The 113,553-nt window shown below is 71.8% G+C and carries 102 protein-coding genes, 1 pseudogene and 1 riboswitch (2 of these 104 cut by a window edge); of the genes and pseudogenes, 47 read left to right on the forward strand and 56 right to left on the reverse strand.

Features of this window, described 5'->3' with window-relative positions; genetic code table 11:
• Positions 1-874, reverse strand: partial view of a lactonase family protein gene (locus PS467_RS37650; RefSeq protein ID WP_311039009.1) — the 5' portion only. The gene continues 395 nt to the left of window position 1, outside the view; only the first 874 of its 1,269 coding nucleotides appear in the window; its start codon is at positions 872-874; its stop codon lies off the left edge, out of view.
• Between the two features lie 139 nt (positions 875-1,013).
• Here PS467_RS37650 and rraA point away from each other — a divergent pair, with 139 nt between their 5' ends.
• Positions 1,014-1,550 carry a ribonuclease E activity regulator RraA gene (gene rraA, locus PS467_RS37655; RefSeq protein WP_311039010.1) on the forward strand — a complete coding sequence of 179 codons (537 nt, stop codon included), beginning with the start codon at positions 1,014-1,016 and terminating at the stop codon, positions 1,548-1,550.
• Positions 1,551-1,577: 27 nt separating this feature from the next.
• On the opposite strand, the gene PS467_RS37660 is transcribed toward rraA, so the two are convergent.
• Genes PS467_RS37660 through PS467_RS37670 form a run of 3 tightly spaced genes read right to left on the reverse strand, consistent with a single transcriptional unit; the run spans position 1,578 to position 7,578 of the window.
• The gene (locus tag PS467_RS37660; RefSeq protein WP_311039011.1) at positions 1,578-2,687 is read right to left on the reverse strand and encodes an enolase C-terminal domain-like protein; all 1,110 of its coding nucleotides are present in this window, start codon (positions 2,685-2,687) and stop codon (positions 1,578-1,580) included.
• 9 nt (positions 2,688-2,696) lie between these two features.
• Positions 2,697-5,783: an FAD-binding and (Fe-S)-binding domain-containing protein gene (locus tag PS467_RS37665; protein WP_311039012.1), complete on the reverse strand. Its 3,087-nt coding sequence runs from the start codon at positions 5,781-5,783 to the stop codon at positions 2,697-2,699.
• On the reverse strand, positions 5,776-7,578 hold the full coding sequence (locus tag PS467_RS37670; protein WP_311039013.1) for a thiamine pyrophosphate-requiring protein: 1,803 nt from the start codon (positions 7,576-7,578) through the stop codon (positions 5,776-5,778). Before PS467_RS37670 ends, PS467_RS37665 begins: the two co-directional genes overlap by 8 nt.
• A gap of 158 nt (positions 7,579-7,736) precedes the next feature.
• On the opposite strand from PS467_RS37670, the gene PS467_RS37675 reads away from it, so the two are divergent.
• Positions 7,737-7,952, forward strand: coding sequence for a hypothetical protein (locus tag PS467_RS37675; protein ID WP_311039014.1), 216 nt, complete (start codon positions 7,737-7,739; stop codon positions 7,950-7,952).
• Here PS467_RS37675 and PS467_RS37680 read toward each other — a convergent pair.
• Positions 7,942-8,886: an amidohydrolase family protein gene (locus PS467_RS37680; protein WP_311040083.1), complete on the reverse strand. Its 945-nt coding sequence runs from the start codon at positions 8,884-8,886 to the stop codon at positions 7,942-7,944. The two genes, PS467_RS37675 and PS467_RS37680, sit on opposite strands and share 11 nt — an antisense overlap.
• An 82-nt stretch (positions 8,887-8,968) precedes the next feature.
• Between PS467_RS37680 and PS467_RS37685 the strand changes: the two genes are divergently transcribed.
• Positions 8,969-9,466, forward strand: coding sequence for a MarR family transcriptional regulator (locus PS467_RS37685; protein WP_311039015.1), 498 nt, complete (start codon positions 8,969-8,971; stop codon positions 9,464-9,466).
• 52 nt (positions 9,467-9,518) lie between these two features.
• On the opposite strand, the gene PS467_RS37690 is transcribed toward PS467_RS37685, so the two are convergent.
• Entirely contained in the window at positions 9,519-10,823 is a 1,305-nt protein-coding gene (locus PS467_RS37690) for an MDR family MFS transporter (protein ID WP_311039016.1), read from the reverse strand.
• A gap of 272 nt (positions 10,824-11,095) precedes the next feature.
• Here PS467_RS37690 and PS467_RS37695 point away from each other — a divergent pair, with 272 nt between their 5' ends.
• From PS467_RS37695 to PS467_RS37705, 3 genes are read left to right on the forward strand one after another with little or no spacing between them, the layout of a single operon-like run.
• Complete coding sequence (locus PS467_RS37695; RefSeq protein WP_268976183.1) at positions 11,096-11,383, forward strand: hypothetical protein; 288 nt, start codon at positions 11,096-11,098, stop codon at positions 11,381-11,383.
• Positions 11,383-13,773 (forward strand): heavy metal translocating P-type ATPase, encoded by a 2,391-nt coding sequence (locus PS467_RS37700; RefSeq protein ID WP_432280688.1) that lies wholly within the window; start codon positions 11,383-11,385, stop codon positions 13,771-13,773. The genes PS467_RS37695 and PS467_RS37700 overlap by 1 nt, the downstream gene beginning before the upstream one ends.
• Complete coding sequence (locus tag PS467_RS37705; protein ID WP_311039017.1) at positions 13,770-14,294, forward strand: copper chaperone PCu(A)C; 525 nt, start codon at positions 13,770-13,772, stop codon at positions 14,292-14,294. The genes PS467_RS37700 and PS467_RS37705 overlap by 4 nt, the downstream gene beginning before the upstream one ends.
• Positions 14,295-14,359: 65 nt before the next feature.
• Here the strand turns inward: PS467_RS37705 and PS467_RS37710 are convergent, their stop codons facing one another.
• The gene (locus PS467_RS37710; protein ID WP_268976186.1) at positions 14,360-14,578 is read right to left on the reverse strand and encodes a hypothetical protein; all 219 of its coding nucleotides are present in this window, start codon (positions 14,576-14,578) and stop codon (positions 14,360-14,362) included.
• A gap of 336 nt (positions 14,579-14,914) precedes the next feature.
• A complete protein-coding gene (locus PS467_RS37715; RefSeq protein ID WP_311039018.1) occupies positions 14,915-15,541 on the reverse strand; it encodes a sigma-70 family RNA polymerase sigma factor in 627 nt (208 codons plus the stop codon).
• Between the two features lie 49 nt (positions 15,542-15,590).
• On the opposite strand from PS467_RS37715, the gene PS467_RS37720 reads away from it, so the two are divergent.
• Entirely contained in the window at positions 15,591-15,815 is a 225-nt protein-coding gene (locus tag PS467_RS37720; RefSeq protein WP_311039019.1) for a zf-HC2 domain-containing protein, read from the forward strand.
• Between the two features lie 213 nt (positions 15,816-16,028).
• Here the strand turns inward: PS467_RS37720 and PS467_RS37725 are convergent, their stop codons facing one another.
• A complete protein-coding gene (locus PS467_RS37725) occupies positions 16,029-16,796 on the reverse strand; it encodes a PE-PGRS family protein (protein ID WP_311039020.1) in 768 nt (255 codons plus the stop codon).
• A 237-nt stretch (positions 16,797-17,033) separates the two neighbouring features.
• On the opposite strand from PS467_RS37725, the gene PS467_RS37730 reads away from it, so the two are divergent.
• Both PS467_RS37730 and nicT read left to right on the forward strand, forming a co-directional pair.
• Positions 17,034-18,542, forward strand: a complete 1,509-nt coding sequence (locus PS467_RS37730; protein ID WP_311039021.1) for a PepSY-associated TM helix domain-containing protein — start codon at positions 17,034-17,036, stop codon at positions 18,540-18,542.
• A gap of 74 nt (positions 18,543-18,616) precedes the next feature.
• Positions 18,617-18,818, forward strand: a riboswitch (cobalamin riboswitch).
• Complete coding sequence (gene nicT / locus PS467_RS37735; protein WP_311039022.1) at positions 18,817-19,935, forward strand: Nickel transporter NicT; 1,119 nt, start codon at positions 18,817-18,819, stop codon at positions 19,933-19,935. Its footprint overlaps the riboswitch before it by 2 nt.
• Before the next feature lie 45 nt (positions 19,936-19,980).
• On the opposite strand, the gene PS467_RS37740 is transcribed toward nicT, so the two are convergent.
• The 8 genes from PS467_RS37740 to PS467_RS37775 all read right to left on the reverse strand — a co-directional run bounded on the left by PS467_RS37740 (position 19,981) and on the right by PS467_RS37775 (position 26,649).
• The gene (locus PS467_RS37740) at positions 19,981-20,487 is read right to left on the reverse strand and encodes a hypothetical protein (protein WP_311039023.1); all 507 of its coding nucleotides are present in this window, start codon (positions 20,485-20,487) and stop codon (positions 19,981-19,983) included.
• 137 nt (positions 20,488-20,624) lie between these two features.
• Positions 20,625-20,759, reverse strand: a complete 135-nt coding sequence (locus PS467_RS37745; RefSeq protein WP_311039024.1) for a hypothetical protein — start codon at positions 20,757-20,759, stop codon at positions 20,625-20,627.
• A gap of 92 nt (positions 20,760-20,851) precedes the next feature.
• Positions 20,852-21,802 (reverse strand): hydroxymethylglutaryl-CoA lyase-like TIM-barrel protein, encoded by a 951-nt coding sequence (locus PS467_RS37750; protein WP_311039025.1) that lies wholly within the window; start codon positions 21,800-21,802, stop codon positions 20,852-20,854.
• Positions 21,795-23,429, reverse strand: a complete 1,635-nt coding sequence (locus tag PS467_RS37755) for an AMP-binding protein (protein WP_311039026.1) — start codon at positions 23,427-23,429, stop codon at positions 21,795-21,797. The genes PS467_RS37750 and PS467_RS37755 overlap by 8 nt, the downstream gene beginning before the upstream one ends.
• On the reverse strand, positions 23,426-24,457 hold the full coding sequence (locus tag PS467_RS37760) for an LLM class flavin-dependent oxidoreductase (RefSeq protein ID WP_311039027.1): 1,032 nt from the start codon (positions 24,455-24,457) through the stop codon (positions 23,426-23,428). The genes PS467_RS37755 and PS467_RS37760 overlap by 4 nt, the downstream gene beginning before the upstream one ends.
• Positions 24,458-24,467: 10 nt before the next feature.
• Positions 24,468-25,031, reverse strand: coding sequence for a PaaI family thioesterase (locus PS467_RS37765; protein ID WP_311039028.1), 564 nt, complete (start codon positions 25,029-25,031; stop codon positions 24,468-24,470).
• Positions 25,024-26,085 (reverse strand): Ldh family oxidoreductase, encoded by a 1,062-nt coding sequence (locus PS467_RS37770; protein WP_311039029.1) that lies wholly within the window; start codon positions 26,083-26,085, stop codon positions 25,024-25,026. Before PS467_RS37770 ends, PS467_RS37765 begins: the two co-directional genes overlap by 8 nt.
• Positions 26,086-26,133: 48 nt before the next feature.
• Complete coding sequence (locus PS467_RS37775; RefSeq protein WP_311039030.1) at positions 26,134-26,649, reverse strand: flavin reductase family protein; 516 nt, start codon at positions 26,647-26,649, stop codon at positions 26,134-26,136.
• Positions 26,650-26,728: 79 nt separating this feature from the next.
• Here PS467_RS37775 and PS467_RS37780 point away from each other — a divergent pair, with 79 nt between their 5' ends.
• Entirely contained in the window at positions 26,729-27,253 is a 525-nt protein-coding gene (locus PS467_RS37780; RefSeq protein ID WP_311039031.1) for a MarR family winged helix-turn-helix transcriptional regulator, read from the forward strand.
• Positions 27,254-27,390: 137 nt separating this feature from the next.
• Here PS467_RS37780 and PS467_RS37785 read toward each other — a convergent pair whose 3' ends face one another.
• From PS467_RS37785 to kdpF, 4 genes are read right to left on the reverse strand one after another with little or no spacing between them, the layout of a single operon-like run.
• A complete protein-coding gene (locus tag PS467_RS37785; protein ID WP_311039032.1) occupies positions 27,391-28,059 on the reverse strand; it encodes a potassium-transporting ATPase subunit C in 669 nt (222 codons plus the stop codon).
• A gap of 5 nt (positions 28,060-28,064) precedes the next feature.
• On the reverse strand, positions 28,065-30,203 hold the full coding sequence (kdpB, locus tag PS467_RS37790; RefSeq protein WP_311039033.1) for a potassium-transporting ATPase subunit KdpB: 2,139 nt from the start codon (positions 30,201-30,203) through the stop codon (positions 28,065-28,067).
• Positions 30,203-31,864, reverse strand: coding sequence for a potassium-transporting ATPase subunit KdpA (gene kdpA, locus PS467_RS37795; RefSeq protein WP_311039034.1), 1,662 nt, complete (start codon positions 31,862-31,864; stop codon positions 30,203-30,205). The genes kdpB and kdpA overlap by 1 nt, the downstream gene beginning before the upstream one ends.
• Before the next feature lie 8 nt (positions 31,865-31,872).
• Complete coding sequence (kdpF, locus tag PS467_RS37800) at positions 31,873-31,962, reverse strand: K(+)-transporting ATPase subunit F (protein WP_268976205.1); 90 nt, start codon at positions 31,960-31,962, stop codon at positions 31,873-31,875.
• A gap of 441 nt (positions 31,963-32,403) precedes the next feature.
• On the opposite strand from kdpF, the gene PS467_RS37805 reads away from it, so the two are divergent.
• Both PS467_RS37805 and PS467_RS37810 read left to right on the forward strand, forming a co-directional pair.
• On the forward strand, positions 32,404-34,953 hold the full coding sequence (locus PS467_RS37805) for an ATP-dependent Clp protease ATP-binding subunit (protein ID WP_311039035.1): 2,550 nt from the start codon (positions 32,404-32,406) through the stop codon (positions 34,951-34,953).
• Between the two features lie 65 nt (positions 34,954-35,018).
• Entirely contained in the window at positions 35,019-35,285 is a 267-nt protein-coding gene (locus PS467_RS37810) for a DUF6480 family protein (RefSeq protein WP_311039036.1), read from the forward strand.
• A 113-nt stretch (positions 35,286-35,398) separates the two neighbouring features.
• On the opposite strand, the gene PS467_RS37815 is transcribed toward PS467_RS37810, so the two are convergent.
• Entirely contained in the window at positions 35,399-35,632 is a 234-nt protein-coding gene (locus PS467_RS37815) for a hypothetical protein (protein ID WP_311039037.1), read from the reverse strand.
• A 140-nt stretch (positions 35,633-35,772) separates the two neighbouring features.
• Between PS467_RS37815 and PS467_RS37820 the strand changes: the two genes are divergently transcribed.
• The 3 genes from PS467_RS37820 to PS467_RS37830 all read left to right on the forward strand — a co-directional run bounded on the left by PS467_RS37820 (position 35,773) and on the right by PS467_RS37830 (position 38,936).
• Positions 35,773-36,291, forward strand: a complete 519-nt coding sequence (locus tag PS467_RS37820; RefSeq protein ID WP_311039038.1) for a DUF6328 family protein — start codon at positions 35,773-35,775, stop codon at positions 36,289-36,291.
• A gap of 82 nt (positions 36,292-36,373) precedes the next feature.
• A complete protein-coding gene (locus PS467_RS37825; protein ID WP_311039039.1) occupies positions 36,374-37,852 on the forward strand; it encodes an aminotransferase class I/II-fold pyridoxal phosphate-dependent enzyme in 1,479 nt (492 codons plus the stop codon).
• 106 nt (positions 37,853-37,958) lie between these two features.
• Entirely contained in the window at positions 37,959-38,936 is a 978-nt protein-coding gene (locus tag PS467_RS37830) for an iron-containing redox enzyme family protein (RefSeq protein ID WP_311040085.1), read from the forward strand.
• Here PS467_RS37830 and PS467_RS37835 read toward each other — a convergent pair.
• From PS467_RS37835 to PS467_RS37845, 3 genes are all read right to left on the reverse strand, one after another.
• Positions 38,916-39,110 (reverse strand): CDGSH iron-sulfur domain-containing protein, encoded by a 195-nt coding sequence (locus tag PS467_RS37835; protein ID WP_311039040.1) that lies wholly within the window; start codon positions 39,108-39,110, stop codon positions 38,916-38,918. The two genes, PS467_RS37830 and PS467_RS37835, sit on opposite strands and share 21 nt — an antisense overlap.
• A gap of 40 nt (positions 39,111-39,150) precedes the next feature.
• The gene (locus PS467_RS37840) at positions 39,151-39,816 is read right to left on the reverse strand and encodes a HemK2/MTQ2 family protein methyltransferase (protein WP_311039041.1); all 666 of its coding nucleotides are present in this window, start codon (positions 39,814-39,816) and stop codon (positions 39,151-39,153) included.
• Between the two features lie 114 nt (positions 39,817-39,930).
• Entirely contained in the window at positions 39,931-41,178 is a 1,248-nt protein-coding gene (locus PS467_RS37845; RefSeq protein WP_311039042.1) for a LacI family DNA-binding transcriptional regulator, read from the reverse strand.
• A 177-nt stretch (positions 41,179-41,355) separates the two neighbouring features.
• Between PS467_RS37845 and PS467_RS37850 the strand changes: the two genes are divergently transcribed.
• The 4 genes from PS467_RS37850 (at position 41,356) to PS467_RS37865 (ending at position 45,536) form a co-directional block, all read left to right on the forward strand.
• A complete protein-coding gene (locus PS467_RS37850) occupies positions 41,356-42,585 on the forward strand; it encodes an ABC transporter substrate-binding protein (RefSeq protein ID WP_311039043.1) in 1,230 nt (409 codons plus the stop codon).
• 44 nt (positions 42,586-42,629) lie between these two features.
• Positions 42,630-43,535, forward strand: a complete 906-nt coding sequence (locus PS467_RS37855) for a carbohydrate ABC transporter permease (protein WP_311039044.1) — start codon at positions 42,630-42,632, stop codon at positions 43,533-43,535.
• On the forward strand, positions 43,528-44,370 hold the full coding sequence (locus PS467_RS37860) for a carbohydrate ABC transporter permease (protein WP_311039045.1): 843 nt from the start codon (positions 43,528-43,530) through the stop codon (positions 44,368-44,370). Before PS467_RS37855 ends, PS467_RS37860 begins: the two co-directional genes overlap by 8 nt.
• A gap of 65 nt (positions 44,371-44,435) precedes the next feature.
• Positions 44,436-45,536, forward strand: a complete 1,101-nt coding sequence (locus tag PS467_RS37865; protein ID WP_311039046.1) for a glycoside hydrolase family 172 protein — start codon at positions 44,436-44,438, stop codon at positions 45,534-45,536.
• 1 nt (position 45,537) lies between these two features.
• Here the strand turns inward: PS467_RS37865 and PS467_RS37870 are convergent, their stop codons facing one another.
• The 7 genes from PS467_RS37870 to PS467_RS37900 form a co-directional block, all read right to left on the reverse strand.
• Positions 45,538-46,872: an ABC transporter substrate-binding protein gene (locus PS467_RS37870; RefSeq protein WP_311039047.1), complete on the reverse strand. Its 1,335-nt coding sequence runs from the start codon at positions 46,870-46,872 to the stop codon at positions 45,538-45,540.
• Positions 46,869-47,738: a carbohydrate ABC transporter permease gene (locus PS467_RS37875; RefSeq protein ID WP_311039048.1), complete on the reverse strand. Its 870-nt coding sequence runs from the start codon at positions 47,736-47,738 to the stop codon at positions 46,869-46,871. Before PS467_RS37875 ends, PS467_RS37870 begins: the two co-directional genes overlap by 4 nt.
• Positions 47,735-48,694, reverse strand: coding sequence for a carbohydrate ABC transporter permease (locus PS467_RS37880; RefSeq protein WP_311039049.1), 960 nt, complete (start codon positions 48,692-48,694; stop codon positions 47,735-47,737). The genes PS467_RS37875 and PS467_RS37880 overlap by 4 nt, the downstream gene beginning before the upstream one ends.
• A 191-nt stretch (positions 48,695-48,885) precedes the next feature.
• The gene (locus PS467_RS37885; RefSeq protein WP_311039050.1) at positions 48,886-49,218 is read right to left on the reverse strand and encodes a putative quinol monooxygenase; all 333 of its coding nucleotides are present in this window, start codon (positions 49,216-49,218) and stop codon (positions 48,886-48,888) included.
• A 204-nt stretch (positions 49,219-49,422) separates the two neighbouring features.
• Positions 49,423-50,448 (reverse strand): NAD(P)-dependent alcohol dehydrogenase, encoded by a 1,026-nt coding sequence (locus PS467_RS37890; protein ID WP_268976222.1) that lies wholly within the window; start codon positions 50,446-50,448, stop codon positions 49,423-49,425.
• Positions 50,445-51,239: a metal-sulfur cluster assembly factor gene (locus tag PS467_RS37895; protein WP_311039051.1), complete on the reverse strand. Its 795-nt coding sequence runs from the start codon at positions 51,237-51,239 to the stop codon at positions 50,445-50,447. The genes PS467_RS37890 and PS467_RS37895 overlap by 4 nt, the downstream gene beginning before the upstream one ends.
• Before the next feature lies 1 nt (position 51,240).
• Positions 51,241-52,305, reverse strand: a complete 1,065-nt coding sequence (locus tag PS467_RS37900; RefSeq protein ID WP_311039052.1) for an amidohydrolase family protein — start codon at positions 52,303-52,305, stop codon at positions 51,241-51,243.
• Between the two features lie 78 nt (positions 52,306-52,383).
• Between PS467_RS37900 and PS467_RS37905 the strand changes: the two genes are divergently transcribed.
• Positions 52,384-53,928 carry an AAA-type ATPase lid domain-containing protein gene (locus tag PS467_RS37905; protein ID WP_311039053.1) on the forward strand — a complete coding sequence of 515 codons (1,545 nt, stop codon included), beginning with the start codon at positions 52,384-52,386 and terminating at the stop codon, positions 53,926-53,928.
• An 18-nt stretch (positions 53,929-53,946) separates the two neighbouring features.
• Here the strand turns inward: PS467_RS37905 and PS467_RS37910 are convergent, their stop codons facing one another.
• The 5 genes from PS467_RS37910 to PS467_RS37930 all read right to left on the reverse strand — a co-directional run bounded on the left by PS467_RS37910 (position 53,947) and on the right by PS467_RS37930 (position 59,348).
• A complete protein-coding gene (locus PS467_RS37910; RefSeq protein ID WP_311039054.1) occupies positions 53,947-54,513 on the reverse strand; it encodes a CGNR zinc finger domain-containing protein in 567 nt (188 codons plus the stop codon).
• A gap of 57 nt (positions 54,514-54,570) precedes the next feature.
• Positions 54,571-56,181 carry an ABC-F family ATP-binding cassette domain-containing protein gene (locus tag PS467_RS37915; RefSeq protein WP_311039055.1) on the reverse strand — a complete coding sequence of 537 codons (1,611 nt, stop codon included), beginning with the start codon at positions 56,179-56,181 and terminating at the stop codon, positions 54,571-54,573.
• A gap of 82 nt (positions 56,182-56,263) precedes the next feature.
• Positions 56,264-57,898, reverse strand: coding sequence for a ribosomal protection-like ABC-F family protein (gene abc-f / locus PS467_RS37920; RefSeq protein ID WP_311039056.1), 1,635 nt, complete (start codon positions 57,896-57,898; stop codon positions 56,264-56,266).
• A gap of 187 nt (positions 57,899-58,085) precedes the next feature.
• Positions 58,086-58,259, reverse strand: coding sequence for a hypothetical protein (locus PS467_RS37925; protein ID WP_311039057.1), 174 nt, complete (start codon positions 58,257-58,259; stop codon positions 58,086-58,088).
• Between the two features lie 27 nt (positions 58,260-58,286).
• Positions 58,287-59,348, reverse strand: coding sequence for an alpha/beta fold hydrolase (locus tag PS467_RS37930; protein ID WP_311039058.1), 1,062 nt, complete (start codon positions 59,346-59,348; stop codon positions 58,287-58,289).
• Positions 59,349-59,640: 292 nt separating this feature from the next.
• Here PS467_RS37930 and PS467_RS37935 point away from each other — a divergent pair, with 292 nt between their 5' ends.
• On the forward strand, positions 59,641-61,071 hold the full coding sequence (locus tag PS467_RS37935; protein WP_311039059.1) for an amidase: 1,431 nt from the start codon (positions 59,641-59,643) through the stop codon (positions 61,069-61,071).
• A 183-nt stretch (positions 61,072-61,254) separates the two neighbouring features.
• Here PS467_RS37935 and PS467_RS37940 read toward each other — a convergent pair whose 3' ends face one another.
• Positions 61,255-61,827 carry a TetR/AcrR family transcriptional regulator gene (locus tag PS467_RS37940; RefSeq protein ID WP_311039060.1) on the reverse strand — a complete coding sequence of 191 codons (573 nt, stop codon included), beginning with the start codon at positions 61,825-61,827 and terminating at the stop codon, positions 61,255-61,257.
• Between the two features lie 89 nt (positions 61,828-61,916).
• On the opposite strand from PS467_RS37940, the gene PS467_RS37945 reads away from it, so the two are divergent.
• A complete protein-coding gene (locus tag PS467_RS37945; protein WP_311040086.1) occupies positions 61,917-62,870 on the forward strand; it encodes an NADP-dependent oxidoreductase in 954 nt (317 codons plus the stop codon).
• 386 nt (positions 62,871-63,256) lie between these two features.
• Here the strand turns inward: PS467_RS37945 and PS467_RS37950 are convergent, their stop codons facing one another.
• Together PS467_RS37950 and PS467_RS37955 are read right to left on the reverse strand one after the other, a co-directional pair.
• Positions 63,257-63,667 carry a VOC family protein gene (locus PS467_RS37950; protein WP_311039061.1) on the reverse strand — a complete coding sequence of 137 codons (411 nt, stop codon included), beginning with the start codon at positions 63,665-63,667 and terminating at the stop codon, positions 63,257-63,259.
• Positions 63,668-63,677: 10 nt separating this feature from the next.
• Complete coding sequence (locus PS467_RS37955) at positions 63,678-64,121, reverse strand: helix-turn-helix transcriptional regulator (protein WP_268976234.1); 444 nt, start codon at positions 64,119-64,121, stop codon at positions 63,678-63,680.
• 104 nt (positions 64,122-64,225) lie between these two features.
• On the opposite strand from PS467_RS37955, the gene PS467_RS37960 reads away from it, so the two are divergent.
• The 4 genes from PS467_RS37960 to PS467_RS37975 all read left to right on the forward strand — a co-directional run bounded on the left by PS467_RS37960 (position 64,226) and on the right by PS467_RS37975 (position 70,183).
• Positions 64,226-67,180, forward strand: coding sequence for a SpoIIE family protein phosphatase (locus PS467_RS37960; protein ID WP_311039062.1), 2,955 nt, complete (start codon positions 64,226-64,228; stop codon positions 67,178-67,180).
• A 165-nt stretch (positions 67,181-67,345) separates the two neighbouring features.
• Positions 67,346-67,456, forward strand: coding sequence for a putative leader peptide (locus PS467_RS37965; RefSeq protein WP_311039063.1), 111 nt, complete (start codon positions 67,346-67,348; stop codon positions 67,454-67,456).
• A gap of 119 nt (positions 67,457-67,575) precedes the next feature.
• A complete protein-coding gene (locus PS467_RS37970; protein WP_311039064.1) occupies positions 67,576-68,787 on the forward strand; it encodes an LLM class flavin-dependent oxidoreductase in 1,212 nt (403 codons plus the stop codon).
• A 22-nt stretch (positions 68,788-68,809) separates the two neighbouring features.
• Positions 68,810-70,183 carry an NtaA/DmoA family FMN-dependent monooxygenase gene (locus PS467_RS37975; RefSeq protein WP_311039065.1) on the forward strand — a complete coding sequence of 458 codons (1,374 nt, stop codon included), beginning with the start codon at positions 68,810-68,812 and terminating at the stop codon, positions 70,181-70,183.
• 69 nt (positions 70,184-70,252) lie between these two features.
• On the opposite strand, the gene PS467_RS37980 is transcribed toward PS467_RS37975, so the two are convergent.
• Positions 70,253-70,978: an alpha/beta hydrolase gene (locus tag PS467_RS37980; RefSeq protein WP_311039066.1), complete on the reverse strand. Its 726-nt coding sequence runs from the start codon at positions 70,976-70,978 to the stop codon at positions 70,253-70,255.
• A 170-nt stretch (positions 70,979-71,148) separates the two neighbouring features.
• Between PS467_RS37980 and PS467_RS37985 the strand changes: the two genes are divergently transcribed.
• Positions 71,149-72,042: a helix-turn-helix domain-containing protein gene (locus PS467_RS37985; RefSeq protein ID WP_311039067.1), complete on the forward strand. Its 894-nt coding sequence runs from the start codon at positions 71,149-71,151 to the stop codon at positions 72,040-72,042.
• Here PS467_RS37985 and PS467_RS37990 read toward each other — a convergent pair.
• Positions 72,012-73,925, reverse strand: a complete 1,914-nt coding sequence (locus tag PS467_RS37990; RefSeq protein WP_311039068.1) for a sigma-54-dependent Fis family transcriptional regulator — start codon at positions 73,923-73,925, stop codon at positions 72,012-72,014. The two genes, PS467_RS37985 and PS467_RS37990, sit on opposite strands and share 31 nt — an antisense overlap.
• 246 nt (positions 73,926-74,171) lie before the next feature.
• Between PS467_RS37990 and PS467_RS37995 the strand changes: the two genes are divergently transcribed.
• The gene (locus PS467_RS37995; RefSeq protein ID WP_268976243.1) at positions 74,172-74,951 is read left to right on the forward strand and encodes an acetoin reductase; all 780 of its coding nucleotides are present in this window, start codon (positions 74,172-74,174) and stop codon (positions 74,949-74,951) included.
• Positions 74,952-75,207: 256 nt separating this feature from the next.
• Positions 75,208-75,825: a TetR/AcrR family transcriptional regulator gene (locus tag PS467_RS38000; protein ID WP_311039069.1), complete on the forward strand. Its 618-nt coding sequence runs from the start codon at positions 75,208-75,210 to the stop codon at positions 75,823-75,825.
• Here the strand turns inward: PS467_RS38000 and PS467_RS38005 are convergent.
• Both PS467_RS38005 and PS467_RS38010 read right to left on the reverse strand, forming a co-directional pair.
• A complete protein-coding gene (locus PS467_RS38005) occupies positions 75,786-76,394 on the reverse strand; it encodes a DinB family protein (RefSeq protein WP_311039070.1) in 609 nt (202 codons plus the stop codon). The genes PS467_RS38000 and PS467_RS38005 overlap by 40 nt on opposite strands.
• Positions 76,395-76,420: 26 nt before the next feature.
• Positions 76,421-78,808: an ATP-binding cassette domain-containing protein gene (locus tag PS467_RS38010; protein WP_311039071.1), complete on the reverse strand. Its 2,388-nt coding sequence runs from the start codon at positions 78,806-78,808 to the stop codon at positions 76,421-76,423.
• 199 nt (positions 78,809-79,007) lie between these two features.
• On the opposite strand from PS467_RS38010, the gene PS467_RS38015 reads away from it, so the two are divergent.
• On the forward strand, positions 79,008-80,384 hold the full coding sequence (locus PS467_RS38015; protein ID WP_311039072.1) for an aspartate aminotransferase family protein: 1,377 nt from the start codon (positions 79,008-79,010) through the stop codon (positions 80,382-80,384).
• Positions 80,385-80,432: 48 nt separating this feature from the next.
• Here PS467_RS38015 and PS467_RS38020 read toward each other — a convergent pair whose 3' ends face one another.
• Positions 80,433-81,428: an LLM class flavin-dependent oxidoreductase gene (locus tag PS467_RS38020; protein WP_311039073.1), complete on the reverse strand. Its 996-nt coding sequence runs from the start codon at positions 81,426-81,428 to the stop codon at positions 80,433-80,435.
• 168 nt (positions 81,429-81,596) lie between these two features.
• On the opposite strand from PS467_RS38020, the gene PS467_RS38025 reads away from it, so the two are divergent.
• Positions 81,597-83,684 (forward strand): SpoIIE family protein phosphatase, encoded by a 2,088-nt coding sequence (locus PS467_RS38025; protein WP_311039074.1) that lies wholly within the window; start codon positions 81,597-81,599, stop codon positions 83,682-83,684.
• 42 nt (positions 83,685-83,726) lie between these two features.
• Here the strand turns inward: PS467_RS38025 and PS467_RS38030 are convergent, their stop codons facing one another.
• Positions 83,727-84,929: a polysaccharide lyase family 7 protein gene (locus PS467_RS38030; protein ID WP_311039075.1), complete on the reverse strand. Its 1,203-nt coding sequence runs from the start codon at positions 84,927-84,929 to the stop codon at positions 83,727-83,729.
• A gap of 166 nt (positions 84,930-85,095) precedes the next feature.
• Between PS467_RS38030 and PS467_RS38035 the strand changes: the two genes are divergently transcribed.
• Both PS467_RS38035 and PS467_RS38040 read left to right on the forward strand, forming a co-directional pair.
• Complete coding sequence (locus PS467_RS38035) at positions 85,096-85,293, forward strand: hypothetical protein (protein WP_311039076.1); 198 nt, start codon at positions 85,096-85,098, stop codon at positions 85,291-85,293.
• A gap of 167 nt (positions 85,294-85,460) precedes the next feature.
• Complete coding sequence (locus tag PS467_RS38040) at positions 85,461-87,362, forward strand: serine/threonine-protein kinase (protein ID WP_311039077.1); 1,902 nt, start codon at positions 85,461-85,463, stop codon at positions 87,360-87,362.
• 73 nt (positions 87,363-87,435) lie between these two features.
• Here PS467_RS38040 and PS467_RS38045 read toward each other — a convergent pair whose 3' ends face one another.
• The 3 genes from PS467_RS38045 to PS467_RS38055 form a co-directional block, all read right to left on the reverse strand.
• Entirely contained in the window at positions 87,436-87,666 is a 231-nt protein-coding gene (locus PS467_RS38045; protein WP_311039078.1) for a DUF5133 domain-containing protein, read from the reverse strand.
• A gap of 87 nt (positions 87,667-87,753) precedes the next feature.
• The gene (locus PS467_RS38050; RefSeq protein WP_311039079.1) at positions 87,754-88,575 is read right to left on the reverse strand and encodes a SigB/SigF/SigG family RNA polymerase sigma factor; all 822 of its coding nucleotides are present in this window, start codon (positions 88,573-88,575) and stop codon (positions 87,754-87,756) included.
• Positions 88,576-88,855: 280 nt separating this feature from the next.
• Complete coding sequence (locus PS467_RS38055; RefSeq protein WP_311039080.1) at positions 88,856-89,743, reverse strand: LysR substrate-binding domain-containing protein; 888 nt, start codon at positions 89,741-89,743, stop codon at positions 88,856-88,858.
• 83 nt (positions 89,744-89,826) lie between these two features.
• On the opposite strand from PS467_RS38055, the gene PS467_RS38060 reads away from it, so the two are divergent.
• From PS467_RS38060 to PS467_RS38070, 3 genes are read left to right on the forward strand one after another with little or no spacing between them, the layout of a single operon-like run.
• Entirely contained in the window at positions 89,827-91,032 is a 1,206-nt protein-coding gene (locus PS467_RS38060; protein WP_311039081.1) for a thiolase family protein, read from the forward strand.
• A complete protein-coding gene (locus tag PS467_RS38065; RefSeq protein ID WP_311039082.1) occupies positions 91,029-91,700 on the forward strand; it encodes a 3-oxoacid CoA-transferase subunit A in 672 nt (223 codons plus the stop codon). Before PS467_RS38060 ends, PS467_RS38065 begins: the two co-directional genes overlap by 4 nt.
• A complete protein-coding gene (locus tag PS467_RS38070) occupies positions 91,697-92,380 on the forward strand; it encodes a 3-oxoacid CoA-transferase subunit B (RefSeq protein ID WP_311039083.1) in 684 nt (227 codons plus the stop codon). Before PS467_RS38065 ends, PS467_RS38070 begins: the two co-directional genes overlap by 4 nt.
• On the opposite strand, the gene PS467_RS38075 is transcribed toward PS467_RS38070, so the two are convergent.
• The 6 genes and pseudogenes from PS467_RS38075 to PS467_RS38100 form a co-directional block, all read right to left on the reverse strand.
• On the reverse strand, positions 92,352-93,353 hold the full coding sequence (locus PS467_RS38075) for a fumarylacetoacetate hydrolase family protein (RefSeq protein WP_311039084.1): 1,002 nt from the start codon (positions 93,351-93,353) through the stop codon (positions 92,352-92,354). The two genes, PS467_RS38070 and PS467_RS38075, sit on opposite strands and share 29 nt — an antisense overlap.
• 26 nt (positions 93,354-93,379) lie before the next feature.
• Positions 93,380-94,318 carry a VOC family protein gene (locus tag PS467_RS38080; protein WP_311039085.1) on the reverse strand — a complete coding sequence of 313 codons (939 nt, stop codon included), beginning with the start codon at positions 94,316-94,318 and terminating at the stop codon, positions 93,380-93,382.
• On the reverse strand, positions 94,315-95,322 hold the full coding sequence (locus tag PS467_RS38085) for an amidohydrolase family protein (protein ID WP_311039086.1): 1,008 nt from the start codon (positions 95,320-95,322) through the stop codon (positions 94,315-94,317). The genes PS467_RS38080 and PS467_RS38085 overlap by 4 nt, the downstream gene beginning before the upstream one ends.
• Positions 95,319-96,449: an FAD-dependent oxidoreductase gene (locus tag PS467_RS38090; protein ID WP_311039087.1), complete on the reverse strand. Its 1,131-nt coding sequence runs from the start codon at positions 96,447-96,449 to the stop codon at positions 95,319-95,321. The genes PS467_RS38085 and PS467_RS38090 overlap by 4 nt, the downstream gene beginning before the upstream one ends.
• A 43-nt stretch (positions 96,450-96,492) precedes the next feature.
• Positions 96,493-97,455: a cyclase family protein gene (locus tag PS467_RS38095; protein WP_311039088.1), complete on the reverse strand. Its 963-nt coding sequence runs from the start codon at positions 97,453-97,455 to the stop codon at positions 96,493-96,495.
• Positions 97,452-98,454, reverse strand: a pseudogene (locus tag PS467_RS38100) (fumarylacetoacetate hydrolase family protein). The gene PS467_RS38095 and the pseudogene PS467_RS38100 overlap by 4 nt, the downstream one beginning before the upstream one ends.
• Positions 98,455-98,596: 142 nt before the next feature.
• Here PS467_RS38100 and PS467_RS38105 point away from each other — a divergent pair.
• Positions 98,597-99,514, forward strand: a complete 918-nt coding sequence (locus tag PS467_RS38105; protein WP_311039089.1) for a LysR family transcriptional regulator — start codon at positions 98,597-98,599, stop codon at positions 99,512-99,514.
• A gap of 287 nt (positions 99,515-99,801) precedes the next feature.
• Positions 99,802-103,971 (forward strand): bifunctional nitrate reductase/sulfite reductase flavoprotein subunit alpha, encoded by a 4,170-nt coding sequence (locus PS467_RS38110; RefSeq protein WP_432280784.1) that lies wholly within the window; start codon positions 99,802-99,804, stop codon positions 103,969-103,971.
• 62 nt (positions 103,972-104,033) lie between these two features.
• Here the strand turns inward: PS467_RS38110 and PS467_RS38115 are convergent, their stop codons facing one another.
• The gene (locus tag PS467_RS38115) at positions 104,034-104,360 is read right to left on the reverse strand and encodes a hypothetical protein (RefSeq protein ID WP_311039091.1); all 327 of its coding nucleotides are present in this window, start codon (positions 104,358-104,360) and stop codon (positions 104,034-104,036) included.
• Positions 104,361-104,639: 279 nt separating this feature from the next.
• Between PS467_RS38115 and PS467_RS38120 the strand changes: the two genes are divergently transcribed.
• The 9 genes from PS467_RS38120 to hypD form a co-directional block, all read left to right on the forward strand.
• Complete coding sequence (locus PS467_RS38120) at positions 104,640-105,797, forward strand: 4Fe-4S dicluster domain-containing protein (protein ID WP_432280689.1); 1,158 nt, start codon at positions 104,640-104,642, stop codon at positions 105,795-105,797.
• Complete coding sequence (locus PS467_RS38125; RefSeq protein WP_311039093.1) at positions 105,794-106,249, forward strand: cyclic nucleotide-binding domain-containing protein; 456 nt, start codon at positions 105,794-105,796, stop codon at positions 106,247-106,249. Before PS467_RS38120 ends, PS467_RS38125 begins: the two co-directional genes overlap by 4 nt.
• A complete protein-coding gene (locus tag PS467_RS38130) occupies positions 106,246-107,058 on the forward strand; it encodes an FAD/NAD(P)-binding protein (RefSeq protein WP_311039094.1) in 813 nt (270 codons plus the stop codon). The genes PS467_RS38125 and PS467_RS38130 overlap by 4 nt, the downstream gene beginning before the upstream one ends.
• A 1-nt stretch (position 107,059) precedes the next feature.
• Complete coding sequence (locus PS467_RS38135; protein ID WP_311039095.1) at positions 107,060-107,902, forward strand: NADH-quinone oxidoreductase subunit B family protein; 843 nt, start codon at positions 107,060-107,062, stop codon at positions 107,900-107,902.
• On the forward strand, positions 107,899-109,254 hold the full coding sequence (locus tag PS467_RS38140; RefSeq protein ID WP_311039096.1) for a Ni/Fe hydrogenase subunit alpha: 1,356 nt from the start codon (positions 107,899-107,901) through the stop codon (positions 109,252-109,254). Before PS467_RS38135 ends, PS467_RS38140 begins: the two co-directional genes overlap by 4 nt.
• The gene (locus tag PS467_RS38145) at positions 109,251-109,763 is read left to right on the forward strand and encodes a hydrogenase maturation protease (RefSeq protein WP_311039097.1); all 513 of its coding nucleotides are present in this window, start codon (positions 109,251-109,253) and stop codon (positions 109,761-109,763) included. Before PS467_RS38140 ends, PS467_RS38145 begins: the two co-directional genes overlap by 4 nt.
• 179 nt (positions 109,764-109,942) lie before the next feature.
• Positions 109,943-112,255 carry a carbamoyltransferase HypF gene (gene hypF / locus PS467_RS38150; RefSeq protein WP_311039098.1) on the forward strand — a complete coding sequence of 771 codons (2,313 nt, stop codon included), beginning with the start codon at positions 109,943-109,945 and terminating at the stop codon, positions 112,253-112,255.
• Positions 112,256-112,265: 10 nt separating this feature from the next.
• Positions 112,266-112,565, forward strand: a complete 300-nt coding sequence (locus tag PS467_RS38155) for a HypC/HybG/HupF family hydrogenase formation chaperone (RefSeq protein WP_311039099.1) — start codon at positions 112,266-112,268, stop codon at positions 112,563-112,565.
• Positions 112,562-113,553, forward strand: the 5' portion of a protein-coding gene (hypD, locus tag PS467_RS38160) for a hydrogenase formation protein HypD (RefSeq protein ID WP_311039100.1). Its footprint extends 130 nt past the window's final position; only the first 992 of its 1,122 coding nucleotides appear in the window; it begins with the start codon at positions 112,562-112,564; the stop codon falls past the right edge of the window. The genes PS467_RS38155 and hypD overlap by 4 nt, the downstream gene beginning before the upstream one ends.

Consider the following 113,553-nt stretch of genomic DNA (forward strand, 5'->3'; position numbering starts at 1 on the left):
GGATCTGCACGGCCTCCAGCGCCCCGCGCCCGGTGCGCCGGTAGACGGTCACCGTCGAGCGCAGTTCGTCGATGGTGTACGCGAACGGCCGCCTGGGGTGGAAGGCGATGTGCCGCGGCCCGGCCATCTCGCGCGTGGCGACGGACGGCACCGGGCCGAGGGACAGCTTCCCGGAGGTGGCGTCCAGGGCGAGGGTGAAGATCCGGTCCAGGCCCTTGTCCGGTACCACGATGAACCGCCCGTCCGGCGAGAACGGCACCTGGTGCGGTTTGGACCCGGTCTGGTCGGTGCGGTGCGGTCCGGGTTCGCCGGGCAGCGACAGCAGGTCGGCGACCGGCCCGAGCGAGCCGTCCTTCCGCAGCGGCAGGGTGGCCACGCTGCCGGAGGAGTGGTTGGCCACCACCAGGAAGCGGTTGGACGGGTCCACCGCCAGGTGCGCCGGGTTGCGCCCGCCGGTCTCCTGCGTGCCCAGGGCGGTCAGCCGCCCGGTGTCCGGGTCGATCCGGTAAGCGCTGGCGTAGGTGAAGTCGCCGTGCACGGCGTAGAGGAACCGCCGCGTGTGATCGACGGCCAGGAAGGTCGGATTGTCCAGCTCGACGGTCTGGAGCAATGTCCATCCGGTGCCGTGCGGACCGACCTCGTAGACCTCGATGCCCTTTCCCTCGCCCTCGCGCTCGGCCGTGGTGCGCGAGCCCACGTAGGCCACCGTGCGGGCGGCGCGTCCACCGCCCTGGGCGGCGGCCGGCTGGGCCGCCGCCGAGGTCATCTGCCCGGCCGCCACGGCGGCGACCGGCAGTGTGACCATCGCGCGGCGCGACAGCGCGGCGATCGCCGAGGTGCCCGGATGACCGGCGTGGCTGTCAGGAAGTGTCATGTCCGCTCCCGTCCCTGGGGATGATAACCCGGGGATTGTATCTAGATGGCGTTTGATACAACAGGGGGCGATGGCTGCGCCCGCACACGGCGTTGCCCACCCGCCCCGTGCTCACCCACCCCTGTTCCGGAGGTTCCCGATGTCCGACCAGCCGACGTCCGGCCGGCCGATCCCCACCGCCGACCTGGCCGACCGGTACGGCGCCGCCCTGCGCGTATGCGATCTGCAGTTCCGCTCGCTCGGGGGCGCCCGCTCCTTCACCGGGCGGGTGCGGACCGTCTCCTGCCGCGACGACAACGCCCTGCTCCACGACCTCCTGCGGACGCCGGGGGAGGGCGCCGTCGTGGTCGTCGACGGTGGCGGCTCCCTGCACACGGCGCTCCTGGGGGATCTGATGGCCGAGCGCGCGCTGGCGGGCGGCTGGGCCGGTGTCGTCGTGCACGGAGCCGTCCGCGACCTCACCGCGCTCGCCGAGGTGCGGATCGGTGTGCAGGCCCTGGGCGTCAACCCGCGCAAGAGCGGCAAGGCGGGCGGCGGTGCGGTCGACGTACCGGTCTCCTTCGGAGGAGTCACCTTCCATCCCGGCGACATCCTGCACGCCGACGCCGACGGCGTCGTCCTCCTGCCCGCCGAACCCGCCGAACCGGCAGGACCCGCCGGACCCGCGCGCACCTGACCTGAGCGGCCTTCGGGCCCGGCGGGCTCAGCGCACCCGGTAGGGCCGGGCGCGCCCGGTGTTCAGGGTGAGCCCCAGGCCGGGCGCTCCGCTCCGGCCGGGGGTGACGCTGCCGCCGTCCGGAGCGAGCACGCCGTCGAACAGCAGGCGTTCGACGCGGACGTGGTCGTGGAACCACTCCAGGTGGCGCAGGTTGGGCACCGACGCGGCGGCGTGCGCATGCGCGTGCGGGGCGCAGTGGCCGGAGATCTCTATGCCGTGGCCGTGCGCGAGGGCGGCGGCGCGCAGCCAGACGGTGATGCCGCCGCAGCGGGTGACGTCGGCCTGGAGACAGTCCACGGCGCCGGCGGCGAGCATATGCGTGAAGTACGGCAGGGTGTAGCCGTACTCACCGGCCGTGACGTCCATCGGGACCCGGTCGCGGATCGTCGCGAGCGTGGCGAGGTGGTCGGAGGAGACGGGTTCCTCGAACCATGTCACCCCCTGGTCGGCGAGGGCGTCGGCGACGCGGATGGCCTGTTTGGCGCCGTAGGCGCCGTTGGCGTCGACGTACAGGGCGGCCGTGTCGCCGATGCTCGCACGCGCCTTCGCGACGCGCCGCCGGTCCCGCTCCTCGCACCGCCCCCAGGACTCACCGATCTTGATCTTGACGCGGGGTATCCCCTCCTCCCCGGTCCACTGGCGCAGTTGCCGGTCCTGCCGCTCGGCGTCGTACGTGGTGAAGCCACCGCTGCCGTAGACCGGCACGTCCGCACAGGCGGCGCCCAGCAGACGGACGAGCGGCACGCCCAGCAGCCGGGCCTTGCAGTCCCACAGGGCGATGTCCACGGCGGCGATCGCCTGTGCGGCCACACCGGGCAGTCCGGCGTTGCGCACGGCGCGCAGCATGGCCTCGTTCGCCCGTGGCACGTCCATGGCCGGGGAGCCGGTGACCACACCGGCGAGCAGGTCGTCGACGACCTGGGCGGTGGCCGCCGGGGCGTAGGTGTAGCCCAGGCCGGTGACCTCGCCGCACCGGACGGTGGCCAGGACCAGGGTGGTGCTGTCCCAGCTGAGGGTCCCGTCCGCCTCGGGGGCGTCGGTGGGCACCGTGTAGACGGCGCTGTCCACCCGCTCCACGACCGGTGTGTCCGCCACGGCCCCGGGTCACCTCTCGGCGTGGCGCAGGTGTCGCACGGCGGCGCGGCCGACTCCCGCCGCGGCCGTCGCCGCGATCGCGGCGGTGCCGACGGTGGCCGTCCACCGGGCCGCGGTCGAGGGCCGCGGCGGCCGCTGCGCCAGACGTTCGGGCCGCTCGCTGGGCAGGGTGGTGTCGAGCCCCAGGGCCAGTGCCTCGGCCAGGTGGAGGGCCCCGCGGCCGGTGTCGCCCTGTTCGATCTGGGTGCGGCAGCTGAAGCCGTCCGCGAGCAGCAGGCTGCCGGGGGCGGCCGCGCGGACGGCGGGCAGCACGCCCTGTTCCGCGACGGCCATGGAGACCTCGTGGTGGCCGCGTTCGAAGCCGAAGTTGCCGGCCAGCCCGCAGCAGCCCTCGTCGAGGACGTCGGTGACGAGATGCGCGCGGCGCATCAGCTCGCGGTCCGCGTCGTCCTTCATGATCGCGTGCTGGTGACAGTGGGTCTGTACGACGGCCTGCCGGGCGAGTGCGGGTGGCCGCCAGCCGTCGGGCGCGTGGTGGACGAGGTGTTCGGCGAAGGTGCGGAACTGCCCGGCCAGCCGGCGCACATCCTGGTCGGCCGGCATCAGTTCGGGGGCGTCGGCCCGGAACACCGCGGTGCAGGAGGGTTCCAGGCCGATGACCGGGGTGCCCGCTTCGAGGTAGGGCCGCAGCACGCCCAGCGTTCGGCGCAGCACCCTCTTCGCGGCCGTGAGCTGCCCGGTGGAGATCCAGGTCAGACCGCAGCACACGGGTCTGGTCGGAACGGCGACCCGGAAGCCGGCGTCCTCCAGCACGCGGACGGCCGAGATGGCGATCGAGGGATGGAAGTAGGTGCTGAAGGTGTCCGGCCACAGCACCACGGTCCGCGGGTCGGCCGGATCCGGTGTGCCGGACGCACGGGCCTGCCACCACTGGAGGAAGGACCGCCGCGCGAACACGGGCGCCTGGCGTGCGCCGTCCACCCCGGCCAGCCGCTTGCCCACCCGGGCCAGACCCGGCGCCTGGACCGCGGTGTTGACCAGCGCGGGCGCGATGCGGGACAGCCGGGCCCACACCGGGAGCCAGCCCATGGAATAGTGCGCCGCCGGGCGCGGGCGGCCCGCGTAGTGGTGGGCGAGGAACTCGGCCTTGAGCGTCGCCATGTCCACCCCGGTGGGGCAGTCCGACTTGCAGCCCTTGCAGGCCAGGCACAGGTCCAGGGCGTCCCGCACCTCGGTCGAGCGCCAGCCGTCGGTGACGGCGGAGTCCGCGTGGCCGTCGAGCATCTCGAACAGCAGCCGCGCCCGGCCGCGCGTGGAGTGCTCCTCCTCCTTGGTGGCCCGGTAGGACGGACACATCACACCGCCGTGGTGGCTGCGGCAGTTGCCGATGCCGACGCAGCGCATGACGGCGCGGGTGAAGGAGTGCTCGTCATCGGGGTAACCGAACTCCGCCGTGGGGGTGGTCGGCCGCCACCCCGGGCCCAGACGCAACTGGCCGTCGACCGGGTGCGGATCGACGACCTTGCCGGGGTTCATCCGGTTCTCCGGGTCGAACAGGGACTTCAGCTCGCCGAACGCGGTCACCAGGCGCTCACCGTACATACGGGTGAGCAGCTCGCCCCGGGCCTGCCCGTCCCCGTGCTCGCCGGACAGCGAGCCGCCGTAGGAGGCCACCAGGTCGGCGGCGCGTTCCACGAAGCGGCGGAAGTCGGCCACCCCCTCGGCGGTCTTCAGCCCGAACGGGATGCGGGTGTGCACACAGCCCTGCCCGAAGTGCCCGTACAGCGAGGGGTGGTCGTAGCCGAACTCCCCGAACAGGCCCTTCAGATCGCGCAGGTAGTCACCCAGCCGCTCGGGCGGGACGGCCGAGTCCTCCCAGCCCTCCCAGGTCTCCCGGTCGTCCGGCGGCCGCGCGGTCACCCCGAGCCCCGCCTCGCGGGCCTTGAGCATCCGCTGCTCGCGCCGGGGGTCGTCGGAGAAGGTCACCCTGGCGTCCTTCTCGTCCCGCCCCAGCGTGCGCAGCAGCGCGTGCGCCTGCTCGTCGACCTCCTCCTGGCCGTCTCCGCTGAACTGCACCAGCAGCCAGCTCTCGCCCTCCGGAAGGGCGTTGAGCGATTCGAGGTAGGCGTGTTCCTCGCGCATCAGCTGGGCCATCCGCCCGTCGAGTGCCTCCAGTTCGCTGGGCGCGCAGTGTTCCAGGAGCCGGGGTACGTCGTCGGCGGCGGCGCAGATGTCGTCGTAGCCGAGCACCAGCAGCGACTGGTAGGCCGGGACGGGCACCAGGTCGAGTTCGGCGCGCACCACCGTCACCAGGGTGCCCTCGCTGCCCACCAGGGCCCGCGCCAGGTCGAAGCCGTTCTCCGGCAGCAGCGAGTCCAGGTTGTAGCCGGAGACCCGGCGCGGGATCTTCGGGTAGCGCCGGATGTCCGCCAGATACTCGCCGACGATGCGGTCCAGTCCGGCGTAGATCTCGGCCCGGCGGCCGCCCTCCGCCGCGATGCGCGCACGCTCGGCCCCGGATGTCGGCCCCACCCACATCCGCACCCCGTCGTAGGTGACGATCTCCAGCCGGCGCACGTTGTCCACGGTCTTGCCATAGGCCTGGGCCGACGCCCCGCACGCATTGTTGCCGATCATGCCGCCCAGCGCGCAGTGGCTGTGCGTGGACGGCTTCGGCCCGAACTGTAGCCCGTCATCGGCGAGTTGGCGGTTGAGCTCGTCCAGGACCAGACCCGGCTCCACCACGCAGGTGCGCGCCTGGGCGTCCACCGAGACCAGGGCGTCGCAGTACTTGCTCCAGTCGATCACCACGGCGGTGTTCGTCGACTGGCCGGCCAGGCTGGTGCCCCCGCCCCGCGACAGGACGGGGGCGCCGAAGCGGGCGCACACCTCCACCGCCCGTGCCCCGGCCTCCACATCGCGGGGGACGACGACGCCGATGGGCACCTGACGGTAGTTGGAGCCGTCCGTGGCGTACGCCCCCCGGCTGCCCGCGTCGAACCTGACCTCGGCGGCCACCTCCGCATGCAGTGCCCGCTCCAGCCCCCTGGTGTCCACCCCCGGTACCCCCCGGCGCCGCTGTCCCCCTTCACGCATGCCTGCGCCCCGTCAGGTGCTCGGCGTACTGGGCGGCCTTCTGCCGGATGCCCCGGCGGGCGATGCCGGCCAGCTCGGGGTCGTGCAGGGCGGCCTTCACCGTCTTCTTCGCCTGGGGGGCCATCAGGTGCGGTGGGATCGGCGCGATCTCCTGGTCGACCTTGAACTCCAGGACGACCGGGTGGTCACTGGCCAGGGCCTCGTCCCAGGCCCTGCCCACCTTCTTCGGCGCCTCGCACCGGATGCCCCGCAGCCCCAGCAGCTCGGCGTACGCCCCGTAGGGGATGTCCGGGATGACCTGGGAGGCGGGGTACTTCGGGTCCCCGGCCATGGCGCGCTGTTCCCAGGTGACCTGGTTGAGGTCCTGGTTGTTGAAGACGCAGAAGACCAGCGGCGGGCCACCCGCCAGCCGGTCCATATAGCGCTTGACGGTGATCATCTCGTTCATGCCGTTCATCTGGAACGCGCCGTCTCCCACGAAGGCGATCACGGGACGGTCCGGATGGGCGAACCGCGCCGCGATCGCATACGGCACTCCGGGGCCCATGGTGGCCAGCGTGCCGGACAGCGAGGCGTCCATCCCGGCGCGCAGCCTCAGATGGCGCGCCCACCAGTTGGTGGCCGAGCCCGAGTCGGCGGTGAGGATCGCCCGGTCCGGCAGGCGCGAGGAGAGCTCGGCGGCCACCGACTGGGGGTTGATGAGGTCCCCGAAGTGCTGGCCGGACCAGGTGGCGCAGATGTCCTGCCACTCCCGCACGTCCTTCTCGACCTTGTTCCTCCAGTTCCGCTTCTCCTTGCGCCGCAGCAGCGGTACGAGCTCCCGGAGGGTCTCCTTGGCGTCGCCGATCAGATGGGCGTCCATGGGGTAGCGGATACCGATCATGCGGCCGTCGATGTCGATCTCGACACCGCGGGCCTGCCCCTCGTCCGGCAGCCACTCGGAGTACGGGAAGCTGGTGCCGATCAGGAAGAGGGTGTCGCACTCCTTGATCATCTTGTCGCTGGCGGTGCTGCCCAGCAGACCGATCGGCCCGGTGACGTACGGCAGGTCGTCGGCGAGGACGCCACGGCCCAGCAGCGCCTTGGCCACACCGGCGCCCAGCAGTTCCGCCACCGCGACGACCTCGTCCGCGGCGTCGGCCGCGCCCTGGCCGACGATGATGGCCACCTTCTCGCCCTCGTTGAGCACATCGGCGGCGCGGCGCAGCTCATCGGGGTCGGGCAGGACCCGGGGGCGGCTCCAGCCCACGCTGGAGAAGACCGATCCGTGGGCCTTGGGCGGGGAGGGCTGGGCGTCCTCCTCCTGGATGTCGTTGGGGATGACGATGGTCGACACGCCACGGGTGGTCAGCGCGGTCTTGAAGGCGCGGTCGATGACATGCCGGGCCTGGCCGGGGTGGGTGACCATCTCGCAGTACTCGGAGACGTCCTCGAACAGCCGGTCCAGATGGATTTCCTGCTGGTAGTGGGAGCCCAGACTGAGCCGCTTCTGCTGGCCCACGACGGCGACCACCGGCTGGTGGTCGAGCTTGGCGTCGTACAGACCGTTGAGCAGATGGACGGCGCCGGGGCCGGAGGTGGCGGTGCAGACTCCCACCTCGCCGGTGAACTTCGCGTGGCCGCAGGCCATGAACGCGGCCATCTCCTCGTGCCGGACCTGGATGAACTCAGGGTCCCCATGGGCCCGGTCGAACGCCCCGAGCAGACCGTTGATCCCGTCCCCCGGATAGCCGAAGACCCGGTGCACACCCCACTCGCGCAGACGAGTCAGCACGAAGTCCGATACCTGAGCCACGGCGTCCTCCTCGGTAGCACTGCACGGAGCACTCGCACAGGAGTAGCCGTTCGCCGGACGAGTAAACCTGGCGCCGTGTGCCATCCGCGTCCGCCGTGCATGGGCCGCGGCCGGACCGGGCACCCGGCCGGTGGCGACAGACGAGGGAGGACAACACCGTGAGCGGAGAGAAGAAGGGCGCCCGGACGGCGACCGAGGAGATCGAGGAAGAGATCACCGAAGCCGAGACGAGGGTGACCGGCGACGAGGAGGACAGCCGCTACGGCGAGTCGGGCGAGGCGCTCACCCCCAACACCGACGCCCAGGCCCAGAGCCAGGGAGAGCGGGAAGAAGGCGGCGGAGAAGACGGGCGGCGGGCGGGCGTCAGCGGGTGAGGCGGGGGAAGAGCGCCTCGGCGCTGCCGCGGTCGATCGCCTCGGCCTGGCCGGGGGTGAAGTCCGGGTAGCTCTCCAGGAAGCGGTTGTAGTAGCTGCCCGCGTCCTGGGGAGCGAAGGGCCAGTCGCTGCCGTAGAGGACGTGGCCGGGCTCCGCGAAGGCGAGCAGGGCGGGCAGCGCGCTGGGGCTGGCGGACAGGGCGGTGTCGAAGTAGAACCGCTTGAGGTCGCGCAGCACGTCCTCGGCGCCGCGGTCCGGGTCGACGACGGCGGAGGTCAGGCCGGAGAAGCGATAGGCGGCGTAGGGCAGGAAACCGCCGCCGTGGGAGAGGATCACCCGCACGTCGGGGTACCGGCTCATGACGCCGCTCAGTACCAGGTTGAGCGCGGTGCGGGTGGTGTCGAAGACGTAGTCGGCCAGCGGGGCGGGGGTGCCGGGCAGCAGCGGCATCGGCGGCTGGGCGGGGTGGACGAACACATTGGCCCGGCGGCGGTCGAGTTCGGCCCACAGCGGTTCGAAGTGGGGGTCGCCGAGGTAGCGGCCATGCGCGTTGGACATCAGCACCACGCCGTCGGCGCCCAGGGTGTCCAGCGCGTGGACGGCCTCGGCCACCGCGCCGTCGAGGTCGGGCAGCGGGACGCTGGCGAAGTGGCCGAAGCGGTCGGGGCGGTCCTTGACGACCTCGGCGCCGTACTCGTTGACGGCGCGGGCGAGGGCGCGGCCGTCCTGGTCGCTGTCGAGGTGGACACCGGGCGCGGTGACGGACAGCACCCCGGTGGCGATGCCCTGCTGGTCCATCATCGCGATCGCGCCCCGAGGGCTCCAGGCGGGGATGGCCCAGCCGCCGGAGTCCAGGCCGCGTGCGTCCAGGGCCTTCGCCCAGACGGGCGGAACGATGTGCTGGTGAACGTCGATGCGTGCGGGGGAGTCCATGGTGTTGGTCATGGTGTTCGCCATGGTGTTTGCCTCCCTAGAGATTAGCTTGCTAACTATTACGTTGAGTAAGCTAACAGCTATGCGAGAGACCGGCAACCGCCCCTTCGACGAGAGCCCCGCACCGGCCCCCGAAGCCGGGGTGGAGGAGCTGGCCCAGGCCGCCGACCAGCTCTTCTACGCCATGCGCCGCTCCCGGGCCGCGACCGCGGGCCAGGCCGTGGACGGACTGTCGCTGGCGCAGCTGGCCCTGCTCGACCTCCTGGCCGGGGAGGGAGCGGGGGCCGGCCTGCCGGTCAGCAGGCTCGCCGCGTCCGCCGAGGTCAGCGTCCCCACCGCGACCCGGATGCTCAAGCAGCTCGAAGCCAAGGAGGTGGTGACCCGGCGGCGGTCACCCGAGGACGAGCGCCAGGTCCTGGTCCGCCTCACCGAGCACGGTGCCCGCCGGCTCGCGGCCATGCGCACCGAGCTGCGTGAGCGCCAGGCCCGCGCGCTGTCCCGGTTCACGCCCGAGGAGCGCCTCCAGCTCGCCGCACAGCTGCGCCGGCTGGCCGGGGCCATCACCGACCGGGACCACTGAGACCCGTGTGGCGGAGTGGCCGACGCACGGGCGGCCCTCATGAGCCCGTGGGTCAGCCCGTGGGTCGGCCCGTGGGTTCAGGGGAGGCCGGGCCGTTTTCCGGCCGGCGGGGCAGCAGCGTCACCGCGAGGGCCGGGACGGCGGCGAGCACCAGCCAGCGGACGGTGGCCGGGAGGCCCAGGTCGAGCAGAGAGCCCGTGGCCGAACTGCCGACGAGGACGATCAGGCCGGAGACGGAGGACAGCGCGCCGGTGTAGAGGCCGAGCCGGGTGTCCTCGGCCAGATCGGGCACCCAGGCACGGGCAGCCGGGACGACCAGCATCTGGCCGAGGGTGAGCAGGACGACGTAGCCCGCGGCGGGCAGCAGCCCGACGGTGCCCGTCCAGGCGGCGGGGCGGGCGGCGGCCACGACCGCGAAACCCGCCGCGATGAGCAGCAGCCCCGCGGTCATCGAGCGGCGCAGGTCGAGCCGGTCGCCCGCCCAGCGGGTGACCGGGAGCTGGGCGCACACGACCAGCAGCGAGGACAGGGCGAACAGCCAGGACAGCGGCATCTGGGAGCCCGCCGCCCGCTCCACCTCGTCCGGCAGGGCCAGGTAGAGCTGGTTGTACGCGAGCAGATAGCTGCCGTACGCGCAGCACAGGGCGAGGAACCGGCGGTTGCGCAGCAGCACACGGACCCCGCCCCGCTCCCGGACCCGGACCCGGCCGGGGATGTGCCGCGGCATCAGCCACGCGTGCCCGGTGAGGACGAGCAGGAAGACCCCGGCCCCGGCGAGGCACGCGGCGCGGAAGTCCACGGTGAGCAACAGCCCGCCGAGCAGCGGACCGATGAACGTACCCGCCTGGCCGCAGGCGGTGAACAGGGCCAGTACCCGGGTGCGTGCGCCATGGCCCTCCCGCTCCCAGGCCACGGCCTGCCGGGCCACCTCCGACTCCACCGCGGGGGAGAACAGCGCGGCGGCGAAGCCGATCAGCAGCACCGCCCCGATCACCGCCCAGGTCCGCTCCGCGTAGCCGAGCCAGGCGAAACCCGCGATCCGGGCGACACAGCCCGCCAGCACGACCGGGCGCACACCGTGGCGGTCCACCAGCCAGCCGCCGACCACGAACAGACCCTGCTGGCTGAAGGTCCGCAGCCCGAGGACGAATCCCACCAGCCAGCCCGCCATGCCGATCGCGGTGCCGAGGTGCTCGGCGAGGAAGGGCAGGACGGCGAAGAAGCCGATGTTGAACGCGAGTTGCGTCAGGATCAGCAGCCGGAGAAGCGGGGACAGGCGCGCCCAGGTGCGCTCGCGTGGGGACGTGGGCGACGTCCGGGCGGCTCGGCGGACCGGCCTGTTGCGCAGGACATGCATCTGCTCATCGTACGCAGCAAGGCGCGGTGCGGTAAGACGCGGTAAGGGCTCGGGCTCGGTGCCGAAAGCCCGATCCTTTTGAGGAAGTCGCCGCGGAACGCACGGTGGTTCCGGGGCCAGGGGCGGGAAATTCCGCACGCCCGCATGGCTATACCGTGGTCCGTCCCCGGGTGCTTCGCATGCCGCGGCGATCAGCCGTGCGCGAATTCCCGGCGCTTTTCCTGCTTGGCGTTTTCCCTTTTACCCACAGTTTTTCCCACAGTGGAGCGGCGATGATTTCTCCCCCGGCCGGCCGGGTCCGGCCCGAACCTCTCCCCATCGGCGAACGACTGCGGCCCGCAGGGCCGGTCGCGGGTTTCCTCGCGCTGCTGGCCCTGCTGTTCGCGCTGGCCTACGCGGTGGGCGGGCTCGCCGGTCCGGTGGCTCCCGGGATGCGTCCCGCGGGCGGTGGCGGGCAGGGGCACAGCGGGCCCGCCGAGCACGGCGACATGGGTGATCCGCACGGCACGCACGACATGGGGGCTCCCGCCGCGGGCGCCGGGCGGAGCGGGAGCCGGTGATGGCACGTCGGTCCTCTCCCACGTCTTCTTCCACGGCCGCCCCCGCCGCTCCGGAAGACCCGGTGTCCACCGTCCTGGTGGTGGACGGCATGACGTGTGCCGCGTGTGTGGGCCGGGTCGAGAAGCGACTCGGCCGCCTCGAAGGGGTCCACGCCACGGTGAACCTCGCCACTGGCCGCGCCAAGGTCGCCCACCCGGCCTCGGTGTCCGTCGAGGCGCTCGTGGCCGTGGTCGAGGCCGCCGGATACCCGGCACGGCCCGCCGAACCCACCGCCGGTTCCGGCGGAACACCGCAGACCGCGCGCCCGGCGGCGGGCCGGGAGCCGGACGACGGGCGGCCCGGGAGCGAAGAGGTGAGTGAGCGTCAGGAACGCGACCGGCTGCTGATCACCGCGCTGCTGGCCGTCCCGGTGCTGGTGCTGTCGATGGTGCCCGCGTGGCAGTTCCGCAACTGGCAGTGGCTGTGCTTCGTCCTGGCCGCGCAGGTCGCCGTCTGGGGAGCGTGGCCCTTCCACCGCCGCGCGCTGCGCGGGCTGCGGCATGGCACGGCGACGATGGACACCCTGGTCTCCCTCGGCGTCACGGCCTCCTTCGCCTGGTCCGCGTACGCCCTGTTCCTGGGGGGAGCGGGTCTGCCGGGAATGACCATGCCGCTGACGCTGCTGCCCTCCGCGAGCGGCGGGGTGGCCCATGTGTATCTGGAAGCGGCCGTCGGTGTGCCGCTGTTCGTCCTGGCGGGGCGGCGGCTGGAGGCCAGGGCCCGCCGGGGTACGGGGTCCGCGCTGCGTTCCCTGGCGGAACTCGCCGCGAAGGACGTGGCGGTGCGGCGCGGCGGTGTGGAGTGCCGGGTGCCGGCGGCCGAGCTGGCGGTCGGCGAGGTGTTCCTGGTCCGGCCGGGAGAACGGGTGGCCACCGACGGCACCGTCGTCGAGGGCGGCTCCGCCCTGGACCTCTCCCTGGTCACCGGGGAGAGCCACCCGGTCGAGGTCGGGCCCGGTTCGGCGGTGATCGGCGGCGCGGTGAACTCCGGCGGCCTGCTGGAGGTACGGGCCGACGCCGTGGGCGCCGACACCCAACTCGCCCGGATCTCCCGGCTGGTGGAGGACGCCCAGACCGGTAAGGCGGCCATCCAGCGGCTCGCCGACTCCGTCGCCGCCGTCTTCGTCCCCGCCGTGCTGTCCGTCTCCGTCACGGTGCTCGGCTTCTGGCTCGGTGCCGGGGCCGATCCGCAGGCCGCGATCACCGCGGCGGTCGCCGTCCTGGTCGTCGCCTGCCCCTGCGCGCTGGGCCTGGCCACCCCCACCGCGCTGCTGGCCGCCACGGGACGCGGGGCGCGGCTCGGCATCCTGGTCAGCGGGGTCGAGGCGCTGGAGCGTCTGCGGAAGGTCGACACCGTGGTCCTGGACAAGACCGGAACCCTCACCACCGGCCGGATGAGCGTCGTCGCCGTCACCGCAGCCGCCGGTACCGACGCCGGCGCGGCCGAGGTGCTGCGCCTGGCGGCCGCCGTCGAGCAGGGGTCCGATCATCCGCTGGCCCGCGCCCTCGTCACCCACGCCCGCCGCCAGGGGAACGGACCGCTGCCACGGCCGGTCCGCTTCGCCGCCGTCCCCGGCTCCGGGGTGAGCGCCCTGGTGGACGGCGAGGAAGTGGCCGTGACGCGGCCCGGAGAGCTGCACGGGCTCCCCGATGACCTGCGGGAGGCGGTCCGCGCCGCCGAGACGGCCGGCCACACCGCGGTGCTGGTCCGCGTGGCCGATGTCCCCCGGGCGGTCATCTCCGTGGGCGACACCCCGCGTTCCGACGCCTACCGCGCGGTCGAGCATCTGCGCCGGCTGGGGCTGCGGCCCGTCCTGGCCACCGGGGACCGGGAGGCGACCGCGCGGGCCATCGCCGGACAGCTGGGCATCACGGAGATCCACGCCGAGGTGCTGCCCGAGGACAAGGCCGCGCTGGTCGCCACCTTCCAAAAGCACGGCAGCCGGGTGGCGGTCGTCGGCGACGGCGTCAACGACGCCGCCGCGCTGGCCGCCGCCGACCTGGGCATCGCCATGGCCGGAGGGGCCGACGCCGCCATCGGCGCCGCCGACGTCACACTCGTGCGCGAGGACATCCAAGCCCTTCCCGACGCCGTGCGCCTGGCCCGGCACACCCTCGCCACCATTCGCGCCAACCTGGTGTGGGCCTTCGGCTACAACCTCGTCACCCTCCCGCTGGCCGCCGTCGGCCGGCTCAACCCGATGGTCGCGGCCGCGGCCATGTCGGCCAGTTCGCTGCTGGTCGTGGGCAACAGCCTGCGCCTGCGCGCCTGGAACCCCTCCCGGCCACGCGCCTTCGGTCACCGCTCCGGGCGGACCCGCACCGCGAACCGATGGGAGACCTCGTCGTGATCCCCCGATCCGCTGACGGCACCCGGGCCCCGGCGCCCTACACGGGCCGTACGCCCTGGTGGCCGTTGCGTGCCGCCGCGGTCCCGCTGCTGGCCGGACTGCTGACCCTCGGCACCCTCGTCGCGTGGACCACCGCGGGCAGGGCGGGCACCCCCGCCGCCCTGAGCGTCCGCGACGGACGCGTCTTCGTACCGCAGAACCCCGAGGCCACGGCCGCGTTCTTCACCATCGTCAACAGCGGCGGCAGCGACGACCGGCTGATCGGCGTCACCGCACCGGCCGGACAGCGCGCCATGCTGAGCCGGTCCGTCGTGACCGGCAAGGGGGCACGCGGTATGCGCATGATCTCCGCCGTCACCGTGCCGGCGGGCGGGACTCTCCGCATGACCGCGGACACCGTGGATGTGATGATCGAACCGCCGCCCCGGATCTCTCCGGGCGACCGGCTCACCTTCACGCTGCGCTTCCGCGACAGCCCAGCGGTCACCACCCGGGCGCTGGCGGTACGCCCCGGCGGGTGACCGGGGCGTACCGCCACAGCGCCGGGCCGCTCGCCGCGCGCTCGGACCGGGGCGTGCGCCTCGCGTCAGCGCGCGGCGAGCGGCAGTTGGTCGAGGGCGCCGGATTTCGCCTGCGCCACCAGGTCCCGGAACTGTTCCTCGCTCATCTGCACCCGCTGGCCGAAGTCGTCCGTGATCCGGACGCGCCGCTCCGGCTCCGCGCCGGTATCGACGAAGAGCTGGGGACAACCGCAGTCGCAATTGCCGCAGAACGTGGCCAGGGGCTGCGCCTCGATTTCCCGCACAGTGCACCACCTCGATTTTCGGAATGACAGGAGAGGGGACAGCGGCCGCTGATCCGGTCGTGCCCCGATCAGCGGCGCCCCGAAACCCTTTTGACGGAAAAGAAGAAAAATGGATCGCACGGGGAACTGAAAGGGACGGGCGAACGACTTCCTGGGGGGCCCACTATAAGTGAGGGGCCCCATAAGGGAAGGACCCCCATTAGGGAAGGACCCCTTCTCAGTGAGGGACCCACCATAAGTGAGGGGACCTCAGGAAGAACGGCCGGCCCGGGTGCGGTGGCGGGCGAGCGGTCGCGCCGCCTCCACCGCACCCGGGTGTCCGTCACCGAACCGGCGTCAGACCATGGCCCCGGCCGTGGCCGGTACCGGGGGAGCACCGATCCGGTCCGCCACCGCCGGCTCCGGGCCGGCTGGTTCACCCTCCTCGGCGGTGAGCTGAGTGATCAGGGTTTCCCGGGCCCTGGCCACGCGGGAGCGGATCGTGCCGACCGGGCAACGCGCCACGGCGGCGGCCTCCGGGTAGGTCAGTCCCAGCAGCTGGGTGAGCACGAACGCCTCCCGCCGGGCCCTGGGCAGCGCGGCGAGCAGTTCGCCGAGGGCGACGCTCTCGTCGAAGCCCGGTACACCGCGCGGCTGACTCCGCTCCGCGGCCGCCTGCCAGTCGTCGGTCGCGGCGAGCCTGGGGCGGGCCGCCAGCCGCCGGATCCGGTCGGCCACCACTCTGCGCGCGATCACCAGCAGCCAGGTACGCGCCGACGACCTCCCCTGGAACCCGGGGAGGCTGCGCAGCGCGCGCAGATAGGTGTCCTGCACCAGATCGTCCACCGCCTGCGGGTCACCGCTCAGGTGCGCCACATAGCGGCGGACGTCCGGGCGGGTGGCGCGGACGAACTCCTCCACGGCGACCGGGTCACCGGCACGGGCCGCGAGTGCCCATGACGTCACGGCGGCGTCGTCACGCATCCCGCACCTCCCCGGACCGGCCACCGCTTGCGTCGGAGAGGATGGGGACATGTCGTGCTCGCGGATCCGAACCGCCCTCTCCGCCCGTCTCGACGGTGAGGAACCGCCGCCGGGGGTCACCGAGGAACAGGTGGCGGCCCACCTCGAGGCGTGTGCCGCCTGCCGGCTGTGGGAGGCCCGGGCCCAGCGGCTCACCGAGCACATCGCGCGGCTGACGGAGGCGGACACCACCCACGGCGGAGGAACACCGGGACGGCCGCGCCGGCCGTTCTGAAGCTCCGGCGCGCTGCCATGGGCGCCGCGCGGAGGGGAATACGGGATCGGGCACCGATGGCCTCGGCATCCGGACAGGAAACATCATCGGGAGTCCTTCGCATGATCCGGTCACCGTGTCGCACGGCACCGGCACAATGAGTGACCAGGACGCGGCAGCCTCGGCGGTGCGATGGCGCACCCGGGCGCGCCCCGGTGGGGAACGGACCGGCTGTCAGCGGACAGCGGGCACCGGCGGCGGACCCCGCAGGGAAATGGCGTTGGCGAGCAGGAGTTCCCGTGCGGCGCGGCGCGGCTTCTCCCGTGTGACACGGGCGGACGGCAGGACGTCGGGAATGACGACGCCGAAGACGACGAGCAGCGGGGCGAACAACCGGATGGCCGCCGCGCGCGCCAACTGGAAGGCCGCGCGCTCGCCGCCCCACAGCCACCACGCGCTCAGGACGGCGACCAGAAGGTGTGCGGCGAGCATGCCGGACATGGTTCCGTGCATGCCGTCATGCGCCATGGACGGCACCGTCATGGCCATATGACCGGCCGTCATCCCGCCGTCGGCATGCCCGTGTTCCGCCATGGCGGGGGCCGCGTCCCGAAGCAACCCGCCCAGCCCGGCGTCCCGGACCACCCGCGCGGCGTCGCCCTCGGCAAGCGGGGCCCGCCCCGGTCCGCACAGCAGGAGGTCGGCCCAGCGCCGGGACAGCGACGGCCCGGACCCACTGCCGCCGTCCACAGCCTGGCCGAACGAGAACGCGGTGTGCAGCGCCGCCTGTGTGCCCACGGTGAGCAACCCCACCGCCACCGGGCCGCGCTCACGGCCGGCACAACACCACGCACCGGCGACCGCGGCCGCCAAGGCGCCCAGCAGGGTCGGCAAGGGCACCGGGACACCCGATGTCACCACGTGTCCCAGGGCCGCGAGCAGCACACAGACCACCGCGAACACCGCGGCCCGCACCGTTCTGAGCATCTGCCCCGCATCCATGACGCCGCTCATCGTCTCAGCGGGACGGGAACGCCGGACGGCCGGGTGCCGTACGAGGTGTGCGGCGGACACACTTTCGGCCAGCTCCCGCACGAGAGGTTCCCGTCGGCCACCCGTTCGACCACACTCTGTGGTGCGCGTCACGCCTCCGCTCCGGAACTCCTGTCTCCGGAGGCCCGACTACTGGACCGGTACGGCTCCGGCCGACCGGTCACCGGCCCCGACCCAGGAGTTCCCATGTCCGCCGAGCCCGTTGTCCCCGACACCGAGGACGGAACACCGCCGCCGGACGCGCCGCCGCCCGGCGCCGCGCCCCGGACAGCGGACTTGGGCGGCGGCCCGCGCGGCTGGTCGGGCCTGCGCCCGCTGGTCCTGCGGCTGCACTTCTACGCGGGCGTCCTCGTCGCGCCCTTCCTGCTCGTCGCCGCCGTGACCGGGCTGTTGTACGCGGCCTCCACCCAGGCCGAGAACATCGTCTACGACCATGAGCTCCGGGTCCCGGCCGGTACGAGCGAACTGCCCCTCTCCCAGCAGATCGCCGCCGCCCGCAAGGCCCACCCCGAGGGCGAGATCAGCGCGATCCGCCCCTCACCGGAGGCGGGCGCGACGACCCGGGTGCTGCTCTCCGGCGTCAAGGGCGTCGACCCCGAGCACAAGCTGGCCGTCTTCGTGAACCCGTACACCGGTGAGGTGCGCGGCGCGCTGGAGCAGTACGGCACCAGCGGTGCGCTGCCGCTGCGCACATGGATCGACGACCTGCACCGCAATCTGCACCTCGGCGACACCGGCCGGCTCTACAGCGAACTCGCCGCCAGCTGGCTGTGGGTGATCACCGGTGGCGGGCTGGTGCTGTGGCTCGCCCGCCGCCGCACGGGCCCGGTGAAGCGGAAGCTGCGCGCGACCGCGTTCCCGGACCGCTCCGCCGCGGGGCGCAGAAGGGCGATGTCCTTTCACGGCTCGGTCGGCGTCTGGGCGGCGCTGGGGCTGTTCTTCCTGTCCGCGACCGGTCTGACGTGGTCCACCTACGCGGGCGCGAACGTCACCGACCTGCGCGCCGCCCTCGGCCAGGCCACGCCGGCCGTCAGCTCCGCCGTCGGCGGCGAACACGCCGGACACGGCTCCATGGACGGCATGGACGGCATGGAGGGCATGGACATGGGCGGGTCGGGGGGACACGGCGGCTCGTCCGCCGATGTCGGCTTCGACGCCGTCCTCGAGGCCGCCCGCGCCGAGGGCCTGGACAACCCGGTGGAGATCGTCCCGCCCGCCGGGCCCGGCACCGCGTACACCGTCAGCCAGATCCAGCGCAGCTGGCCGGAGAAGCAGGACGCGGCGGCCGTCGATCCGACGACCGGTCAGGTCACCGATGTGGTGCGGTTCGAGGACTATCCGCTGCTGGCCAAGCTCTCCCGCTGGGGCATCGACGCCCATATGGGGAGCCTGTTCGGGCTGCCCAACCAGATCGCCCTGGCCGCCCTCGCGCTCGCCCTGGTCTTCCTGATCGTATGGGGCTACCGGATGTGGTGGCAGCGCGGCCGGGCCGGTGCCTTCGGCCGCCCCATCGCGCGTGGCGCCTGGCGTCAGGTGCCGTCGTACGTCCTGGCCTCGCTGGTCGTCGCGATCGGGGTGCTCGGCTACTACCTGCCGCTGCTCGGCATTCCGCTGGCCGCCTTCCTGGTCATCGACATCGCGCTCGGCCGCCTGGCCGACCGGCGTGGGAAACGGGCCGGCGCGGCCGGCGCCTGAGTCGGCCACGGGCGGCCGTCCGCGGCCGGCCGGATCGGGCCCCCTCCCGGCTTGCCGCTTTTGCCCGGCCGGCCCTACAGTTGGCGGGCCGTGGTGTACGGGAAGACCGGTGCGAAACCGGAGCGGCCCTCGCCACTGTGATCGGGGAGTTCCCGTCCCGTTCCGCGGTCGGTCGGACCGTGCCGCGGAGCCACTGGTCGCCCATGGCGGCCGGGAAGGCAGGGGCGGGCGCGGCGACCCGTCAGCCAGGAGACCGGCCACGGCATCTCACGAGATGATCCACGAGGTGCTGGAGCGTGATCGCATGACCCTGCCCACCACATCGCGATGGCGGCGCGAGGACACCGTCCGGACCGCCGGGCTGCTGGCGGTGATACTCATCCTGCACGCCGTCGCCTTCGGCCTGCTCTTCCTGGTCGTGGCGCCCCATCACTACGAGGTCGGCGCCAAGACGTTCGGCGTCGGCCTGGGCATCACCGCGTACACCCTGGGCATGCGGCACGCCTTCGACGCCGACCACATCGCCGCCATCGACAACACCACCCGCAAGCTGATGGCGGACGGCAAGCGGCCGGTGTCCGTCGGCTTCTGGTTCGCGCTCGGCCACTCCGGTGTGGTGGTCGCCCTGGCCGCGCTGGTGGCCGGCGGGGCCCAGCTGGCCGGCACCCTGGTCAACGAGGACTCCGGGACCCACCAGGTGCTCGGCGCCGTCGGCACGACGGTCTCCGGCGCCTTCCTCTACCTCATCGCCGCGCTCAACCTGGTGGCCCTGCTGGGCATCCTGCGCGTCTTCAAGGCCATGCGCGCCGGACAGTACGACGAGACGGAACTGGAAGCACAACTGGACGCGCGTGGCTTCATGAACCGCGTCCTGGGCCGCTTCACCAAGTCCATCACCCGGCCGGGGCAGATGTTCCCGCTCGGCTTCCTCTTCGGGCTCGGCTTCGACACCGCCACCGAGGTGGCCCTGATGGTGATGGCCGGAAGCGGCGCGGCCGCCGGGCTGCCCTGGTACGCCATCCTGTGCCTGCCGCTGCTCTTCGCCGCCGGGATGAGCCTGTTCGACACCCTCGACGGCACCTTCATGAACGTCGCCTACCAGTGGGCGTTCGCCAACCCGGTCCGCAAGGTCTTCTACAACCTCGCCATCACGGGTCTGTCCATCGCGGTCGCCTTCCTCATCGGCACCATCGAGCTGATCAGCGTCCTGCACGACAAGCTCGAACTGCGGGACGCCGTCACCGGCTGGATCTCGGCGCTGAACCTGGACAACGTGGGCTTCATCATCGTCGGTCTGTTCGTGGTGGTGTGGGCCGCGGCGCTGGCCTACTGGCGGCTGGCCAAGGTCGAACAGCGCTGGGCCGTCCGTACCGCGCGCGCCGACGGCGGCTGACCCCAGCTCCTTCCATGGGCCCGGCGCCCGGCACATGTCCCGGCGTCACGGAATCTCGTGCACCGCGTCGGGCTCCCACGCGTACACGGCGGTGACGGCCTTGACGAACGCGCGGTGGCGTTCCTCGATCTCCTGAGCCATCCAGGACTCGACGGGCTCCCCTTCCCCCAGGACACGATGCACCTGGACGCAGGTCAGCGACAACTCGTCGGCCGCGGTTCGGACGGTCGCGGGACCCACCACATCGACCCGCAGCCGAGCCGAGCGGAACCGTTGCCGCGCCGCCTCTGCCACCTCCGCCGTCGTCGTCGGCTGGATGAGGGCGTCCGTGTACGCGTCGGTGGCGCTCAGGATCACCTGATAGGCGTCATGCCGGGCCTGGAGGAGCCATCGCTTGGACTCCACCCGCGCCTGGTCCTCCACCTGCTGGCGTGCGGCCTGAACGGTCTTCTCGCCGCCGATCCGCGCCGCCCGTGCCGAGAAACCGCCGCCGATGAGGGCACCCAGCAGGGCCACCAACCCGGCGAACAAGGCCGCGAGTCCTTGATCCATGAGGTCTCCTTCCGCCCCTGCTCACGGAATTACCGCCGTGGGGAGACGAGCGCAAGAGCCGCACGGTTCGACCCGACCCGACAACGGCCGGCGCACCATCCGGGAAGGACGATGCGCTGGCCGGCTGCCGAGTGGGGTCACCGGGCTTCGGCCGCGGCGGTCCGCCCGGCCGCGCGGCCGAACACGGCGGCGCGCATGGGGGCGGCGTCCCCGGGACAGTCGCCGTGGAACGGCCCGCCGGTGGCTTCGCCGGCCGCGTACAGACCGGGCACCGGTACCCCATCGTCATCAGCTTGATGTGCGGCGGCCCCGCGGAAGGGGCCGTGGCCGTGCGTGCGGAGCCGGCCCGGTTCGCCCTTCGGCGTCACCAGGTGAAGGCCAGTGGCTCCGCCGGCCGGCCGCCGGCCGGCACCGGGCCGGTGTGCCGGACGAAGCCCTTGCCGGGGACGCCGACCTCGTCGGTCAGCCAGTTGGCGGTGTCGAGGAGCCGGGACAGGTCGATTCCGGTGGACACTCCGGCCAGCTCCAGCAGCTGCACCGCGTCCTCGGTGCACACGCCGCCGCCCTGGGCGCCGGGCATGGCGGGATGCCCGCCGCTGCCGGCCAGTGAGGTGTCGATGGCGCGGACGCCGAGGTCGAGAAGGGGGAGCAGGGCCGCGAGACCCATGCCGCGGCCGTCGTGGATCTGCACGGTGAGGTGGTCGGCGGGCACGTGGGCGAGCGCGGCGGTGACGAGTTCGCGGATCTGGGGCGGCGCGGCGTAGCCGACGGAATCCGCGAGGATCCAGCGGTCCACCCCGATGTCGAGGAGCCGCCGGGCCAGCGGTTCGAGGTCCGCGGCGCCGCGGGCGGGGCCGGTGGGCCCGCCCCAGGCGAAGATGAGGTAGGTGTCGAGCACCAGGTCGCGGTCGGCGGCGAACGCCGCCATGCGTTCGAGTTCGGCGAGGGAATCGGCGGTGGACCGGCCGATGTTGGCACGGGCGAATCCCTCGTCCACCGAGAGGAGGAAGGACGCCGTGTCGGCGCCGGCGTCGGCCGCGCGGGCGAGACCGCGCATGTTGCCGACGCAAGCGCCCAGGGTGAGACCGGGAACCCGGGGGACCCGGGCGAACACCTCCGCGGCGTCGGCGAGACCCGGCACCAGGTCGGGCCGGACGAACGAGGACAGCTCGAACGAGCGGACACCGGCGTCGAGGAGCCGTCGCACGAGCTCGGTCTTCACGTCGGTGGCGACCGGGTGGTTCTGGAAGGTCAGGCGCGGCGCGATCTCGCGGATGCGCACATCGGGCTGGGGCACGGTGGATTCCTCAGGCATGTCGGGTCGGCTTCAGCCCGGCGGCGTACGAGTCCCAGGCGTCCGTCGCGCCCTGGAGGCGCAGGTCGCTCTTGCGCACCTTGCCGGTCGGGGTGGTGGGCAGTTCGTCCAGGACGCGGTAGTAGCGCGGGACCATGAAGTGCGGCATGGACCGGTCGCAGTGCGCGAACAGCTCCTCGAAGTCCAGGCGCTGACCGGGTTCGAGCTGGAGCACGGCGAGCACCTCGTCCTCGCCCAGTTCGGAGGGGGCCGCGACCGCCGCGGCGGCCACCACGCCGGGATGGGCGAGCAGGACCGACTCCACCTCGTGGGAGGAGATGTTCTCGCCGCGGCGGCGCAGGGCGTCCTTCTTGCGGTCGATGAAGTAGAAGTACCCGTCCTCGTCGGTGTAGCCGAGGTCCCCGGTGTGCCACCACAGGTCTCGCATGGTCGCGAGGGTCGCGGCCGGATTCCGGTGGTAGCCGGAGAACATGATGTGCGGCAGCCGGGGCCGGTAGACGATCTCCCCGGCCTGGCCGGGGGCGGCACGGTGGCCGGATTCGTCGTGGATCTCGAGGATGGACGATTCGGTCGGCAGGCCGATCGAGCCGATCTTGCGGGCGTGGAGCGGGTTGTAGAGCACGTTCTTGATCTCGGTGAGCCCGTACCCCTCGACGATGTGCACCCCGAACCGCTCCTCGAAGGGGTGCAGCACCTGCGGCGGGGCGGGCGCGGCGAACAGCTTCGTGACGTAGTGGTCCCGGTCGCGGTCCGAGGGCGGCTGGGCGAGGAGCATCGGCAGGATGGAACCGAGCGCGTTGAACTGGGTGACCCGGTGCGTCCGGACCTCGTCCCAGAACCCGCTGGCGCTGAACCTGCGGCCGAGCACCAGGGTCGCACCGGCGTAGAAGCAGTGCAGTGAGATGTTGATCTGGGCCGCGCCGTGGAACAGCGGCAGACAGGTGTAGAGCCGGTCCTCGGGCGTGGTGCCCATCTGCCGCGCGCACTCGCGCCCGCCGACCAGGGCCATCAGATGCGGCTGCACGACCCCCTTGCTGCGCCCGGTGGTGCCGGAGGTGAGCATGATGGCGGCAGGGTGGTCCGGCGCGACGTGGGGGAGTCCGGTCTCCGGGCCGCCGGCCGCGAGCAGTTCGCGCCACGTCCGCACGTCGACCCCGCGCGGGGCGCGGCGGGGCGCCGCGTCGTCGAGCAGGACCACGGTTTTCAGGGTTTCCGGTGGTTCCGGCAGCTCGGCGACGAGCTCCAGCAGGGCCGCTTCGGTGACCAGGACGCGTACGTCGGTGCTGCGGAGCGCGTGGTCGAGGAACGAGCCCTTGTAGGCGGTGTTGACCGGTACCTCGACGAGACCGGCGCGGGCCGCGCCGAGCCAGGTGAGCAGGTATTCGGGCCGGTTGGGCAGGAAGATGCCGACCGAGCTGCCCGGGGTGCCGCCCAGCGCGACCAGGCCGCGCGCCACCTCGGTCACCGCCGCGTCGAGCGCGCCGTAGGTCAGTTCGGTGTCGTGGAAGACGAGTGCGGTCCGGTCCGGGTGCGCCGCCGCGCGGGCGGCGATGAGTCCGCCGACCGTCCCGTCGGCGAGATCGTCGAAGCCCGGGACGTGCGGGCTCCGCGCGTTGTCCCCGGTCATGCGCGCAACTCCTTCTTGGCTCGGGCCAGGAAGCCTTCCAGGGCCGGGTCCCACGCCGCTTCGGCGCCGGTCGTCACGAGGAACGTGTCGACCCCGAGGTCCCGGTACCTGCCGAGGGTGTCCAGGATGCGCTCCTCGGTGCCGACCAGCGCCTGGGAGTTCGCGAATCCGCCCAGCAGCTTGGTCAGGCCGGTCCAGAAGCAGTCGTCGTGCAGCTCCTCGGAGGTGAGAGCGAGCGCGCGTTCCCGCCCGACAGAGGTGTCGGTGGAGGACGAGCGCAGGAAGGCCGGGGTGCCCGCGGCCTCGGCGATCCGCCGTTCCACCGAGCGGGCCTGGGCCCAGGCGTCGTCGTCGGTGTCGCCGACGAACAGCCGCAGGCTCAGGGAGAACCGCATCCGGCGGCCGTAGCGCTCGGCGGCGGCGGTGACCCGGTCGATGCGTTCCTTCGTACCGGCGAACGGCTCGCCCCACAGCATGTAGAGGTCGGCGTGGCGGGCGCCGAAGTCCACGGCGTCGTCGCTCTCCCCGCCCATGAAGATCGGGACCTGACCCTGGACCGGCTTGGTCCGGATCTTCACCGCCTCGGCCGTGTAGTACTCGCCGTGGTGGTCGAAGGGCGCGGTTTCGGTCCAGGTACGGCGGACGACGTCGAGGTACTCGATCGCCCGCCGGTAGCGTTCGCTCTTGGCCAGGTGGTCCGACTCGCGGCGCAGGTCCTTCTCGGAGCCGCCGACGACCACGTTGACGGCGAGCCGGCCGCGGGCCAGCACGTCGAGGGTGGCGAAGTAGCGCGCGGCGGCGACCGGCGGCATCACCCCGGGCCGGTGCGCGACGATGGGCGAGAACTTCCGCGACAGCGCGAGCGCGAACGGCGCGGTGGCGTGGTTGTGCGGCCAGGTGGCGGAGTAGCCGACCAGGACCCGGTCGATCACCTCGGAGCGGTCCAGTTCCTGGATCCGCGCGATGAGCTGATCGGGGTCGGTCTCGTCGGACTGGAGGGGCTGTAGCCCGGTGAAGAAGTCGACCATGATGTGGTCCTCAGCTCTCTGTGGGGAATGCCTGACGGGACAGCGGGCGGCAGGGCACCGGCTGCTGGGGCACCGGCTGCTGGGCGAGCCAGTCCTGGTGCCGGGCGAAGTGGTCCGGCCGGCGGGTGCGCAGTTCCGCACGGGCGGTGGCGAGCGCCTGGCCCGTGGCGGCGAGTGCCGGATCCGCGGTGGCGAGCATCATCCGCGCCGACACCTCCCACCGCCTGCCGTGGTGGGCGTCGACGCGTGCCAGGACCGTGAGCGGCCGCTCCACGGGCACCGGGCGGAGATACTCGACCGTCAGGGATCTGGTGACCAGCCGTGGCTCGGTGCGCAGGGCGGCCATGCTGAGCACGTCGTCGAAGACCGCGGCGATCCAGCCACCGTGCGCCACCTCGGGCCCGCCGCACCAGGAACGCGCGCAGGTGACGTCGAACCGCAGCACGCCGTCCCGCGCACCGGCGACCTCCACGCCCAGCCGGCAGGCGTCGTCCGGAGCGCAGCCGCCGCACAGCAGCCGGCCGGAGGCGGATGGCTCGATCGCGAAGTCGTCCATGCCGTCCACCTCAGTCATGGGCCGTTCCCCCGCCCTGGGTGGGACGTCCCGCCTCCCGGCGCATGGCCTCGACCACCGCTGCGGGTACGTCGATCGTGCCGCGTCGCAGTGTCTCCTCCCGGTGGGCGACCGAGCGGTCGAACGGCACCCGGACGGCGGCGCCGCCGTCGACCGGGCGGGTCGCCCGGATCGCGTCGGCGAAGGCCGCGACCCGCCGGCGGTAGTCCTCCGGGTCGGTCAGCACACCGGGATCGACCAGCAGGACGAGGAAGCCGCAGTCCGAAACGCCGGGCGGGTCGGCGGCCGCGCCGGCCATCATGCCGAGCAGTTGGACGACCATCGCCAGCCCGGAACCCTTGTGCCCGCCCCACACGCCGAACGCGCCCTCCAGGGCGGCGGCCGGGTCGAGCGTCGGGGCGCCGGTGGCGTCGTAGGCCTGGCCGGGTTCCAGCCGCGCACCGAGCCGGGCCTTGAGCATCACCTCGCCGTACATGACCGACGCGGTTCCGATGTCCCAGATGACCGGCGCCGGTGTGGACGGGAAGCCGAACGCGATGGGATTGGTGCCGAACCGGCCCTCCGTACCTCCGTGGGGCGCCACCACCGCGGGTCCGCTGCCCGCGATCATTCCGGCGAGCCCGGCGTCCGCCGCCTTCTCCAGGTAGTAGGAGAACATGCCCGTGTACCAGGTGTTGCGGGCGCCGACCACCGCCACTCCGTGCGCACGGGCCTTTTCCACGGCCAGGTCCAGTGCGCGCATGCCGACGAGGTAGCCGACCCGGTCCCCGCCGTCGAGGCTCGCGGAGACCGCTGTCTCGGCGACGACCCGGATCGGGCCCGGGGGCTGTGGGGTGGTGCGGAGACGTTCCACCACCGACAGCGCGCGGGCGAGCCCGCCGAAGGACAGGCCGCGCAGTTCGCAGTCGAGCAGGTGGTCGGCGATGATCTCGGCCTCGGCGGCGCTGTGCCCGGCCCTGGCCATCGCGGCAGAGACCAGCGCGTGGGCCTCGGACGGGGTCAGCGTGGTCATGGGAGCGTGGTGTGGCGACGTCTTCGATTGCGTAGTGGTCATGACACACCTCTCCTTTGAGGTTGTCGGTCACCGGGATGTTCTCCGCCCTCAGGCGGCCGCGAGGTGGTGGTAGTGGCTTCGGAAGAACAGCAGCGGGGACGCCTCGGTGCGGGCGTCGAGATCGTCGACGCGGCCGATCACGATGTGGTGGTCACCGGCGTCGTGCACGGCCTCGATCGTGCAGGCGATCCACGCCACCACGCCGTCGATGACCGGATCTCCGTGGGGCCCCGGCTGCCAGGTCACACCGGAGAACTTGTCGCCGCCGGACACCGACAGCGCCCGGCAGATCCATTCCTGGTCGGTGGCGAGGACGTTCACGCAGAAGGTGCCGCGTTCGGCGATGGCGGGGAACGTCGATGAACTCTTGCCCGGCAGGAACGCCACCAGCGGCGGGGTGAGCGAGACCGAGGTGAAGGAGGACACGGCCATGCCCACCGGTTTGCCGTCCGCGTCACGCGAGGTGATCGCGGTGATGCCGCTGGGGAAGTGCCCCAGAACCGATCGGAACCGGGTGGGATCGGGATCCTGCCGCGCGGAGTGAGCGAAGCGCGTTGTAAGCATGCTTGGATAATATAAGCATGCGAACATATTGCAAGAGGGCTGATACCTCGGACCCCGGTCCTGCCACTACGCTGCACCTGTGACAGACCCCCTGCCGTACATCAGTCCCATGAACGACGACCGGCCCCCGTCACGGGCGGCGACCGGCATGGACGAGGCGTCCTCGCTGATCGACGCGGCCTTCAGGCTCGAGCGAGCGGTCACCAGGATCGGGAACACCCGGCTGCGGCCGTGGAATATGACGCTGTCGAGCTACACGGCGCTGCGGATCCTCGCCGGGCAGCCCCAGCTCAGCCTCGCCCAGCTGTCACGGCGCTGCTACGCCCGGCCGCAGACCATGACCCGGATCGTCACCCAGCTGGAGAACCGCGGCTTCGTGGCCCGTGGCGCACACCCGGAAAGCGAACGTGCGCTGTCGCTGAAGGTCACCGAGGCGGGCCTGGCGGCATTGGAGCAGATGGGCGCCGAGGTGCTCAAGATCAGCGACACGCTGAACGCCACGCTCGGCCTGGAGGACATCGTGGCGGCCGACCGGAGCCTGCGGCGGGCCGCGCTCGTGGTCGAGAACGAGCTGCGGGAGATGAAGCGGCCGGACGAAGGCTGAGACGGCCGAGCCGGCGGCCGGAACCCCCTTCCGGCCGCCGACTCCCGCGCCCCGAATCGGGCGACTCCCCGAATCGGGCGACTCCCCGGAACGGGCGACTCCCCGGAACGGGCGACTCCCCGAATCGGGCGACGCCATCACCTCTTGGCCACGAGATCCCTGAGCGCGATGTTGAGTTCGAGGACGTTCACCCGCGGCTCGCCGATGAATCCGGCCACCCGGCCCTCGGTCGTGTCCTCGACCAGCTTCTCCACCTGGGCGACCGGCAGTCCGTTCCGCGCGGCGACCCGGTGGACCTGGAGCCGCGCGTACCGCGGGGAGATGTCCGGGTCCAGGCCGGAGCCGGAGGACGTCACCGCGTCGGCGGGGACCTGGGACGGCTTGACGGTGTAGCCGGGCACCGAGTTGGCCTTGATGACCGCGGCCTTGGCGTCCTCGACCCGCCGGCGGAGGTCCTCGCTGTCGGCGGAGAGGTTGGTGGCTCCGGACAGCAGCAACTGGTACTGGGTGTTGACGCTGTTGGTGCCGAGGCCACCCGCCGGGCGTCCCTGGAACCATCGGAGATCGGGCTCCGGGGCCTGCCCGCCCTTTTGCGGCGGCAGGTTGTACGACTGCCCGATCAGGGAGGAGCCGACGACCTCGCCGTTCGCCGTGACCTCGGAGCCGTTCGCCTTGTCGGGGAACAGGCCCTGGGCGATGCCGGTGACCACCAGCGGATAGATGACGCCCGTCACCAGGGTCAGCATGAGGAGGGCGCGCAGACCGGCCCCGAGCAGCCGGGCGGTGTTCATGACGGAGTGGTTCATGGCGATCAGCCGATCCCGGGGATGAGGGAGATGAGCAGGTCGATGATTTTGATGCCGATGAAGGGTGCTATCAGCCCGCCGAGGCCGTAGACCCCGAGGTTGCGCCGCAGCATCCGGTCCGCGCTCACCGGCCGGTACCGCACGCCCTTCAGGGCGAGTGGCACCAGCGCGAGGATGACCAGCGCGTTGAAGACGACGGCGGACAGGATCGCGGAGTCCGGCGAGGACAGCCGCATGATGTTCAGGGTGTCCAGGCCCGGATGGACCGCCGCGAACAGCGCCGGGATGATCGCGAAGTACTTCGCCACGTCGTTGGCGATGGAGAACGTCGTCAACGCGCCACGGGTGATCAGCAGTTGCTTGCCGATCTCCACGATCTCGATGAGCTTGGTCGGGTCGGAGTCGAGGTCGACCATGTTGCCGGCCTCCTTGGCGGCCGACGTCCCGGTGTTCATCGCCACGCCGACGTCCGCCTGGGCCAGCGCCGGGGCGTCGTTGGTGCCGTCACCGGTCATCGCGACCAGCTTGCCGCCCGCCTGCTCGCGCTTGATCAGCGACATCTTGTCCTCGGGAGTGGCCTCCGCGAGGAAGTCGTCGACGCCCGCCTCGTCCGCGATCGCCTTGGCCGTCAGCGGGTTGTCACCCGTGATCATGACGGTTTTGATGCCCATCCGGCGCAGCTCCGCGAACCGCTCCCGCATCCCGTCCTTGACGACGTCCTTGAGGTGGATGACGCCCAGCACCCGTGCCCCGTCGGCGTCGGCGGCCGCCACCAGCAGCGGGGTGCCACCGGCCGCGGAGATCCGGTGGACGATACGGTCCGCGTCCTCGGGGACCGTTCCGCCCTGCTCCCGGACCCAGGCGAGCACCGAACCGGCCGCCCCCTTGCGGATGCTCCGGCCGTCGAGGTCCACTCCCGACATCCGGGTCTGCGCGGTGAACTCGATCCACTCGGCGCCCACCAGTTCGCCCTGGTGGCGCTCGCGCAGCCGGTACCTCTCCGTCGCCAGGACGACGACGGACCGGCCCTCGGGGGTCTCGTCGGCCAGCGAGGACAGCTGGGCGGCGTCGGCGACCTCGGCCTCGGTGGTGCCGCGCACCGGTACGAACTCCGCGGCCTGCCGGTTGCCCAGGGTGATCGTGCCGGTCTTGTCCAGCAGCAGCGTGGACACATCGCCGGCGGCCTCGACCGCACGGCCCGACATCGCCAGCACATTGCGCTGCACCAGGCGGTCCATGCCCGCGATGCCGATCGCCGACAGCAGCGCGCCGATCGTCGTCGGGATCAGGCAGACCAGCAGCGCCACCAGGACCACCATCGTCAGATGCGTGCCCGCGTAGGCGGCGAACGGCGGCAGGGTGGCGCAGGCGAGCAGGAAGACGATCGTCAGCGAGGCGAGCAGGATGTTCAGCGCGATCTCGTTCGGCGTCTTCTGCCGCGCGGCGCCCTCGACCAGATGGATCATCCGGTCGATGAAGGTCTCGCCCGGCCTTGTCGTGATCTTGATGACGATCCGGTCGGAGAGCACCTTCGTCCCGCCGGTCACGGCGGACCGGTCGCCCCCGGACTCGCGGATGACCGGCGCGGACTCACCGGTGATCGCCGACTCGTCGACCGAGGCGACGCCCTCGACGACATCGCCGTCACCGGGGATGACATCGCCGGCCTCGCAGACCACCAGGTCACCGATCCGCAGTCCGGTGCCGGGCACGCGCTCCTCGGCCGTGCCGTCCGCGGTGAGCCGCCGGGCCACCGTATCGGTCTTGGCCTTGCGCAGGGTGTCGGCCTGCGCCTTGCCGCGGCCCTCGGCGACCGCCTCCGCCAGATTGGCGAAGATCACGGTCAGCCACAGCCAGGCACTGATCGCCCAGCCGAACCAGTCGCCCGGGTCCTGGACGGCGAACACGGTGGTCAGCACGGAGCCGACCAGCACGACGAACATCACCGGGGAGGTGACCATCACCCGCGGGTCGAGCTTGCGGAAGGCGTCCGGCAGCGATGTGAGCAACTGCCGGGGGTCGAAGAGGCCCGCGCCGACCCGGCCCCCGGCCGAGGTGTGCCCGGTGGGAACGTCGCCGTGCGGCGCCCTGGTGGGAGTGGCAGTGGACATGGAGTCCTCGTGGTTTTCTGTGCGGGTGGTCATCACGCCAGCCCCTCGGCCAGCGGCCCCAGCGCCAGGGCCGGGAAGTACGTCAGACCGGTGATGATCAGGATCGCGCCCGTCAATAACCCCGTGAACAGCGGCTTCTCGGTGCGCAGCGTGCCCGCGGTGGCCGGGACCGGCCGCTGCCCGGCGAGCGAGCCCGCGAGCGCCAGGACGAAGACCATGGGCAGGAAGCGGCCGAGCAGCATCGCGAGCCCGGTCGTGGTGTTGAACCAGTCGGTGTTCGCGTTCAGGCCCGCGAAGGCCGACCCGTTGTTGTTGGAGGCGGAGGTGAAGGCGTACAGCACTTCGGAGAAGCCGTGTGCCCTGGAGCCCAGCATCGAGTGCGGTGGCGTCGGCAGGGCCATGGAGACGGAGGTGAGGACCAGCACCAGCGCCGGGGTGATCAGGATGGAGCAGGCCGCCAGCTTGATCTCACGAGGACCGATCTTCTTGCCCAGGTACTCGGGCGTCCGGCCGACCATCAGCCCCGCGAGGAACACCGCGATGACCGCCATGATGAGCATGCCGTAGAGGCCCGAACCGGTACCGCCGGGCGCGATCTCACCCAGCATCATGCCGAGCATGGTGATACCGCCGCCCAGCCCCGTGAACGAGGAGTGGAAGGAGTCCACCGCCCCGGTCGAGGTGAACGTGGTGGACACCGCGAAGATCGACGAGGCGCCGACGCCGAAGCGGACCTCCTTGCCCTCCATCGCGCCACCGGCGGCCTGGAGGGCCGGGCCGTGGTGGGCGAACTCGGTCCACATCATCAGGGCGGTGAAACCGGCCCAGATGGTGACCATCGTCGCCAGGATCGCGTAGCCCTGCCGGACCGAGCCGACCATGATCCCGAAGGTGCGGGTCAGGGCCAAGGGGATGACCAGGATCAGGAAGATCTCGAAGAGGTTGGTGAACGGGGTCGGGTTCTCGAACGGATGGGCGCTGTTGGCGTTGAAGTAGCCGCCGCCGTTGGTGCCCAGCTCCTTGATGGCCTCCTGCGAGGCGACCGCACCGCCGTTCCACTGCTGCGAGCCGCCCATGAACTGGCCCACCTCGTGGATGCCGGAGAAGTTCTGGAGGGCGCCACAGGCCACCAGGACGACCGCGGCGATCGCCGCGCCGGGCACCAGGACACGGACCGTGCCGCGCACCAGATCGGCCCAGAAGTTGCCGAGCTCTCCGGTGCGCGACCGCGCGAAGCCGCGCACCAGCGCCATGGCGACCGCGATGCCGACCGCGGCCGACACGAAGTTCTGCACCGCCAGACCGGCGGTCTGTACGACGTGGCCCATGGTCTGCTCGCCCGCGTACGACTGCCAGTTGGTGTTCGTCACGAACGACGCGGCCGTGTTGAACGCCTGCGCCGGCTCGATCGAGGAGAACCCGAGCGAACCGGGCAGGCCGCCCTGGAGCCGCTGCAACAGGTACAGGAAGAGCACCCCGGCCGCCGAGAAGGCCAGCACCCCGCGCAGATACGCGGCCCAGCGCATCTCGGTGTCGGGGTTGGCACCGATGCCCCGGTAGAGCCACCTCTCCACGCGCCAGTGTGTGCCGGAGGAGTAGACCTTGGCCATATAGGTGCCGAGGGGGACGTAGGCGAGCGCCAGCGCCCCTACGAGGGCGAGCAGCTGGAGCACGCCGGCGAGTACGGGACCCATCACCGCTCTCAGAACCTCTCCGGGAAGATCAGGGCGAGGACGAGATAGCCCAGCAGGGCGACGGCCACGACCAGGCCGACGACGTATTCGGCGGTCACAGCTTCGTCACCCCCTTGGCGACGAAGGCCACCAGCGCGAACACCGCGATCGTGGTGACGACGAAGGCCAGATCGGCCATCGCGAGCTCCTGGAAGAGGTCGGGAAATCCGCAAGCGGATCGGATGCACAGCAGGAAACCCCGCCCATTGGCCGGATTCGAGCGTCGTTGACGGGTCCCATACGGCCCTCCGCACGCCTTTGACGCGCCCCTTACGCCCCCGCGCGACGTTCCGGACGCACGCCGGACGACCCCTTCCCTCCGGGGGTTCGAACTCTGACCGCGCGGGGCGGGGCGCCACGCGCGAGCGCGGACGACGGTACGGCCGTGCGGAGGTGTAGCCCCGGCCGCTTCCGGGCACCCGCGCCCCAGCAAGGATCACGCCTACCAGGACAGCGGGCCCGGTTCGCACCCTCTGGCCGGGCCGCGGAACAGGAAGGCCATGAGCAGCGGTTTCATGGGGCCGGGAGGCTTCGGTCCAGACCCGTTCGAGGAATTCATGGCGCGATTCCTCGGCGGCGGGCCGCGTCCCGGCCTCCGGCACATCGACATCGGCCGCCTGATGAGCGGCCCCGCCCGGCAACTCGTCGTGGACGCGGCCTCCTACGCCGCCGAGCACGGCAGTGCCGATCTGGACACCAAGCATCTGCTGCGCGCCGCGCTGGCCACCGAGCCTACCCGGGGGCTGCTGGCGGGGGCGGGCGCCGACACCGAGGCGCTGGCCGCGGAGATCGACCGGATGAGCGGCGACGGACCGCCGCGGACCCAGCTGTCGGTCACTCCCGCCGTCAAGCGCGCCCTGTTGGAGGCCCATGAACTGGCGCGCGCCGGTGGCGCCGGCTACATCGGCCCCGAGCATGTGCTCGGAGCGCTGGCCGCCAACCACGACTCCACGGCCGGCCGCATTCTCAACTCCCTGCCGCTGGACCCCACGGCGGCCCAGCGCGGACCGCAGAGCACGCCGGGCCGGCCGCCGTCGGCCACCGGGGCCGGGCAGCAGTCCGGCCGGCGCCATGACACGCCCACCCTCGACAAGTTCGGCCGCGATCTGACCGACCTCGCCCGCGCGGGCCGTATCGACCCGGTCATCGGCCGTGAGCAGGAGATCGAGCAGACCGTGGAGGTGCTGTCCCGCCGGGGCAAGAACAACCCCGTGCTGATCGGCGACGCCGGTGTCGGCAAGACCGCCATCGTCGAAGGGCTCGCCCAGCGCGTGGCCGAGGGAGACGTCCCCGACATCCTGCTCGACCGCCGGGTCGTCGCCCTGGACATGTCCGCCGTCGTGGCCGGCACCCGCTACCGCGGCGACTTCGAGGAGCGGCTGAGCGGCATCATCGACGAGATCCGCACCCACTCCGACGAGCTGGTCGTCTTCATCGACGAGTTGCACACCGTGGTCGGCGCGGGAGCGGGCGGCGAGGGCGGTTCCATGGACGCCTCCAACATGCTCAAGCCCGCCTTGGCCCGTGGCGAACTCCATGTCATCGGCGCCACCACGCTGGAGGAGTACCGCCGCCACATCGAGAAGGACGCGGCGCTGGCCCGCCGGTTCCAGCCCGTCCTGGTCCCCGAGCCGTCCGCCGCCGACGCGGTGGAGATCCTGCGGGGTCTGCGCGACCGCTACGAGGCCCACCACCAGGTCCGGTTCACCGATGAGGCGCTGCTCGCCGCAGTGGAGCTGTCCGACCGCTATCTGACGGACCGCTTCCTGCCCGACAAGGCCATCGACCTGATGGACCAGGCCGGCGCCCGGGTGCGCCTGCGCTCCCGTACCAAGGGGACCGATACGCGCGCCCTGGAACGGGAGATCGAGCAGCTGACCCGGGACAAGGACCAGGCGGTGGCGGCCGAAGAGTACGAGCGGGCCACCGAACTGCGCGACCGCCTCGGTGAGTTGAGCCGCCGGATGGAGGCCGACGGCGGCACGGAGCCCGATGACGGGCAGGGCCTGGAGGTCACCGCCGAGGACATCGCCGGGGTGGTCTCCCGGCAGACCGGCATTCCGGTCAGCAGCCTCACCCAGGAGGAGAAGGACCGGCTGCTCGGCCTGGAGGAACACCTGCGCACCCGCGTCATCGGACAGGACGAGGCCGTCGGCGCCGTCGCCGAGGCGGTGCTGCGCTCCCGGGCCGGACTGGCCGACCCCGGCCGCCCCATCGGCAGTTTCCTCTTCCTCGGCCCGACCGGCGTCGGCAAGACCGAACTCGCGCGGGCGCTGGCCGAGGCGCTGTTCGGCAGCGAGGAGCTGATGGTGCGTCTGGACATGAGCGAGTACCAGGAGAAGCACACCGTCAGCCGGCTGGTCGGCGCTCCACCCGGGTACGTCGGCCACGAGGAGGCCGGGCAGCTCACCGAGGCCGTGCGTCGCCGCCCCTACGCGCTGCTGCTGCTGGACGAGGTCGAGAAGGCCCACCCGGACGTCTTCCACACCCTCCTCCAGGTGCTCGACGACGGCCGGCTCACCGATGCCCACGGCCGCACGGTCGACTTCCGCAACACGGTCGTGGTGATGACCAGCAACCTCGGCTCCGAGGCCATCGCGGGGCACGGCGCCGCCCTCGGCTTCAAGGCCGCGGACGCCGAGACGGACGAGCAGGCCCGGCGCGAGCGCGTGCTGCGACCGCTGCGCGAGCACTTCCGTCCCGAGTTCCTCAACCGCATCGACGAGATCGTGGTCTTCCGCCGGCTCACGGACGAGCATCTGCGCGAGATCACCGACCTGCTGCTGGAGGAGACCCGGCGCCGGCTGCGGGTGCAGGACGTCACCGTCGAGTTCGCCCCGGAGGCCGTCGACTGGATCGCGCGGCGCGGCCATGAACCCGCGTACGGGGCCCGGCCACTGCGCCGCACCATTCAGCGACAGGTCGACAACGGTCTGTCGCGGATGCTGCTGGACGGTGCCCTCTCCCCGGGCGACCGGGTCCGGGTGGACGTCGCGGACGGACACCTGGCGTTCCGCACGGATACGGCCGCGAACGGGAAGCGGCTCTGACACGCACGGCCCACCGCCGTATCGTGGAAAACAAGGCGAAACGGCCGGAAAGGAGTGCATCGGACATGGATCAGAGGAACCCGAACGCGGACCCCGACCGCACTCCTGGGCTCCGGCCGGGCGAAGCGGACCCCGACCGCACTCCTGGGCTCCAGCCGAGCGGGCTCGTACCCCCGGGGGAGACCCCACCGGCCGAAGGCAGCACCCCGGACGCGGGTCCGCAGGAGACGTACAACCCCACGAAAGGCTGGGCGAAGGGACCCACGATCGTCATCCTCGCCCTGGTGGTGCTGTTCGTGGCCTTCTGCCTCGCGTTCGCGATCACCCTCTGAGGGCGGGGCCCGTCAAAGGGCCTATGCCTATGAGGGCCTATGAGAGGGGGTCCGGGCCTCGAGCGGCGCCGGACCCCCTGTCTGGGTTTCCTCAGTCGGCTTCGGCCGGCGGATCAGCCGCCGACGCGGGCCTTCAGCAGCCGCTTGCCCAGCTCGGCGCCCTTGCGGCTGTCGGCCTGGGCCTTGCGGAACAGCTCCGCGACCTCGGTGTCGTTGGCGCGTTCCGCGTCCTGGATGTAGGTCTCCATGCGCAGCGCGTTGCTCAGGCACGCCTCGACGTACCAGATCAGGTTGTAGTCCTTGTCCTTGGTGCCGGTGGCCTCGCCGGTCTCGGCCGTGTGGGTCATGGCGTCTCTCCTTTCCCGTGACGCGTCGCCGAGTGCCCCTGATCGCCGTGGTGATGCGTAGGTGCGCCGCCACATCGCACCCGACGTTCGCCTTTCGCGGTGGCCGGGAAAACGTGCAGGGACGCGAAGGAGGTCTGTTGATGCGTGAGGACGACCACGAGGCGCCGGGAGAGGACGGCCGGGAGGCGCGGTCCGGCCGGGTGGAGACCAGGGAGGAGCGGGCCGACCGCAAGTGGGCCGAGCTGCTCCAGGAGGTGAGGGTGACGCAGACGGGCGTGCAGATCCTGTTCGCGTTCCTGCTCACGGTCGCCTTCACCCCGCGCTTCCAGGGCCTCGGCCAGGTGGACCGGACGATCTACGTGGTGACCGTCCTGCTCGGCGCGGCGGCCACCGGCGCGTTGATCGCACCGGTCTCGTTGCACCGGATCGTCACCGGCCGGCGGCTGAAGCCGGAAACGGTGGACTGGGCCGCCCGCTTCACCATGGCCGGGCTGGTGCTGCTGCTGTGCACGGTGGCGTCGGCGCTGCTGCTCATCCTGCGCGTCGTGGTGGCCCACAGCACCGCGTACTGGCTGGCGGCCGCCGCCCTGTTGTGGTTCGTGACCTGCTGGTTCGTGCCCGCCGTCTGGCTTTTCCACCGGTCGCGCAAGGGGCGCTGAGGGGCCCGGAGAACCACACCGGTCGGGGGCCGGGTCCGGTGTCGCACGGTTTTCCTTCCCTGCGGCGGGGCACCCGCCGGGCATGGATCACAAGCAGGCTCCCGTCCTGGAGGCCCTCGCCCGCTACCACGAGCGCGGGTCACTCCCGTTCACACCGCCCGGACACAAGCAGGGCCGGGGCGCCGACCCCGAGGTCGTCAAGATCCTGGGCGACGACGTGTTCCGCGCCGACGTCCTCGCCTTCGGCGGCCTGGACGACCGGCTTCAGTCGGACCGTGTGCTGGAGCGTGCGGAGGCCCTGATGGCGGACGCCGTGCACGCCGAGCACACCTTCTTCACGACCTGTGGCAGTTCGCTCTCCGTCAAGGCGGCGATGCTGGCGGTCGCCGGCCCCCACGAGACCCTGCTGGTGGGCCGGGACGCGCATAAATCAGTGGTCTCCGGCTTGATCATCTCCGGGGTCCGCCCGGTCTGGGTGGAACCCCAATGGGACGCCGACCGCCACCTCGCCCATCCACCGTCCGCCGAGTCCTTCGAGCGGGCCTTCGACGCGCATCCGGAGGCCAGGGGCGCTCTGGTGACCAGCCCCACCCCGTACGGGGCCTGCGCCGACCTGGCGCGGATCGCCGAGGTGTGCCACCGGCGCGGGCGCCCGCTGATCGTCGACGAGGCGTGGGGAGCGCATCTGCCGTTCTGCTCCGAGCTGCCGAGCTGGGCCATGGACGCGGGCGCCGACGTCTGCGTGACCAGCATTCACAAGATGGGCAGCGGTCTGGAGCAGGGCTCGGTGTTCCATCTGCGGGGCGATCTGATCGACCCGGCCGTGCTGAAGTCCTGCGCCGATCTGCTCGGCACCACCAGCCCGTCCGTGCTGCTGTTCGCGGGCATGGACGGGTGGCGTCGGCAGATGGTGACAGGCGGCGAGGACCTGCTCGGCGCGGCCTTGCGGCGGGCGCATGCGGTGCGCGAGGAGATCGAGGCCATCGACGGTCTGCACGTGGACGGGCGGGCGGACTATGTGGGCCCCGGCCTCGCCGCCGACTTCGACCCGCTGCCCGTGGTCATCGACCTGACCGGGCTCGGGGTGAGTGGCTACCGGGCGGCCGACTGGCTCCGGGAACACCACGACGTCAACGTCCACCTGGTCGACCACCGACGGATCAGCACCCAGCTGACCCACGCGGACAACGACTCGACGACCGGCGCGCTGCTGGCGGCGCTGCGCGAGCTGGCCGACCACGCCGACGAACTGCGGCCGGCTCCTGAAGTGGCCGTGCCGGCACCGGGCCGGTTGCGGATGGAGCAGTCCCGCCTGCCGCGCGACGCCTACTTCGGCTCGGTGGAGGACCTGCCCGTGGAGCGGGCGGCGGGCCGGGTGGCGGCCGAAATGGTCACTCCCTACCCGCCGGGCATCCCGGCCGTGCTGCCCGGTGAGGTGCTGGCCCAGCCGGTCCTGGACTATCTGCGCACCGGAGTGGAGGCCGGGATGAACCTCCCCGACGCGGCCGACCCCACCCTGCACACCATCCGGGTCCTGGTCGAGGGGACCGGAGCCGACTGACACACCGCCCGGCGAAGCCGAGGTGCCCGATGAGGAAGATGAGGAAGAGGAACGGAAGGAAGGACGGACGGTGAGCCAGACGCGTCCGGCGACGACGACCGGGCCGATGCCCCTGCCCACGCGGCGGGGTGAGGTGTCCGCCGCGCTGGCCGACGCCCTCGTGCGCGAGCCCGGCGAGGTGGCACTGCCCACCGGCCGCCCGCTGCGGGAGGCCGATCCGTACGGCGACGATCTCCAGCTCGCGCTGTATATGTGCTACGAGCTTCACTACCAGGGGTTCTCCGGGGTGGACGACGCGTGGGAGTGGGACCCGGAGCTGCTGCGGACGCGGCAGGCGCTGGAGCGGAGGTTCCTGGAAGCGCTGCGCCCGGATGCCACCACGCACGACGACCCGGACGCCGCCGTGGCCGGTCTGCTGGTGGAGCCCGCCGGGGGGACGGGGGTGTCGCACCATCTGCGGGACGACGGTGAGCTGTGGCAGATGCGTGAGTACATCGCGCAGCGGTCGCTGTACCAGCTCAAGGAGGCCGACCCGCATGTGTGGGCCGTGCCACGGCTGCGGGGTCAGGCCAAGGCGGCGATGGCGGCGGTGGAGTACGACGAGTTCGGCGCCGGGCGCGGGGAGCGGGTGCACGCGGAGCTGTTCGCCGACCTGATGGCCGACCTGGCCCTGGACCCGACGTACAACCACTATCTGGACGCCGCGTCGGCCCGGATGCTGGCGGTGGTCAACATGATGTCGCTGCTGGGACTGCACCGGTCGCTGCGCGGTGCCCTGGTGGGCCACTTCGCGACGGTGGAGATCACCTCGTCGCCCGCGTCCGACCGGCTGGCCCAGGCGCTGCGGCGGATGGGCGCGGGGGAGGCGGCGGTGTTCTTCTACACCGAGCACGTCGAGGCCGACGCCGTACACGAGCAGATCGTGCGCCATGAGGTGATCGGCGATCTGCTCAGGCGCGAACCCGCACTGGCCGCGGACGTGGCGTTCGGGGTCGATGCCACCGTGTTCCTGGAGGACCGGTTCGCCGAGGAGATCCTGGGGGCCTGGCGGGAGGGCCGGTCCTCACTCCGCGTCCCGCTGTGATCCGCGCCGGGACCTCGGCGGGCGGCGGCGGTGGCTGGTGTCGCACCACGGGTAGCGCGCGCTGCGGCCGCACATGCACACGGCCGCGGTGAAGCGGTCGGAGCGCACCACGCTGCCGTCGGGCAGGGTGATCTCGACCGGTCCCTCGATCAGCATCGGGCCGTCGGTCCCCATCCTCACCCGCACGGCGGGGTCACGCCGGTGCACGGCGGGGTCAGGCCTGTCGTTCGGCACGGATCACCACCAGCTCTTCCTTCCGTTCGCCCGGGGCGATCAGCCCACGGGCCTCCAACCAGGGCGCCTGCTCGCGCAGCACCGGCCCGAAGGGGACGATACGGCGGTCGGCCACCGCCGCCCGCAGTCCCGTCCGCGTCAACTGCTCGACGGTCCGCTCCGCACCGCACAGTGCCGAGTGCACCAGCAGCAGCACCCCGCCGGGACGCAGCAGCGGTGGCGCGTCCGCGCAGATCCGGTCGATCAGCGCCCGCCCGTCGGTACCGCCCCGCCAGGCCACACCCCGGCCCCGCCAGGCCACACCGTGGCCCCGGCGCCCCGCCACGGGCACATAGGGCGGGTTGGCGACGATGAGATCAAAGGTGCGGTCGGCGACCGGGGTCAGCAGATCGCCGTGGCGGACACGGACCCGCAGCCCTCTGAGGCAAGCCCGGAGCCAGGTGGCGCCCACGGCGAGCGGTGAGACATCGACCGCGGTCACCTGGGCCGCACCGCGCTCGGCCGCGGCGAGGGCCAGGGCACCGCTGCCCGTCCCGACGTCCAGAACGGACGTGTCGGCGGTGATGTTCTCCTGGAGCAGGGCCTCGGTCAACAACCACGTGTCGTCCTGTGGCGCGTACACACCGGGGGTCGCTTTGAACACCATAGGTGGCGTGTACCCACAAAGGGCACCGACGTGCACACGAACACCGACGTGCACACGAACATCGCCGGGCACACGAACCCGTCGGACACCTCGCGCCGGCGCGGCGGGACCGGCTCAGCCGGCCGGGCGGTACGGCGGGAGTTCCCCGGAGCCGCGCGGGATGAGGCGTGGCGGGAGCAGCCGTCCGGTGATGGCGCGGGAGGGGTCGGCCAGCTGCTCGATCAGCGCGGTGGCCGCCGCCGTGCCGATCGCCGCCGGGTCCTGGGCCACCACCGTCAGCCCGGGTTCGAGTTCACCGGCCAGCTCGACGTCGTCGAAACCCAGCAGGGCGATGCGGTGCTGGGCGCCGGCGCGCCGCAGCCCGCGTACGGCACCGATGGACAGCGCGTTCCGGGCGGCGATGACGGCCGTGGCCCGGCCGGAGCCGTTCGCGATCCGCTCGGTGATGTGGGCCGCCGCCTCGGTGTCCTCGACGGTGTGGTGGAGCAGCCCGGGGTCGGGAGTGAGTCCCGCTTCGGCGAGCGCCGCCTGGTATCCGGCGAAGCGCAGCCGCATCGGCGCGGACCGCAGGTCCCCGAGGTAGGCGATGTGCCGGTGGCCGTGGTCCAGCAGATGGCGGACCGCCTGGCGCATACCGCTCTCGTTGTCGCTGAGCACCGCGGGCGCGTCAAGACCTTCCGCCGGCCGGTCGACAAGCACCAGGGCCATCCCCCGCCGCAGGTGGGGGGTGAGGTAGGACTGGTCGCCGGGGGGCGGGGCGAGCAGCAGTCCGTCGACATCGCGGTCACGGAAGGCGTCGAGCAGCAGGCCCATCCGCTCGTGGTCCTCGTCGGTGCTGGCGGTGAGGACGAACGAGCCGACCGAGCGGACCACGTCCTCGACCGCGCGGTGGATGGCGGCGGAGAAGGGGTTGCCCACATCGTGCAGGATCAGCCCGATGGTCCAGGGCGAGAGATCCGGCCGGCGCAGCGAGGTGGCCACGGCGTTGCGCGCGTATCCGAGTTCGGCCACCGCGGCGAGCACCCGCTCGCGCAGATCGGCGCGGACGCGGGGATGGCCGTTGACGACGCGGGAGGCCGTCATGGGGCTGACGTTCGCGCGGGCGGCGACGTCCTTGATGGTCGGCCGGCCGCTGCCCCGGCCCGGTCGGTTCGCACCGTGGTCCGAGCCTCGCGGGTTCCGCCCCAGTGGCGCCGTGCCCCGTGCTGAGCCCACCGATTCCTCCCTCTTGACGTATGCGGAAACCCTATCGTAGCTTCCAGGTAACGTTACCTCGCTGCCACGGCAGCCCCCGTACCCACGCGTCACCGCTTCCGGGACGAGGCGGACTCGCCGCGGCGCGGTCCGTGGCTCACCGGCCACCCCCTACCTCAGCACCTGTCAGGGAACTCATCTGTGCGCGCACCGACGCGCACCCGGACGAAGGCAGGATCGATGCCTCCCCCGTCTCGACGCGCCGTCCTCGGAATGACGGCCATGGCCATCTCGGTGCCCTCCGCGCTCACGGCGTGCTCGCCGTCCGGAGGGCGGAACGGGGCGATGTCCTTCTGGAACCTATGGGGTCCGGCCAAGGGGGCGGGCGCCGCCAAACCCAGCGACTGGTTCGTCACCATGGCGCGGGAGTGGAACGCCCGGAACCGGACCAAGGTCGAGCTGACCTACTTCTCCGGCAACACCTACACCAACGGCTCCACGCTGCCCACCGCCTTCCTCGCCGACAAGGGGCCGGACATCTTCGCGCTGAGCCCCGGCGATTTCCTGCGCTACGCGAACGGCGGAGTCCTGGAGGACCTCACCCCCTACCTGACCCGCGAGGCGATCGACGACTTCGTGGACGGCGCCCTCGACACCCGCACCGTGGACGGGAAGATCTACGGACTTCCGCTGTCCCTCCAGCCCCACGCCTTCTACTACGGGATCGACGCCTGGGAGCGCTCGGGGCTGTCCGAGGGCGACATCCCGCGTACCTGGGACCAGTTCCTGTCCGTGGCGGAGCGGCTGACCACGAAGAAGAGGTTCGGCCTGACGCTGGAGACGACGCCGGGCTATCTGCAGAACTTCTGCTGGTACCCCTTCATGTGGGCCGGTGGCGCGGACGCCGTGGCACCGGACGGCACGTCGAGCGCCTTCCGGGAACCGGGCGCGGTGGAGGCGCTGCGTTTTTGGCAGGAGACCATCCAGCGAGGCGTGGCACCGCGCAGATCGCTCGGCACCGGCTCCACCGACATCACCGCCAACCTCCTCGTCGACTACTGCGGCATCCAGCACTGCGGCCCTTACGGGGCGAGCACCTTGCGCAGCGCGGCGCCGCACTTCGCATTCGGCGTGTTCAAACAGCCGGTCCCACCGGGCGGGACGTACACCACTGATGTGGGCGGCTGGGCGTTCGTGGTGAACCGGCGCGGCAGGAACCCGGAGGCGGCGGCCCGGTTCGTGGTGTGGGCGCTCGGCTCCATGGAGGAGTCCTGTGTCAAGCGCATGGCGGACTGGTGCACGGTGGCGAACAGCGACATGCCGCCGCGGAAGAGTGTGGCGCGCCTGGCGGAGCAGCGCGGCTACTTCGAGGACCCCATCATGAAGTACTTCCATGAGGAGGTCGTGCCCGGCGGACGGGGCGAGCCGCGCTATCCGCCCAACGTCTACCAGCCCATCTCCGAGGCGATCCAGGCATGCCAGCTCAGCGGCGCCGATCCGCGGGCGCGGGCCGACCGCGCGGCGGACCTCATCGAGGACGCGCTCGCCACCTACGAGGGAGCGAGGATCTTTTGATGGATGTCACCGTGGCGTCCTCCACGAGGCAACCCAGGCGGTCCGTGACGAGCGGCAGACGCCCGCTGTCGCAGCGCGGCCGTGAGACGCTCGCCGGCTATCTGTTCGTCGCCCCCAGCGTCATCGGGATGTTCGTCTTCCTGGTGCTTCCGATGATCGCGTCGCTCACCATCAGCTTCTTCCGGGTGTCCGGGTTCGGGGACTACGAGTTCATCGGCCTGGACAACTACCGGACACTGCTGTCCGACCCGGTCTTCGCCTCCTCGCTGAAGACCACCGGGCTGTTCACCCTGGCGTTCGTGCCGACGCTCTTCACGGTGAGCCTGTGTCTCGCCCTGCTGGTGAAGAAGCAGCGGCGCGGCATCGGGCTGCTGCGCAGCCTGTTCTTCGCCCCGAACGTCGTGAGCCTGGTCGTGGTGGGTCTGGTGTGGCAGTTCCTGCTGACCGACCATGTCGGCGCGGTCAACCGCTCGTTGGAGCGGATGGGCCTGTCCGGCGAGTCCTGGCTGGGCAATCCCCGGTACGCGCTGTTCGCGGTCGTGGTGATCAGCGTGTGGTTCTTCATGGGCTACTACATGATCATTTTCCTCAACGGGCTCCAGGACATCCCCTCCGCCTACTACGAGGCCGCCCGGCTCGACGGCGCGGGGCGCTGGCGGTCGTTCTGGAACGTGACCTGGCCGCTGCTCCGGCCCACCAGCCTGTTCGTGCTCGTCATGACCACCCTGACGGCGATCGGGGCCGCCGGGATCTTCGACCTCATCTACGTCATGACCAAGGGCGGCCCCGACTACAGCACCCAGGTCGTCATGTTCTACATCTACCAACGGGCCTTCCAGCTGAACGACTTCGGCTACGCGGCGGCCATGGCGGCCGTGGTCTCGTTCGCCCTCATGATCATCATGTTCGTCATGCTGCGCATCACCAAGGGAGGGAAGGTCGATGCCTGACACCGCCCGGCCGCCACGGCGACAGCCGTCCCGCCTCGGCCCGACGGCCGTCTGGGGGAGCATCGCCTTTCTCGCGCTGCTGACCGTCGCCCCGCTGCTCTACATGGTCTCCACGGCCTTCAAACAGGCCAAGGACGTCTACACGCCGGACCTCATACCCGGTTCCCCGACCCTGGACAACTTCCGCTACATCTTCTCCGAGATCCCCATCCTGCGGTATCTGTTCAACTCGTTCCTGGTCGCCGCCGTCGTCACCGTGCTGTCCCTGTTCTTCCACTCGATGGCCGGCTACGCCCTGGCCAGGCTGAAGTTCCGGGGCCGTGACACCATCTTCTCCGGCATCTACGCCACGCTGCTCATCTCGCTGCCGCTCATCATGGTGCCGCTGTTCCTCGTCGCGAAGACACTCGGCATCCTCGACTCCTACCTCGGGATGATCCTCCCGGCCGTCTTCAACGCCTTCGGCATCTTCTTCCTGCGGCAGTTCTATCTGAGCTTCCCGGACGATGTGGAGGAGGCCGCGCGACTCGACGGATGTGGCTACTGGCGCATCTACTGGCAGGTGATCCTGCCCATGAGCAGGCCCCTGCTGACCGCCCTGGCGGTCTTCTTCTTCCTGGGCACCTGGAACTCCTTCCTGTGGCCGCTGACGATCGTCCAGAACCCCGATCTCATTCCGGTCCAGGTCGGGATCTCCAACTTCCAGGGACAGTTCTCGGCCGCCTGGAACTACTCGATGGCGGCCTCGACGGTGGCGGCGCTGCCCACCCTGATCCTCTTCTTCGTCTTCCAGAAGCAGTTCACCGAGACCATCAAGACCTCCGGCGGCCGCTGACCGCCACCCGCCCCGGAACCACTCCAGCCACCGGACCGACCGAAACTCACACCGCGAAGGACACCATGCAGACCCAGCCGTATCCGTTCCCCCTGACGCCCGCGCCGGGCATGTCGAGCCGCGCCATCACCGCGGAGAACCCGTCCGGGCAGAAGGGCGCCGGCGGCCGGGCGGCCTCCGCCCTGGGCCCCGGGCGCAAGGGACGCCCCTGCGTCGACCTGCCCAGCGGCGAGACCACGGTGATCGCGGACATCCCGGGGGCCGGTGTCATCACCCACATCTGGATCACCTGCCCCGCGCACACCGACGCCGTGGGCTTCGTCCTGCGGGACCTCGTGGTGCGCGCCTACTGGGACGGGGACGACCAGCCCGCCGTCGAGGCGCCGCTGGGCGACTTCTTCTGCAACGGCAACGGCGCACGGGCGCTGCTGACCTCGCAGCCGGTCACCGTGGCCCCCACCGGCGGCATGAACGCCTACTTCCAGATGCCGTTCGCCGACGGGGCCCGCATCACCGTCACCAATGAGCACCCCGCGGACATCACGGGGTTCTTCTTCCAGATCGACTACGTCTCGGTGCCCGAACTGCCCGAGCACACCCCGCGCTTCCACGCGCAGTGGCGGCGGCAGCGGACCACGGTGCCCGGCCGCGACTACGTCGTCCTGGACGGGGTGACCGGCGCCGGACGGTATCTCGGCACCTTCCTGTCCATCGTGGCGCTGGAACGCTACTGGTGGGGAGAGGGCGAGATGAAGTTCTTCATCGACGGCGACACCGACTTCCCCACCATCTGCGGCACCGGAACGGAGGACTACGCCGGAGGCGCCTGGGCGTTCCAGAACAAGCTCTCGGCCACCGAGGAGCCCGACGTCCTGACCTTCTCCGCACCGTATTTCGGATACCCGCAGTACGAGACCCGCGATGTCTCCCAGGGCGCCCCCTACGCCACCGCCATGGCACCGCACCACGGCCTCTACCGCTGGCACCTCGCGGACCCCGTCTACTTCGCCCAGGACCTCAAGGTGACGCTCCAGCAGATCGGCCAGGTCGGCACCGGCCTCTTCGAGCGGAGCGACGACGTGTCGTCCGTCGCCTACTGGTACCAGCACGGCGGCGCCGTCGCCGCCCCCGCGTTCCCGTCCCGGGCCGAGCGCACCCCCCGCTGAGTCAGCGCTGGTAGCGGTCGAGGATCCGCCGGCCGTCGCCGACGAGGCGGTCACGCAGTTCGCCGACGCCGAAGGCACCGTTGTAGAACTGCTGATAGGCCGGGGTGGCGACCTTGTCCTTCCACTCGGCGTAGCCGCGGATCCCGAGCGCCGGGGACGGGCGCAGGGCGGCCGCGACGTCGACGCCCGTCTTCCAGCCGTACCGGCGGGCGTTGATGGCCGGGTCCTTCAGCGCCCGCGCGCTGGTGGGCAACAGCCAGTCGCCGCGGGCGAGGTCGGCCTGGTGGTCGGCCCGGTTGAGGAAGGCGATGAAGTCCACGGCGGCCTGCTTGTGGCCGCTGTCCCGCGCGACCGAGAGCGTCTGCGGCGCGACGCCCTGGGCGAGGCCGTCCGCGCCGCCGCCGCTCGGCATGGGCAGGACCGTCCAGTCGAAGCCGTCGGGCGCCTGCTGCCGCACTTGCTGCCGGTAGGAGAAGTTGAGCGGCAGCATGGCGTAGCGGCCGGCGAAGAAGCCGGGCAGGGTGTCCGCGCCCGCCATGCCCAGGCCCGTGGTGGGCGCGGTGCGGTCCTCGTTGACCTGCCGTTGGATGAGCCGCGGTACGGCCGATTCGGCCGGGCCGAAACGGAGCCGGTTCTTGCCGTCCGGGCCCTTGACGAAGACCTTGCCGCCGGTGGACAGGGACAGGTTCATGGACTGGGTGACCGGCTCCTTCAGGGACCAGGCCACCCCGTAGGTGTCGGTCCTGCCGTCGTGGTTCCGGTCGCGCGTCAGCTCCTTGCTCACCGTCTCGAACTCGGCCCACGTCCAGGGGTGCCGGGCCGTGGGGATGCGGACGTCCGCCTGCCGGAGCAGCGCGATGTTGGCGATCAGGACGCGGGGCTCCTGGAGGAACGGGACGCCGTAGACGCCCCCCTGGTACGTCGTGGTCTGCCAGGCGGTCCGGGGGATGTCGGCGCGCAGTTCCTCCGGCAGGTAGGGGGTCAGGTCGGTGAGGTAGCCGCCGGACGCGAAGTCGGTGAGGTCGGTGGCGTCGTCGTGGATGATGTCCGGCGCCTCACCGCCCTCGAAGGAGGTCAGCAGCTGGTCGTGGACGGTGGTCCAGCTGCCCTGGACGTACCGGACCCGGACATCGGGGTGGGCCTGGTTCCACTGCCGTACCAGTCGCTTGTTGGCGTCGACGGACTGCTTCTGCCAGGCCAGGCTGAGGAATTCGAGCGTGACCTCGCCATCGGCGGTGTCCGGGGAGGGGCCCCCGCAGCCGGCCAGGAGGCTGAGCGAGACGATGGCGGCCACGCCCGGAAGGGCCGCCCGCGGCGCCCTCTTCGCACCTGTCATGCCTTCACCGCCCCGGCGAGCATGCCACCCACCAGCCGGCGCTGGAGCAGTGCGAAGAACACCAGGCTGGGGAGGGTGGCGAGGACCGAGGCTGCGGCCAGGGGACCGAGGTCCGCGACTCCCTCGGTGCCCAGGAAGTGGGTGAGGATCACGGACATGGTCTGGTTCTCCGGTGACTTGAGGAGGACGAGGGCGAAGAAGAACTCGTTCCAGGCGGTGACGAAGGAGAACATGAGCGTGGCCACCAGACCGGGGGCGAGCAGGGGCAGCACCACGCTGCCCAGCGTGCGCAGGCGGCCGGCCCCGTCCACCGCGGCCGCCTCCTCCAGCGAGCGCGGCACCGCCTTGATGTACCCCTGGAGCATCCAGAGGGAGAAGGGCAGGTTCCACACCACGTACACGGCGATGAGGCCGGCGATGCTGTCGATCAGGTGCAGGTTCTTCAGCACCAGGAACAGCGGGATGATCACCAGGATGAACGGGAACATCTGGCTGACCAGGATCCAGACCGTGCCCACCCGGCCGGCCCACGACCGGTGGCGCGCCATGGCGTACGCGGCGGGCACCGCTGTCGCGACCGAGACCAGCGCGGCGGTGGCCGCCACCACCAGGCTGTTGAGCGCGGCGTGCAGCAGCGGCTGGGCCTCGAACGCGGCCCGGTAGTTGTCCCAACTGGGGTCCTCCGGCAGCCAGCTGGGGTGCAGGGAGCCCAGCTCCCGTGTCGATTTGAAGGACGTCGACAGCAGCCACAGCAACGGGAAGGCCAGGAAGACCAGATAGCAGCCGAGGGCCAGGTACTGACCGGTGCCGCCCGCGATGCGCAGCGCGCGCACCTTGGCGGGGGTGGGCGAGGAGGCACCGGTCATACCGCGTCCTCCGTCAGCTTCTTGCGCAGGAACAGGGTGAGCAGGACCGCGATCACGGCGACCATGACCAGTCCCATGGCCGCGGCGTACCCGAACTGGCCGTAGGTGAACGCCTCTTCGTAGGCGAACAGCATCGGGAGCCGGGTCTGTCCGCCCGGCCCGCCCTGGGTGAGGACGTACACCAGGCCGAAGGAGTTGACGTTCCAGATGAAGTTGAGCGCGGTGATCGACACCACCACGGGCCTGAGCGCCGGCCAGGTGACCGTGGTGAAGCGGCGCCAGATTCCCGCACCGTCCAGGTGCGCCGCCTCACGCAGTTCACGCGGGACGTTCTGGAGACCGGCCAGCAGCACCACGGTCGTCTGGGGCATGCCCGCCCACACACCGACCACGATGACCGCCGGCAGGGCGTAGGACAGATCGGCCAGCCAGTCGACGTTCTCGTGGAGGAGGCCGGTCCGGGTGAGCGTGTCGTTCAGGATGCCCGCGTCGGAGTGGTAGACCAGGCGCCACATGATGCCGACGACGACCTCGGGCATGGCCCACGGCACGAGCGCCAGGGTCCGGGCCAGCCAGCGCAGCCGGAGGTTCTGGTCGAGCAGCAGCGCCAGGCCGAGGGCCAGCGCGAACTGGAGCGCGGTCACGCAGACGGCCCAGGTCAGGCCGATGGTGAAGGAGTCCCAGAACAGGGAGTCGAACCGCAGGTCGGAAAGGTTGGCCAGGCCGATGAACCGGGTGGGGGTGGTGCGGCCGCTCTGCGCGTCGGTGAAGGCGAGCGCGACGCCGTACAGCAGGGGTCCCACGCTGAGCACCAGGACGGGGATCAGCGCGGGAAGCAACAGGAACCACGTGCCCCGGTCCAGGCCGAGCGCCCGCCTGCGCTGGGCGGCGGTGCGGGGCGGTGGGGTTCCGCGGCCACCCGGGACGTCGTCGGCCCGGGAAGCGGTGAGACTCATGTGAACCTCGTGGTCGGTGATCGCCCAGTATCGTGGCGGTCACCCGAGGCGCCGTCAACGGACCGGACACGTGACGCGGCTCACGGGCCGTGCGCCTTCCGGTGGGCGGCCCCGCGGACGGGGCCGTGCCCACCCCGTCCGCGCGGTGACGCCGGCCACCCCGCGCCCGGGGGCGGTCCGGCCGGTCCGCCTCAGTCCTGCTGCGGTACGGCCATCTCCCCGAGGCGGGACCAGTCGTCCTGGTCCACGGTCACATTGACGATCCGGGGCGTCTCCACGAGGTGGGGAGGCAGCGTCCGCCGTGCCGTGGTGAAGTGGTCGGACTGGACGTGCGCCGCCCCGGCCTCGTCGTCGCGGAACGCCTCGGTCAGCACGTACTCGGTGGGGTCGTCGATGCTGCGGGACCAGTCGAACCACAGGCACCCCGGCTCGTCGCGGGTCGCGTGGGTGAACTCGCGGGTGATCTCGGGCCAGGCGTCCGCGTGCTCGGGCAGGACGCGGAACTTGGCGGTGATGAAGATCATGATGCTCCCGGTGGGTAGGTCTTGTCAGGTTCGTCGGTTCGGTTGTGCCCGGTCGGGCGGGTCGGTCGGCCGGGTGGGTCGCTTCGGGTGGACGGGCAGGCGGTCATCATGAGGCCGTCGCCCTCGCTCGGGCCATGATGACCGCGGCCGCTCCGCGACCCGGGCCACCCGCCGCTCCTCAGCGCGGCGGACCGCCGGGCCGGGTCAGGGAACGAGGATCGCGCGTCCGCGGACCCGGCCGGCGTCGAGGTCGTCCAGGGCGTCCTGGAACCGCTCGAGCGGGTACACGCTGGTGTGCAGCCGGACCCGTCCCTGGGCGGCGAGCACCATCAGCTCGCACAGATCGTTGTAGGAGCCGACGAGGTTGCCGATGAAGTTGATCTCGGTGGAGATGATGTCGATCGTCGGTACGTCGATGTTCTCGCCGTATCCGACCACGTGGTAGTCGCCCGCGCGGCGCAGCATCCGCACACCGTCCCGGGTCGCTCCGCCCTCGCCCACGAAGTCGATCACGACCTCGGCTCCCTGGCCGCCGGTCAGCTCGAGCACCTCGGGCACCTGCTGCCCAGCGGCGACGACACCATGGTCGGCGCCGAGGGAGGCGGCCAGCTTCACCGCGTCGGGGTTGCGGTCGACCACGATGATCTCGGCGGCCGTGATCGCCCTCAGCGCCTGCACCCCGATGTGCCCGAGCCCGCCCGCGCCGATGATCACGCAGCGGTCGCCCGGCCGCAGCTTCCGGGCGGCCTTGGCCACGGCGTGGTACGCGGTCAGCCCCGCGTCGGCCAGCGCCGCCACATCGGCCGGCTCCAGGGAGTCGTCGATGCGGACGACGCTGCGGGCGGAGGTCTTCAGATACTCGGCGTAGCCGCCGGCGGTGTCGATACCGGGGAAGAGGCTCTGCTCGCAGTGGACGTCGTCGCCGGACCGGCACGCCCGGCACAGCCCACAGGTGACCAGCGGGTGGACGATGACCTTGTCGCCCTCGGCCACGTTGGTGACGGCGCTGCCGACCGCGTGCACCCAGCCGGCGTTCTCGTGCCCGATCGTGTAGGGCAGCGTCACCCCGGACTTCTCGGCCCACTGTCCCTCGAGGATGTGGAGGTCGGTGCGGCACACGCCCGCCCCGCCGATCTTGACGATCACGTCGTACGGGCCGGTGACCGAGGGGGCCGGTACGTCGGCCATCTCCAGGTTCCGGCCGTACCCCACAACCTGGACTGCTTTCACGAGACGCGCTCCTTCGAAGGGGAGGGGACACAGGTGGGATCGGTGGCGTCCACCGCCCGGGGGGACTGGTCGGCCGCGGACTCCGGATAGCGGGTGCGCAGCAGCCCGCGGCAGAAGTGCGCGTTGCCGTCGATCGAGACGCGGACCGAGCGGGCGAACCGCAGGCGCAGCGGGATCTCGTCCGGCGGCCAGGGGTGCCCGTGCTCGTCCACCAGGACCAGGTCGGACGGTGCCACACCGAGGCCGAGCGCCGCGCGCCGGCGCAGCAGCGCGTGCGTCGTCGCCATGTCGGGGAGGTCGCCGAGCACCACCTCGTGCAGCTTCTCCTCGGTCAGGGCGGGGTCCTGCCGCAGCAGCGAGGTGAGGACCCGCTCCATCGCCGCGGTATGGGCCTTGCGGCGGAAGATCAGCCGCAGCTCGTCCAGGCTCTCCTCGGCCTCCGCGCCGAACGTGCCCCGGTAGTCGGCGTCGGCGGCCAGCCCGCGGTTGATCAGGTCCGAGTCATGGTGGTCGTCGAGCAGCACCGTGACCGCCTCGACGCCCGGCAGGGCCGCCAGGGCGTCCTTGGCGTCGGACGCCATGAGGTAGGCGAAGTTCGGGGAGCAGAACGAGGTCGGCAGCCGCAGGCGCACCGTCAGCCGGCGGTCGGCGTCGACGTCGATGGACCGGACGAAACCGAGATCGGTGATCGGTTCGTCCAGCTCGGGATCGAAGACGGTGTCGAGCGCCTTCCTGGCCTGTTGGACCAGTGGCGGGGCGGACACCTCCTGGGTCAGTGGACGGGCGGCCACCTCAGACCCCCGCCGGCTGGGCCACGGTGTACTCGGCGGGCACCTCGATGTCGTACATCGCCGCCGCGTTCAGCCCGAGGATCTTCTTCTTCTGGGCCACGGTGATCGGCGGGTACTCGCCCTGCATGTCCTCCGGTATCTGGAAGTCGACGAACCGCTCGATCAGCCACTTGGGCGTCCACAGCGCGTAGTCGCTGGAGAACTGGATGCGGTTCTCGTCCAGCCAGTACAGCAGCTCGCCGATGATCTGCGCGAAATACCGCGGACGGGTGTGGATGAAGGGGATGGCGACCGCCAGGCCCGCGTGCACATTCGGCTCCTGGGTGGCGATCCAGCAGAAGTCCTCGAGCCGGGGCAGCCCGCAGTGCTCGACGACGAAATTCATGTCCGGGAATTGCGTGGCGACCTTGTCCACGTCCGCGACGTCGAACGCGTCCCGGTCCAGGGGCCGGATCGTCGGTCCCTTGTGGATGTGGATGTTCTTGATGCCCATCTCCTGGGCCGCCTCCAGGTACCGGTAGGACCACGGATCGTCCAGTTTGTACCCGCGCGAGTCGCCGTGCCATTCGGCCGTGTAGAGCTTGGCGCCCTTGAGCTGGAACCGCTCGGCGTCCCGCCGGAGCTGGTCCAGCCCCGCCTGCTCGAAGCGCGGGTCCCAGTAGTGGTTGTAGGTCAGCTTGTCGGGGTGGCGTTGGGCCAGTGCGAAGGCTTCCTCGGTCTGCCCGAAACCGTTGCGGTAGAACGCCCCGAGACGGGCCGGCTGGAAAATGGCGTGGTCGACGTATCCGTCGATGAAGAGGTCCTTCATCAGCCGCTCGCCGCCCTGGTAGAGGTATTCCTCGTACGGCCACTTCTCCGAGGCCGGGCTGAGGTTCTGGTGGTAGTCGTAGAAGCAGTCGATGAACTGCTTGCCGTGAATGTTGAGCTGGTTCTCGGGGCGCGCGTCCCACAATGCGATATGCGCGTCCACGATGAAGTAGTTCTCGCCGTCCTTGCTGTACATATCGGTCTCCGTCCCGGTGATGACCGTGTCTTGGAAGGTGACGTTAGGCAGGTCGGTGTTCACCGGGGAGCCGTCGGTTGTCTCACTTTGAGACAACCGACCGGGGGCACGTGGCGGTCCCCGCAGTAGCCTGACCGCCTGTTGACGCACGGGCTCTTCATGGAGGTCGCGGTGGACCATCACGGCAACCCGGCACCACTCCCGCCGTACGGGGCGACGGACGGCGAAGCAGCCGTCCTGGCACCCCGCCTGCGCGCCTCATGGCAGCGCAGCAGGCGGTACGGGGTGACGCCGGAGGAGATGCAGCCGGTGTTCACGGGCTCGGTGGACACCGAATCGCTGCTGTACGAATGCGGCCACGAGGTGCTGCAAGGGCTGCGCGCCACCCTCGCCGACGAACCGGTCAGCATGATGATCACCAGCAGTGACGGGCTGGTGCTGTGCAGACTGTGCGACGATCCCTCGATCAACCGGTCGCTGGACCGGGTCAATCTGGCACCCGGCTTCTACTTCGCCGAGAGCAACGCCGGCACCAACGGGCTCGGGCTCGCCCTGGCCGACCGGGCGCCGACGCTGGTACGGGCCGATGAGCACTACTGCACGAGCCTGCGCGGATACACCTGCGCCGCGGTACCGGTCCTCGACCCGATCACCGGCGACCTCGCCGGCAGCGTCAACCTCACCACCTGGTCCGACTCCTCCTCGGCGCTGCTGCTGGCCCTCGCGCAGGCCGCGGCCGGGAACACCACGGCCCTCATGCTGGCCCGCGGCAGCGGCAGAAGGGCCCGCCCGGCCCCGCGCGGCGAGGTGTTCCAGGTGTACCCGGGACGTGCCCGGCACGGCAGCGAGACGCCGCTGCTGTCCTCCCGCTGGATGGACGCGGTCGCGGAGGCGCGGGCGGCGATGACCCAGGGGCAGCTCCTGGCCGTCGTCGGTGAGCCGGGCGCGGGCAAGGCGGCCCTCGCCTCGATCGCCCGGCGGGAGATCAAGCCACGGGAGCGCCTGCTGTGCGCCCGTCCGCCGGCCGCCACGGACGTCGACTTCTGGCTGACCCTCTGGGCCCCCGAACTGGCCAAGGACGACACCTGTGTGATCACCGCCGGCGTGGACACGCTCCCCGCGTGGGTGGCCGAGGAGCTGGCGCGGCTGCTCACCACCGCGCCCCGTACGCACACGGAGACCGGCCGACGGACTCTGCAGCCGTCCGTCATCACGGCCGAGGACTATTCGAGCATCCCCGAGCCCCTGCGTGTCCTGGTCGGCGCCGTGGTGGAGGCCCCTGCCCTGCGGTGGCGCCCCGACGACGTCCTCCCGCTCGCCCACCACTTCGCACACCAGCACCGGAGCCGCCCGGTCACCTTCTCCGCGGCGGCGGCCCGCGCCCTGGCCGACTACCACTGGCCGGAGAACGTGAAGCAACTACAGCGCGTGGTGCGCGACGCGGCGTCGCGTACGGACGTGGTGGACCTCAGGCATCTCTCCAGCGAGATCTTCGCGAGTCCGGGACGGCGGCTGAGCCGCATCGAGGCCCTCGAACGGGAGGAGATCGTGCGCTGTCTGACCGAGCCCGGGACGACCATGGCACGTGCGGCGGACAAACTCGGCATGAGCCGCGCGACCATCTACCGCAAGATGGCGCGGTACGACATCAAGATGCCGGGCCGCACACCACGCACCCGCTCATGAGGACGGGACCGCCGCGGGTCAGTGGGGTGCCACGGCGGGTGTGCCCTTCTTACGGGCGCGGTAGGCGGCTGCCTTGATCTTGTTCCCGCAGGACTCCATACCGCACCACTGCCGGCGCATGCCGCGCGAGCGGTCGATGTAGACGCGGGTGCACTCGGGGTTGCCGCACTCCTTGAGCAGCGGCACGTCCGGCCCGCTCAGCACCTCGACCGCATGGCGCGCCACCACCGACAGCGCTTCGACCGGCGTCGCTTCCGTCCGGCGCCCGGAGCGAGTGAGCCGGGGCACCGCCGAAGGCTCGCGGGCCGCGTCGTTCACCACGGCCAGCGCCTCGTCGTCGAACTCCTCCCCGAGGCGGCGCGCGGTCACCAACTGGTAGATGGCCTCCCGCACGCTCGTCGCCAGCTCGACGTCGGCCCGCCGGCTGGGCGACGACACCACATCGACGATGCCCGATTCCACGTACCACGCGTCCAGCCTGTCCGGTGTCACGAACATCTCGAACCGCGCCGAGCGGCGCGCGCGCAGCGTCGCGGCGAAGTCGAGGGCCGGGTTTCCGCAGACGAAGACATGGTTCAGGTTCACGTCACCATACTGGCGGGTGACTGCTGTGCCGGCAAGGTCCGGCTGCCACGGCGGCGTTCACCGCAGCCGGAGCTCCCGGCCCTGCCAGCGCTTCCGCAGCCAGCGGTCGTGGCTGGCCAGGACGATCGCACCGGGGCCGGTGCCGAACGCGGCCTCCAGTTCGTCGCACAGCCGTGGCGACAGATGGTTCGTGGGCTCGTCGAGCAGCAGCAGTTCCGGAGGGCGCGCCACCAGGAGCGCCAGCGCGAGCCGACGGCGCTGGCCGACCGACAACCGCCCCACCCGCTTGTCCAGGTCCGCCTCGTGGAGCAGGCCCAGTGAGGTCAGCGGGACCGCCTCCGCCCGCTCGGCGCCGAGGAAAAGCTCATAGGTGTCCCGGACGGTCCGGTCCGGTCGGTCGAAGGCGGTGTCCTGCGCCAGCAGCTCCACCGTCAGCCCCCGCCGTCGCCGTACCTCACCCTCCGCCGGGAGCCGCCCGGCGAGCACCGTCAGCAGGGTCGACTTGCCCACCCCGTTTCCTCCCGTGACCAGCAGGCGCTCGGTCGCCGACACATCGAGGCGGCCGATGGTGAGCCGGCCCGGCACCCGCACCTCGCGCAGCGAGACGACGGTGCCGGCCGCCGACCCTTCGGCGAGCGCGGTGCGCCGGAAGCGCAGCGGCCGCGGCGGCTCACCGATCTGGGCGCGTTGCAGTTCGTCCAGTCTGCGGGCGGCGTTGCGCACCCGCCGGGAGATCTGGCTCTGCACCCGGCCGGCGCGGTGGCCGTAGCCCATCTTCTCGTTGTCCCGCCGCTCGCGGTCCGGGGCGACCAGCCGCGCGGTGACCTGGGCCGACCGGCGCAGCGCCGCCAGTTCCTCCTGCTCCTCGGCGTACCGCTGCTCCCAGCGCGCTCGCTCCGCCTCCTTCTCGGCCAGATAGGCGCTGTAGTTGCCGCCGTACCGGACCGGACCGTCCATCGCCGGGTCGAGGTCGATCAGATCCGTACAGACGGCGTCGAGGAAGGCCCGGTCGTGGCTGGCCACCACCACGGCCCCGGGCAGGCCGCGCACCTGTTCCTCCAGGAAGGCGGCGGCGCTGTCGTCGAGGTGGTTGGTCGGCTCGTCCAGCAGCAGTGCCGAAGGCCGCCGGACCAGCAGCGCGGCCAGCGCCAGCCGGCCGCGCTGCCCGCCGGAGAGCGAGCCGAGCGACCGGTCGTGCCGGACCGTGCCGAGGCCCAGCCCGTCGAGCACGATCGCGGCGCGCCGGTCGGCGTCCCACGCCTGTCGCTCCTGAGCGCCTTCGAGCCGCGCGCCGTAGGTGTCGAGCAGTTCGGCGTAGCCGGGGGAGTCCTGCGGGGTGCGGGCGAGCCGCTCGGTGAGGCGCTCGAGCTCCGCGAGGTCCTCGCGTGCCTCGCGCAGGGCGTCGTCCAGTACGTCGGCCATCGTCGCCGTGGCGTCGAACGGCATCTCCTGGTGCAGGAAGCCCAGGTCGGCCGGGCGCGTGACGCTCCCGGCGTCGGGCTCGTCCACCCCGGCGAGCAGACGCAGCAGGGTCGACTTGCCGGCACCGTTCTCCCCGATCAGGCCGATGCGGTGACCGGGGGACGCGGTGAGGGAGAGCCCGTCGATGACCCGGCGGGTGCCGAGCGTACGGACGAGGTCGTGGGTGAGCAGGGCGGGCTGGGGCATGGTGGTGGCCTCCAACGTGATCGTTTTCTTGGCCCGCCGGGTGACCCACCTCGGGCGCGGGCCCGGTCGACACGTCAGCGGTTCACACCTCCGGGGCCCCGGTTTCCGTCAGCTCGCCGTCGGCCAGCCGCAGCCAGCGGTCCACGCCGATCCGGGTGAGGAACCGCTCGTCGTGGCTGACCACCACGAAGGCCCCCTGGTAGGAGCCCAGGGCGCTCTCCAGCTGGCCCACGCTGACCAGGTCGAGGTTGTTGGTCGGCTCGTCCAGCAGCAGCAGTTGCGGGGCCGGTTCGGCGCACAGGACGCAGGCCAGGGTGGCCCGCAGCCGCTCGCCGCCGGACAGCACCCCGACCGGGAGATGGGCGCGGAAACCCCGGAAGAGGAAGCGGGCGAGCAGGTTCATGCGCTCCGCCTCCGCCCTGTCCGGGGCGAACGCGGCGAAGTTCTCGGCCACGGTGCGGTCGAGGTCCAGCAGGTCGAGCCGCTGCGAGAGGTAGGCGATCCGCCCGTCGGCCCGCGCCACCTGCCCGCCGTCCCTCTCGAGGTCGCCGTTGACCAGGCGCAGCAGCGTGGTCTTGCCCGCGCCGTTGGGACCGGTCAGGGCGATCCGTTCGGGACCGCGGATCGACAGGTCCACGCCCTCCCCGGCGAACAGGGGCCGTTCGCCGTGGCGGACCTGCAACCGCTCGCCGAGGAAGACGGTGCGCCCGGCCGGGAGGCTGGTGTCCGGCAGATCCAGGGTGATGCGCTGTTCGTCGCGCAGGGCACGTCCCGCCTCGTCCAGCCGGGCCTTGGCCTCGCTGACCCGGGCGGCGTGCATCTGCCCCGCCCGCCCGGCGGCCTCCTGGGCGCCTCGTTTCATGTTCCCGGCGAAGATACGGGGCAGGCCCGCGCTCTTGAGGTTGCGGGCGGCGTTGCTCGCGCGCCGCTCGGCGCGTTCGCGCGCCTGCTGCATCTCCCGCTTCTCCCGCTTCAGCTCCTGCTCCGCGTTGCGGACGTTTCGTTCGGCGGCCTCCTGCTCGGCCCGCACGGCCGCTTCGTACTCGGTGAAGTTCCCTCCGTAACCGCGCAGTTCACGGGGGCCGAGTTCGGCGATGCGGTCCATGCGGTCCAGCAGCGCGCGGTCGTGGCTGACCAGCAGCAGACAGCCGGTCCAGTCCGTCAGCACCTCGTAGAGCGTGTGGCGTGCGTCGAGGTCGAGGTTGTTGGTCGGTTCGTCGAGCAGCAGCACATCGGGCCGCTTCAGCAGCTGGGCCGCCAGGCCGAGCGAGACGACCTGACCGCCGCTGAGCGTGTTCAGGCTCCGGTCGAGGGCGAGGTGGCCCAGGCCGAGCCGGTCCAGCTGGGCGCGGGTGCGTTCCTCGATGTCCCAGTCGTCGCCGATGGTCGTGAAGTGCTCCTCGCTCACGTCCCCGGATTCGACGGCGTCCAGGGCCCGGATGACCTCGGCCACGCCCAGGACCTCGGCCACCGTGAGGTCACCGGTCAGCGGCAGGCTCTGCGGGAGGTAGCCGAGCGTGCCACTCACCGACACCGACCCGGTGGCGGGCCGCAGTTCACCGGCGATCAGCTTGAGCAGGGTGCTCTTGCCGGAGCCGTTGGGCGCGACCAGACCGGTGCGTCCGCCGCCCACGGTGAAGGACAGGTCTGCGAAGACCGGTGTGTCGTCGGGCCAGGAGAAGGACAGGTTCGAGCAGATGACGGAGGCGTCGGACATGAAAGAGACCTCGAATGCGATACGGGCACACGGACAAGTGCCGCCCGGAACATGGAAAAGGGGAGACGACCGCATGGCCACGACGGCGATGCTCCTGGGCACCGGCCGGTGGCCTGTCAGATCCGGGTATCACCCGGAGATGTCGTCGTCACCCACCATGTCTGGTCTCCTCGTCACACAGCGAAGGTCACTCGCCACTGTAGCGCAAGCGGAGGCCGTACGAGGTGCCGTGGCGCATCCGCGGCAGCGCTGCCGCACGGGTGTCGGCGTCCAGGTCGGCGTCCACCCCACCGATGTCCCGCATGCGCCGGATGCCCGCGGCCACCTGGCGCTGCCACTGCTCGAGCAGCTCCGTGGCCACCGCCCGCGTCGCGCCGGGGACGGGCCGTCAGAAGTGGTCCACGTCCACGACGGCCTGGGCGAACGCCGTGGGCGCCTCCTGGGGCAGGTTGTGGCCGATGCCCGCCAGGGTGCGGTGGTCGTACGTGCCGGTGAACCTGTCCCGGTAGGAGCTGCCGTCGCCCGGCGCCGTGAAGGGGTCGCGCTCGGCGTCGAGGGTGATCGTCGGCACCTCGATGACCGGCCGTGCGGCGAGTCGCTTCTCGAGGCCGTCGTAGCGGCGCTCACCGTCGGCGAGGCTCAGCCGCCAGCGGTAGTTGTGGAGCACGATGGCGGCGTAGTCGGGGTTCTCGAAGGCCGCCGCCGTGCGGTCGAAGGTGGCGTCGTCGAAGTCCCATGTCGGCGAGACGGTGTCCCAGACGAGCCGGGCCAGGTCGTGCCGCTTGGCCGTGTCCTCCATGGCGAGCCGGCCCCGCTCGGTGGCGAAGTAGTACTGGTACCACCAGGCGTATTCGGCCTTCGGCGGCAGCGGCTGCTTGTTGGCCTCGAGGTCGGTGATGAGGTAGCCGCTCACCGACACCAGGGCCTTGCAGCGCTCGGGCCAGAGGGCGGCGATGATGTCGGCGGTCCGCGACCCCCAGTCGAAACCGGCGAGCACGGCCTTCTCGATCTTCAGGGCGTCCATCAGGGCGACGATGTCGAGGGCGATGGCCGACTGCTGCGCGTTGCGGAACGTGCGGGAGGAGAGGAAACGCGTCGTGCCGTGACCACGGAGGTAGGGAACGACGACCCGGTAGCCCTCCGCCGCCAGCAGGGGAGCGACGTCGACGAAGTTGTGGATGTCGTAAGGCCATCCGTGCAGGCAGATGACCACGGGGCCGTGGGCGGGACCCACCTCGGCGTAACCGATGTCCAGCAGCCCGGCCCTGACCTGCTTCAGCGAGGCGAACGAGGTGTGTGTGCCGGGGGCGGCCGGGGGCACGTCCGGTGCCGTGGCCCCGCTGCTCCGCGCGGCGGAGACAGCCGACAGACCCTCCAGGCCGGCCAGCGCGACGGCCGCCGCGCCCGTACCCGCCCCCACGGCCCTGCCGAACCCACGCCTGCTGATCATGCGCAACCTTCCGTGTCCTTTCCCCGGACCGGCCTGCGGGCCGCGGGCGTCCGTGTGTGCCAGGACTGTCGCACAGGATTCGTCACCGGTCAAATAGGTGACGCGATGCGGCGTGTGGTCGCCGTCGCGGCCAAGTGGAGTTGGGGGCGGGGGAGTTGTGGCCCCGTGGCGCGGACGCTGATGGTGCTGCGCGACGGAGCGATGATGAGCGGGTGCCTCGAGGACCACCGGGACATCGGGGATACGCTGCGGGAAACAGCGGAGAACCTGCTGGATGCGTGAGGGAGTGCCGATGGCCGAGGACGAACTCCACTACCAGGACGCGACCGCGCTGGCGGGGCTGATCGCCAGACGGCAGGTGTCCGCGGTGGAGGTGATGCGGGCCCATCTGGACCGCATCGAGGCGGTCGATCCGAAGGTCAACGCCATGGTGACGGTGCTGGCCGAGCAGGGACTCGCCGCGGCACGCGCCGCGGACGAGGCGGTGGCGGCCGGTGACGCGGTGGGGCCGTTGCACGGTGTGCCGTTCACCGTGAAGGACGCGCTGGACGTGGCGGGAGTGGTGACCACACGCGGCTCAACGCTGTTCCGGGATCGGGTTCCCACCACCGACGCGACCGCGGTGGCACGGTTGCGGGCGGCCGGTGGGATTCCGCTGGCCAAGACGAACCTGCCGGAGTTCTCCTACTGGACCGAGACCGACAATCCGCTGGTCGGCAGGGCCCGCAACCCCTGGGACGGCGAGCGGACACCGGGCGGCTCCAGCGGTGGCGAATCGGCCGCGATCGCCGCGGGGATGTCGCCGCTGGGGCTGGGCAGCGACGTGGCCATCTCGGTGCGCGGCCCGGCTCACGACACGGGCATCGTCGCCCTGAAGGCGACCCGGGGGCGGATACCGATCACCGGGCACTGGCCCGAAGTTCCCCGTCGCTACTGGCATGTCGGCCCGATGGCCCGCAGTGTGCGGGACATCGCGGCCGCCCTCCGGGTTCTCGCCGGGCCCGATGGCGCCGACGGGTACGTACGCCACTCGCCACCGTCGCCGCCGTCGCCGCCGTACGGGGACGGAGCGCGGGACCTGGCCGGGGTGCGGGTGGGCTGGGCGAGCGATCCCGCGTTCGGCCCGGTGGACCGCGAGGTGACCGCCACCGTCTCCGCCGCCGCGGACGCGTTGCGGGAGCTGGGCTGTGTGGTCGAACCCGCCCCGCCGGCCGGGCTGGAGGCGATCGACTGCACCGCGTTGAGCGCGGTGCTGTACACCGCCGAAGTGGTGCCGTACTTCCGGCAGGTGGTGGCCGGCCGCGCATCCGATGTGCACCCGATCATCCAGCGGACGCTCACCGCACCCGAGGTGACCTCGGCCGACTACCTCGCCGCACAGCGGCAAGTGGAGGTGCTCAGCTCGCTGTTCGCCGGGTACTTCGAGCGCTACGACGCACTGCTGTGCCCGGTGTGCCCCATCCCCGCGCCGCCGCACGCCCAGTCGTCGTTCCAGGTCGGCGACGTGACCGTGGAAGCACGCGGGATCATGCGGGCGACCGTGCCGTTCAACCTCACCGGTCTGCCGGCGCTGTCGTTGCCGTTCGGGGCCACCGCCGCCGGCCACCTGCCGATCGGCGTCCAGCTCGTCTCCCGCTGGTACGACGAGGCCACCATCCTGCGCCTGGCCGCCGCGCTGGAAACCGTCAGCCCCGTCCGGCACCGCCACCCCGACCTGGTCTGACGCGCGCTCAGCCACCGACCGGCGGGGCGCCGGTGGTCCCCGTACGTCCCCGCCGGCGCGGCCCCGGGCCGGCTCACCGACCCGCAGCGCCCCGCCCGCAGCGGCGATCCGATCCCGAAACCGCACGGGAGTACCAGCTGGGCGCTGCTGCCGTGCACGGCGGACCCAGCGGACTCGGCGGACTCAGCGGACCGTCGGGGCCGGCGGCGTGACCGCCTCGCCCAGCTCGGCAGCGGCTTGGGCGACGAGCTCGGAGAAGGTGGCGTCCGGGTCGGCCAGCCAGCGGGACGTGGCGCGCCGGGAGATCGCTATCGCCACGTCGATGATGAAGCGTGCCTGGCCGGGCTCGACGCTGCGGCGCTCGAGCGCCCGCGTCAGCGCGTCGGCGATGTCGGCGAGCTTGATCAGATCGCGTTCGGCCAGTGCCGGGTTGGCGGCGATCACCGTGGCGCGGCGCAGCAGGAACTCGCGCGGGCGGAAGATCTCGTCGGCGGTCCCCAGTGCGGCCAGCAGCGTCTCGAAGGGCGCGAGGTCCGGGTCGGCCGCCTCGACCTGGGCGACGAGGTGGGCCTCGAGCTCCCTGCCGGCGAAGAGGACTTCCCGCTTGTCGGGGAAGTAGCGGTAGAAGGAGCGCTCGGTCAGACCGGCGGCGCGCGCGATCTGCGCGACCGAGGTGCGTTCGAACCCCTGCTTCTCGAACAGCTCGAGCGCCGCGCGCTCAAGCCGACCCTGTGCGTCGGACTCCCATCGTGGCATGTCCACCAGCATATGACAGCAGACGCTGTCATCACGATGCTAGGGTGGGATGACAACAGATGCTGTCATCATCAGAGCGGGAGATCGTCATGAAGGCTCTTCAGTTCGACCGATTCGGATCCCCGGACGTGATCGTGCTCCGCGACGTCCCGCAGCCGGAACCGGGACCCGGCCGGATCCGGATCGCCGTGCGGGCGTGCGGCCTGACCCCGGCCGACTGGGGGGTGGTCGACGGCCTCTTCGGCGACCAGCTGCCGCCGCTGCCGCGCGGGCTCGGCCTCGAGGTCGCGGGCACCGTCGACGCGCTCGGTGAGGGCGTCATCGGCGTCGAGATCGGCGACCGGGTGTTCGGCCCGGCGATCTTCGACGGCCCGACGGCCGGGGCCGCCGAGTATGCGCTGATGGAGGCCTGGGCCCACATTCCCGAGGGCGTCACCGCCGAGCAGGCCGCCGCGCTGCCGATGGCGGCCGAGACGGCGTGGCGCGCGCTCGACGACCTCGGCGTCCAGCCGGGCGAGTTGCTGCTCGTCCATGGCGCGGGCGCCACCGTGGGTGAGGCGGCGGTGCGCTTCGCGCTGCACCGGGGCATCCGGGTGATCGCCACCGCCGGGCCGACGCGGGCCGCCGCCCTGGAAGAGATCGGCGCCCAGGTGACCGGCTACGGTGACGGTATGGCCGAACGCGTCGCCGCACTGGCCGGAGGCCGCGTCGACCGCGCCCTGGACACGTCCCCGACCGGCGGCCGGATCGACCGCGCCGACCAGGCCAGCCCGGCCGGTGGTTCGCTGCCGACCCTGATCGAGCTGACCGGGGACCCCGACCGCGTCCTCACCGTCTCCGACTTCGCCGCCGCGGCCGAACTGGGCACCCGGATCACCAGCATCGACATGCGCTACGACCTGATGGGTGAGTTCGCCCGGCTGGCCGGCGAAGGCGTCCTGGCCGTACCGGTCGCCCGCACCTACACGCTCGACCAGATCCAGGAGGCGGCCAAGCTCAGCCAGTCCCGCCGGCCCGGCGGCAAGCTCATGCTCGTCCTGTGACCGCGCCACCGGCCGGGTCAGGCGAGACGTACCTCGTCGCGGAGCAGGGCCAGGTCTCGCCTCCACGTCGTGGGCGCCACCTGCGTCAGACGGGCATCCGCGCCTCCGGCGGTCATGCCCTGGCCGCCGCCGCGGCCGACCGCCGTTCCCGGACACCGCCGAGGAGGCATGTGCACTGGGCGGGCGGCACGGTGTCGAGGGCTACGAGTACTACCGCACCGACCTCGGTGCAGGGCGACGGCGACGGGAGTGTCGCGCAGCCGCCGGTGACTGCTGCGACGCGCGGTGTGGTGCTGTTTCAGGGCACCGGCCGCCGGCGCGCCGGTCACGCCCGGCCGACCCGGCCACGACCGGCCGGGTCGGTCACGGTCGCGAGCGCGGGTGGCTCAGCGCAGTTCCTGGATGCGGATCTGGTTGCCGGCCGGATCGCGGAAGGCGCAGTCGCGGACGCCGTACGGCTGCTCGGTCGGCTCCTGGATCACCTCGGCGTTGGCGGCCTGCACCTTCTCGAAGGTGGCGTTGAGGTCCTTCGTGGCCAGGAGGATCCAGCCGTAGGTGCCCTTGGCCATCATCTCGGTGATGGTGCGGCGTTCGTCGTCGGTGATCCCCGGGTCGACGGCCGGCGGTGCCAGGAGGATGGAGGTGTCGGGCTGGCCGACGGGGCCGACCGTGATCCACCGCATCGCGCCGCTTCCGACGTCGTTGCGGACCTCGAAGCCGAGGATGTCGCGGTAGAAGGCCAGGGCGGCGTCCGGGTCGTCGTGCGGGAGGACGCTGGTGTGAATGGTGATGTCCATGGCCGTCACGCTAGCCGCGGCCGGTGGCCCGCGCTTCTCGATTCCTGATCGGTCTGGTCACCTGTTTCGCCAGGCAGGGCGGCATCCCCGCGGTCGCGCGCGCCGCCTCGCGCCGGTAGACGCTGGGCGGCATACCGACCAACTCGGTGAAGCGCGTGCTGAAGGTGCCCAGTGACGCGCAGCCGACCGCGAAACAGACCTCGGTCACGCTGAGGTCGCCTCGGCGCAGCAGCGCCATCGCGCGCTCGATCCGCCGGGTCATCAGATAGCCGTACGGCGACTCGCCGTAGGCGGCCCGGAACTGGCGGCTGAGGTGCCCGGCCGACATGTTCACGCCGCGGGCCAGCGCCTCGACGTCCAGCGGCTGGGCGTACTCCCGGTCGATCCGGTCGCGGACGCGGCGCAGCCGCGCGAGGTCGCGCAGCTGCTGCGCTGCGGTGGGTCTGCTGGTCACCTGCGCGATCGTGCCACGTCGCGGCGGCGTTGCCCAGTGCCGGAGTTGTCCGGGATCCAGCGGAAAGAGTGCTGTACAGGCCATACATTTGTAAGCTTTACGTCATGAGCGCGCGGTTGGCTTTGCTCGCCTCGGTGGCCCCTGGTGTCACGGAGAGTGAAGTCTTCCGGCTGGCCCTCCACCACGCCGCGGCAGAGCTGGGTGCCCTGGGCGGAACCGTCCATCTGCGTGGCCCCATGTCCGCGCTGCGGCTGGTCTCGTCGGTCGGTCTCCCCTCCGCCCTCACCCGTACCTGGGAGATCATCGACCAGGAGGGTCCGTCGGCTCCGGCCCGTGCCCTGCGCCGCGGCACGGGTGTGTGGGTGCCACCGGAGCCCGCCGAACCGCCACCGGAGTCCGCCGAATCGCCACCGGAGTCCACCGAACCCGCCGAGGCCACCGGCTGCAGCGGTCCCGCCGCGGCCCGGTGGCCTGCGACCGGCCTGGCCGCCATGCCGTTCTTCAGCGGGGAACGCAGTATCGGCGTGCTCAGCCTGGTCATGGCCGAGCCCGGCCCCCAGCAGTGGGACTTCCTGCGGTCCGTGATCGCCTGGCTCGAGGAGCGCATGGGTCAGGCGCCGCCGCCCGCCCGGCCACCACAGGAGGAACAGGGTGGCGACCGTCTCCGGCAGGCGCTCAAGGCCGTCAAGGTCGGCTCCTGGGAATGGCACATCCAGACCGGCGATCTGATCTATGACGAGGCCGCCATGGAACTCTACGGCATCCGGCCGGAGGACTTCACCGGCCGGATCGAGAACTGGATGGGCGTCGTTCACCCCGACGACCTGCCGCCCACCCTGGGCGCGGCGCAGCGGGCGATCAGGGATCACGGCGTGTACGAGGCCGAGTACCGGGTGCGCAAGCTGGACGGCACATGGGGCTGGACCCGGGCCCGCGGCCGGGCGACGTACGACGACCACGGCGATCCGGTCCGGATGGTCGGCATGGGGTGGGACAGCAACGAATCCCGTTCGGCCCGTGACGCCCTCAGCAGGGCGCTGCGGCACATGAGTGACGGCTTCCTCGCCGTGGACGAGGAATGGAAGATCATCTTCGTCAACCTGGAAGCCGAGCGGACGCTGGGTTTCTCCGAGGAGGAGCTGTTCGGGCGGGTGCTGTGGGAGCTGCCCGCCGTGCGCCAGGTCCCCGACCTGGAGCAGCGTTTCCGGCAGGCCGCGGCCGCCGACGAGTCCATGGGATTCGACGTGACGATGCCGGACACCGGGCGCTGCTACCACGTACGGCTCGTCCCGGGGCCCGACGGCCGCACCCTCTACCTCACCGATGTCACCGAGCAGCGGCGGCACCAGGAGGACCGCCGGGCGGCCGAGCGCGCCGCGGCCCAGCGTGCGGCCCGTATCGCCGAGCTCACCGCGGGCCTGTCCAAGGCGATGACCTCGGGGGACGTGGTGGACGCGGTCGCCACGCGGGTGCTGCCGCCGTTCGGCGCCGGGGGCCTGCTGGTGCAGGTCATCGAGGAGAACCGGCTGCACGCCGTGGGATCCGTCGGCTACTCCGACGACTTCCTCGCCACGGTCGACGGCCGCCCGCGGACATCGCGTGATCCGGCCTGGGAGTCGGTTCTCAGCGGTGCGCCGATCTTCCTGTCCTCCGTCGAGGAGTACGTCACCCGCTACCCCGGCCTCGCCGACCTGCCGGGGCGGGGCGGCAAGCGCGCCTGGGCGTTCGTGCCGCTGATCGCCTCCGGGCACACCTTCGGGGTGTGCGTGGTCGCCTTCGACGAACCACGCCGTCTCACGGACGAGGAGCGCACCCTGCTGACGGCGATCTGTGCGCTCGTCGCCCAGGCCCTGGAACGCGCCCGGCTCTTCGACGCCGAACACACCCGGTCGCGTGAACTACAGCGCAGCCTGCTTCCGCATGCCCTGCCCCAGCTGTCCGTGTGCAGCTCCGCCGCCCGCTACCTCCCCGCCGGGCAGGGCACGGACGTGGGCGGGGACTGGTACGACGTCATCCCGCTCTCCGGCGGCCAGGTCGCGCTCGTCGTCGGCGACGTCATGGGCCACGGTCTGTCCGAGGCGACGACGATGGGCCGGCTGCGCACCGCGCTCCACACCCTGGCCGACCTCGAACTGCCCCCCGACGAGATCATGGGCAACCTCAACGACATCGTCGGTGACATGCCCGAGGAGTCGTACGTGACCTGCCTGTACGCCCTCTACGACGCCACCGCGAAGACCTGCTGCATCGCCTGCGCCGGGCATCCGCCACCCGCCGTGGTGCGTCCGGACGGCCAGGTGTACTTCCCGGACCTGGACATCAACCCGCCCCTGGGCGCCGCGGAGCCACCCTTCGAGACATCCGAGGTGGCCGTTCCCGAGGGCACCCTCATCGTGCTCTACACCGACGGCCTGGTCGAGTCGGACAACCGTGACATCGACACGGGTATGGCCGACCTCGCCCGGCTCCTGCGCGCCGCGCACCAGGACGGCATCGTCCACGGCGGCGACCTGGAACGCCTCTGCGACGTCCTCACGGCCGAACTGCTCCCGGCCGTCACGCCGATGACCGACGACGCGGCGCTCCTCGTCACCCGGCCGCACGCCCTGCCGGACGACAAGGTGGTGTCCTGGCCGCTGCCCGAAACCCCGCAGGCCGCGGGGCAGGCCCGCCGGTGCGTACGGGAGCAGCTGTCGCTCTGGGGCCTGGACGAACTGACCCCGACCACGGAGCTGCTGGCCAGTGAGCTGGTGGGCAATGTCGTACGCCACGCCAAGGGCCCGGTCCGGCTGCGCCTGCTGCACACCGCCGGACTGGTCTGCGAGGTCTTCGACGGCAGCCTGACCATGCCCCGCATCCGCCGCGCGACGGAGACCGACGAAGGCGGCCGGGGACTCCAACTCGTCACCGCCCTCTCCCAGCACTGGGGCACCCGCTACACGCCGATGGGGAAGTGCATCTGGACGGAGCAGGCACCGCTGGGCCCGGACAAACGGCCGGACCGGCGGGTCGACCCCTTGGAGTTCATGTTCCCGACCGTGGAGGACTTCGGCCTGTGAGGCGGTGACCCGCCCCGGCCGGCCTGGCCGCCCCGGCCGCCCCGGTTGTCCCGGCCGGTCAGTCGGATCGTTCATCCGCGCACACCGGGAACAGACCGCGATGCCCGGCTGTTGGGGCACTACGACGAGATGTGCGTACGGCGCGAGGGAACGGAGGTGCGGCACATGCGACGCCCGTGCCCCGCCCGCGTCGTGAACCCGCGCCGCCGGATCCGCCTCCACTCCCGGCCGCACATCGATCTCCAGCGGGTGGCCGGCGCGCTCTGTCGCGCCTGACCCTCCCCCAGCCGCCGGCCGGGGGACCGCGTCCCGCCGCGCTCGCCCGCCGCCGTGCCCTCCACGCTTCCCAGGAGGGCCGGCCCTCTTGGTACGGACCTTCAGGAAGGCACCCACCTGTGTCCACGACACCCTCTTCCCCGCTGCACCTCGCCGTCGCTCTCGACGGGACCGGCTGGCACCCCGCCTCCTGGCGCGATCCGGTGGCCCGGCCCCGGGACCTGTTCACCGCCGGATACTGGGCCGATCTGGTCGCCGAGGCCGAGCGCGGTCTGCTCGACTTCGTGACCTTCGAGGACGGCCTCGGCCTCCAGTCCACCCACCGCCTCCAGCCGGACGGCCGCACCGACCAGGTCCGCGGACGCCTGGACGCCGTCCTCCTCGCGGCCCGTATCGCCCCGCTGACCCGGCACATAGGACTGGTCCCGACCACGGTGGTCACCCACACCGAGCCGTTCCACATCTCCAAGGCCATCGCGACCCTCGACTACGTCAGCACCGGACGGGCCGGTCTGCGGGTGCGGGTCACCGCGCGCCCGAACGAGGCCGCGCACTTCGGCCGCCGTACGATCCCCCGCCTCGACGACTACGAGAGCCCGGCCGCGCGGGAGGTGCTGACCGGCCTCTTCGACGAGGCCGCCGACTACGTGGAGGTGGTGCGCAGGCTCTGGGACAGCTGGGAGGACGACGCGGAGATCCGGGACACCGCCACCGGCCGCTTCATCGACCGCGACAAGCTGCACTACATCGACTTCGAGGGCAGGCACTTCAACGTGAAGGGCCCCTCCATCACCCCCCGCCCGCCGCAGGGCCAGCCCCTCGTCAGCGCCCTGGCGCACCGGACCGTCGCCTACCGGCTGGTGGCCCGCCAGGCCGACATCGGCTACGTCACCCCGCACGATCCCGGCGAGGCCCACTCGATCGTCGCGGAGATCCGTGCCGAGCAGGAGGCGGCCGGCCGGGCCGGCCGGCCCCTGCACATCTTCGGTGACCTCGTGGTCTTCCTCGACGACGACCCGGCCGCCGCGACGGCCCGACGTGAGCGGCTCGACGCCCTCGCCGGATACCCGTACGCCGGCGACGCCCGCGTCTTCACCGGCACGCCCGCCCAACTCGCTGACCTCCTCCAGGAGTTGCGGTCCGCGGGGCTGAGCGGCTTCCGGCTGCGTCCGGCCGTCCTCGGCCACGACCTCCCGGCGATCACCCGGGAGCTGGTCCCCGAACTCCAGCGCCGGGGAGTCTTCCGCCGCGCCTACGAGGCCGACACCCTGCGCGGACTGCTGGGCCTGGCCCGCCCCGCCAACCGCTACGCCGCCACCGCGACCGCCTGAGCCGGAGGGACACCGAACGACCATGAGCAAGCCGCTGAAGCAGATCCACCTGGCAGCCCACTTCCCCGGCGTCAACAACACCACCGTGTGGAGCGACCCGGAGGCCGGCAGCCACATCGAGTTCAGCTCCTTCGCCCACTTCGCGCGCACCGCCGAACGCGCCAAGTTCGACTTTCTCTTCCTCGCCGAGGGGCTGCGGCTGCGCGAACAGGGCGGGAAGATCTACGACTTGGATGTCGTGGGCCGCCCCGACACCTTCACCGTGCTGGCCGCGCTCGCCGCCGTCACCGAACACCTCGGCCTGACCGGCACCATCAACTCCACGTTCAACGAGCCCTACGAAGTGGCACGGCAGTTCGCCAGCCTCGACCACCTCTCCGGCGGCCGCTCCGCGTGGAACGTCGTCACCTCATGGGACGCCTTCACCGGCGAGAACTTCCGCCGCGGCGGATTCCTCCCGCAGGAGGAGCGCTACTCGCGGGCGAAGGAGTTCCTGGCCACCGCGGGCGAACTCTTCGACTCCTGGCGCGGCGACGAGATCCTCGCCGACCAGGCCGACGGCACCTTCCTGCGCGACGCGAAGGCCGGGTCGTTCGTCCACTCCGGCCGGCACTTCGACATCGAGGGCCAATTCGACGTGCCCCGCTCCCCGCAGGGCCGCCCGGTCATCTTCCAGGCCGGTGACTCGGACGAGGGCCGCGAGTTCGCCGCCTCCAGCGCCGACGCCATCTTCAGCCGGTACGCCACCTTGCAGGACGGCCAGGCCTTCTACACGGACGTCAAGAACCGGCTGGCCGCGTACGGCCGCCGCCACGACCAGCTGCTGATCCTGCCCGCCGCGACCTTCGTCCTCGGCGACACCGACGCCGAGGCCGAGGAACTGGCCAAGGAGGTGCGCCGCCAGCAGGTCAGCGGGGCCACGGCCATCAAGCACCTGGAGTTCGTCTGGAACCGGGACCTGTCCTCCTACGACCCGGACGGCTCGCTCCCCGACGTCGATCCGGACGTCGGCGAGGACCACATCGCCCGGGGCCGGGCCCAGGTGCGCATGTACCGCGACCCGCTGGCCACCGCCCGCGAGTGGCGGGAGCTCGCCGCCGCCAACAACTGGTCCATCCGCGACCTCATCATCGAGACCGGCAACCGGCAGAGCTTCATCGGCTCCCCGGCCACCGTCGCGAAGACCATCAACGACTTCGTCCAGGCCGACGCGAGCGACGGTTTCATCCTCGTCCCGCACATCACCCCGGGCGGCCTCGACGGCTTCGCCGACAAGGTCGTGCCGCTGCTCCAGGAACAGGGCGTCTTCCGCACGGAGTACGAGGGCCCGACCCTGCGCGACCACCTCGGCCTCGCCCACCCGGACGACGCGCGGGACGAGCGGGTGGCGTCGTGACGCGGTGACACGTGGTTCCGGGTGGTGACCCGGATGCCCCGCACCGTACCGCCGGTGCGGGGCACGGTGTCAGCCGAGCTTGAGCAGGAGTTCGGAGAGCTCGGCCGGCATGGTGATCATGCAGTCGTGGCCGGTCGCCAGTTCCCACACCTGTGCCGGGGTGCCGTTGGGCTGGATCGCGGGGACGGGGCGCCGGTCGAAGCCTTCCGGCTTGTTGGCGACGCAGTGGATGTGCGTCCGCGGGATCGCGCGCGCGGCCGGGTTGTCCAGCCGGACCGGCTGCTGGAGGCAGCGCACCGGCTGGTCCGACAGCATCGTGCGCAGCCAGGCGACGTCCGCCGGGTCGGTGACTCCGAACAGGCCGGCCGGCGGCGGCATTTCGGGCAGCGGCGGAACCCGCCAGCCGCTGTCGGACTTCATGGCGAGATCGATCAGGGACTGGGTCACGGGCATGACATCGGCCGCGGTCTCGCCGTCCTCCGGGACCATCGCGTCGAGGTAGACCAGCTGTGCGATCCGCTCCGGGACCTGGTTGGCCACGGACGAGATGACCAGCCCGGCGTAGCTGTGTCCCACGAGGACCACCTCGGTGAGGTCTTCCTCGGTGATCAGCCCGACGATGTCGTCGACGTGCGTGTTCAGCCCCACCTCGGGGCTGAGCAGATGTGCCTTGTCGCCGTAGCCGGTCAGCGACGGGGCGAGCACCCGGTGCCCGGCCGACGTCAGCAACGGGACCACCCGGTCCCAGCACCGGCCGCTGTGCCAGGAACCGTGCACCAGCAGATACGTAGACATGATCGCGCTCCTTGCCGTGGTCGTCGGCGCCGGGTCGTCCGCGCCGGGGACGTGGAAACCGTCCTCGGGCGACCACGTTGCCGCCCGGGTCCTGACCGAGCGAGGGTCCCCGCGATCCTGGGGGTGACAGGACCAGGCACGCGCGCGGTCGCGCGGATTACAGTGCCCAGATGACCGACGAACCGAACCTGCTGGGCGATTACGTGCGCGCCCGCCGCGAGCTCGTCACCCCGGACCAGGCCGGCATCCCCGTCCTGGGGGTACGGCGCGTGCCGGGGCTGCGCCGGGAAGAGGTCGCGATGCTCGCCGGCATCAGCGCCGACTACTACCTGCGCCTGGAACAGGGCCGCGACCGCAACCCCTCGGTGCAGGTCCTGGAGTCGCTCGCCCGCGTGCTCCAGCTCGACGACGCCGCGACGGCACATCTGCTGCGCCTCGGCGCCGGCCGACCCCGACGGCGCCGGCGCCGCCCCCGCAAGGAGACCGTACCCGCCGGCATCGCCCAGCTCGTCGCCATGCTCCCGCTCCCCGCCTGGGTCGAGGGCCGCTACTTCGACGTCCTCGCCGCCAACGCCTTGGCGACCGCTCTGTCACCGCGCCTCGCGGTGGGGGCCAACCGGCTGCGGGACGTGTTCCTCGACCCCGCCGAGCAGGCCCTCTACCCGGACTGGGAGAACGCCATCGCGAGCATGGTCGCCAGCTTCCGCGAGTCCGTCGGCACCGATACGGACGACCCCCGGTTCATCGAGCTGGTCGGCGAGCTCTCGCTCGCCAGTCCCCACTTCAGCCGGCTCTGGGCCCGCCACGATGTACGGGTGTGTGAAGGCGCATCCATACGGGTCGACCACCCCCAGGTCGGTGGCCTTCGGCTGCACCGGGAGCGGCTGGGCATCGACGGTGCCCCGGGCCAGCGGCTCGTCGTCAACCACCCGGCCCCCGGCAGCGACGACGCCGACAAACTGGCACTCCTCGCCTCCGCCACGCGGACACCGGCTTCCCACCAGGAGGCGACGACGCGGCCGTCCGCGCCGGATCAGCGGTGTGCGGGCAGGGTGATGCCGTAAGCCCGCATCTTGCGGTAGATCGTGGTGCGTGAGATGCCGAGCCGCTGGGCCGCGAGCAGCTTGTTGCCGTCGGCCTCCAGCAGCGCCGCCACCAGGGTGTCGCGCTCCGCGGTCTCCCAGGCGCTCAGCGACCGGTGGCCGGCGGCGTGCAGGGACGGCGGCAGGTCGCGGGATTCGACGCGGTAGGTGCGGCGCCCCGCGGCGGCCTTGCGCAGCACGGACTCCAACTGGCGGACGTTCCCCGGCCAGTCCTGCCGGCGCAGCAGCGGCAGTACGTCGGGAGCGCACTCCACTCCCGCGTCGACGCGCCGCAGCAGGGTTTCGACCAGCGCCGGCAGATCGGCCAGACGGTGTCGCAGCGGCGGTATGGTGACCGCCTCCGCGAAGCAGCGCAGCAGAGCGTCCGGTTCCTCGGGAGTGTGGCCCAAGGTGGCCACGATCCACGTGCCCCGCGCCGCCGCGGCGGACAGCGCCTGGGCGACGGCCGGAGCCTGCGCGGTGGCCACGGCGTCGAGGTGGCGCAGCACCAGGGTCCGGCCGGGGCCGGCGGGCGCGGAGCCCAGTGCGTGCGGCAGGCCGCCCGGGAGGGGTGCGTCACCCGGACCGGTGGCCTCGTCCGCGTACCGGGAGTCCACGTGCTGCGGGTTCACGTACTGCGCGTCCGTGTACTGCGGGTTCGCGTACCGGGGGTCCGCGGCGTCGATGACCACCGGTGCCCAGGCCGCCCCGGCGAACGCGTGTGCCGCGCGGGCCAGAGCGGACTTCCCCGTGCCGGCCTCGCCGTAGATGAGCAGCGGCACCCGGTCACGGGCGCAGCGCGCCGCCGTGCGGGACACGGTGTTCCACGCGGGATCGGTTCCGGCCAGTCCGGGCAGCGGGCACGGCCTGGTGGGTCCGCTGCCCGGTCCGCCCTGCTTACCCGGTCCGCCGGGGGAGCGGCTCCCTGCCGTCCGGTGCGGTTCCTCCGCCGCCGGCGAGTCGTCGAAGGTCAGGTCCAGGAGATAGCCGGCCTTGCCGGCCGGGCCGTCCACCCGGCGGCAGCGCACCAGCACGGACTGGCCACCGGTCAGCTGCACCCTCCGGCGGGTGCGTGGGGCGTGGTCCAGCTCGGCCGCGGCCTCGTGCAGCAGCCGGTGGTCGTCGCCGGTCAGCCGTCCCGCCGCGGCGGAGTTGGCGAGCAGCAGATCCTGGCCGAGGCAGAGTACGGGCCGGCTGCCGTAGTGGGTCGCCTGCCGGAACGCCTCCAGCAGGGCGTGCTCACAGGTGGTGCCGAACTCGTACAGCATCCGCTCGACGTCGTCGGCGGCCTCCTGCGCCAGGGCGGCCATCAGCGAGCCCGCCGGGCCGTTCCAGCAGGTCAGGTTGATGGCGCCCTCGACCCGCCCGCTGATCGGATTGCGGATCGGGGAGGCCGCGCAGGAAACCTTCTGCAGGCGCTCGTTGAAGTGCTCGGTGCCCAGCACCACGGAGGAGCGGCGCTCCTCCAGTGCCATTCCGATGCCGTTCGTGCCGACGAACTGCTCCGCGTAGCTGAATCCGGGCGCCAGCTTCACCCGGTCCAGATGGGCGGACAGCCGCGCCTCCCCGACGCGGCGATCGCGCACCCAGCCCTTCCGGTCGGTGACGATGACACACACGTCGGAACCGGCCAGCGTCTGCTCCAGCCGGTCCAGCACGGGTGCCGCCGCACGGATCAGGCGGCTCTCCCGGTCGTAGTCCGGCTGGTAGGGAACGGTCACCTCGTCGATGCCGATCCCCAGGTGTTTGCAACGCTGCCAGGAGTCGCGGATCTTCTCGGGCACGACCGAAGCCGGTGGTTCCGCGCTCTGGAGGAAGTTCAGGCGTGCCCGTGCGATGTTCTGTTCCCGCGCTGTGATGTCCATGTGGCGAGGTGTCTCCGGGGGAGTGTTTCAGCCATATTACGAACGCCCGGCTTGAACGCAAGATCTCTCGCAACAACAGCGGAATCGACATGCGGGGCCCGCTCCGGCGGCAGCACACCCCCGTGTTCCACATTGAAAAAGTCGACGGCGCCGGTCGCCCCCACGCTGATGGACAAGGCGGACCGCAGAGGGACGCGGTCCGCTCCGCCCAAGCGGAATCGAGCGGAACAGACCGGAGGAGCGTTTATGACTTCCCGTATCGCCATCGTCACCGGAGCGGCCCGCGGTATCGGCCGGGGCATCGCGGAGCGGCTGGCGCAGGACGGCCTCGATGTCGCCGTCGCCGATCTGCCCGCCATGCGCGGGGAGCTGGACGAGGTGGTGGCCGCCATCGAGAAGCAGGGCCGCCGGGCCCTCGCCGTGGAGACGGACGTGACGAGCAAGGAGCAGACCGACGCGCTCGTACGGGACGTGGCGGACCACTTCGGCAAGCTCGACGTCTTCGTCGCCAACGCCGGCATCGCCCGTGTCACGCCCCTGCTGGAGACCGAACTCGAGGAGTTCGAGCAGGTCATGGCCGTGAACCTGCGCGGTGTCTTCCTCTCCTACCAGGCCGCCGCGCGGCAGATGATCGCCCAGGGCTCGGGTGGAAAGATCATCGGCGCCGCCTCGATCGTCGCCTACCGTCCCTTCGCGCTGCTCGGCCCGTACTCCGCCTCCAAGTGGGGCGTACGCGGTCTGACGCAGGCCGCCGCCATGGAGTGGGCGAAGCACGGCATCACCGTCAACGCCTACTGCCCCGGCATCGTCGGCACCGCCATGTGGGACCTGATCGACGAGAAGCTGGCGGAGGCGGAGGGCATCGCCAAGGGCCGGGCGATCAAGAAGCATGCGGAGGCGATCGCCCTCGGCCGGGTCGAGGAGCCCGCGGACGTGGCGTCCTTCGTCTCCTACCTGGCCTCGCCGGACTCCGACTACATGACCGGCCAGTCGGTGATGATCGACGGCGGTATCCAGTTCTCCTGATCCGCCTCCGGGCTTCGGCGCCGCTCGACAGCGCCCGCCGGCCGCGCGCCACCGCCCTCCTCGGCCCCGTGCCCGAGGAGGGCGGCGGCGCGACCGCGGAACGGGACGGTGACCAGCGTCGGACCGCGCTCTTCGAGGTGTCCGGGGCCGCGTGAAGGCGAGTGCGGCCGCCGCGGCGCGATACAATCCGGGCAAACGGAACGGCGTTCCGGCAGACGATACGGGGCACTGATCCGGTGAGCAAGGAGGAGCGCCCGTGAACGATGGTCCGACGACTGGACGACGGCCCCGGCAGGCTGTCCGCGCCGACGCGCAGCGCAGCATCGACGCCCTGCTCACCGCGGCCGCCGAGGTGTTCGCCGCCTCCGGTGTGGACGCCCCGGTGCGGCAGATCACCGCCAAGGCGGGAGTCGGCGCGGGCACCCTCTACCGGCACTTCCCGCAGCGCTCGGACCTCATCGCCGCCGTCTTCCGCCACGAAGTCGACGCCTGCGCCGACGCCGCCCCCTCCCTCACGGCCCAGTACGAACCCGTCGAAGCGCTCGTGCGATGGCTCCAGCGCTTCGCGGGCTTCATCGCCACCAAACGCGGACTCAGCGCCGCCCTGCACTCGGGGGACCCGGCCTACGACAGCCTGCCCTCCTACTTCCAGCAGCGCTTCAACCCCGTCCTCGGCGCACTCCTCGACGCCGCGGCGAAGACCGGTGAGATCCGCTCCGACGCCGACCCGGAGGAACTGCTGTACGCCGTCGCCGGCCTGACCCTGCCGGCCCAGGAAAGCGGCGGCGGCTACAACACCCAGCGCATGATCGCCCTGCTGGTCGACGGACTCCGCTACGGCGCCCGCACCGAGTCTTCCCGGCCGGCCTCCTGAGCCGCACGCTCCACCCGGCTTCGGTACTCTTCCCACCACGCCGAGTCGCCCGGCACCACGCTGTCGTTGCCCGCGCTCATCCCGACGGCACCGTCCATGAGCTCCCGGATGATGTCGGCGTGCCCGGCGTGCCGGTGCGTATCGGCGATCACCCGCACGACGGCATGATGCAACGTCACCTCGTTCCGGTGGCTCGGCCACCACGGCACCGTGCCGATCGTGTCCAGGGGCAGCGCGTCGATCGTGGCGTCCGCGTGCGCCCACGCCCGGCGGTAGAGCCCCAGGACGTCCTCGCGTGACTCGTCGGCGGTGGCCCACATGTCCGCGTTGGGCTCGGCACCGTCCTCCAGCCAGGGCAGCGGCTCGCCGGACGGCCGTCCGAAGGTGTCGCCGAGGTAGCCCAGCTCCACACTGGCCACGTGTTTCACCATGCCCAGGAGATTGGTGCCGGTCGGCGTGTGCGGGCGGCGGATGTCGTACTCCGAGAGTCCTTCGAGCTTCCACAGCAGGGCATCACGCGCGGACTGGAGGTAGAAGTGAAGGTCGGCCTTGGCATCGGGTGCGTTCATGGGGCCAGTCTGCCGGGGAATCGTGGTCAGGCGCCGACGTATGCGGCGAGATGGTGGCCGGTGAGGGTGGCCGGGGCGGTGACGAGGTCGGTGGGGGTGCCTTCGAAGACGACCCGGCCGCCGTCGTGGCCGGCGCCGGGGCCGAGGTCGATGATCCAGTCGGCGTGTGCCATGACCGCCTGGTGGTGCTCGACGACGATGACCGACTTGCCGGAGTCGACCAGCCGGTCGAGCAGGCCGAGCAACTGCTCCACGTCGGCGAGATGCAGGCCGGCGGTCGGCTCGTCGAGTACGTAGATACCGCCCTTCTCGGCCATGTGGGTGGCCAGCTTGAGCCGCTGCCGCTCGCCGCCGGACAGTGTGGTGAGCGGCTGGCCGAGGGTGAGGTAGCCGAGTCCGACGTCGGCGAGCCGGGCCAGGACGCGGTGCGCGGCGGGCGTACGCGCCTCGCCGGCGCCGAAGAACTCCTCGGCCTCGGCCACCGACATCGCCAGCACCTCGCTGATGTCGCGGCCGCCGAGGAGGTGGTCCAGCACCGATGCCTGGAACCGCCGCCCCTCGCACGCCTCACAGGTGGTGGCGACACCGGCCATCATCGCCAGGTCGGTGTAGAGGACACCGGCGCCGTTGCAGTCGGGGCAGGCGCCCTCGGAGTTGGCGCTGAACAGCGCCGGCTTCACCCCGTTGGCCTTCGCGAACGCCTTGCGGATCGGGTCGAGCAGTCCGGTGTAGGTGGCCGGATTGCTTCGTCGTGAGCCGCGGATCGGGCTCTGGTCGACCGCGACCACCCCCGCGTCGGCGGGGATCGACCCGTGCACGAGTGAGCTCTTGCCGGAGCCCGCGACGCCGGTGACCACGGTGAGCACCCCGAGCGGGATGTCGACGTCGACATCGCGCAGATTGTGCGCCTTCGCGCCGCGGATCCGCAGCGTGCCGGTGGGCGTCCGCACCGTCTCCTTGAGGGCGGCCCGGTCGTCCAGATGGCGCCCGGTGACGGTGCCGGCCGTCCGCAGCCCCTCGACGGTGCCCTCGAAGCAGACGGTGCCACCCCCGGTACCGGCGCCGGGGCCGAGGTCGACGACGTGATCGGCGATCGCGATCACCTCCGGCTTGTGCTCCACGACGAGCACCGTGTTGCCCTTGTCCCGCAGCCGCAGCAGCAGGTCGTTCATCCGCTGGATGTCATGGGGGTGCAGGCCGGTGGTGGGCTCGTCGAAGACATAGGTGACGTCGGTGAGCGCGGAGCCGAGGTGGCGGACCATCTTGACGCGCTGCGCCTCGCCGCCCGACAGCGTGCCCGACGGCCGGTCGAGCGAGAGATAGCCCAGACCGATCTCCACGAACGAGTCGAGGGTCTGTCGCAGCGTGGCGAGCAGCGGCGCCACCGACGGTGCGTCGAGGCCGCGGACCCATGCGGCCAGGTCCCTGATCTCCATCGCACAGGCGTCGGCGATGCTGATCCCCTCGATCTTCGACGAGCGGGCCCCCTCGCTGAGCCGGGTGCCGTCGCACTCGGGGCAGGTGGCGAAGGTGACCGCCCGCTCCACGAACGCCCGGATGTGCGGCTGCATCGCCTCCTTGTCCTTGGACAGGAACGACTTCTGGATGCGCGGGATCAGACCCTCGTAGGTCATGTTGATGCCCGCGATCTTCATCCGGGTCGCCTCGCGGTGCAGGAAGTCGTGCAGCTCCTTCGTGGTGTACGCGCTGATCGGCTTGTCCGGGTCGACGAGTCCCGACTCACTGTAGAGCCGGTGGTTCCAGCCGCCCGCCGTGTAGCCGGGGATGGTGAGCGCGCCCTCGTTGAGGGATTTCGAGGCGTCGTAGAGCTGGGTGAGGTCGATGTCGGAAACCGTGCCCCGGCCCTCGCAGCGTGTGCACATGCCGCCGGTGCGGTGGAAGGTCGCCTTCACCGCTTTCTTGGCGCCGCGCTCGACGGTGATCGCACCACTGGCCCGGACCGAGGGGACGTTGAAGGCGTACGCGCCGGGCGGGCCGATATACGGCTGCCCAAGGCGGCTGAAGAGGATGCGCAGCATCGCGTTGGCGTCGGTGGCGGTGCCGACCGTGGAGCGGGGGTCGGCCCCCATCCGCTGCTGGTCGACGGTGATCACGGTGGTCAGCCCGTCGAGGACGTCGACCTCGGGCCGCGCCAGGGTCGGCATGAAGCCCTGTACGAAGGTGCTGTAGGTCTCGTTGATCAGCCGCTGCGACTCCGCGGCGATGGTGTTGAACACCAGCGAGCTCTTGCCCGAGCCGGAGACACCGGTGAACACCGTCAGCCGGCGCTTCGGGATCTCGACGGTGACGTCCTTGAGGTTGTTCTCGCGCGCGCCGTGCACACGGATCAGGTCGTGGCCGTCGGCAACGTGCGGTGCGGGCGACCGCGTGTCCGTCCTCGTGGCTGTGCTCATCGTCTCCCCATCGGTCGGGCGGTACGTCTGGTTCTTCTGGTTTCCGCGTCGGCGTCGGCGATCAGACTAGACGTGGCGCGGTGTCCGGTGCTTCTCCATTCCTGATCGATCCGGTCACCCGTGGTCTGTGTTCGGCCGGACAGAGCGGTTCGATGTGTGTCATGGACGCGCCCGGTGATGCCTCCCTAACGTCGGTCACATGCTTCCCGAGACACCCGAGACACTCGACACACCCGGTACACCCGGTACACCCGGTACACCCGGTACACCCGGGACGGCCGGTGGCGCCCCGGAGCGCCACCTCATCCGCTACAGCGGCCGAGCCGCGTTCACGCCGGAGGTCATCGCCCGCGCCGCGGGCACATCGGTGTACACCGAGAGCGGTCGCGAACTGCTCGATTTCACCTCCGGTCAGATGAGCGCGATCCTCGGGCACTCGCACCCGGCGATCGTGGCGACGGTGCGCGAGCAGGTCGCCCTCCTCGACCACCTCCACAGCGGCATGCTCAGCCGCCCGGTCATCGAGCTCACGCGCCGGCTCGCCGAGACCGTGCCCGACCCGCTGGAGAAGGCGTTGCTCCTGACCACCGGGGCGGAGGCGAACGAGGCCGCGGTGCGGATGGCGAAACTCGTCACCGGTCGCCATGAGATCGTCTCGTTCGCCCGGTCCTGGCACGGCATGACCCAGGCCGCCGCGAACGCCACCTACAGCGCTGGGCGCAAGGGCTACGGACCCGCCGCGCCGGGCCACTTCGCGCTGCCGGTTCCGGACCGCTTCCATCCCGACGTCGTCGACGCCGATGGCTCGCTCGACTGGCGCCGCCAACTCGACCTGGGCTTCGACCTGATCGACGCCCAGTCGGTCGGCAGTCTCGCCGCATGCCTGGTCGAACCGATCCTCAGCTCCGGCGGCATCATCGAACTCCCGCCGGGCTATCTGGCCGCCCTGGCGCGGAAGTGCCGGGAACGGGACATGCTGTTGATCCTCGACGAGGCCCAGACCGGACTGTGCCGCACCGGCGACTGGTACGCCTTCCAGCACGACGGCGTCGTCCCGGACATCCTCACGCTGTCCAAGACGCTCGGCGCGGGGCTGCCCCTGGCCGCGGTGCTGACCAGCCCGGAGATCGAGCAGCGGGCGTACGACCGGGGCTTCTTGTTCTTCACCACCCATGTCAACGACCCGTTGCCGGCCGCCGTCGGCAACACCGTCCTCGATGTGCTGGTCCGCGACCGCCTCGATCAGCGTGCGCGCCGGCTCGGCACGACACTGCGCGGTCGGCTCGATGAGCTCGCCACCCGCCACGACATCGTCGGGGACGTCCGGGGCCGCGGGCTGCTGCTGGGCGTGGAACTGGTCGGCGACCAGGCTCTGGGCGCCGGTGGCGCCGACCGTTTGGGCGCTGCCGTCACCCGGCGCTGCTTCGAGCTGGGGCTGCACATGAACATCGTCCAGTTGCCCGGTATGGGAGGCACCTTCCGGATCGCGCCCCCGCTGACCGCGAGCGACGACGAGATCGCCCGCGGTGTCGCCATCCTCGACGAAGCGCTCACCGACGCCGTGCGGGACCTTTGAAGCGACGCCGCGTTCGGGGTCCGGATGACAGAGGTCATGCGGACCCCGTCAGCGCCGCGGCGCCTTCGACGGCGGTGCGGCATGGTGGGCGACGAGTTCGTACGAGCGCACCCGGTCGGCCACCGCGTAGACGGGTGTGACCAGCATCAGTTCGTCCGCGCCGGTCGCGTCGGCCACGTCCGCAAGGCGCCGTACGACGGTCTCGGGTGTGCCGTACGCCTGGTGGGCCCCGAAAGCCGCCAGCGCCCGCCGCTCTTCCGGGGTGAACGGGTGCGCCGACGCCTGTGCGGGCGAGGGGAACGGGACCTCGCTGTGCCCCTTGAGGAGCCCGGCCTTGACGACGTTCATCGGACCGGCCAGCCGTATCGCTTCCTCCTGAGTCTCGGCGCACACGGTCTCCACGCACACCAGGACGCGGGGGCGTGCGCACCAGGGGGAGGGCGAGAAGTGCGCACGGTAATGGTCCAGCGCGGACAGGGTGTTGTCGGGGCGGATGTGATGGGCGAAGGCGATCGGCAGACCCAGTCGCGCGGCGAGCGCGGCACCGGCGGTACTGGAGGAGAGCAGCCACGGCTCCGGGAGCGGACCGAGCGCCACCTCCTCGACCAGGAACCGCAGCGTCGCCGCCACGTCGTCCCGGTACTCGTCGTCCGTCGTCGGGCCGGCGCCGCGCCGCAGCGCTCGGGCGGTGGACTCGTCGAAGGTGCCGGGACCACGGCCGATGCCCAGATCGATCCGGTCGGGATGCAGCGCGGCGAGGGTGCCGAACTGCTCCGCCAGCATGATGGGGGCGTGGTTGGGGGCGAGCACGCCTCCGGAGCCGAGCCGGATGTGCGAGGTCGACGCGGCCGCGTGGGCGGTCAGGACGACGGGTGGGAACGCGCCGATGGCGGGGGAGTGGTGGTGTTCGGCGTACCAGAGCCGCCGGTAGCCGAGGGCGTCCAGACGCCGGGCGAAGGTGGCGGTGTCGCGTAAGGTGTCCACGACCTGTGTGCCGGTCTGGACCATGGCGACTTCCAGCGCGGAGAGCGGCAGCTCGATCATGCGGTCAGCATAGGGAGGAGCGGTCGCCTCGGGCAGCTGGTCGCTCGGCGACCGCCGGTCGGATGTCCCAGGGGCACCCTGGCGGCCTGCGGAAACGTACGTCGGGATCTCCGCCCGACTAAAATTCGGAGCAGGGCGGCAGGTTGAGCTCAGCCATGTGGAGGTCCCATGGATACCTGTCCGGATGGGGACCGTGACCTTCGTCCGTACGAGCTGGCGGTCGCGCGGGCGCTGCTGGGCGCGCGCAGCTGGGGCATGGTGATCACCGATCTGAGCTTGCGGGTTCTGCGCTCACACATGGCGTCGACCATGTTCGGCGACCGCGCTGTGCCCTGCGGGAGCCCGGTGCAGGAGTTCTTCCCGGCCCAGGACACGGCCGAGGTGGAACGCCACCTGCGGTGCGTGGCCGAGGAGGGCCGGGAGCTGGCGGACTGGCGGGTGCCCTCGCCGATGCCGGCGGCCGCGGGACGGCCCCGGATCATCGCGCTGAACGCCCTCCGGCTGGAGGACGAGCAAGGGCAGCCGGTGGGGCTGGTGGTCTTCCTGTCCGACGCCTCCGAACGGTGGTACGCCCGTCACCGTCTGGAGCTGTTGCACCGGGCGGCGAACCGGATCGGCGGCTCGCTGGACGTCTCGCGGACCGCTCAGGACCTGGCGGATCTCCTGGCGCCCTCGATGGGCGATCTGTGTGCGGTCTTCCTGGCCCAGTCGGTCCTCGTCGGCGAGGTGCCGCCCGGGGTCGCGGGGCTGGAACGCAACCCGTTGCTGTGCGCGGCGGTGAGCCCGCGGGACGCCTGGCCGGAGACGATGATCCCGCCGGGCGCACGGCTGCCGACGCTGCCCGGACTTCCGGAGGTCCTGATGGTCATGCGCCAGGGGGACGCGCGCATCCTCGACCGGCAGGAGCACGACCGCCTCTTCGCGGACCATCCCGCCCTGAGGGATGCCCTGATCGCGCCGACGGAGCGGGCGCAGCTGTCGACCGCCCTGTTCGCCCGTGGCAAGGCGCTGGGGAGCGTGTCTCTCTGGCGCACCGAGATGGAGTACCCGTTCGACGCGGAGGATGCCCGGCTCCTGCGGGAAATCGCCTCGCGGGCGGCGCTGAGCGTGGACAACGCCCGTCGGTTCACCCGTGAGCACCGCGCCGCGGTCACGTTGCAGTACAGTCTGCTGCCCCTCCAGTCCACGCGGGTCACCGGGGCGCGTACCTCCGGTGTCTACCTCCCCGCCAGCGGCGGTACCAGCCCCGGCGGTGACTGGTTCGACGTGATCCCCCTGTCGTCCATGCGTATCGCCCTGGTCACCGGGGACGCCGCCGGTCACGGTGTGCAGGCCGCCACCATGATGGGCAGGCTGCGTGCCGCGGTGCGCACGCTGGCCAACCTCGACCTGCCGCCCGACGAGCTGCTCATCAACCTCGACGACCTGGTCCAGCAGGTCGCCGCGGAAGCCACCGACACCACGCACGCCGCGGACGGCGTCGGCGCGAGCTGTCTGTACGCCATCTACGACCCCGTGGCCGGGCGGTGCGCGATGGCCAGCGCGGGGCACCCCTCGCCCGCCGTGGCACGGCCGGGCGGGCAGGTCGAGTTCCTCGATCTCGACCCCGGCCCCCCGCTGGGCGTGGGTGGCCATCCGTTCGAGGTCACCGAGGTCGAGATCGAGCCCGGCAGTGTTCTGGCCTTCTACACCGACGGCCTGGTGGAACAGGGCGGCGGCGATGCCGGAGCCGGTAGGGAGCGGTTGCGGACGGCACTCGTCCAGGCCTGCGGGAGCTCGGCCTTCGACGTGGACAAGGAGTGCCGCCGGATCGTCGCCGAGCTGACACCGGCGGCGGCCGACGACGACGCGACCCTGTTGCTCGCCCACACCCATGCGATACCCGCCGACCGCACCGCCTGCTGGGAGTTCCCGGCGGATCCCGAGACGGTCACCCGGGCCCGCGCGCTGACCGTGCGGCAGCTGCACGATTGGGGGCTGGCGGAGCTGGCGTTCAGCACCGAGCTGGTCGTCAGCGAACTGATCACCAACGCCATCCGCTACGCGGGCGGCCCCATCCAGCTGGGCCTCATCCGCGACCGTGTCCTGACCTGCGAGGTCTCCGACGCCGGCACCAACCAGCCGCATCTGCGCCGGGCAGGGCTCCTGGACGAGGGAGGCCGCGGAATGTTTCTCGTCGCCCAGCTCACCACCCGATGGGGGAGCCGCTACCGCGTCGACGGAAAGACGATCTGGACAGAGCAGTCCCTGGCGTGACCAGTCGAACTCGTCGGATAGCGGCAGCGGGGTGCCCCAGCCCTACCGTTCGGCGGCCTGCGTCGGGTCGGACGACTCCTGGTCGCCGTGGGTGACGCTCAGCCCGTAGATCGTGACCTCGCCGTAGTTGCCGTCGTCGCACGGTGCGGAGTTGTCGCAGTTGGCCTGCGTGTACGCGCCTGCCTTGAAGTAGCCGCCGGAGAAGCTCTTCGACAGCGTGGTCTGCAGTACGCCGTTGTAGTAGGCCCTGATCTTCTTGTCGCTGACCACGAACTTCGCCTGGAACCTGGTGCCGAGTTCGTAGTCGTCCGTCACCAGCTTGTGGTGACTGTCGTCGCCGTCGGTGATGTAGAGCTTGCTGCCTTCCAGGCGGAACACCGAGACATCGTCGTCGGCGTCGTGGATCTGTCCGGCCACGACGTGGGGCTTGTCCTCGGGCAGCGCCGTGATGGCCTGGTCGATCACCATCGTGTGCTCGCCCGACGTCGACGACCAACTGGCCTGCGTCCGGCCCGAGTCCGTCATCTCCCGCAGCTCGGAGCGGGGGTAGCTGGAGCCGCTGGTGGTGACCCCGTTGACAGCGGCACGGAACCGCACCGCGTCGCAGTCCGGCGTCGCGGTGAACCACGGGTCGTTCGCGTACGTGGCGAGTTCGGGTTGCTTGACGTTGGTCGGCTTCTCGGCCTCGCCGATGGGCAGCCCGACATACCAATTGGTCAGATCCAGCACCTCGGCCGGGTAGTCACAGCCGCCGTCGCCGTTTCCGCTGTCGGGTCCGTTGACGGTGGTTTCGGTGATGCTGGTCCAGTCGTTGGAGGTGTTGCCGTGGCCGACGATGCGCAGATATCGGGCGGAGGCGTCGGTGAAGTCGTAGTTCTGTGGCTGCTGGGTGGTGCCGCTGCTGGTCTTTCGTCGCAGGGCGGTGGTCCATGACGATCCGTCGTCGGACAGCTGGACGTCGAAGGTGGTCTTTCTGGTGTCGCCCTTGTGCCAGGCGATGGACACCGAGCCGATGGTCTGGCGCGATCCGAGGTCGTAGCGGATCCACACCCCGTCGCCTTCGGCGGACCAGCGGGTGTCCAGGTCGTTGTCGAGCGTGTTGGCGGGGACGTTTCCGTCGTCCTCGCTGGCCGAGACTCCCGTGACGGCCACCGGGGACCCCGCCGCCGAGGCCACCGGGTGGTACGCCCCCGAGACCCCGAGGGCCAGCACTCCCCCTAAGAGCGCACGATGTATTCGTCTCATCAGACCTCACTTCGGTTGCGAAAGAACGCCCTGCCGGCTGTGCGGCGCCAGGTTGTCACGGGCGTGGCGGGACCCGTCCCGTGGACGGCGGCGCACCATGGGGACGGCCCACGCCCGAGCCGCGGCAGGCACAGGGGGAGATCAGGACTGGTCCGGTGTCGACGGTGTGACGACGGGAGGCTCCAGCTACCCGCGCGCCGAGCTGCGGGAGATGACCGACGGCGGGGAGGAGGAGGCCGACTGGTCGACCACCGAGGGCACCCACACCCTCGTGGTCACCGAGGCGTGCCGGCGGCATCACGGTGCCGGGCCTGCCCGTCGCGGGCGGCCCGGCACCGCCGCGAACGCCGCGCAATCTCCATAAAGGTGAAGATTTCCGGAGTGGTGTGTGAATTCCCTTCTCAACGGCCAGGTCCGGCCGGTCCCCGGGCGCGTGCCGGGCCCGGTGCCGCCCTCGGAAGCGCCGTAACCGGTGTGGGGCGCTCCCCGTACGCAGTAAGTTCGGTCCGCGTGCCTGGTAACAGCAGGGGTTTGATCTCAGGCGAGGGGGGTGCCGTCGTGCGGCGGGGGGAGAAAGTGGGCAAGTACCGGCTCACCAGGGGGCCCGTCGAGGGGGGAAGAGGCGCGGTCTGGTTCGCCGTCGACACGGAGCTGGGCAGACCGGTCGTGCTCAAACGTGCCCTGCTCGAGGACAACAGCACGGCCGACTTCGACGAGCTGCTGGCCGAAGCGCGCGCGCTGGCGAAGTTCAGCCACCCGCACGTGGTCACCCTCTACGACGCCGTCCGCGCGGGCAAGGGCAGGAAGGCCACGTTCTGGCTGGTGATGGAGCATGTCACGGGCGGGAGCCTGGACGTCCCGGTGAAGCTGGCCCCGGAACTCGCGGCGCACATCGGCGCGCAGATCGCGGGCGCGTTATCGGCCCTGCACGCCAAGGGCATCGTGCACTGCGACGTCAAGCCCGGCAATATCGTGATCACCCACGACAGAGTGGCCAAGCTGGCCGACTTCGGCGCCGCGTACCGGGTGGACGGCAGCGAGACCATCACGCCCAACGGGCCGATCAGCCTCACCCCGTTCTACGCCGCCCCCGAGGCGTTCCGGGGAGCACCCGAACGAGCGTCTGATGTGTTCTCCCTCGGCGCCACCCTCTACTCGCTGGTGACGGGGACGCCGCCACTGCGCGGCGCCGGACGCGTGATCCGGATGGAGGCCATGAGCCCCCTGGTCGGACCGCTCAGAGGGGTGCTCACCGCGATGCTCCAGCGTGACCCCGGGGCCCGGCCCACCGCCAAAGAGGCGCGCGACGCCCTCGTGGAGATCGCGGGATCGCCGGACCGGTTCCCGCCCCTCCCGCTGACCTCGGCGACCACCCCCTATACGGCCACCGTCGCGGCCGGCGAGGACCCGGTGGGAGGGCGGCGGCTGAGCCGGACGGCGAGCCTCGTCCGGCGCCGCCCGCTGCTGACGGCCGGTGCCGCCGCCGTCACGGCGCTGGCCGTCGCCGTCCCGTTGGCCGTGATGAGGCTGGGCGACGAAGCCGGGGACGACCAGGCCGCCCCGTCACCGCCCACGCCGACCAGCACCGACTTCATCGGCGACCCGCGGACGGCCGATCCCTGCGCCTTGCTGAACGCCGGCCTGTTCGACCGGTACGAGCAAGCCCAACTGGTCCGGGACTACGGCAACTTCAACCGATGCGACATCGCCCTGAAGGAGCGCGGTGAGGAGGTCGTCGACGTCAGGGTGGAACTCGACGCCGACTCCCTGCCGGAGGGCGTGACGAGGAGGACCACGGGCCGGGTCACCGTCGTGCGGCGCGCCGCCGAGCACGACGAGTGCGAGCGCGCCCTGGCGGTGACCGGCGCCCGCGACAACAGCCTCCGGGTCACCGCGGCCGCGCGCCGGCCGGCCGAGGTCAAGGAGCCGCTGTGCGACACCGCCGACGTCGCCACGGGACGCGCGGTCACGGTGCTCAACCGCGGTGCGATCCCCCGGCGCTCCCCGGGCTTCGCGCCCGATTCACTGGCGCACCAGGACGCGTGCACCTTGCTCGACGTCAAGGCGCTGGAGAAGGTGCCCGGTGTCGACGCCCGGGAGCCGGACGTGGGATACGGCCGCTGGCAATGCCAGTGGAAGAGCACCACCAGCGATGTCGAGGTGGATCTGCGCTTCGACCAGGGCGGTCTGCCGAACGACAAGGACGCCCGGTCGACCAGGCTCAGCGGTCACCAGGCCATCGTCCTGCCGGCGAACGAGGGCCCGGGGACCTGCCGTGTCGAGGTGGTCCACCGTGAGTACACCGGTGTGGACCGGGTGACGGGGACCGAGCGGGTGGCCGTCGTCATCAAGGGGGCGGGCGCCAAGGGCCGGTCCTGCGAGCTGGCCACCGACCTCGCCGGGTCGGCCGCCGCCGCCCTGCCGCCGGTCTGACGGCCGGCCTCATCCGCTTCCCGCGCCGGGTGCGTGCCCCGGCCGACGGCCGGGGCACGCGGCGGCGGCTGTCTCAGGCGTCGAGGACCAGGGAGTCGTCCTCGGTGCGGGCGCCGGGGAGCCGGTGCCGGGCGGCGATCAGGGCGGCGTCCACATCGCGGGTGCCGGTGACGACGCACAGCATGTAGGCGACATCGGCAAGCCGCTGCCGCGCCTCCGGGCCACCGTCCGCGGCGTCCAGGGCGCGCAGGGTCTCGTAACTGCGGATGAGGTCGGTCAGCACCGCGGGATGGGCCATGAGCATGGCAAGCTCCCCTTCTTCGTCAGGTGGCGTGGTACGTGAAGTGGCGTCGCATGTGCTGTGGCGGCGGTGTCGCCGCCCGCACGGGGGTCAGGCGGGGACCGGGACCTGCTCGGTCTGCGGCTCGGCCTCGACCTGGTCGCGGATCGTGCGGCAGCTGCGGGAGATGAGGCGGGAGACGTGCATCTGGGAGATGCCCAGTTCCTCGGCGATACTGGATTGGGTCATATCGCGGAAGAAGCGCAGATACAGGATGTGCTGCTCCCGCTCCGGCAGCCGGTGCAGGCAGGGCTTGACCGCTTCGCGGGCGATGACCGTCTCGTAGCGGGCCTCGGGCCGGCCGAGGGTGTCGGCCAGGGAGTAGCCGTCGTCCGCGCCGGCGAGCTCGGCGTCCAGGGACAGGGAACGGAAGCTGTCGATGGCCTCCATGCCGGTGAGCACGTCCTCCTCGCTCATGCCGGCGGCTTCGGCGACCTGCGCCACGGTGGGGGAGTGGCCGGCGCCTTCCGCCGTGGCCAGTTCCTTGATGGTGACGCGGACCTTGTTGCGCAGCTCCTGCACCCGCCGGGGAACGTGCAGGTCCCAGGCGCAGTCGCGGAAGTGCCGCTTGAGCTCCCCGACGATGGTGGGAATGGCGTACGGCTGGAACGCGCCGCCGCGCCGCGGGTCGTAGCGGTCGACGGCCTTGACCAGGCCCAGGGCGGCGACCTGCTCCAGGTCCTCCAGGTTCTCCCCGCGGTTGCGGTAGCGGCGGGCCAGGCGGTGGGCCATCGGCAGCCATGCTTCGACCAGCTTCTCGGCCAGAGCCTCCCGCTCGGGTCCGTCAGGCATGGCGGCCAGCCGCTCGAAGTCGGCCGCGGTGTCAGGGGAGTCGTCGTGACGGCGGCGGGCGTCTGCGCGCGTGGCGCTCATCGAGGGTCCTCTCCTCCCTGCTCGTCGTGTAAGCGGAGCGGGAGGCCGGCACGGCGCGTCTGGGGCCCGCAGCGCGTGGCGCGCGGCTCCCGCCTGGTGTGCCTGCTTTCCGAAGCACCTCGGTCAGCCATCCTTCTAACCGGGCTCACCGGCCTCAAACCCGCACGGTTCCCGCTCCTGGCAATCCCGTCCCGGCGGGTTTGCGGGAGCGTGTGCCCGGTAAGACGGGCCGTACCGGCAGGTTGAGCCAACAGCCTCCGGTGCCATGAGGAGACCTGCCTCAGCCGCGCACGCACTCTTCGATCACGGAGGCGACCTGCTCGGTCGCCGGCGAGTTGCGCTGTGCCCGGCGGGCCAGGGCGAGATCGACCAACTCCGTTTCGGCGAGGGGCATGTAGATCACACCGTCGAGCCGCAGGCTCTGCACCGACTGCGGCACCAGTGCCACGCCGTGCCCGGCGGCGACGAAGACGACCAGCGTGGCCGTCTCGCCGACCTCGACGAGCGAGGCGGGCTGGAAGCCGGCCCGGCCGCACGCGGACAGGACGCGGTCGTACATGGAGGACCGGGGCTGTGCGGGGTGGATGACGAACGGCTCGTCGGCCAGGTCCCCCAGCGAGACGTGCCGGCCCGTGGCCAGCGGATGGCCGGCCGGCAGGACGGCCACCAGCCGCTCGGAGCGCAGCGGTGTGAGGTGCAGCCCCTCGATGCTCGCGGTGCCGGAGCGGAACACCGCCAGATCGTAGGAGCCGGTGAGCAGACCGTCGACGAGCTGCGGGGTGAGGAGCTCGCCGTGCAGGTCCAGTGTGATGTCGGGCAGCCGCGCCCGTACGGCTCGGGCGACGTGGGGGAGCACGTCGTAGGTGGCGGTGCCGATGAAGCCGACCGAGACCCGGCCCGCGCGGCCGGTGGCCAGCTCCGCCATATGGGTGCGCGCACGCTCGGCCTCGGCCACCAGGGCGCGCGCGTACCCGGTCAGGTGCCGGCCGGCCTCGGTGAGCTCGACCTGCCGGGTGGACCGGTGGAACAGGGCGGTGCCCAGCTCCCGCTCCAGATGCTTGATCTGTTGCGAGAGAGCCGGCTGCGCGACGTGCAGGCGTGCCGCCGCCCGGCCGAAGTGGCACTCCTCGGCGAGTGCGAGGAAGTAGCGGACCTGGCGAAGTTCCATACCCGCATTCTATAAGAGTCGCTTATCAATCAAGGTCGACTAGGTCTTGGACGTGATGGAGCGGGCGACTCTACCGTGGGAGCGTGACCGACAGTTACGTCTACGCAGCGGCAAGAACACCCTTCGGACGGTTCTCGGGCGCCCTCGCCGGCGTCCGGCCCGACGACCTCGCGGCCCTGGCCATCAGCGGGACCCTGGCCAAGGTACCGGGGCTCGATCCGGGAGAGATCGGCGACGTCGTCTGGGGAAACGCCAACGGCGCCGGCGAGGACAACCGCAACGTCGGCCGGATGGCCGTGCTCCTGGCCGGACTGCCCACCTCGGTACCCGCCACGACCGTCAACCGGCTGTGCGGATCCTCCCTGGACGCGGCGATCATCGCGTCCCGCACCATCGAGACCGGCGACGCCGACATCGTGCTCACCGGCGGTGTGGAATCGATGACCCGGGCCCCCTGGGTCCTGCCCAAGCCCACCCGTGCCTTCCCCGCCGGGGATGTGACCGCCGTCTCCACCACGCTCGGCTGGCGGCTGGTCAACGAGCGCATGCCCAAGGAGTGGACGGTCTCCCTGGGCGAGGCCAATGAGCAGCTGGCCGACCGGTTCGGGATACCCCGGGAGCGCCAGGACGAGTTCGCGGCCCGCTCCCACAACCTCGCCGACGACGCCTGGAACGCCGGTTTCTACGACGACCTCGTGGTGCCGGTGGAGGTGGACGGCAAGGGCGGCACCCTCGACCGGGACGAGGGCATCCGGCCCGGATCGACTCCCCAGAAGCTGGCCGAACTCAAGCCGGTGTTCCGCCCCGACGGGGTGATCACGGCGGGCAACGCCTCACCGCTGAGCGACGGCGCTTCGGCCGTGCTGCTCGGCTCGGGGGCGGCCGCGGAGCGCATCGGGGCCGATCCGCTGGCCCGTATCGCGGGCCGCGGGGTGTCCGCGCTGGATCCGCAGATGTTCGGCTTCGCCCCCGTGGAGGCGGCGAACCGGGCGCTGAGGAGCGCGGGCATCTCCTGGGCCGATGTCCAGGCGGTGGAGCTCAACGAGGCGTTCGCCGTGCAGTCACTGGCCTGTGTGGACGCCTGGAAGATCGACCCGGAGACGGTGAACGCCAAGGGCGGTGCCATCGCGCTCGGCCATCCGCTGGGCGCGTCCGGCGGCAGGATCCTGGGCACGCTGGCCCACCGGCTTCGGGAGTCCGGCGGGCGGTGGGGCGTCGCGGCCATCTGCATCGGCGTGGGCCAGGCCCTCGCCGTCGTCCTCGAGAACGTCACGGAGAAGAGCCGATGACCACACAGCTGTGTGCCAACGCCGACGAGGCGGTGGCCGGGATCGAGGACGGCTCGACGGTGCTCGTCGGCGGCTTCGGGATGGCCGGGATGCCGGTCGACCTGATCGACGCGCTCATCCGTCAGGGAGCCAAGGACCTGACCGTCGTGTCCAACAACGCCGGCAACGGCGACACCGGGCTCGCCGCGCTGCTGGCGAAGGGACGGGTCCGCAAGGTGATCTGCTCCTTCCCCCGCCAGTCCGACTCCTGGGTCTTCGACGACCTGTACCGGTCCGGCAGGATCGAACTGGAAGTGGTGCCGCAGGGCAACCTCGCGGAGCGGATGCGGGCGGCCGGCGCCGGTATCGGAGCCTTCTTCTGCCCCACCGGCGTCGGCACGCTGCTGGCCGAGGGCAAGGAGACGCGCGAGATCGACGGCCGCACCTATGTGCTGGAGTACCCGATCAAGGGCGATGTGGCGCTGATCGGCGCCCAGCGGGCCGACCGCATGGGCAACCTCGTCTACCGCAAGACCGCGCGCAACTTCGGCCCGGTCATGGCCACCGCCGCGACCACCGTGATCGCGCAGGTCCGCGAGATCGTCGAGACCGGCACGATCGATCCCGAGACCGTCGTGACCCCGGGCATCTATGTCGACCGCGTGGTGAAGGAGGCGAAGACCGCATGAACCCGACCAGCCGGCCCGCGGACACCGAGCGTGGTCCTCTGGGCAAGCACGACATCGCCGCCCTCGTGGCACGCGACATCCCCCAGGGGGCGTTCGTCAACCTGGGCATCGGTCAGCCGACACTCGTCGCCGACCATCTGCCGGCCGACTCCGGTGTGGTGCTCCACACCGAGAACGGCATGCTCAACATGGGGCCCGCCGCCAAGGGCGACGAGATCGACCCCGACCTCATCAACGCGGGCAAGATCCCGGTGACCGAACTGCCCGGAGCGGCCTACTTCCACCACGCCGACTCCTTCGCCATGATGCGCGGCGGCCACCTCGACGTCTGCGTACTGGGCGCCTTCCAGGTGTCCGCCGGCGGGGACCTGGCCAACTGGCACACCGGCGCACCCGACGCCATCCCCGCCGTCGGCGGGGCCATGGACCTGGCGGTCGGGGCCAAGAAGGTCTACGTGATGATGACGCTGTTCACCAAGACCGGCGAGCCGAAGCTGGTGCCTGCGTGCACCTACCCGCTGACCGGACTCGGCTGCGTCGACCGCGTCTACACCGACCTCGCGGTATTCGAGATCACCTCGCGGGGCGTCACCGTGCTGGAGACCTTCGGCACCACCTTCGAAGAGCTCGCGGACCGGCTGGAGGTACCGCTCATCCGCGCCCAGGTGCCCGTGGAGTAGGCCGGGGCCGCTCCCGCGAGCGGCGCCGGCCGGTCGGCAGGGGCACGGGTTCGGGGCCGGGCACGACGGTGTTGGTGAGACTGCCGATGCCCTCGACGGTCAGGGTGACGGTGTCCCCGGGTTTCAGGGGCGGCGGGGTCCGTTCGCCGCGTACGCCCCACAGCTCGGCGAGGCAGCCGCCGTTGCCGCAGGTGCCGGAGCCGAGCACATCGCCGGGGACGACGCGGGTGCCGCGCGAGGCGTAGGCGGCCATCTCCTCGAAGGTCCAGCTCATATGGGACAGCAGATCCTCGCCGATGACCTCGCCGTTGACCTCCGCGGTCAGTGCCAGCCGCAGGAAGCCGTCGGCGTCCCGGTGGGCGTCCAGTTCGTCGGCGGTGACCAGCCAGGGGCCGAGGGTGGTGGCGGTGTCCTTGCCCTTGCAGGGGCCGAGCCCGACCGTCATCTCGGCGGACTGGAGGTCGCGGGCGGACCAGTCGTTGCAGACGGTGTAGCCGACGATGTGGTCACGGGCCCGCTCGGGCGTGAGGTCGCGCCCCTCGCGGCCGATGACGGCGGCCACTTCGAGTTCGAAGTCGAGGACGGCCGACCCGGGCGGTACGGGAATGCCGTCGCCGGGTCCGTAGACGGCGTGCGGGTTGCTGAAGTAGAAGGTGGGCGCCGCGTACCACTGCCCGGGGACGCCGGCGGCGCCGTCCACCGAGCGCCGTACGCCCTCGACATGCTCCTCGAAGGTGACGAAGTCCCGCACGGAGCGGGGCTGGAGCGGCGGCAGGAGGCGCACCTGGGACACCCGCGGCCCGGCGGGGGCCTCCAGGGCGGCGGTGCCGAGGTCGAGGAGGGCCGGAAGTCCGCCCCCGGCGGCGATGATCTGGGTGAGCGAACGGGCGCCGGGCACCGGGTACAGGGTGCCGTTCCGGTCCACGACGGCGGCCCGGGTCTGACGCTGGTGTGCGTAGGTGACGAAGCGCATGAGGGGCTCCTGGCAGCGGGGAGGGATCAGACCGGTGGGGCGATGAAGCAGCCTCGGTCGGGGTCGTTGAAGGACTCCTTGGCGATGAGTTCGTTCATCGGATTGGCCGTGCCCCACTGGTCGGTGACCTCGGGCCGGGAGAAGTCGTACACGTGGGGGTGCCAGGTGTCCTCGTCGAGGCATTCCAGCTCGGTGGTGTACTCCACGGTGTTGCCGTGCGGGTCGAGGAAGTAGGTGAACGTGTTGTCGCCGGCCAGGTGCCGGCCCGGACCCCAGACCTTCTTGAAGCCCGCGCGGATGACCCGGCCGGAGCCGCGCAGGTACTCGTCCAGGCCGCGCATTTCGAAGGAGATGTGGTGCAGGGCGGTGTGCGGGCCCTGCGCGATGGCCATCGAGTGGTGCTGGCTGGAGATCCGCATGAAGTGCATGACCTCGCCCAGGTGCGGCGAGCTGAGCGTGTCGGAGAGCCGGAAGCCGAGGTGGCGCTCGTACCACTGGCGGGTGCGGTTCAGATCGGGCGAGTTCAGCACCACGTGGGACAGCTTGACCGGGATCGACTCCCGCTCCTCGATCTTCCGGTGCCGCCGTACCCCGACGTCGGCGGAGACCTCGATGGTGCGGCCGTCCACGTCGAAGAAGCGGAAGCCGTAGCCGCCGCCGGGGGTGTCGGCCTCGCCCGGCCGGCTGATCAGCCGTACGCCCTGGGCGAGCAGCCGTTCGGCCAGCGTATCGACGTCCTCGCGCGAGGCGGCGCCGTACGACACCAGGTCCAGGCGCTTCTCCTCGGCCTTGCGCAGCCGCACCACATAACTCTCCGGCGAGCCTTCGGCGGCCAGGAAGGCGATGCCGGAGTCCTCGGCGACCTTGGTCAGGCCCCACACCCCGGCGTAGAAGTCGAGCTGCTTGTCGTAGTCGGGCACGGCCAGGTCGACGTGCCTCAGATGGGTGAGCGGACGTGCGCTCATGGTGTCGGTCCTTCCGTCAGGAGGGTGGTGGCGTTGCCGCCCCGTACGGCGTCGAAGTCGGCCTCGGGCAGCCGGGCGGCGCGCAGGGCGCCGACCGGGTCCTCGGTGCCCATGTCGAAGGGGAAGTCCGAGCCGAGCAGCACGCGGTCGGCCCCGGCCGCGCGCAGCAACTCCCGCAGCACATGCGGGTCGTGGACGAGGGAGTCGAAGTAGAGGCGCCCGAGGTAGCTGCTGGGCGGATGGGCACAGCCCGCGCCCGCGTCGGAGCGGGCGGACCAGGCGTGGTCCGAGCGGCCGATGTGGGTGGGCAGATAGCCGCCGCCGTGCGCGGCGATCAGCTTCAGGCCGGGGTGCCGGTCCAGGACCCCGGAGAAGATCAGGTGGGAGAGGGCGACGGCGTTCTCGGTGGGCTGGCCGACGGTGTTGGACAGGTACCACCGGTCGAGGCGCTCGTCGAGGGTGCAGCCGAAGGGGTGCAGGAAGACGATCGCGCCGGTCCGCTCGGCCCGTGTCCACAGCGGCTCGTAGGCCGGGTCGGACAGGTCGCGGCCGGGCGCGTGGCTGGAGATCTCCACGCCCAGCAGGCCCTGCCCCAGGGCGTGGTCGAGGGCCGGTCCGCACAGGTCCGGGTGGTGGAGGGGGACCAGGCCCAGCCCGCGCAGCCGGTCGGGCGCGGTCGCACAGTGCGCGGCGGTGGCCTCGTTGGCGAGTCGGTACAGCTTCTCGGCCGTCACCTCGTCGGTCCAGTAGTGGTAGTGCGACGGGGAGGGGCTCACCAGTTGGACGTCCACGCCCTGGGCGTCCATCGTGGCCAGACGTACGGCCGGATCGGTGAGCCTGGGGAGGCGTTTCCGTACCATCGGGCCGCTGACGGCGAGGGCGGCCGGGCCGTTGCGGCGGGCGTCCAGGGCCCTGGCCTCGGCGAGGCCGTCCAGGCCGGCCACCAGGGCCTCGACCTCGGGGAGCAGGACGTGCGCGTGCACATCGACGGTCGGCACGGTCACGGCAGCTCCTTGAGCAGGGTCATGGTGCGGTTCATCAATCCGGTGACGTCGGCGTCGCGGACGCCGTCGAGCTGCCACTGGCCGATCCGCACCGACGCCTCCACCACGGCCCGCACCCGCGGGATCCGCCGCTCGTAGTACGCCTGGAGCAGCGCGTCGTCCCAGTCGTCGGCGCCGGTCAGCAGCTGCGCCAGCACCCACGCGTCCTCCAGCGAGAGGGCCGCGCCCTGCGCCAGGGTCGGCGGGCAGCAGTGTGCCGCGTCGCCCACCAGGACCACGCGGCCGCGGTGCCAGGAGCCCTCGACCACCATGCGGTCGAACCATGTGTAGTTGACCTGGGCCGGGTCGGTGATGTGCGGGGTGATCTCGCTCCAGTGGCCGCCGTAGCGCTGGGCGAGCCGGCGCATCTCGTCGGCGTACGACTTGGGCGGGATGGCCGCGCGGTCGCGGTTGGCCTCGACGACGTAGGCGTACAGGGTGGTGTCACTGGTGGGGCAGTAGCCGGCGATGAAGGCGGGGCCGCCGTAGCACAGGTCGGTGCGGACCACGCCGGCCGGGCGAGGTGCGGCGACGCGCCAGATGGCCATCCCGGTGGGCTCGGGCCTGTCGGTGACGCCGATCGCGGCGCGGGTGGCCGAGCCCAGCCCGTCGGCGGCCACCACGAGGCCGTAGCGGCCCTCGGCGCCGTCGTCGAACCGCACGCGCACGCCGTCGCCGTCCTGGGCGAAGGTCTCGGCCCGGGTGCCCAGGCGCACGGTCGCGCCGCTCGCCCGGACGGCGTCGCTCAGGATGCGCTGCAACCGCGGGCGCCGCATGCCGACCGTGGCGGGCAGGTCGTCACCGCCCGTACGCAGGTCGCGCGCGACATGCAGGACGGTGCCGTCCGGGGCGGTGATGCCGACCGAGCCGAAGCCGAAGCCGGACTCCCGCACCCGTTCCCAGACGCCGAGTTCCCGCAGCACGCGCAGGGCGTTGCCCTGGAGGGTGATACCGGACCCGGCGGTGGCGTTCCAGTCGTCCTTGGCCTCGATCAGGTCCACGGTCAGACCGGCCCGGCGCAGCAGGATCGTCGCGGCGCAGCCGGCCGCGCCGCCGCCGACCACCAGGACCGTGCGGAGGGTGCTCATGGAGGGAACTCCTTCGTGCCGCCGATCACGTGACGGCGAGGGATCACTTGACGGCGATCGGACTGACCGGCGAGCCGACGGCGCCGGTGATGGGCAGGGGAGCGGCGGTGAGCCAGAACTCGAACACACCGTCGTGCGCGCAGTCCTCGGCCAGGGCCTCCAGGTCCCACATCTCCCCGATGAGCAGCCCGATGTGGGGAATGGCCACCTGGTGCAGCGGCTGGAAGGCGTGCTCGAACTCATTGGGCCGGACCTCGAAACCCCAGGTGTCGGTGGCGAGCGCGGCGATCTCGGTGCGGTGCAGCCAGCCGGCGGTGGTGAACGACAGGCCGGGCGCGGGGCCGCCCGCGTAGTCGCCCCAGCCGTCGCGGCGGGCGCGGGCGAGCTGCCCGGTGCGTACGAGGACGAGGTCGCCGCGCCCGACGGCCACCCGGTGGCGGTCGGCGGTGGCCATGAGGTGCTCCTCGGCGATCGGGAAACCGTCGGGCAGCTCCCCGTCCTCGCCGACCACCCGGCCCACGTCCAGCAGCACACCACGCCCGGCGACGTACGGGGCCATGTGCTCGATGCCGGTGACGAGGTCGCCGTCGGCGGTGACGACCTTTTCGGCCGCGCGTCCGTTCCACGCCTTGCCGTGGTCGAAGATGTGCCCGAGCCCGTCCCACTGCGTGGAACACTGCAACGGCATGGCGATCACATCGTCGGCACCGCCGATGCCGTGCGGAAAGCCCTGGTTGCCGAGGGCCGCGTCGGTCCCGGTGTCGAGCATGGTGTGCACCGGGTTGGTCCGGCGCCGCCAGCCCTTCTGCGGGCCGTCCATGTCGAAGCGCTGGGAGAGGGAGAAGCTGACCCCCCTCCGTACCAGGGCCGCGCCCTGGCGCCGTTTGGCCTCGTCGAGGAAGTTGAGGGTGCCGAGGACATCGTCGTCGCCCCAACGGCCCCAGTTGGAACACACCTCGGCGGCCTCGGCGATCGCGCCCTCGGGATGGTCGCGGTCCAGGGTCACGACGCGCCCTCCGCGACACAGCGGGTGCGCTGGACGCCGAGCCCGGTGACCGATCCCTCCATCACATCACCGTCGCGCAGCAGCCGGCCCCAGTGCATGCCGTTGCCGGCGGGCGATCCGGTGAGCACCAGATCGCCGGGGAGCAGGCGGGCGGTCTGCGAGGCGTAGGACACCATGCGGGCCACGTCGAAGATCATGTCCTTGGTGGACTCGTCCTGCATGGTCTGGCCGTTCAGCTTCAGCGTGACCCGCAGATCGCCGGGGGCCGCCACCGACTCGGCGGGCACGATCCACGGGCCGAGCGGTGTGAAACCGGGCGCGTTCTTGCTGCGCAGCCAGTCGGTGCCGATCTGCGGCAGGTCCCGGCGGAAGACGGTGGCACGGTCGGTGAGGTCGTTGGCGATCGTGTACCCGGCCACGTACGCCGGCGCCGCCTCGACCGGCACCCGGTGCGCGGCCCTGCCGATGACGACCGCCAGCTCCAGCTCCCAGTCCGGCTTCTCGGCCCACGCCGGCAGGACCACGTCGTCGTACGGCCCGGTGAGGGCGGTCGGCAGGCCGATGAACACATACGGCAGGTCCTCGGCCGCCCGCCGGTCCATGATCGCGGCGGCCTCCGCGCGGCGCTCTTCCTCGGGCCGGTCGTCGCCGGGGGCGCGGTGGGCCACATGCAGGTCGATCACGTGTTGCCGGTAGTTGGCCCCCGACTGGAACACCTGGCGCGGCTCGACCGGCGCATGCACCCGGAGGCCGCCCAGCGGCCGGCGCGCCGCGCTGCCGTCGGCGGCCAGCTCGCGCAGCCGGGGCAGGGCCGTCTCCCATCGCTCCAGCAGCCCCCGTACCGTCAGACCGCTGTCGTGGAAAGCATCCTGAAGGTCGATCACCTCTTCGTCGGGGGGTGACGAGGGCGGGGAAGGCGGGCCCGTCCGGGGCCGAGAGGGTGGCGAGGGCGAAGGGTCCGGCGAAGAGAGCGGACGCGGGTTCAGGTTTCACGGACATGTCCTCCTGATTGCGGTGTGACTAATCTGGACCCGCCACCCGTGATCAGGGAAATAGATTCTGTGGATGACCGCCATCCACCGCGTTTATTCCATCGCGTTTATTCCTCTGGGTCGCGGCACCCTACCGCAACGGGAGTCCCGTGAACCTGGCCCGCCTCGATCTCAATCTCGTCGTCGCGCTGCGCGCGCTGCTCGAGGAACGCAACGTCACCCGCGCCGGACAGCGCGTCGGCCTCAGCCAGCCCGCCATGAGCGCGGCCCTGGCCCGGCTGCGCCGCCACTTCGGTGACGACCTGCTCGCCCGGGTCGGCGGCCACTACGAACTGACCGCACTCGGACAGGTTCTCCTGGACCGCACATCCACCGCCTACGACGTCCTGGAACGCCTCTTCACCAGCCAGGCCGCGTTCGACCCGGCCAAGGAGAGCCGCGAGTTCGCGCTGATGGCGTCCGACTACGCCATCGCCGTCTTCGGCACCGAACTCGCCCGTGTCGTCCACGAGGAGGCGCCCGGCATCCGGCTCCGCTTCACCCAGACCCCGCCCAGCGTGGTCGACGACACCACCACGCTGCTGAGCGCCACCGACGGTCTGCTCATGCCGCACGGCGTCATCAGCGGCTTCCCCGTCACCGACCTCTACGAGGACCGCTGGGTCTTCCTCGTCGCGGACGACCACCCCAGCGTCGACGGCCGGATCACCCGGCAGGACCTGGCCCGGCTGCCCTGGGTGACCTATCAGCGGACCTACGACGCACCCGCCGTGCGCCAACTCGGCATGCTCGGCATCGAGCCGCGCGTGGAGGTCTCCGTCGACAGCTTCCAGCTGCTCCCCCTGCTGGTCGCGGGCACCCGCCGGATCGCCCTGGTGCAGGCGCGCATCGCCGCACTGATGGCGCCGGTGGCCGCCGTGCGCGCACTGGAGCCGCCGTACGAGGCGGTGCCGCTGCGCGAGGGCCTGTGGTGGCACCCGGTCCACACACACGACGCGGCACACATCTGGCTGCGCGAGACGGCCGCGCGGGTCGGCAGACGACTGGCGGACGCGCCCGGCCCGTGAGGCGACACCCCGCCACCCCACCGCGTGACGCACTTCCCCGCCGCTCCGGCGCCTGTGAGTCGCTCCGGCGCCTGTGCTCACAGGCACCCGCCAGGCCCTGTGCGGTGCGCGTAACCCCTGGTGATCGGCCGGGGAGACACCCGCGTAATGAGCGGTCCGTACGGTCACCAAGGGTGGGACCAGGCCGAGCACAGGAAAAGGAGGCGCCCGTGGTCGCGCCGGGCTCTCGGAGCGAGGACACGACGAAGGTCCGGACGGTCTGCTCGTACTGCGGAGTGGGCTGCGGGATGGTCCTCGACGTCGGCACGGGACCGGACGGGCGCCGGACCGTCCTGAAGGCGTCCGGGGACAAGGAGCACCCCGCGAACTTCGGCCGGCTGTGCACCAAGGGCGCCACCACCGCCGATATGCTCGCCGCCCCCGGGCGGCTGACCACGGCGCTCCGGCGTCCACGGCGCGGGCAGGAGCCGGTGCCGGTGTCCAGGGACGAGGCGATCGCCGAGACGGCGCGCCGGCTGCGGGCGATCGTCGACGAGCACGGGCCGGACGCGGTCGCGCTCTATGTGTCCGGCCAGCTGAGCCTGGAGGCGCAGTACCTGGCGAACAAGCTGGCCAAGGGCTTCCTCCGGACCAACCAGATCGAGTCCAACTCCCGGCTGTGCATGGCCGGCGCCGGCACCGGCTACAAGCTGTCGCTGGGCGCGGACGGGCCGCCCGGCTCGTACCAGGACTTCGAGGCGGCCGATGTCTTCTTCGTCATCGGCTCCAACATGGCCGACTGCCACCCCATCCTCTTCCTGCGGATGATGGACCGGGTGAGGTCCGCGGGCGCCAAGCTGATCGTCGTCGATCCGCGCCGCACCGCCACCGCCGCCAAGGCGGATCTGTTCCTCCAGATCAAGCCGGGTACGGACCTCGCGCTGCTCAACGGGCTGCTGCACCTGCTGCACGCACACGGCCACACCGACGCCGAGTTCATCGCCGAGCACACCGAGGGCTGGGAGGCGATGCCGGAGTTCCTCGCCGACTACCCGCCCGCCACCGTCGCCGAGATCACCGGCATCCCGGAGGACGACCTCCGCGAGGCCGCCCGGCTGATCGGCGAGGCGGGGGAGTGGATGAGCTGCTGGACGATGGGGCTGAACCAGTCCACACACGGCACCTGGAACACCAACGCCCTGGTCAACCTGCACCTCGCCACCGGCGCGATCTGCCGCCCCGGCAGCGGGCCCTTCTCCCTCACCGGACAGCCCAACGCCATGGGGGGCCGGGAGATGGGCTACATGGGGCCGGGACTGCCCGGACAGCGGTCCGTGCTCGTCGACGCCGACCGGGCCTTCGTCGAGCAGCTGTGGGAGCTGGAGCCGGGCGCGCTGCGTGCCGAGGGCGTCGGCAAGGGCACGGTCGAGATGTTCCAGAAGATGGCCGCCGGGGACATCAAGGCGTGCTGGATCATCTGCACCAACCCGGTCGCCTCCGTCGCGAACCGCAAGACGGTCATCGAGGGCCTGGAGGCCGCCGAGTTCGTCGTCACACAGGACGTGTTCGCCGATACGGAGACGAACGCGTACGCCGATGTCGTGCTGCCCGGCGCGCTGTGGACCGAGACCGAGGGCGTCCTGATCAACAGCGAGCGCAACCTCACCCTCGCCCAGCCGGCCGCCGATCCGCCCGGCGAGGCGACGGCGGACTGGCGGATCATCGCCGCCGTGGCCCGCGCGATGGGCTACGGGCAGGGTTTCGGGTACGACAGCGCCGAGGAGGTCTTCGAAGAGATCAAGCGCGCCTGGAACCCGGTGACCGGCTGGGACCTGCGCGGGGTGAGCTACGAGCGGCTGCGTACCACTCCGGTGCAGTGGCCGGCGGCGAGCGCCGAGGGGCCCGACCGCAATCCGATCCGGTACCTCACCGAGAACGGGTCGCCGGCCTTCCCGACCGCCGGCGGCCGCGCCGTCTTCTACGCCCGCCCGCACATCCCGGCGGCGGAGATGCCCGATGACGACTACCCGTACGTGCTCAACACCGGCCGCCTCCAGCACCAGTGGCACACCCTGACCAAGACGGGCAAGGTGCCCAAGCTGAACAAGCTCGACCCCCGTCCCTTCGTGGAGGTGCACCCGCGGGACGCGGCCGAGCTGGGCCTCGCCGAGGGGGACTCGGTGGAGATCGCCTCGCGGCGCGGGCGGGCCGTGCTGCCCGCGGTCGTCACCGACCGGGTGCGGCCGGGCTGCTGTTTCGCACCGTTCCACTGGAACGACCTGTTCGGGGAGTATCTGAGCATCAACGCGGTGACCAGCGACGCCGTCGATCCGCTGTCGTTCCAGCCCGAGTTCAAGGTGTGCGCGGTGGCGCTGACCAAGGTGGCCACCCCGGTGACGGTGCGGGCCCCGGCCCTGGTGAGCGCGCGGCCCACGGACTCGGCGCCCGCCGAGGGCCCGGCGGCCCTCCCGCAGCCCGCCGCCGCGGCCCCCACCCCGCTCGGGCTGGAGCCTGCCCCGTTCGGCCTGGAAGCCGCCCCGTTCGGCCTGGAGCCCGCCTCGTTCGGTCTGGAACCCACCCCGCCGCCGGTTCTGGCCGAATCCGAACGCCGGTACCTGACCGGCTTCCTCGCCGGCATCCCGTCCGGCGCCCCGGGCGTGCCGGTGCTGCCGCCGGACGCCCCGTTCAGCCCGGAGCACGCCCAGTGGGTGAACGGCGTGCTGGCCGGGATGTACTCCAGGGCCGAGGCGACGCCCGCCACCGCACACCGCGCCGGCGGCTCCCCGGGGGCATCCGCCCCGGCCGCGGACGCTCCGCGCCGCCAGGTCGTGATCCTCTGGGCGTCGCAGACCGGGAACGCCGAGGAGTTCGCGACCGCCACGGCCGAGCGGCTCACCGCGGACGGCCACGCCGCCTCCCGCGTGTCCATGGCGGAGGCCGACCCCGCCGCCCTGCCGTCCGGCGCCGACCTGCTGCTGATCACCAGCACCTTCGGCGACGGCGACGCCCCGGACAATGGGGCCGGCTTCTGGGACGCCCTCGCCTCGTCCGACGCCCCCCGTCTGAAGGACCGGCGCTACTCCGTCCTGGCCTTCGGCGACTCCTCCTACGACGACTTCTGCGGCCACGGCCGCCGCCTCGACCGGCGCATGGCGGAACTGGGCGCCGTGCGGCTGGCCCCGCGCACCGACTGCGAACCGGATTACGAGACCGAGGCCGGGGCCTGGCTGGACCAGGTCCTCACCGCGCTGAGGAGCGCGGGACACACCGCCCTCGCCCCGGCCCCCGCGACCGACCTGGCCCCCGAAGCCGCAACGGCCCCGGCCCCCGCAACCGCCCCGGCTCCCCGGCCGGGCCGTCCCGCCCCTGCCACCGCCCGTCTGACCGGCAACCGCCGCTTGAGCCGGCCGGGCGCGGGCAAGGAGGTCCGCCGCTTCACCTTCGACGTCCGCGACAGCGAGACACCGCTGGTCTACGAGGCCGGTGACGCCCTGGCGGTGCACCCGCTCAACTGGCCGGAGCTCGTGACGGAGTGGCTGGCCGTCACCGGCCTCGACGCGGACGCGACCGTACGGATCAAGAACGTCGGAGAGGTGTCCTTCGCCGAGGGCCTGCTGCGCCACCTGGACATCACCCGCATCACCCCCGGCCTGCTGCGGTTCGTCGCCGACCGCGCCCGCGACCCCCGCGAGCTGCGGAAGCTCCTGCGTCCGGACAACAAGGGCGAGCTGGCGCAGTGGTCCTGGGGACGCCAGGCCGTGGACGTGGCGGCCGAGTTCGGCGTCCGGGCCGGGGCGCAGGAGTGGGCCGATGTGCTGGGGCGCCTGACGCCCCGCCTGTACTCGATATCGTCCAGCCCACGGACCGACCCCCACCTGGTGTCGCTGACGGTCTCCGTCGTCCGCTACGAGAACCTCGGCGGCCGCCCGCGCCAGGGCGTGTGCTCCCCGTTCCTCGCCGACGCCGAGCCGGGGAGCCCGGTGCCGGTCCGCGTCCAGCGCGCGCCCCACTTCCGCCCGCCCGCCGACCCCGCCACGCCCATGGTGATGGTCGGGCCCGGCACCGGTATCGCGCCCTTCATCGGCTTCCTGGAGGAACGCCGGGCCCGCGGCCACCGCGCCCCGAACTGGCTGTTCTTCGGCGAGCAGCACCGCGCGACCGATTTCTACTACGAGGAGGAGCTGACCGAGTTCCTCGCCGAGGGCGTCCTCACCCGCCTGGACACCGCCTTCTCCCGCGACCAGCGCACCAAGATCTACGTCCAGGACCGCATGCGCGAGCACGGCCCCCTGCTGTGGTCCTGGCTCCGGGACGGCGCCCACTTCTACGTCTGCGGCGACGCCTCCCGTATGGCCAGGGACGTCGACCAGGCCCTGCGGGACATCGCCACCGTCCACGGTGGCCTGGACGAGGCCGAGGCGGCGGCGTACGTCAAGCAGCTCGCCGCCGACAAACGCTATCTGCGCGACGTCTACTGACCACGAGGGCCGCCCGCTACGTGCCGTGCGCCTGACCGGCCCCCGCCCGGCGCCGTCCGCCCCTACCGTGACGTCAGGCCGCGCTCCTCGAGTTCGTCCGCGCACTCCTTCGGCACCACTATCGCGGTCACGTGCAATCTGTCCTGGTGCCGAGGGGGCGCGGACGGGCTGAACGCTTCCTGCCGCTCGCGCTCGGCCTCGGCACGGGCTTGTTCGATGCGGTCGGCGATCTCCTGGCAGCCGGCGGTGCGGGTGCCCGCCGGCGTCGGCTCCTCGGCGGCGGACCCCGGGTGGTCCGGGTACGCCTCTGCGTCGAGGGCGGCGGTGGCGGCGACACCGGCCAGGCACAGCCCCGCCCAGGCGACGATGACCACACGGCGGGCGCTCAAGAGTCGGCCAGGTCGAGTGCGGCGCGCACCAGTCGCTCCCGCGCGTTCGGTTCCCATCGAGCCATGGGGACAGGGTAGATGAGGTGACTTCGTACCGTCACTCGGGCGAGGTGCGGTCACCTGATCGCGGCGATGGCCGTGAGGTGTGGATACACCCGCAGAGCGGTGCGGGCCCGCGCATTCGGCCGATCACCGCCGTGTCGGAGCCGGAATTCCCGTGCTCATCGCGGCACGTGTGCGCACATTGGCCCTGTTGCCCGGCGAGGACTGAGGTGAACTGTGGCGAGTGTGTCGACGCTTCCTCCGGCCGAGGGGGCCGTGATCGACAAGGACGGGCTGGCCGTTCTGGTCGACCTTCTGCGGGCGCGCGGTCACACGGTGGTCGGCCCCACGGTCCGGGACGGTGCCATCGTCCTGGAGGAGCTCGAATCCGCGGCTCAGCTGCCGTACGGCTGGGGGGTGGAGCTCGAAGCGGGACAGTACCGGCTGCGGCCGCGTGACGATGGCGCGGCCTTCGCCAACGCGGCCGGTCCGCAGTCGTGGAAGACGTTCCTGCACCCGGCCCGGGTACGCCAGTGGAAGGCCGAACGCACCGGCGGAGAGCTGGTCATCGAGGCGGACGACACCGCGCCCCCGCGCTATGCGTTCCTCGGTGTCCGCTCCTGCGACCTGCGGGCCATCGGCGTCCAGGACCGGGTGCTCACCGCCGGGCCACACTCCGATCCGATCTACCGGGGCAGGAGGACCGGGGCGCTGGTGGTGGCGGTGGAGTGCACCGAACCCGGCGGAACCTGCTTCTGCGTCTCGATGGGCACCGGACCGGCGGCCGGACCCGGGTACGACCTGGTGCTGACCGAGTTGGCCGACGACGACGGCCACCGGTTCTGGATCCGTGCCGGCACCCCGGTGGGCGCCGAGATCCTGGCCGAACTGCCCGGCCGGCCGGCCCCCGAGGCCACCCGGACAGCCGCCGTGAACGCCGTCGCCTCCGCCGCCGGCCGGATGGGCCGCACGATGCCGGAGACCGACCTGCGGCGGCTGATGGCGGAAACGCTGGAGGCGCCCCGCTGGGACGACGTCGCCTCCCGGTGCCTGACCTGCGGCAACTGCACCATGGTGTGCCCCACCTGCTTCTGCACCACCACCGAGGACGTCACCGACCTGACCGGGGACCACGCCGAACGCTGGCGGGTCTGGGACGTCTGCTTCGACCTGGATTTCTCGTATCTGCCGGGCGGACCCGTACGCGCCTCGCCGCGCAGCCGCTACCGGCAGTGGCTCACCCACAAACTGGGCACCTGGTACGACCAGTTCGGGTCGTCGGGGTGCGTGGGCTGCGGTCGGTGCATCGTCTGGTGCCCGGTCGCCATCGACATCACCGAGGAGGCCGCGGCCCTGCACGACTGGACCCGGCGTACCGAGGACGAGCCCCGATGACCGGGTGGCCACTGCTGCTGGACACACTCCCGGCCGTCCAGCGCGACCGGCTGTTCACGCTCGCCGACGAGCGGGACTTCCCCGCGGACAGCACCCTCTTCGACGAAGGAGGCGTCGCCGACCGCTTTTGGCTGATCCGCTCCGGCGAGGTCGCCCTGGACGTGTACGTCCCCGGCCGTCCGCCCCAGGTGGTGGAGACCCTCGGGCCGCGGCAGCAGGTCGGATGGTCCTGGATCTTCCCGCCGTACCGCTGGCACCTGGGCGCCCGAGCGCTGGGCCCCGTGCGGACCTGGGAGTTCCCCGCGGCCGAGGTGCGCGAGCTGTGCATGGCCGACACGGACCTCGGATACGAGCTGATGCTGCGCTGCGCCGCGCTGATCGCCGAACGGCTCCAGGCCACCCGGCTGCGGCTGCTCGACCTGTACACACCGCGCGGAAGCGTGCCGTCGTGACCACCGTGCCCCTGCCGTACCGGGTGACCGCCGTCGCGGCGGAGAACGCCGACTGCACATCGCTCGAGGTGATGCCGGTGGGACGGGCGCTGCCCGCGTTCACGCCCGGCCGGTTCGCCATGATGTACGCCTTCGGCGTCGGCGAGGTGCCGATCTCGGTCAGCGCGATCCGCGACGGCCATCGTCTGGTGCACACCGTGCGCGCGGTCGGCGCGGTCACCGGCGCGCTGTGCCGGCTCGGGGCGGGGGACGCGGTGGGGTTGCGCGGCCCCTACGGCATCGGCTGGGACCTCGACGGGGCGACCGGGTCCGACGTCCTGGTGGTCGCCGGCGGCATCGGGCTCGCACCACTGCGTCCGGCGGTGCGCCATGTGCTCGCCCATCCCGGGCACTACGGCCGTCTGCACGTACTGATCGGCGCCCGCACTCCCGAGGACCTTCTCTACCGGGCGGAACTGGACCACTGGCGGCGCGCGTCCGCACAGGTGGAGGTGGCCGTGGACCGGCCCGGCCCCGGCTGGCGCGGCGGCGTGGGCGTGGTCACGAGCCTGCTGGACCGGGTCGACGTGCGCCCGGACCGGACCACCGCGCTGGTCTGCGGACCCGAGGTGATGATCCGGCACACCGGCCGGGCGCTGCTCGCCCGTGGCCTGCCCGCGCACCGCGTCCAGGTGTCGCTGGAGCGGAACATGCGCTGCGGTACCGGCCACTGCGGCCACTGCCAGCTCGGCCCGCTGCTGCTGTGCCGGGACGGTCCGGTGGTCGGCTATGACCGCACCCGGTCCCTGCTCGCCATCAGGGAGCTGTGACATGGAACCCGATCCCCGCCCCTCGCTCGCCGTGTGGAAGTTCGCCTCGTGCGACGGCTGTCAGCTGACCCTGCTCGATTGCGAGGACGAACTGCTCCCGCTCACCGGCCGGGTGCGCATCGCGCACTTCCTGGAGATGTCCAGCGCGGAGGACGCACAGGAACCGGCCACCCTCGCGGGAACCGGACCGTACGACCTCTCCCTGGTGGACGGGTCCATCACCACCGACGAGGACGTCCGGCGCATTCGTCACATCCGGCGGATCTCCCGCCGCCTGGTCACCATCGGGGCCTGCGCCACCGCGGGCGGCATCCAGGCGCTGCGCAACTTCGCGGACGTCGACGCATTCCGGGCCGCGGTCTACGCGAACCCGGAGTACATCGCCACCCTGGACACCTCCACCCCCATCTCGGCGCATGTACCGGTCGACTTCGAGTTGCGCGGCTGCCCGATCGACCGCGGCCAGCTACTGGAAGTGATCACGGCCTTCCTGGCCGGGCGGAAGCCGAACATCTCCAGCCACAGCGTCTGCTTCCAGTGCAAGCGGCGCGGCACGACCTGTATCACCGTCGCCCAGGGCATCCCCTGCCTGGGACCGGTCACCCACGCCGGTTGCGGCGCCCTCTGCCCCGCCTACGGACGCGGCTGCTACGGCTGTTTCGGGCCCATGGCCAACCCCAACCTGGAGGCCATGGTGCGCGAACTGCGGCACGACGGCATGACCGAGCGGGACATCGTGCGCGTCTTCCGCACCTTCAACGCGGCCTCGCCCGAATACGGCCCCGTACCCGAGCTGGCGGCCCAATCGGCCCCCGTACCCCCGGCGGAGGAAGAGCCCCGATGAGCCACCGCGGATCCCGTGTCCTGCGCCTGGACGCACTCGCCAGGGTGGAGGGCGAGGCCGCCCTCCACCTGGCCGTGCGCGACGGGACGGTCACCGAGGCACGGCTGCACATCTATGAGCCGCCGCGCTTCTTCGAGGCGTTCCTCGTCGGCCGCGGCCATGGCGAGCCACCGGACATCACCTCACGGATCTGCGGAATCTGCCCGGTGGCCTACCAGATGACCGCGTGCCAGGCCATTGAGCGGACCTGCGGGGTGACGGTCGACGGACCCCTCGCGGAACTGCGGCGGCTGCTCTACTGCGGCGAATGGATCGAGAGCCAGTCCCTGCACATCCACCTGCTGCACGCCCCCGACTTCCTCGGCCACCCCAGCGCGGTCGAACTCGCCCGCGAGAACCGCGCGGTCGTGGAACGCGGCCTGCGGATCAAACAAACGGGCAACGCCATCATGGAGCGGCTCGGCGGCCGCGCCATCCACCCGATCAACGTCCGTGTCGGAGGCTTCTACCACGTACCCGCCCCGGCCGAACTCCGCCCGCTGGCCGAGCGGCTGCGCCGGGCCCATGACGACGCCCTGGAGACGGTGCGCTGGGTGGCCGGCTTCGACTTCCCCGACGCCACCTTCGACGGCCCGTTCCTCGCGATGCGGGACCCCGGCCGGTACGCCATCGACTCCGGAACCCCGGCCGTCATGGCCGCGCGGGCGGACGCGAACGGTGCCACCACCGTGGCAGCGCTCCCGGTGGAGGAGTTCGAGCACCACGTGGTGGAACGGCAGGTCCCCCACTCGACCGCCCTGGTGTCCGCACTGGACGGCCGGCCCCACCTGACCGGCTCACTGGCCCGGTACGCGGTCAGCGGGCAGTGGCTCCACCCCTCGGCCCGCGACGCCGCGCGGGAGGCGGGGCTCGGCGACCCGGCCACCGGTGCCGTGTGCCGCAATCCGTTCCGCAGCATCATCGTCCGCGCCGTCGAGGTGACCCACGCGGTGGCCGAGGCACTGCGGATCATCGACGCCTACGAACCGCCCCCGCGGCCCCGCGTCGAGGTGCCACCGCGCCGTGCGACCGGCTGCGCGGCCACCGAGGCGCCGCGCGGGCTGCTCTACCACCGCTACGCCATGGACGCGGACGGCACCCTCACCTTCGCCCGTATCGTCCCGCCCACCGCGCAGAACCAGACCGCCATCGCGGACGATCTCCGCCGCCAGGTGCAGGCTCGTCTGGACGGGCCGGGTGAGCCGCCCGACGACGCGGAGCTGACCGCGCTGTGCGAGCGGGCCGTCCGCAACCACGACCCGTGCATCTCCTGCTCCGCGCACTTCCTGGACCTGACGGTGGAGCGCGGATGACGGGCCGCGTGGTGGTCATCGGCGTGGGCAATCCGTTCCGCCGGGACGACGGAGCCGGCCCGGCCGTCGTCGAGGCGCTGCGCGCCCGGGTACCCGAGGGCACGGTGCTGACCGACAGCGACGGCGAGCCCGGCAGAATGCTCGGCCTCTGGCACCGTCAGGACGCCGTCGTGGTGGTCGAAGTGGTGCACGCGCACCCCGGGCAGCCGGGGCGGCTGCACACCCTGACGGCCGAGCGGGCCGCGCGCTGCGCCGCACGCTCCGCCAGTACCCACGCGCTCGGGCTCGGCGAGACGTTCGCCCTGGCCGCGGCGCTCGACCGGATGCCCCGGGAACTCACGGTGCACGCCGTCGAAGGAACCGATTTCCGCCTCGGACACGGGCTCAGCCCGCCGGTGGCCGACGCGCTCCCCGCCTTGATCCGCCACGTGGCCAGGGCCATCGACCACGCGCACGACCGGCTCAGAGGTATCGGCGGCGAACCGATGGCCCATGAGGCATCCGCGTAACGGCGATCCCGGCGGCGCCGCGCCCGGCTTGCGCCGTTCGGGCCGTTGGAGGCCGCCGCCCTGGCGTGGTTTCCCCCGGTGGCCGACCCGATCCCTAGCATGACCGATGGCCAGGCCGGACGGATCCCCACGGCCCAGGCCGGCCCCTGGTGACCACACCTGACGGAAGCGCCGCACTCATGGATCAGCCAGCCGCCCGCCGGGGCGTGACCGCTGTCGGTCATCAGCGGCCGGTCCGCCGCCTGGTGGTGGTCGGTGGCGTGGTGCAGGGCGTCGGCTTCCGGCCCTTCGTGCACGCCCTGGCCACCGGGCTGGGCCTGTCCGGGCAGGTGGCCAACGGACCGGCCGGAGCCCGGATCGAGATCGAGGGCGGCCCCGACGCGGTGGCCGTCTTCTGCCACCGGCTGACGGCGGACGCGCCCCCGCTGGCGGAGATCGCCTCGGTGGCCACCGCCGAGCTGCCCTCCACCGGCGGCACCGGGTTCACCATCGCGCCCTCCACGACCGGCCCCGGTCGCACCCTGGTCCCGCCCGACGCCGCCACCTGCGACGCCTGCCTGGCGGAGCTGGCCGATCCGGCCGACCGCCGCCACCGGCACCCGTTCATCACCTGCACCGACTGCGGACCACGGTTCACCATCACCAGCGCCCTGCCGTACGACCGGGCGACGACCACCATGGCGGCGTTTCCGATGTGCCCGGACTGCGCGGCGGAATACACGAACCCCTCCGACCGGCGGTTCCACGCCCAGCCCGTCGCCTGCTGGGCCTGCGGGCCACGCCTGCGGCTCACCGGGGCCGTACGACGGGACGGCGGGGCCGCGGTGGCCGAGGCCCGGCGCCTGCTGGCCGCTGGAGCCATCCTGGCGGTCAAGGGCATCGGCGGCTACCACCTGGTGTGCGACGCCACCGCCTCGAAGACCGTGGCCGAGCTCAGGCGCCGTAAGGCCCGTGGCGACAAGCCCTTCGCCGTGATGACTCCCGATGCCCATACTGCCGCCCGGCTCGGCCACCTGGGACCGGGGGAGCGCCGCGTCCTCACGGGGCGGTCCCGCCCCATCGTGCTGCTGCGTCGCCGGGATCCGTCCCCGCTCGCACCGCGGGTCTGCCCGGGGAGTCCGGACATCGGGGTCATGCTGCCCTACACCCCGCTGCACCGGCTCCTGTTCGGCCTTCCGGGCGATCCGCCCGGCCCCGACGTCTTGGTGGTGACCAGCGGAAACGTCTCCGGTGAACCGTTGGTGACGGATGACCGGGAGGCGCGGTGCCGGCTGGACGGGCTGGCCGACGCCTGGCTCTGGCACGACCGGCCCATCGTGGTGGCCTGTGACGACTCGGTGGTCCGGGTCCGTGCGGACGGTTCGCCCCTGCCGATCCGCCGCTCGCGCGGTTTTGCCCCGGCGCGTATCCACCTCCCCGTGACCGTCCGCCCGGTCCTCGCGGTCGGCGGCGACCTGAAGAACACCCTGTGCCTGGCAGAGGGCGACTCCGCCTGGCTGTCCGCCCACATCGGGGACGTGGACGGCCTGTCCGCCCAGCACGCCTTCGCCCGTGCCGAGAGCCATCTGCGCGCGCTCACCCGCGTCGAGCCGGTCCGCCTCGCCGCCGACCGCCACCCCGGCTACCGGTCCGCGCGATGGGCCCGGTGTGACGGCCGGCCGCTCACCCTGGTCCAGCACCACCACGCCCATATCGCCTCCGCCATGGCCGAGCACGGACTGGACGAGCCGGTACTCGGCGTCGCCTTCGACGGCACCGGCTACGGTGACGACGGCGCCGTGTGGGGCGGCGAGATCCTGCTCGCCGACTACGCGGGCCACCGCCGCCTGGCACATCTGGCGTACGTACCCCTGCCGGGCGGTGACGCGGCGGTGCGCCATCCGTACCGGATGGCCCTGTCACATCTACGCGCGGCCGGTATCGCCTGGTCGCCCGATCTGCCGTGCACGGCCGCCTGCCCACCGGATGAACTCCGGCTGCTGGAGGCCCAGTTGGCACGGGGCGTCGCGTGTGTGCCGACGTCCAGCGTGGGGCGGTTGTTCGACGCCGTGTCCTCGCTGGTGGGCGTCTGCCACCGGGCGGGGTACGAGGCTCAGGCCGCCGTCGAGCTGGAAGCCGCGGCGGTGCGCGCCGGCGAGGTGCGGAACGGCTATGCCTTCGCGCTGGAGGATCCCGCACCGCTGCTGGGGGCGATCGTGGCCGATCTCCACGCGGGTACGGCGGTCCCGCTGATCGCCGCCCGCTTCCATCTGGCGGTCGCCGGTGCGGTGCGCAGGGCATGCCGTCAGGCGCGTCTGGCCACGGGAGTGCGGACGGTCGTCCTCACCGGCGGAGTGTTCGCCAACGCCCTCCTGGACGAGGTGTGCACGGCCGGCCTGGCCGAGGACGGGTTCACCGTCCTTGGGCACACCGTCGTCCCGCCCGGCGACGGCGGCCTGGCGCTCGGACAGGCGGTCGTCGCCGCCCGTGTCGCCGACGACCGAGGAACCTAGGAGGAAGCCCATGTGTCTGGCGGTACCCGGCCGCGTGGTCGGCATCGAGGAACGGAACGGTACGTCGATGGCGCGGGTCGACTTCGGCGGGGTGGTCAAGGACGTCTGCCTCGCCTATCTGCCGGAGATCGAGGTCGGTGAGTACGCGATCGTCCACGTCGGTTTCGCGATCCAGCGGCTCGACGAGGAATCGGCCCTGGCCACCCTCCGGCTCTTCGAACGGATCGGGGCACTGGACGAAGAGTTCGGCGATGCCTGGGCGCGTGCGGCCGCCGAGTCGGAAACGGCCTCCGAGGAGGAGAACCGGTGAAATACATCGACGAATTCCAGGATCCGGAATTGGCCCGACGGCTCCTGGACGAGATCGCCCGGACGGTCACCCGGCCGTGGGCGATGATGGAGGTCTGCGGCGGCCAGACCCACTCGATCATCCGGCACGGCCTCGACCAACTGCTGCCCGACACGGTCGAGTTGATCCACGGTCCGGGCTGCCCGGTCTGTGTCACACCGCTGGCGGTGATCGACAAGGCGCTGGAGATCGCCTCCCTCCCGGATGTGGTCTTCTGCTCGTTCGGCGACATGCTCCGGGTGCCGGGAAGCGACCGTGACCTGTTCCGGGTCAAGGGCGACGGTGGTGACGTCCGTGTCGTCTACTCACCGCTGGACGCGCTGCGGATCGCCCAGCGGACCCCGGACAAACAGGTGGTGTTCTTCGGGGTCGGCTTCGAGACCACCGCCCCCGCCATCGCCATGACGGTCCACCAGGCGAAGCGGCTCGGGGTGCGGAACCTCAGCCTGCTGGTCTCGCACGTCCGGGTGCCACCGGCCATCGAGGCGGTCATGCGGTCACCGGACTGCCGCGTCCAGGCGTTCCTCGCCGCCGGGCACGTGTGCAGCGTGATGGGCACCAGCGAGTATCCCGCCCTCGCCGACACCTACCGGGTGCCCATCGTGGTCACCGGATTCGAGCCGCTGGACATCCTGGAAGGGATCCGGCGGGCGGTCCGCCAACTCGAACGAGGAGAGCACCACGTCGAGAACGCCTACCCGCGTGCCGTGAGCGCGCAGGGCAACCCGGTCGCCCTGCGCGTGCTGAGAGAGGTGTTCACCACCACCGACCGGACCTGGCGCGGTATCGGCACCATCCCGGACAGCGGCTGGCGGCTGTCGGACGCCTACCGCGACTACGACGCCGAGCACCGGTTCGACATCACCGGCCCGGCCGCCGCCGAACCGGCGGTGTGCCGCAGCGGGGAGGTGCTCCAGGGCCTGATCAAGCCCCATGAGTGCGCGGCCTT

The organism is Streptomyces luomodiensis (genome assembly GCF_031679605.1).
GTDB lineage: Bacteria > Actinomycetota > Actinomycetes > Streptomycetales > Streptomycetaceae > Streptomyces > Streptomyces luomodiensis.

Excerpts from the sequence above, each read along its gene's own strand:
- PS467_RS37760 (WP_311039027.1), bottom strand. The coding sequence starts at position 24,457 with ATGGTCGACTTCTTCACCGGGCTACAGCCCCTCCAGTCCGACGAGACC.
- PS467_RS37765 (WP_311039028.1), bottom strand. The coding sequence starts at position 25,031 with ATGACTGAGGTGGACGGCATGGACGACTTCGCGATCGAGCCATCCGCC.
- PS467_RS38030 (WP_311039075.1), bottom strand. The coding sequence starts at position 84,929 with ATGAGACGAATACATCGTGCGCTCTTAGGGGGAGTGCTGGCCCTCGGG.
- PS467_RS38090 (WP_311039087.1), bottom strand. The coding sequence starts at position 96,449 with ATGAGCACCCTCCGCACGGTCCTGGTGGTCGGCGGCGGCGCGGCCGGC.
- PS467_RS37770 (WP_311039029.1), bottom strand. The coding sequence starts at position 26,085 with ATGACCACTACGCAATCGAAGACGTCGCCACACCACGCTCCCATGACC.
- PS467_RS37975 (WP_311039065.1), top strand. The coding sequence starts at position 68,810 with ATGAGCAAGCCGCTGAAGCAGATCCACCTGGCAGCCCACTTCCCCGGC.
- kdpA (WP_311039034.1), bottom strand. The coding sequence starts at position 31,864 with ATGGGTCCCGTACTCGCCGGCGTGCTCCAGCTGCTCGCCCTCGTAGGG.
- PS467_RS37775 (WP_311039030.1), bottom strand. The coding sequence starts at position 26,649 with ATGCTTACAACGCGCTTCGCTCACTCCGCGCGGCAGGATCCCGATCCC.
- PS467_RS38050 (WP_311039079.1), bottom strand. The coding sequence starts at position 88,575 with ATGAGCGCCACGCGCGCAGACGCCCGCCGCCGTCACGACGACTCCCCT.
- PS467_RS38015 (WP_311039072.1), top strand. The coding sequence starts at position 79,008 with ATGCTTCCCGAGACACCCGAGACACTCGACACACCCGGTACACCCGGT.
- PS467_RS37810 (WP_311039036.1), top strand. The coding sequence starts at position 35,019 with ATGGATCAGAGGAACCCGAACGCGGACCCCGACCGCACTCCTGGGCTC.
- PS467_RS37695 (WP_268976183.1), top strand. The coding sequence starts at position 11,096 with ATGATTTCTCCCCCGGCCGGCCGGGTCCGGCCCGAACCTCTCCCCATC.
- PS467_RS37960 (WP_311039062.1), top strand. The coding sequence starts at position 64,226 with ATGAGCGCGCGGTTGGCTTTGCTCGCCTCGGTGGCCCCTGGTGTCACG.
- hypF (WP_311039098.1), top strand. The coding sequence starts at position 109,943 with ATGGATCAGCCAGCCGCCCGCCGGGGCGTGACCGCTGTCGGTCATCAG.
- PS467_RS37880 (WP_311039049.1), bottom strand. The coding sequence starts at position 48,694 with ATGAGTCTCACCGCTTCCCGGGCCGACGACGTCCCGGGTGGCCGCGGA.
- PS467_RS38140 (WP_311039096.1), top strand. The coding sequence starts at position 107,899 with ATGAGCCACCGCGGATCCCGTGTCCTGCGCCTGGACGCACTCGCCAGG.
- PS467_RS38110 (WP_432280784.1), top strand. The coding sequence starts at position 99,802 with ATGGTCCTCGACGTCGGCACGGGACCGGACGGGCGCCGGACCGTCCTG.
- PS467_RS38070 (WP_311039083.1), top strand. The coding sequence starts at position 91,697 with ATGAACCCGACCAGCCGGCCCGCGGACACCGAGCGTGGTCCTCTGGGC.
- PS467_RS37980 (WP_311039066.1), bottom strand. The coding sequence starts at position 70,978 with ATGTCTACGTATCTGCTGGTGCACGGTTCCTGGCACAGCGGCCGGTGC.
- PS467_RS37740 (WP_311039023.1), bottom strand. The coding sequence starts at position 20,487 with ATGGATCAAGGACTCGCGGCCTTGTTCGCCGGGTTGGTGGCCCTGCTG.
- PS467_RS37870 (WP_311039047.1), bottom strand. The coding sequence starts at position 46,872 with ATGACAGGTGCGAAGAGGGCGCCGCGGGCGGCCCTTCCGGGCGTGGCC.
- PS467_RS37750 (WP_311039025.1), bottom strand. The coding sequence starts at position 21,802 with ATGCCTGAGGAATCCACCGTGCCCCAGCCCGATGTGCGCATCCGCGAG.
- PS467_RS38125 (WP_311039093.1), top strand. The coding sequence starts at position 105,794 with ATGACCGGGTGGCCACTGCTGCTGGACACACTCCCGGCCGTCCAGCGC.
- PS467_RS38075 (WP_311039084.1), bottom strand. The coding sequence starts at position 93,353 with ATGCGCTTCGTCACCTACGCACACCAGCGTCAGACCCGGGCCGCCGTC.
- PS467_RS37805 (WP_311039035.1), top strand. The coding sequence starts at position 32,404 with ATGAGCAGCGGTTTCATGGGGCCGGGAGGCTTCGGTCCAGACCCGTTC.
- PS467_RS37685 (WP_311039015.1), top strand. The coding sequence starts at position 8,969 with ATGCGAGAGACCGGCAACCGCCCCTTCGACGAGAGCCCCGCACCGGCC.
- PS467_RS37940 (WP_311039060.1), bottom strand. The coding sequence starts at position 61,827 with ATGCCACGATGGGAGTCCGACGCACAGGGTCGGCTTGAGCGCGCGGCG.
- PS467_RS37875 (WP_311039048.1), bottom strand. The coding sequence starts at position 47,738 with ATGACCGGTGCCTCCTCGCCCACCCCCGCCAAGGTGCGCGCGCTGCGC.
- PS467_RS37965 (WP_311039063.1), top strand. The coding sequence starts at position 67,346 with ATGCGACGCCCGTGCCCCGCCCGCGTCGTGAACCCGCGCCGCCGGATC.
- PS467_RS37830 (WP_311040085.1), top strand. The coding sequence starts at position 37,959 with ATGCCCCTGCCCACGCGGCGGGGTGAGGTGTCCGCCGCGCTGGCCGAC.
- PS467_RS38145 (WP_311039097.1), top strand. The coding sequence starts at position 109,251 with ATGACGGGCCGCGTGGTGGTCATCGGCGTGGGCAATCCGTTCCGCCGG.
- PS467_RS37680 (WP_311040083.1), bottom strand. The coding sequence starts at position 8,886 with ATGGACTCCCCCGCACGCATCGACGTTCACCAGCACATCGTTCCGCCC.
- PS467_RS37825 (WP_311039039.1), top strand. The coding sequence starts at position 36,374 with ATGGATCACAAGCAGGCTCCCGTCCTGGAGGCCCTCGCCCGCTACCAC.
- PS467_RS37950 (WP_311039061.1), bottom strand. The coding sequence starts at position 63,667 with ATGGACATCACCATTCACACCAGCGTCCTCCCGCACGACGACCCGGAC.
- PS467_RS37720 (WP_311039019.1), top strand. The coding sequence starts at position 15,591 with ATGTCGTGCTCGCGGATCCGAACCGCCCTCTCCGCCCGTCTCGACGGT.
- PS467_RS37865 (WP_311039046.1), top strand. The coding sequence starts at position 44,436 with ATGCAGACCCAGCCGTATCCGTTCCCCCTGACGCCCGCGCCGGGCATG.
- PS467_RS37915 (WP_311039055.1), bottom strand. The coding sequence starts at position 56,181 with ATGCCCCAGCCCGCCCTGCTCACCCACGACCTCGTCCGTACGCTCGGC.
- PS467_RS38005 (WP_311039070.1), bottom strand. The coding sequence starts at position 76,394 with ATGAACGCACCCGATGCCAAGGCCGACCTTCACTTCTACCTCCAGTCC.
- PS467_RS37835 (WP_311039040.1), bottom strand. The coding sequence starts at position 39,110 with ATGGGGACCGACGGCCCGATGCTGATCGAGGGACCGGTCGAGATCACC.
- PS467_RS37820 (WP_311039038.1), top strand. The coding sequence starts at position 35,773 with ATGCGTGAGGACGACCACGAGGCGCCGGGAGAGGACGGCCGGGAGGCG.
- PS467_RS37690 (WP_311039016.1), bottom strand. The coding sequence starts at position 10,823 with ATGCATGTCCTGCGCAACAGGCCGGTCCGCCGAGCCGCCCGGACGTCG.
- PS467_RS37985 (WP_311039067.1), top strand. The coding sequence starts at position 71,149 with ATGACCGACGAACCGAACCTGCTGGGCGATTACGTGCGCGCCCGCCGC.
- PS467_RS37785 (WP_311039032.1), bottom strand. The coding sequence starts at position 28,059 with ATGAACCACTCCGTCATGAACACCGCCCGGCTGCTCGGGGCCGGTCTG.
- PS467_RS38020 (WP_311039073.1), bottom strand. The coding sequence starts at position 81,428 with ATGATCGAGCTGCCGCTCTCCGCGCTGGAAGTCGCCATGGTCCAGACC.
- PS467_RS37930 (WP_311039058.1), bottom strand. The coding sequence starts at position 59,348 with ATGATCAGCAGGCGTGGGTTCGGCAGGGCCGTGGGGGCGGGTACGGGC.
- PS467_RS37840 (WP_311039041.1), bottom strand. The coding sequence starts at position 39,816 with ATGGTGTTCAAAGCGACCCCCGGTGTGTACGCGCCACAGGACGACACG.
- PS467_RS37990 (WP_311039068.1), bottom strand. The coding sequence starts at position 73,925 with ATGGACATCACAGCGCGGGAACAGAACATCGCACGGGCACGCCTGAAC.
- PS467_RS37995 (WP_268976243.1), top strand. The coding sequence starts at position 74,172 with ATGACTTCCCGTATCGCCATCGTCACCGGAGCGGCCCGCGGTATCGGC.
- kdpB (WP_311039033.1), bottom strand. The coding sequence starts at position 30,203 with ATGACCACCCGCACAGAAAACCACGAGGACTCCATGTCCACTGCCACT.
- PS467_RS38080 (WP_311039085.1), bottom strand. The coding sequence starts at position 94,318 with ATGAGCGCACGTCCGCTCACCCATCTGAGGCACGTCGACCTGGCCGTG.
- PS467_RS37715 (WP_311039018.1), bottom strand. The coding sequence starts at position 15,541 with ATGCGTGACGACGCCGCCGTGACGTCATGGGCACTCGCGGCCCGTGCC.
- PS467_RS37935 (WP_311039059.1), top strand. The coding sequence starts at position 59,641 with ATGGCCGAGGACGAACTCCACTACCAGGACGCGACCGCGCTGGCGGGG.
- PS467_RS37945 (WP_311040086.1), top strand. The coding sequence starts at position 61,917 with ATGAAGGCTCTTCAGTTCGACCGATTCGGATCCCCGGACGTGATCGTG.
- PS467_RS37815 (WP_311039037.1), bottom strand. The coding sequence starts at position 35,632 with ATGACCCACACGGCCGAGACCGGCGAGGCCACCGGCACCAAGGACAAG.
- PS467_RS38155 (WP_311039099.1), top strand. The coding sequence starts at position 112,266 with ATGTGTCTGGCGGTACCCGGCCGCGTGGTCGGCATCGAGGAACGGAAC.
- PS467_RS38045 (WP_311039078.1), bottom strand. The coding sequence starts at position 87,666 with ATGCTCATGGCCCATCCCGCGGTGCTGACCGACCTCATCCGCAGTTAC.
- PS467_RS38135 (WP_311039095.1), top strand. The coding sequence starts at position 107,060 with ATGGAACCCGATCCCCGCCCCTCGCTCGCCGTGTGGAAGTTCGCCTCG.
- PS467_RS38010 (WP_311039071.1), bottom strand. The coding sequence starts at position 78,808 with ATGAGCACAGCCACGAGGACGGACACGCGGTCGCCCGCACCGCACGTT.
- PS467_RS37665 (WP_311039012.1), bottom strand. The coding sequence starts at position 5,783 with ATGCGTGAAGGGGGACAGCGGCGCCGGGGGGTACCGGGGGTGGACACC.
- PS467_RS38025 (WP_311039074.1), top strand. The coding sequence starts at position 81,597 with ATGGATACCTGTCCGGATGGGGACCGTGACCTTCGTCCGTACGAGCTG.
- PS467_RS37730 (WP_311039021.1), top strand. The coding sequence starts at position 17,034 with ATGTCCGCCGAGCCCGTTGTCCCCGACACCGAGGACGGAACACCGCCG.
- PS467_RS37860 (WP_311039045.1), top strand. The coding sequence starts at position 43,528 with ATGCCTGACACCGCCCGGCCGCCACGGCGACAGCCGTCCCGCCTCGGC.
- PS467_RS37885 (WP_311039050.1), bottom strand. The coding sequence starts at position 49,218 with ATGATCTTCATCACCGCCAAGTTCCGCGTCCTGCCCGAGCACGCGGAC.
- PS467_RS37700 (WP_432280688.1), top strand. The coding sequence starts at position 11,383 with ATGGCACGTCGGTCCTCTCCCACGTCTTCTTCCACGGCCGCCCCCGCC.
- PS467_RS38055 (WP_311039080.1), bottom strand. The coding sequence starts at position 89,743 with ATGGAACTTCGCCAGGTCCGCTACTTCCTCGCACTCGCCGAGGAGTGC.
- PS467_RS37850 (WP_311039043.1), top strand. The coding sequence starts at position 41,356 with ATGTCCTTCTGGAACCTATGGGGTCCGGCCAAGGGGGCGGGCGCCGCC.
- PS467_RS37725 (WP_311039020.1), bottom strand. The coding sequence starts at position 16,796 with ATGGATGCGGGGCAGATGCTCAGAACGGTGCGGGCCGCGGTGTTCGCG.
- PS467_RS37755 (WP_311039026.1), bottom strand. The coding sequence starts at position 23,429 with ATGACCGGGGACAACGCGCGGAGCCCGCACGTCCCGGGCTTCGACGAT.
- rraA (WP_311039010.1), top strand. The coding sequence starts at position 1,014 with ATGTCCGACCAGCCGACGTCCGGCCGGCCGATCCCCACCGCCGACCTG.
- abc-f (WP_311039056.1), bottom strand. The coding sequence starts at position 57,898 with ATGTCCGACGCCTCCGTCATCTGCTCGAACCTGTCCTTCTCCTGGCCC.
- PS467_RS38065 (WP_311039082.1), top strand. The coding sequence starts at position 91,029 with ATGACCACACAGCTGTGTGCCAACGCCGACGAGGCGGTGGCCGGGATC.
- nicT (WP_311039022.1), top strand. The coding sequence starts at position 18,817 with ATGATCCACGAGGTGCTGGAGCGTGATCGCATGACCCTGCCCACCACA.